A 115343-nucleotide genomic window follows, 5' to 3' on the forward strand; every position below is an offset into this window, starting at 1 on the left:
CGTTTCCTCTCCCATATCCCCCCCATCTCCCCCATCTCCCCCATCCCCCCCATCTCCCCCATCTCCCCCACCCTCCCCATCTCTCCCAATTACATCTTTAATCTCGATCCGATATGGTCTTGTTGTGATTGAATTAGAAGTCCACCAGCAACTCAGAGCATTCCTGCGATCGCAGGGTGAGCCCTATTGGCCGCATCATTTGTCGATGGCGCGGTTAGTGGCCCGTGCGTTTCGGGTGGGTCGTAGTGCGCTAATTCAAACCGGCATCCCTTCCGTCGGTGCTCATGGCGGACATCGCCTCAGTTACTTGACTCCGATCCTAATTTGGCCCGGACCGGCGATTTTAGTCGCCCCAGAAGCAATTCAACAACGATTACTGTTGGTGGAAATCCCCCAGATGCAGCAGTGGATTGAAACCAATAAGACCATTCGCACCGTCACCGATGGGGCTTCGGGCGGTTGGCGGTGGCCCGGTGCGGATTTTCAAGGATTGCTGATTATTTCCCCGAGATTGTGGTTAGAAGATGTTCTGGGCGATCGCACCAAAATCCCCCCAGGAATTCCCACCATTATTGATGGCGCTGACGACCTAGAATCCTGGGCCAGTGAACAACTCAGCATCACCCTACAATCCTGGGACTGGAATCAACTCATGGTTTCCCGTCCTGATTGTGCCGCGATGATTCGCGATGCCAGGGTACAACTGACTCGCGCCTTGTTCCAACATCCCGCCAACCCCTACGGATGTTCAATGCTGGAGTCGGAGGAAGAAGAAATCTTACAGGGTCTCTATCACACCTTACAACAGCGCAACTGCACTCCCACCCTACCTAGTAATCCCCCAGAACTGCCCGATCGCTGGATGCACTTTTGGCAGCAGTTTCACAGCGGCAATCGCCTCCTTTGGGCCGCCATTGACCGAAAATTGGGCCAATTTACTCTCTCTGCAACCCCAGTGGAAGTAGCCTCTGCCCTCGGGCCCATTTGGGACCAACAGCCCATCGTGTTGATTGGGGGGGCATTAGATTTAGAAACCTCAGCGCCTATTTATCGCCAACAATTGGGATTAGGAGATGTCACAACCCTGAAATTCTCTCCCGATCGCCAAAATGAGATGATTCAACTTTATTTACCCGAGGGGATTCCCATGCCGAATACTCCTCAGTTTGAAGCAGCATTATTAGAACAACTCCGAACCCTACTTTGTATCGCGGCAACCACTACCGGACCAATTGTGATTCTGGTAGGAGATGTCCCCCTCAAACCCCGCTTAGGGTCAATTTTGGCCGCAGAGTTTGGGTCTCGGGTGCAGGTAGAAAAGACTCCAATTGATGAACCGAGTATTTTAATTACGGGTTGGGAATTTTGGCGAGAACATCAAGGTACATTACCTCCACCCAAATTGCTGGCGATCGCCACCTTACCCATTCCCTCTTTAGAAAATCCCTTAGTTGCGGGTCGTGTTGCTCACTACAAACGCGAACGGCAAGACTGGTTTAGATTGTATCTATTACCGACTGCCCTGCGAGAACTCCAACGGGCGATCGCGCCCGTTCGTCAACGCCAAGGCATTGTCGCCCTCCTCGATAGTCGCGTCCTTTACCGCAGCTATGGCACTCAAGTCTTATCCGCCCTCAGTCCCCTCGCCCGCATTGACTATTTAGATGCCACTTCCTTTGTGAATTAAAGGAATTCCAAACAATAAAATATCCAAAACGACGAGTTGCAGGCTAATGTGATAGCAGGCTTTCAAGCTTTGGGGTAAGCCGTTTCTCCCCATCGAAGGTAGGAAATTGGTGTTGTCAGTAACAGCCGACCTCTGGTAGAAAAGGATATAATACGGAATTCGGTTGATAAAAGTCGTTTTTTGATAGCCCGCCTGTGCGCTTTTATACGAAAACCGACTTTTATTAACCTGATTTGGTATCAGTTGACATCACTGGCATGGTGTTAAAAAGTAGGAGGAACTAAAAAAGTCTGTTTTGAAGTGGGGACTTCTACTTATCCCTTGATTTCCAGGCGTTCTCTCGAAAAGTGAGGAGAACAGATGTGGAACTTTGATTTTGTTTTACCCTAATTTCAAACCTTCCGATATCCGTGAATTATTCAAGTTTGGAATATGAAAATACAACGAACAATTTACTGGGACAAGCTGGCCGAGATTGAAGAGTTACAAGAATACTTTCAAAAAGATTTGCCACTTTTTCAGAAGATTATGGAAGAGCATACTGAAGAACTCGAAAAATTTTCTGAGCAAACCCTAGATAAATTTAGCAAAATCCGGGCATTAGAAGTGACTAATGGTTGCACTCAATGGGGGTTTCGTCGCGGCGATAAAGAATGCTTGTCGATGGAGCAGACTCAGGAATGTATGAACGTAGTTATAGGGTTTATGAAGCGCACAGAATTATATTTTCCCAGTGAAGGAAAAATTGAATTTGATGAAGCAGAAAAAACATTTCTTCATGCGGCGCGATCGCTTTACCAAAATGCGTTTAAAAATAACGTCAAAGGCGCAAGACTCGAATTTCACGCCACTTCAACCGCACAATTTATTGTTTTTGGACATGAACGGATGCACCGAGCTATGGCATTAGTGAAACAAGATTATGAAGAGCTTTTTTCGCCTTTTTATATTGAAAAGGGACAAAAATATATTATGCGCTACTTAAAAGGGTTTGCCTAAACATCGCCGCCGTGTAAAACTTTAAGAGGTTTAATCATTAAATCTACCTCTTTAAAAATAATTGAATTCTATAATCAAAGCCGGTGCTTAAATAAGGCAGATGGCCAGCTATAGCTAATTTTGCTGACATTTTGATAAAAATGGCTGTTAATAGGATACGGATAATGTTCAAACTTTTATCAAGTCGTTATGTAAATCATCGTCTATCCTGATTCACTCTAGGTTCGGCATCTGTTTAATCCTTTCTATAATTTGAGGTTCTATACAGAGTTGGGGGACTCCTAAACTGTAGAAAATTGAGCCGTTATCAGAAATTTTATCAAGTTTTTTCTTACCTCTCCCTGATTTAGAGTGGAGGCCATTCCCGAATGGCCCCTACCGAGTGATTTCCGCTCCTGGGTGACCGATTCATTTTGTTCAGTGTTTACTAAACGGTTCAAACTTTGCTACAATTGTGAATAAAGCAATTCATCTGGGGCAAATATGTCCAGAGTCGATAAAGAGGTGCAACAGTTTGAACTGAGGCGCTTTGTGGAAGAAGTGGGGCTGTTGTTTGAACTGAGTGGAATGCCGAGGATGGCGGGGCGAATTCTCGGGTGGTTGTTGATTGCAGACCCTCCGCATCAGTCCCTCAGCGAACTGGCGGAAGCGTTACAGGCTTCTAAAGGGTCGATCAGTACGATGTCTCGGTTGTTGATTCAAGCGGGGATTGTCGATCGCGTTAGTTTACCGGGCGATCGCCGCGATTATTTTTGTATCAAGTTGGATGCCTGGACCGAATTAATTCAACAAAAAACCGCCCAAATTAAAGCGATTCGAGAGATAGCTGAACGGGGACTGGGGTTACTGGAAGGAGAACCGGACCAACGTCGGCAACGACTGGAAGAAATGCGAGATTTTCACGCGTTTTTTGAAGGGGAACTGCCTCGGTTGAGCCAACGCTGGGAACGTGAACGCCAGGGTGGGTGAGTCAATTTAGTCTAAATTGAACCCGCGCTAACGATGCGATCGCCATCTGAATCCCCCATAATCCTCGGTCAATCTGTGAGCCTAAATTTTTTAAAAACATCATGAATCCCGGCACCTCTCCATCGGGAAATAGGAGAACCCCAATGCAACGGCCATCTCGTGTAGAGCAAGTTACCGACTCTGAAAATAACCATAAAAAGCCGCCCCTACCTTCTCCCAAACCGGATATTAAACCGGAAGGGAAACGGCGGTACAAACGGGTAATTATCGCAGCGATCGCCGCTGGATTATTAGGCGTCGGCATCTTCGCCTATAAAACCTACCAAAACGCCCAACCGCGCACCGATGCGATCGCCGAAATTACGGTCCCCGTAGACACCCAAACCTTAACCGTCCGCATCCAAGCCAGTGGCACAGTCAGACCCATTCAGAGTGTCAACCTTTCCCCCAAAACCACAGGCCGGATTGCTCAATTATATGTCGAACAAGGGGACCAAGTAGAAGCAGGTGCCATCATTGCCCGCATGGAAAGTCAGGACGTAGAAGCCCAAAGACTCCAAGCAATGGCACGAGTAGAACAAGCTCAAGCCCGACTCGCTCAACTGCGCGCCGGAAATCGACCCCAGGAAGTCGCTCAAGCGCGGGCGAGACTGGCGCAAGCTGAAGCGCGACTCGACCAACTGCGGGCCGGAAATCGGCCCCAGGAGATTCTCCAAGCAAGGGCGAGACTGGCGCAAGCGGAAGCCCGACTCGACCAACTGCGTGCCGGAAATCGTTCCCAGGAAGTCGCTCAAGCGCGGGCGCGACTGGCGCAAGCGGAAGCCCAACTCGCCCAACTGCGCGCCGGAAATCGCTCCCAGGAAGTGGGTCAAGCCCGTGCCAGATTGACTCAAGCGCAAGCGCGGTTAGATGCACTGCGTTCCGGGAGTCGGCAAGATGAGATTGCTCAAGCTCAAACTCAAATTGAAGAAGCGGAGGCTACCTTGTCTCTGACGGCAGAACGAGTGCGCCGGAATCAAGAATTGGTCGATGAAGGGGCAATTTCTCGCGATCGCTTTGATGAAGTCGTCACAGAAAATCGTCGGGCACAAACCAGTTTAGAGCGATCGCAGCAACGGTTAGAACAACTGATTCGGGCTCGGGAAGAAGCGATTATCGAAGCTGAAGCCCAAGTCACCGAAGCGCGTCAAGCCCTTGAACTGCAAGCCAGTGGTGCTCGCCCGGAAGAAATAACCCGCGCCGAAGCGGAAGTTGCGGAAGCGCGCCAAGGATTGGAAATCCAAGAAATCGGTGCTCGCCCGGAAGAAATCACCCGCGCTGAAGCGGAAGTTGCGGAAGCGCGTCAAGGAGTGGAAATCCAAGAAATCGGTGCTCGCCCGGAAGAAATCACCCGCGCCGAAGCTGAAGTTGCTGAAGCGCGACAAGCCTTATCGGTACAAGAAAGCGGTGCTAGACCTGAAGAACTCCTACGAGTGGAGGCGGAAGTGCGCGAAGCCGAAGCGCAACTCAAAGCCGTAGAAGTGCAAGTAGAAGATACCATCATTCGCGCCCCCTTCGCGGGACAAATTACCCAGCGATATGCTACAGAAGGCTCATTTGTCGCCCCAACCACAGCGGCATCCAGTGCGGGAAGTGCGACATCGACCTCGATTGTGGCCCTGGCAAGAGGGTTAGAAATTTTAGCTCAAGTCCCGGAAGCGGATATCAGCCGAATTCGCTCGGGTCAACAGGTGGAGATTCGGGCGGATGCCTATCCCGATGAACGATTTCAAGGAAAGGTGAATTTAATTGCCCCAGAAGCGATTCGGCAACAGGATGTAACGCTGTTTGAGGTGCGGGTCGATTTGGAATCTGGGATGGAGACGTTGCAATCGGGGATGAATGTAGATGTGACATTTTTAGGGGAGCAATTGGATAATGCTTTAGTAGTTCCGACGGTGGCGATCGTCACCAACCGAGGGGAAACCGGGGTGTTGATTCCTGATGCAGAAGGTAAGGCGGAATTTCGTCCGGTGACGATTGGACCAACCTTGGGGAATCAAATTCAAATTTTGGAGGGTTTGAATCCAGGCGATCGCGTGTTTATTGGTCTTCCAGAAGGGCAAAAGTTGGAGGATATTTTAAATTAAAGGGGATTGTCTCATAGTAAAGACCTAAACTGTGCATTAGCCATTTAAGCCCTAGGTCACGAAGTATATCTCCCCCATTCTCCCCATCTCCCCAATTCTCCCCATCCTCCCTATCCTCACACTCAAAAAAAACATGAACTTCTTAGAAAGCGTAAAAATGGCATCAAAAACCCTAGTTGCCAATAAAATGCGAAGTGGTCTAACGATGCTAGGGATTATTATTGGCAATGCGTCGGTGATTGCGACGATTGGGATGGGTGAGGGTGCTCAAAATTTTGTGGGTCAGCAGGTGGAATCTTTGGGGACGAATTTGTTATTTATTGTGCCGGGAAGTCCCAAGGCTCAAACTCGTCCGGTAAGTTCTCCTCAGACATTGGTGTTAGCTGATGCGGAGGCGATCGCCTCTCAAGTTACCTTGGTAAAGGAAGTATCGCCGCAAATCACTGGGATGCAGCGCGTTACCTACGGCAATACCAATCAATCCACAACGGTTGTTGGCGTGACGCCGGAGTTTTTGACCGTCCGGAGTTTTGATGTGGCTCAAGGTCGATTTATTACGAACTTGGATTTAAAACGCAATGAACAGGTAGTCGCATTAGGTGCAGATGTTGCAGAAACTTTGTTTGGAAATACTGACCCGATTGGGAAACAAATCCGCATTAAAAATGTATCATTTTCGGTGATCGGCGTGATGCAACCCAAGGGTTCTACATTTGGACAGAACCAAGATGATGTAGTGTTGGTACCGTTAACGACGATGGCGAATCGAATTACGGGGAATACGTCACCCTATGGGACGAGAATTAATTTTATTTCCGTGTCGGTGCAGAATGAGGAGAGCATGAGGGCGGCACAGTTCCAAATTGAGAATTTGCTGCGACTGCGACATCAGATTATTGATGAAGATGATTTTACGGTGCGCAATCAGAAGGATTTACAGGCAACAATGGGGGCAATTACGGGGGCGTTAACGTTGTTGTTAGCAGCGGTTGCTAGTATTTCCCTGTTTGTTGGGGGGATTGGGATTATGAATATTATGTTAGTTTCAGTGACGGAACGCACAAAGGAAATTGGATTGAGAAAGGCGATCGGGGCATCTCAGCAGGATATTTTAATGCAGTTTGTGATTGAAGCGGTGATTTTATCCGTTGCTGGGGGTTTGGTGGGAATTTTTGTCGGGGTAAGTGGAATTCTGCTGATTGGGAGTTTAACCCCCTTTGATGCGGGCGTTTCTACGATGGCGATCGCCTTAGCAACCGGCGTATCTGGGGCAACGGGGTTATTCTTTGGAGTGATTCCCGCTAAAAAAGCCGCTCAACTTGATCCGATTGTCGCCTTGCGCGGTGCTTAATAAAACCTAGAGCGGTGAGAACTCCTATCCTGCTACGAGTTGGACAGTTGGAATTTTAATCTTTGCTCTTCTTATAATAGATTTTGCTGTTTAATTTGAACAGCTAATTCCTGAATCATCGGAATGCAAACTGAATTACCAATCTGTTTATAGCATTCTCCGATACTAGGATGTTTTTTGAAGTTATCGGGAAATCCCATAATTCGATAACACTCATTTAGGGTTAATTTCCGCACCGCATTTTCTTCAGGAATGTAAATAAAAAATCGGCCTGATGTTTCCTGGGAGGGTAAGGTTGGATGAACCCCTTTCACGGAATAAATGCGATTAGGTTGTCTATGAACTCTGGATAGATGTTCTGTATTGGGCCTAATTCCGGTTTTCCAGATATTTTTATTACGATACCCGACAAAAATTAAGCCTGAAGTTTGGGGTTTAGGATGTTCGATTAACGTGTATTCATCCGGCTTCAAATACTCAAAATGTCCTTGTTTATCTAAATATACTTCAAGGCTAGGGGGAGAAAATTGTTTCGAGATTAAATCAAAATTAAACTTTTGATTTAAAGTACCAATAATAATAACCCGCTCTCGATTTTGGGGTAAATTGAAATCTTTAGCATTCAATAAACTATAAGTAACGCAATAACCTAAATCTTCTAAGGAATAAAGAATTGTATCTAATACTTTGCCTTGGTCAAGATGAAGGAGGTGCTTAACATTTTCCAAGACAATCACTTGAGGTTTTTTTATTTCAATGATTTTGCATAAGTGAAAAAATAGGGTTCCTCGCGTATCCTTAAACCCATTTCGTTTTCCAGATATACTAAAAGGCTGACAAGGGAAACCCGCTGTTAGCACATCGTGATTTGGGATGTTTTTAATATCTAAAGTCGTAATATCTTTTTCCGGTAACTCCCCAAAATTTTGATAATAAACTTTCTGGCAAGCGTCATTAATTTCACAAGAGTAAACACAATGATAGCCTGCTTTTTCAAAGGCAAGACGGAATCCTCCAATTCCAGCAAATAAGTCAATAAATTTAATTGAATCAGTCACTAATTTTAAAATTGAATTAAATGGAGTTTTAACAATTATAGAATATAACCTATAGAAATTGCAGGAGTGTGGGAGTGGGACGCTGTTGGATGCGGCGAAACAAGCTACGAAACTGGATCCGGTTGTTGCCTTTGGGAGTGTCTTGGGTGTTTATCTGATTCACACTTTGTCTATAAACTAAAAGCGATCGCTCTTTTGTTTTGAGTAGCGATCGCTTGTTTATTTTTATAATCACAGGATTTTAAGAGCTTTTACTAATTACTCGGAGGTGTCCCCAAAAATCTACATACCGCACATTCGAGTTGGCGGATACCCGCACTGAACCCATGCTTAGGGCCATTTGCTTTACAATTCTTAACTCTTCAGGATATCGCGGTTGGGGGTCATTTTCTAACCAAATCGGGGGGACCATCATGGGATCGTAGGCTGCAATGGTATCGATGACGCCGGGTCGGTCCTTGAACTGTACCTGCTGTCCCGGGTGAAAAACTACCGCTTCTTCTTGTTCTAGGTCCTTATCAAATCCAATTGTTACAGCAACCATAAATTTCTCCTTATATCTTTGTATTTTTATTTAGACTAACCTTTTTTGGTCAAGGTTTGCTAAAAAATACAAAAATTGTTACAAACTTGACAGAAAAATAAAATTCTTCCTAAATCACCCTGTTGAATCTATCTCTGGGTAGGTGTAAATGGTGAATCCCAAGCCCCAAAACTCAAGGAAATTAAGGGTTTGAGCCGTTGACGGACCGAATTAGTGTTTGGGTTAATGTGGATTAACGCAGCCATTTTATCGCCAGAAGTATTACCCCAGGGTTGTTTTAGGGATTCTAACAAGACTGAGTTAGTAATAATCTGGAAAAATTATTAAGGTTAGGAGGGTTTGGGAGAAAATAGCAACAAAAGTTGCCCCTCAATTAAGTAATTCTGCTTAAGTATAAATTCTTATTGAGTTCAAAATATCCCAGTTAACAAGGCAGTATTGATCCTAAATTTCAGTAAATAAGTAAATAGACTTACGGCCTATAAAAATAAGGGAGGGACATCGCTTAAGCGGTGTCCCTCCCTTTCCCGTAAAAATCACGTGTTAAATCCTGGGAGTCAAAGCAGGCATTTTCTAAAGGGGAGACTGCTTTTGAATCAAACCGAGTTACTGAGCCAGCCAATTTTGGATGAGGTCCAGCAAGCTAGAACCGCCGAACCAAAGAGCCATCAAAATAGAGGTTGAGAGAATAAATCCCATCACACAAACCACTAACCCACCCAGGGTAATGGCTCCATCATCATCCAGTAAGCCAAAGCCAGTCACGAAAATACCCATTGCTGGTAAGGTATTGGTCCCTGGGATGGGAATCATCATCGAAATTGCCATCAGGGCGATCGCACTGCCAATGACCACTCGACCCGGTAAACTTTTGCAGATATAGGTCAAGCGGGGACGAGACAGCAACTCAATTTTTTCCAACCAGGGAATCCCAGCTTTTAAAATGCCTTGGACCTTCGATAAGGCGATCGGGTGATTCATAACCTTATTCGGCATCCAAGGACGTTGAGCGCCAGCAATCAACTGAACCGCTAGGATAAAAATAACAATTCCAAATGGAGTCGAGTATCCAGGAGCCGGTACGGGCAAGGCTGAAGGTAACGACAAGAAGACAAACAAAAATCCAAAAATGCGTTCTCCAGCCAAGAGGATAATATCCGCTAAAATTACGCCTTCGGAACGTTCTTCGTCAAAAAAATAGCGATGCAATTCAACAGAAAGTCGAGCCACAGGGTTTAGGTGAAAGGTGAGATGAGGGAAATGGGGGAGGGGAGATGGGGGAGATGGGGAGAATCGGAAGAGCAGGAAGAAGGATTGTTCCTGTCTTTCTAGTCCCCCCTTTGGCAAGGGGGGGTTAGGGGAGGTGTCTCTTCAGAATTTTGGCAGAAATTTATATCTTGTCCTTCCTCAAAGAAGACAACCCGATAATTTTAAGTGCCAGAGGTCCAAGAATTCATGTATTCTACTTGAGCAGAAGTGAGGGTATCCATATTGATTCCCATTGCTTCGAGTTTCAGACGAGCAATTTCCTGGTCTACTTCAACCGGAATGGAGTGTAAACCGGGTTGCAACTTGCCTTTATTTTTGACTAAATATTCGCAAGCCATTGCTTGGTTGGCAAAGCTCATATCCATCACTGCGCTGGGGTGTCCTTCCGCTGCTGCCAAGTTAATCAAGCGCCCTTCTCCCAGGACGATGACGGATTTGCCAGACTTGAGGTGATATTGTTGGGTAAACGGACGCACGGTGCGAACTTCTGAGGCTTCTGCTCCTAGGGCTTTGAGGTCGATTTCGATGTCGAAGTGACCGGAGTTACAGACGATCGCCCCATCTTTCATCTGGGCGAAATGTTCACCGCGAATGACGTGCTTATTCCCCGTAACGGTAATAAAGATATCTCCCTCTGATGCGGCTTGTTCCATCGGCATCACGCGGAATCCGTCCATCGTGGCTTCTAATGCACGCACGGCGTTGATTTCCGTCACGATGACGTTAGCACCCATTCCCCGGGCGCGTAAGGCGGTACCTTTGCCACACCAGCCATATCCAGCTACGACGATAGTTTTACCCGCCAGTAAAATATTGGTGGCGCGGATGATACCATCAAGGGTAGATTGACCCGTTCCATAGCGGTTGTCAAAGAAATGTTTGGTTTCGGCATCATTGACGTTCATGGCCGGGAAGGACAGTACGCCATCTTTGAACATGGCGGCGAGGCGCACAATGCCTGTGGTGGTTTCTTCTGTGGTGCCGATGATATCGGGGAGTTGATTTTGACGATGTTGGACCAGGTGGACGGTGACATCGCTGCCGTCATCGATGATGATGTTGGGTTTGTGATCGAGGGCCATTTCAACGTGACGGTTGTAGGTGGCGCTGTCTTCTCCCTTGATAGCGAAAACGGGAATTCCATAATCCACCACTAGACTCGCGGCAACGTCATCTTGAGTGCTTAGGGGGTTGCTGGCAATCAGGACCGCATCTGCACCACCGGCTTTTAACGCAATAGCCAGATGGGCGGTTTCGGTGGTGACGTGGCAGCAGGCAGATAAGCGGATGCCAGCGAAGGGCTTTTCTTTGGCAAAGCGATCGCGGATCAGCCCCAGAACGGGCATTTCCCGTCCTGCCCATTCAATTCTTTGTTTGCCTAAAGGAGCCAGAGAAAGGTCTTTAACTTCGTGTTTGATCTGAGTGGTGGTTGCTGTCATTGAACGGGTTCCTAAAAATAACAAATTGCCATGACTTATCTACCTTACTCTATCGTTCCCTAGGCTGGGGAGGCCGATCGCCAGATTTGTTCTGGAGATCTTGCAATTGCGCTTCCGCTGGCGTTTCTATGTCCTCCGGTGAGGAGTCTTTTGGAGTGGACCATTGTAGTTTTTCCCGCAGGATGCCGGAATCTCAATGGGTCCCTCAGAGTCAGGATTCACAGGATCCATGACAGGGCGAACTTCCCTTAGTTTCCCCCCTTGCCTACAAAAAATCATGTTCTAAAACCCACAATCAGGGTTGAAAGAGAGTCGCCAATCTCGGTTAAAACCTGAGCCAAATGTTGCATAGCTGTAGCCAAGGCGATAGGGAAAATGTCCTAGAGGAATCGTTAGAGGGTCTACCCCATTGTAGTCAGTCTCCTGATGATGGATAGAAGACCACCCTACTCTTCTTTCAAACTGTGCATAATGTTCCCAGTTTAATTCTTTGGACTTATTGCCCGTTGCTTTTAATAGGGGGGTCTGAATACTGAAACCAAAGCGATTATTAGAATATTTGCGCCATAGTCGATCAATTTCTTGGAGTTCAGAACAGGGAATTTCTGAGATTAATAAAGAAGCTGTAGCGCTTCTTGTATCTTCTCGATAGGGTTCTAGGACCTCTAAGGTTTTCCAGTCGGCTTCAACCCATTGCTTCAGGCGCAAGGCATCAATGATTGGGCAGTATTTCAAGCGATGGGTAATCGATGCCACACCGTTCCAAACCCCACCACTTACCCCATTTCCAGTAGTCGCAGGTAAGTGACCCTCGGGGGCAGATTTAGAGAACTTAAGTTTCTGGTAAGTCCGCCACTGACCCTGCCTCCGCCAACCCACGCGATCGCCAAATTTCTCGGCAATTTCTGGGGTATAATTTCCGACAACGCCACCGACTGATTCCCAAATCTGTTGTTGCCGGATAAAGCCAAAGCGATTATCACTGTAGTAATTCCAGAGGTTTGCTAAACTGTGCAAATCCTCACAATCTAGTTGTTCTACATCAGCTTGACTTAACCACCCTTCCTGTTCTCGTTGGCTAATTTTTAATAAAATCTGAAACGTTTCGCGATCGGCGGCTTTCCATTCCTGATTCTTCAGCAAAGCTTGCAAGGGTTTATAGTTAATATTGGCAGTGGAGGTGAGCGGAAATCCCGGATCTGCTTTAGGACTCGGTTCCCACCAACAGGATTGTAAACTCAAACCCAAAATTAGGGCGACTGCCTTAATTTTTTTTCCGGCACCAGGAGAGATTAATCGACTGATTGTAAAAGCCACTATCAAAAATATTTTCAATCCCATACTCTGAAAAATAAGGTCTAAATTGATTCAAATTAACAAAGTTTAAATTTTCCTTCTTTCCTCCCCCAAAGTCTGACAGACTTCTTGGTTTTTTCTACCATCCGGATGGGGTAGACCTATCCAGCCTCGTTAAGTTTCCCAACTTAGAGGATGATTCTACAGGATAATCAGGCTAAAGTGATAGTAGAACAACTCAATAATGGGTCTAATCCTATTATTGAGGATGTTTTGAGGTAAAGTCCAGCTATTTTGCCTTAACTTACCTAGACCTGAATTAGACAAGGCTTTTAAAGTCCCTTTGAGACCGTCTATAACGGTTTCAACTTGTACGGATATTAACCTGAATAACTATCATGGAAAATTTAGCATATTTACAGGCGGTTTTGGCCCTCGAATCAGTCCTGGAAGGATTAGAGCTTCACGAACCGGGACTCTTGAACTCAGGGGAAAGGGTTAAAGGACAACGTTTATCGGGTCCAGGATACCGTTATCAGTTAACGATCGCCCTGAGTCTCTCTCTCTTCAGTCTCATACAAGGGCCAGTCGCCTCCTATGTGATTCCCCCACAAGGACTGGGACGGGGAGATAGTGGGCCCCTCGTCACTTGTGTTCAGCAGATGCTGAAGGCAACGGGTTATTTTCACGGACCCGTTTCCGGTTTTTATGGACCGATGACGGAACAAGCGGTCTTAAAATGGGAACTAGAAAGTGCTGGGGTGGGCGATGGTGCGATCAATGCCTCAACAATTGCTCAAATGGGTTGTTATCAAGGGCAAAGGCCTCAGACTCCTCGTCCTGCTTCACCGAATACTAATGCTAATCCGATGACGGGCGATCGCACCCTCTATGATTATGGCAGGGGTGCGCTGCAACCAGGCGATCGCGGGGGACAGGTGGCGCAATTACAGCAAGAATTAATCGCTGCCGGTTACTTCACAGGTCCCGTTACCGGCTACTATGGCACATTGACGGAAGATGCGGTAATGCACGTCCAGCAGGATTACCATATCCCCATCAATGGCGTTGCCGGGCCCAAAACCCGGTTAAAACTTGCAAAAACACCAGATCCGGTAACTCTCACTACAGAGACGCTGCGTCGGGGTTCTCAGGGTTCTGGGGTAGCTTCTCTTCAAGAAAATTTACGGAACTTAGGATACTATACAGGACCAATCAGCGGCTATTATGGACAACTCACCGAGGCAGCAGTGATGGAATTACAACGCGATCGCCGCCTCCATGCCGATGGCATTGCCGGTCCTGAAACCCAAAGTATCTTGGTTGCTTTGTATTAAAATCTGTATTCAAACCAAAAAGCGATCGCCTCCAACCCTGGGAAACTGCGATCGCTTTTCATCCAAAACCCCATTTAAGAAACCAGTGCCTTTCCGGGATAGATTTCCCGCTTGCGAGTTTTTTTATCCAAGTAAATCCACTCTAAATCTTGAAGGCGGTTCACCAAATTAGAGATACTCACCCCCAATTCCTCTCGCATTTCGTATAAGTGAGACCAATAGGTTAAATCCCGTCCTTGGCGTTTCTCTTCTAAAATCCGTTTCGGCATCAGTAGGCAACCCGCAAAATACTGTGCTTGCCACTCCATAGACTCTAACACCGAGGCATGATTCAGGGGACTGTTCCCTTCCCGACTCCCGCGACAGACAAAGGGTTCATCGGTTGCTGGGGTGAGGTCTGTGATCAGGCGATCGCCCGTTTCCGTCGTCGCCTCATGATTAATATGAAGCACCCAATGGCCGATTTCATGCGCTAGGGTGGATTCCTGGAATCCCTGGGGTTTATCGAGAATCTCTTCATTGATCTCGATACAGCGTTGCAGGGGGAGAATCCTCGCTGCGATCGCCCCTTGTTCATCCGGTGGAATCCGTTCCCATATCACCCCGAGGTCAAAAAAATCCGCAACCAAAGTCACGTCAAACGGCCAGGAAGGAGCAAATTGCTCCCCGCGCTGTGCCATTCGCCTGAGTACATTATTCGCCTGATACTCAATCGCTTCTTTGCGATAATAGCGATACGGCTTAAAAATACTCAAGATTATTCCCCCTCGCTTGCCACCTGCTGAAACACCTTCTCTGCAAAATCAGGATTTTCTCGCATCCGCCGCAGCAATGCAGGCATCGCTTTATAGTTTTGCTTGAGAAAATCCTCGTACCGTTGCGGAAGACGACCGGCGAGGACGATAGACTCCTCCTCATCCAAATCCAGATTCCGCGCCAAAGACCGAATCACTTCCTCTTTAGGTGCATAGTCTGCGCGATCGTTTTCCAGCTTGGACAAGTATGTGAAATCGACATCCAGAAGCTTGGCAAGCTCCCGTTGGCTATATCCCTTGTCCTTGCGCGCTTGACGAATTAGTTTACCAAAACTCTGTTCCACGTCTTTAAATACCCACTACATCTGCATTGTAGGTGACTTTGAAAAAAAAATCAACTTTTAGGTTGACGAAAAAATCAAACCACGTTAAACTAGGTTTAGTTGAACAATGATTCAACAAGACAGGCGCTAGGGGTGGAGTAGCAGCTCCCAGCTTCTTCCGACTGACACGCTAGACCTAGTAAAAGCCAGGGTCGGGTAACAGACGGGTTTGGGCCAATCCACAGCGCCATACGGGAGGGTGCCACACAAACAAGACAGGAGAGGAACGATGCTCAAAACCTGGACTGATACTCACTATAAGCTTGAAGACGGGGACTGGCTCTATATTGCCAAACATGATGACCAAGGTGCCGCTTCCCTCATCTGTCCGGGTTATGCCCGCGATGGTTCGGGGTTCACGATCCATTTTACCCCAGCCCATATCGAACTGTTACAAAATCTGCTGGCAGTTTTACAAAGTACCCAAAGCATCTCCGCCTCGGAGTCGGTTCGGGGGACCAACGGCAACCCTTGGGTAGAACAATATCCCAACCCGGAGGCGGCTAAAATTGAGTCTCATTCCGGAGAAGAAGTGGGTTACAAATATCCCAATTCCGCCCCCGTTACCCCTCGTCCAGTGATTCGGTAATTCCGTGCAATTCATGGGGGATAGGTTACTCAAAATGGCTAAAGATAAACCAGAGAATTCAGCAGCTTTACACAACACTACAGGAGTAGAAACCATGTCTAAGAAAGCGACAATTTCCGTATTTGGAACCAAGCCCGAAAATGCCATTGTTGTTCCTGAGTTACCGATTTCTGCCAAAAACAATTGTCAGGCGGGGAAATGGACGATTGGAGATGAAGAATATGGATCTAAGTTAGCTATGACTATCCTCAAATTCAGTAAGTTTTATGGGAGTTTGGGGCAGACTAAAAATACTTTGTGGGGACAAATTTGGTTTGTGGCCGAAGGGGGAGAACTGCCCCATGATGTGGTGATGGTTACCTATGTTAAAGGCCGCAGTCTCAGTGATTTTAATCGGCTAGTTGCTTCGGTGCAGGCGCGAGGAGTTGAACCGGCAGAAGGAGTATTTGTTCCTGATTTCATCAAGCATTCAGGACAAAAGCCCGATGAGAATGGGGTGATTAAACCGATTAATTATTATAGCCTGAAATGGGACTGGATTGAACGGTCAAATTGGGAGATGGTGGAACAAGCGGCGATCGTCTTGTCTGATCCCCAAAATCTGAGTCGGATGATTGACTTGGAAGGAACTCGGGAAATGATTTGTTTGGATAATCTACCTCCGGCTGAAATTGCTTGTTTGATGGCAGCGCATTTGGAGGGTCCAACTTCGGGAGATATGGCATTGCCTGCGGCAGTTTCTCATGATTTGATGCGGGAACCTGCGCTTGCTAATGGTTAATTAGACTGTTGCAAAATATGGGAGAGATCCCCCCAACCCCCCTTAAGAAGGGGGGCTTTTTAGAAATTTGCAAGGAGTCTATTGAGTCGGATAAAACAACGGGGAGATGCATGAAGCATCTCTCCTTTCACCGGGTTTAGATAAATTCATGAAAAAAATTGCCAAACTCACCCGCCAGTCAGTCTGGGAAAATCAGTTGAAGGGAAATCTGACTACGATTGAGGAGATTCGTACTGATACGTTAAATGATTTACAACTCCTCAGCGAAGATTTTCAACATTTGCATCTAGTAGTTACTTCGGTTCAGCAGAATTATGCTGCATTATTAAAGCAAAATCGCCAAATGAGAGCGATGCTTTTACAGGTGGTAGACGAGTGTTTTTGTTGGCAAGGCAATCGTTGCGATCGCTGTAATGCCATTCTCCAGCTTCTCTCCAACCGTCAGCTAGAGTAATGGGTAACTAAAAAAAAATCCGCATTTAGCCGCTGCGGGTTTTCATCCGGGAAGGTTGAGAAATTTAATCTTTTTTTAAAGGATTTATTTTTCTTGACAACGAGTAGTTTTCGGTTAAAATCTGGACAAGGTAAGTAGAAGGGGGAAAAGAGTTCTCCCGGGAAATAGTACCCTTCCAGTGATTGTTTTTGGCTACAAACTTAGGTTTAACCCATCCGTGAATCCCGGGATGAGTTAATCACCCCCTATTCTAAATTACCCATTTGATTAAGCTTTTCCCATCTAAACTATTGGAAATAGGAGGAAAATTCATGTCCCAAACCCCGGTTAAAGACAGTAAAGCTCAAATTTTAGCCCAATTTCAACAACTCCTTGCCAGTCGCCAAGGGACTGCCTCTAAAGTCGCCACGAAAGAGGAGGAAGCAGAAAAGGAGAAAAATAAAGAACTCCTCGCCGTTGCCTCGACTTACACCATTGATACCATTGTCAAAGGATTAGCAGATCTGCAACTGGATTTTGGGAGTATTGTCACCCAACTAGGGGAGAAACTGAACACAGAAACTGCTAAACTGGACGAACTTAAACGGGCGATCGCCATTGAAACCGATCGCCTAGAAGAATTACGCCAAATTCGAGTTGTTGCCGATGCGCTGCATATTCTCACCCAAGAACATCAAGAAAAGTTAGCACTGCTGGATCATCAGGCGGCTTTACAACAAGAAGCCATTGAAATGGACCAAGCACAAAAGCGCAAAGCATGGCAAAAAGAACAAGAAGAATTTGACAGCTTGGTGCAAGAACAAGATGAAGCTATCACCAAAGAACGGAAACAGGAAGCCGCCGATTATGATTATGAACGGCTGCGAATTCAAGAATTAGAAACTGATGAATATGAAGAACGGAAGCGGCAACAAGAGCGTGAGTTAAAAGAGATTGCCCGCGAGAAACAAAAGAACTGGACGGAACGCGAGAAATATTTAACTGAAAATCAAGCCGAATTTACAGCCAATCAGCAGAAGATTGCTGGATTCGAGGAAGAATTGAAACAAGCTTATATTAAAGCCAAAGAAGAGGCGATCGCGGAAGTGAAACGGGAAGCCAAAGTTAAATCTGACCTGTATGAGAAAGAGTGGGAAGGTACGAAGCAAGGGTATGATTTAACCCTGCAATCCCTCAATAGCAATCTTGAGCGCCAAACTCAACAAATTGCGGATATTAACGCCCAGCTACAAGCGGCGACGCGACAAGCTCAAGATTTAGCAATGCGAGCGTTTCAAACCTCATCCAATGTGAGTTCTGGCTCGAAATAATAGCAAACAATCGCACCCTCAAGGGTGGATTTACAGGGACAAAGCCTGCCTCCGCAGGCTAATCCAGGAATTGCAAGGTAGGAATTAACGGTTTTGGGTTAATTCTGACTGCTTTTCACAATTAAACCTCAATATTATTTGGAGAAGTCGGATGGCGAAAAAAATTACCGCTAAAAGTACCAAAGCGGAAATCATGGAAGTTTTAGAGGAATTAGAAAAGGAAAACTCAGGACTAGAGGCGCAAGTCAAGCAACTCGCTAAAGAAAAACAAGCAGCAGCAAAAAACATCATTTCAGCGGTTAAAGAAGTTAATTCATCTGAATCAAAAATCCCTATGAATCCCACCCCAACTGCGCAGCAGAAAATCAATCAAACCATTGAAAGTTTGCAACTGTTACAATTAGGGTTTGGCGGTGCCGTGAGTGATTTGTCGGAGCGGCTGACTTCGGAAGCGGCTAAACTGCATGAATTGGAAGAATCGGTCAATCAGGAGGTAGAAAACCTTCAAACTTTACATAATTTGGAAGTCTCGGAGGAGACGTTAGACGGGTTAATCCAAACCTATCAAGAACGAGCGAAAACCTTTCAAATCGAAATCACCGATCGCCAGGATACCTTAGAGCAGCAAATCCAAACCCTGAAGAAAACCTGGGAAAAAGAACAAGAAACCCATCAACGTGAGAGTAAAGAACGCAATACCACCAGGCAGAAACAGCAACAGCGGGATGCTGAAGAATACCGCTATAGCTTAGAACGCGATCGCCACCTGGCGCAGGAAGAATATGAGCAAACCCAAAAAAGCTTGTATCAAGAACTAGCAGAAATCCGCCAAACCCAGGAACAAGAATGGACTGAACGGGAAAACGCGATCGCAGAACGAGAGAAACAGTATGCCGAAGCTAAAGCCAAAGTCGAGGCACATCCCAAAGAATTGGAAACCAACATCAAAAATGGCAAAGACAGTGGACGGAATATTGGCAACTATCAAGCCAAAATCGCCTCAGATTTACGAAGCAAAGAAGTAGAAGGACTGCAACGCTCTTATCAACTGCAAATTAGCGCATTAGAAGTGAGCATTAACAACCAAGAAGAACGCATCAAGACCCTGACTAAACAATTGGAATCGGCACTCAAACAGGTGCAAGATTTGGCAGTCAAGGCGATCGAAGGGACATCCAATGCCAACTCCTTCCAAGCCTTACGGGAAATTGCCGTGGAACAAGCCAAAAATCTGCCAAAAAGCAAATAATCGAATTTTAGTGTTATTTTAACTAGGGGCAATTGATTAATTGTCCCTAGTTTTCTGTATTTAAGACGGGTAAATCCTCATCAAACGTTGAGAACCGAGGCTCCATGCAACCAAACTCCATGCAACCAAACAACGAGGGTTGGATTAAAATTGCTGAATATATTTCCCTAGCTGGATCAGTTGCTGGTTTGGTTGCTGCATTGGTTCTGGGAAGACTCAGTTATGCAGCCGTTGTTTTATTTCTCTCAGCCTGGTTAAATTTGGTCTATCGCCACCGATTGCACTTGATCACGCAGCAACGACTCAGCAATGCCATTACGGAAGTGGATCAGAGTATAGATGAGTTTCAGGTGGCGATCGCCAATCGAGTTGGGGAACTCAGCGAAGAAATCTCCCACCTCAATGAAAACCTCCTCGACAAACCCGAGAAGGAGCAAATAGAGCGATTACTTTCCCCCATCCTCAACCTAGAACAACAGTTAATGGTGTTGGATGCAGCGTTAGCGCAGATTAGCAAGCATCTGGAACCTCCCATCGAGGAATTGCGCGATACCCTCACCGCCACCGAAGCAGACTCGCCAGAAAAAGCCACAACCGTAGGTAGCAGTCGTCTTCCCGAGGAGATTGCTCAACTCTCGGAACAAATTTCCCATCTCGGCGAGGCGATCGAGAAACTCGAACCCCGACGAGAAGGCAGCGAAATCGTCCCCGTCCCTCCCCAAATGCCGATCGTGCCGAATGTCTGGGGTGTACCCGCCGTCAGCGAAGCGAACCCTAATCTACCCATGATCGATGCCTCGCCGGTTTCCTATGCCAGCGCCACCTCCCCCACCCCATTACCGACCTGGGGAAATCCCTATGATAAACTAAACCCTGAGACTGGCTCACCCCAAGCATTTCCAGCGAATCAAGCGCTGACTGTATCATCCCAGCCAGCGATCGCCTATTCCGGCTATCCCAACCCGGCGATCGGCGGCGAACCCGCCTCCAACATTGACTTACGAGGAGCCATTCTCATTGGCTGTAGCCTCACCCAAGCCAATTTTGCGGGAGGGGATCTCCAAGAAGCCAACCTCAGTCAAGCCGACTTACGCGGTGCCGACTTACGGGAAGCCAACCTTGCCGGTGCGAACCTCAGCGGTGCCAACCTGAATGAAGCCGACTTAGACGGTGCCAATCTTGCCGGTGCCGACTTGCGCGGCGTCAACCTCAGAAATACCCTGTTCAGAAATGTTTATCTCAGTGGCGCAAACCTCAGCGGATCCGACTTAAGCGGATTGGATTTAAGTGCGCTCAATCTCAACAGCGCCACCCTGATGGAAACCAATCTATCCAGTGCCAATTTACAGCAAACCCAATTAATCGGTGCGAATCTTGCCGGTGCGAATCTTGCCGGTGCTAACCTAGAATCGGCTAACCTCACCCATGCCAACCTCACTAACGCCAACCTGATCGGCGCTAATTTTGGCGAAGGGGAAAATCAAGCTCAACTCGATGGCGCAATTCTCCCCGATGGCAGTATTTATGAGTAGGGTTAAAAATAAAATCCCTCCGGGGGATGCATGGAGGGATTTACTCTAAAGATGTCAAACACTTTCAGTCTAAGATCCATTCTCATCAATTTCTAACGTTTCTACCAGGGGGCTATCCCCCCCAATAGGGGTAACCCCCTACTCCATCAGCACTATAACCCGCTTCACTTGACCCTTGTAAACTCTAAAACTTCATGGGAAGAGCGGCAAGTCGGGGGATAAGATCTAAAGAGTCCATAGAACCCATCATCAGAACCCACTTATGACCTATTGCTTAGGTATCCTCACCCGTTTTGGTTTAGTGATCGCCGCTGATTCGCGTACCAATGCCGGAGTTGATCATATTTCCACTTACCAAAAATTGTTTGATTTTTCCGTACCCGGAGATCGAACTATTCTGTTATGTACCTCGGGAAATTTATCTATAACCCAAGGAGCGATCGCTGCCTTAGAGCAAGATATTAAACATCAAGAAGAAATCAATCTTCATACCCTCCCTAGTTTGACCGAAGTCGCTCGTTATATCGGCAATAAAATCCGCGCTATCCAAGATCAGGATAGACCTTGGTTAGAACGCGATCGCATCGATTATAAATGTAGTATATTACTGGGCGGTCAAATTAGGGGAGAAGAACCTAATCTGTATTTAATTTACAGTCAGGGAAACTTCATTCATGCCACCAAAGAAACGCCCTTTCTCCAAATTGGAGAAACTAAATATGGTAAACCTCTCTTAGACCGCACCCTCACCGCAAATACTCCCTTAGAAGCTGCTGCAAAATGTGCCTTGCTCTCCATCGATTCTACCATGAAATCTAATATTTCCGTAGGACCGCCCATTGATATTATCATGTACCATACAGATTCCTTCGCCATCCGCCATCGGTTGAGATTGAGACTCGGCGATCCCTATCTAGCTAAAATTAGAAAATTATGGGAAATCTACGTTAAACAAGCCTTTGATGAGATGCCAGATGTGGAATGGGAATATGATGAAGAGGAGGTAAAAGAAGATATTCTGATTGACTAAAGGGAATTACCACCAAGGGAAGAACATTCGTAGTAACGACTGAAGTCGTTTCCTCATGACTTAGCCACTCTAAGTCACGAGGATTCACCCCATCTAACCCATCTTTAAACAATCAAGACCCGATCGCCGTCTGAGTTTGCGTCTGAGTCTGAATGGAAGCAATAGGTTTAATTTCCTCCACTATCTCTACAGCGGGTTCAAGAGCAAAATAAGTATTAAAAATACTCTGACCCACGCCATTGAGTTGCTCTTGCAGGGTATTAATAAACTCATGTAAACCCGTTTCAAAAATATCGGCAATGGTCATATATTCTAATTGCGATCGCAACCGACCTAAAGCCCGTTCTGCCGGGTCTCTCCAAGTTCCCACCGGAGTTCCAGTAATTTCATGAAGCGATCGTTCCGCATTCACAAAACAAAACCGAATTGAGCGCGGAAAATCTCGATCCATAATCAAAAACTCCGCCACTAGCGTGGGATTAATCCGATGCTGGCGCTTCCGGTACATCTCATAAGCACTCGCCGATCGCAATAACGACATCCATTGAATTTCATCCAGGGTCGTTCCCACATCATAGACCGACGGCAGCAAAATATAATACTTTACATCCAAAATCCGAGAAGTTTTATCTGCACGTTCCAACAGTCGGCCAATATGTCCAAAATGCCACCCTTCATTATGGGTCATTGTCGCATCCATGATGCCTGAAAACAAGTGACTTGCCAATTTAACCTGGGTAAAAAAATCATGGAGAGAGGCTAAATTTTGTTTCGGTGCAGCCTCTTTCACCATCATATAAAAGGCATTGACCTGTTCCCACATTTCCGAAGAAATCACTTCTCGGACCGATCGCGCATTCTCCCGGGCGATTTGTAAGCAAGATAAAATCGAATTGGGGTAATCGCGATCGAAGGCCAAAAATTGAATCACATTTTCTGGTAGCACTTCCCCATATCGTTCTTGAAACAGGGGTGAATCTCCCGTGATTTTCACCAAGGGATCCCATTGTTGGCTCATCCCCGTGGGAGAATCCAGAATTAAATTGAGATTAACATCAATGAAACGGGCAATATTTTCCGCCCGTTCTACATAACGATTCAGCCAATAAATTGAATGTGCAACGCGACTCAGCATGAGAATTTTTAGAGTTTAAAGTTGAGAATTTTGAGTGTTTTAACCTGAGACAGTCATGCTTGGAAACCCGCGCCAAATTCCAAGGGTTCAGCGGTTGGCTGTCAGGAATGTCCCTCCCTCTCACCCCTCAATCCTGACGCTTAACCCCGTCGTTTATTCCGTCACGACCCAAGTATCTTTACTCCCCCCGCCTTGGGAAGAATTAACTACTAAAGACCCTCGTTTTAAGGCAACCCGAGTTAATCCACCGGGGTTAACATAGATATCTTTGCCATAGAGGATATAGGGTCTCAAATCGACGTGACAGCCTTCAATATGGCTATCAACTAACGTAGGAACCCGAGACAGGCAGAGGGTAGGTTGGGCGATATAATTGCGGGGATTGGCGCGAATGCGATCGGCAAAATCCTCTCGTTGTTCTGCTGTCGCTTGAGTACCAATTAACATCCCATACCCGCCCGATTCATTCGCCGCCTTGACTACCAATTGATCCAAATTAGCCAACACATGATCTAAATGTTTGGGATTCCCACATAAATAAGTCGGAACATTGGGAATAATTTGGTCTTCTCCCAGATAATATCGAATCATCTCCGGGACAAAAGCATAAATTGCCTTGTCATCGGCAACACCCGTTCCCAAAGCATTAGCAATACCCAATCGACCCGATCGATAAACCTCCATCAAACCCGGTACACCTAACAAAGAATCCGGGCGAAATGCGAGAGGATCAATAAAATCATCATCAATCCGACGATAGACCACATCAACGCGCTTTAGCCCCTTCGTCGTCCGCATTTGCAAGTAGCCATCGGCAACGACTAAATCCTTCCCTTCCACCAGTTCTACCCCCATTTGCTGGGCTAGAAATGAATGTTCAAAGTAGGCCGAATTATAAATTCCGGGGGTAATCACCACCACATTGGGATCGGGTAAATTATCCGGGGCGAGATTGAGTAACGTTTCTAACAGATAACTGGGATATTCATCAACAGGTTGAATATCCATCGTTCTAAAAACTTGGGGGAATGTACTTTTCATCACCCGCCGGTTTTCTAAAACGTAGGAAACCCCTGAAGGACATCGCAAATTATCTTCTAAAACATACCACTGCCCATCTTTGTCTCGGACTAAATCAGTGCCCGTGATGTGACACCAAATTCCCTTGGGCGGTTTTAACCCGATGCAAGGTTTCAGAAATCCTTTAGCCGACTGAACCAATTCGAGAGGAATGACCCCATCTTTAATGATTTTTTGGTCCCCATAAATATCAGCAATAAATAGATTTAAAGCTTCAATTCGTTGCTTCAGTCCACGATTGAGAGTGGCCCATTCGTTCGCTGCTACAATACGGGGAATAATGTCAAATGGAAAAATTCGCTCGTTGCCTTCGCTATCCCCATAAACCGTAAAGGTAATCCCCAGCTTAAACATGGCGCTTTGTGCCGCCTGTTGTCGCTGGAGAAGTTCTCCATCGGATAGAGAATTGATTCTGTCTATCAAGGGGTTCGCCTGGGGGCGAGGTTTTCCCTTCTCGATAAACAGTTCATCGTAAAAATCGCCTGGATCGTATGTGTCAAATCGCACAGTCTGCTCTCTAACGCTGTCCCCTACTTTAGGATAAATGGAGTGGATAGAATACCCGCAGACTATTAATTTTTATGAACTTGCCCGTTTTCAATTCAGGCCGATCGCTGTTTTAGAATACTACATGACTAGAGGTTTCTAGGGTTAGGGGAGGGTAAAACGGTCCTGAATGCAGAAAAGAGTCGGGTTTTATCGCGATCGCTTTTTCAACAAATCCAGACATTTCTCCAAGTCTGGGAGTACAAGTGGGATAAAAAACCGGGTTTTTCTACCCACACTTTCCCCCTCAACCGGAGAACCCGAGTAGAGGGACCCTCAGTTTGGGCGGAAAATTGCCATGCCGGTTAGTACCCGGTTTGAATGGGAAGTTTTTTCAGGATTTGCACCGGAAGAGCAAGAGGCAGAGTCTATCAAATTCTGTCCTACTTTTAAATTGCCATGAACCAGCAATGATCCAGATCTACTCTCTCAATTCTAGGGTTTATGTTTACTCTAATTTGAGTCAATAATTTCAGGAATAATATTCAGTGAGCACGACTCAATGAGGATTGGACTGAGTTAGACGATGGAGGAGATCGAGAAAATCTTCAAAAATCGGTTGAAAATTGGTGGGGGTGAGTAGGGGGACATGGACGAAGAGGGCATTGATTTTTTTGGGGTGATGATTCAGATGATTTAAAACAGCATAATAGAGGGCTTCGCAGACAAATTTTCCGGCATCTTCGCTGATTTCAGTGAGTTTTAAATCTTCGAGAAGTGCAGGAAGATTTAATGGGGTGACGATCGCCTCGTTGCCCGATCTCGCCTGTTTTTCTACGGTGAGTTTTTGCCGACATTCTGCCATACCGCAACACACCACCAGATCCGGTTGCAGTTCGTTGATTTTAGCGATCGCCTGTTTGGGGGCCTCTTGAAAATCTACGGGTAATTTCCGCAGGAAGTGCAGATCATGGGGAATCCCCCTCACCTGGGATACTTTCTCTAATAAGTCATCCGAGGAGTTAGTTTGGTGATGGGACATCCAAATATCAAACGAGGTTAGGAGTATAGTTTGAGTCATAGCAATGGGTCCGTTACCCGTTATAATTAAAAGAGCCTCAGTCAAGTATTTTAAGGAAAAAGGCAATGCCGGTAATCGCCGTCATCGATTATGATATGGGCAATCTGCACTCCGTCTGTAAAGGATTGGAAAATGCAGGGGCCACACCCAAAATCACCGATGTGCCTGGGGAAATTGAACAGGCAGATGCGGTTTTGTTGCCCGGAGTCGGGTCCTTTGATCCGGCGATCCAACATTTGCGATCGCGGGATTTAGTCTCCCCGGTTAAGGATGCGATCGCCTCGGGAAAACCGTTTTTAGGGGTTTGTCTGGGATTGCAAATCCTGTTTGATAGTAGCGAAGAAGGAAAAGAACCCGGTTTAGGCATTATTCCCGGGGTGGTTCGTCGCTTTAAATCCGAACCGGGTTTAACGATACCTCATATCGGCTGGAATCGTCTGGACTTCACACAACCGGAGGTTCCCCTGTGGCAGCATTTGCAGCATCAGCCTTGGTTGTATTTTGTGCATTCTTATTATGTTGACCCCATCGATTCTGTTGTGACTGCCGCTACTGTAACCCACGGCAGTCAAACCGTCACCGCTGCGATCGCCCGGGAGAACCTCGTTGCCGTCCAATTTCATCCGGAAAAATCTTCTACTGCCGGGTTGCAAATGTTAGCGAACTTTGTCAAACAAATCGAATTGCGATCGCTGGCAATGTCTCATTAAAACAACAAACCGGGGTATCTCAACCCCGGTTTTAAAATCTAAATTAGATTCTTGTGTTTTGAAAAGCTTAATCGGTCAGTCAGATTATAAATCCAGCAAAAAAACAACACCCAATCGGTCCTAGCTTAGTGACTTCCTCTCTTCCTTTGAGCTTCTTTGGAGGTGCCGTGAAACCGCAGTTTCAATCGCATTGCTCCCTACTGCATCAGTTGAGGAAATATCAGCCCGGGGATTGGGTGATGTTTTTCGGTTTGTTGTGGTACGAGACAGATGTAAAATGGAACAGCTTTAACCTCTTTAGGTGTGAACGTGGACTTTGGCTGTTTGAATCTGCCAGGGAAGCGTTTTCCGCTTCAATTACTACTTTAGCGGGTTTTGATAGAGATGCAAGCAAAAGTAAGAAAGGTTTACAGTTGAACGCGGGTTTACTCTAACTTTAATGAAGTTAAGTTAAGTTAGGATTCGCTTCAAAGAAATAGGACCTGTGAGGGCATAGATCCGCAAAGCCCTCCCCAAGACATTGGGGAGGGGACCGGAAGTCGAGTGAGTCGGGTTCAAGTCGCTTAAGCGGCTATTTCTTTATTTAGAGACGTAGTGAACCCACAAATCACCATCAGGACCGCAGATCTGTTTCATCATGCCGTAAGAGTAGACTAAGCCTTTGCCACTCACCGTGGTGTCATATCCCCAGGAGAACCACTCTCCATAAGGGTCATTGACAATCCAACCTTTCTCGTTATATCCCTTAATAACAATAATGTGTCCCGATCGGCTAAACCAGCCATGTACGATAATGGGTTTCCCCGCTTCTAGCCATTTTTTGACATCGGACCATTTGGCATCGGGTTGAAAATCATCTTTGTACCCATACCGATGGATCAGTTTTGCCAAATCCGTTGGAGAATGACGGGATAACCCATTGTTGAGACAAAACTGATAGAGTTCGTCTTCTAACTGTTGACCTTTGGTATTTTTAAGGCGGTGCCCTAAATAACCCAGGCACATGGCTACAGAGGTCACATTGCAAGATCCATGAGGATTCCACACATTATCCAGTTGGGATAAATAGGGAATATTTAAATCAATGGTGGTTGGTTTTGGCGGCGCAGTTGTTACGGTGGTTGTCTGTTCTAGGGTTGCAGTACGTTCGGTGGTGAGGACCGCAGTCGTGACGCGATCGCCATTAGTGGTAGAGGCTTCTCGGCTGGAAGTAACTGTCACCGAAGAGGTGGAGACGGTGGTAGAAACTTGAGCATATTCGGGGTTACGCCAAATTTGTAAAAATTCAGCATCGGACCGAAACAGATCCGGGTGAGTTTTTTCTAATTCCGCCTGGAGGTGTTTTAATGCCTCATCCTGATGCGGTAGACCTTCATAATATTTGGCAACGTTGAGTAGAGAAATGTAGATGCTCATAATCTTGGGTGAATGAAGTGAATATGCGTCCGATTTGCTTGGAATTTGGCGGGCGATCGCCATCAAGAATTAGAGTAATCCAGAAGAATTTATCCGGGGCGATCGCATCTTTCTTAAAGAATGCTTCGTTGCAATTGTTGGACGACGGGCCAGAAATGATCCCATCCATTCAGTCCGCCATTGACTAAGCGGCGAACCCGTTTCCAGTCTCCCTCTTGTGCAGCCACATCAACCTGACGTTCCCAAAAATATTCCACCAAGATTTTTGCAGAAAGGTCCGGGTCTAATGCCAACTCGGGTTGGTCTTCTAAAGGAGCACCTAATTTCAACCCATAGTGGCGATAATTTGCACGACCTGTAATTTGAATAAATCCTCGTCCATGATATTTCACCCCATCTCCAGGATGGGTATTTCCTAAGTCAAGACGACCTTCATACATCGAGTGAAAATAGGTGTTCCCACCCCATTCTCGAATTGGACGGAATCCAGCGGTTTCTACGCCGATTGTAGCGAGGGTAGCAATCACCGTGGGTTTGTTGAGAATTCCTTTCTGTTCTAAGGCTTTCATCACCCCAGGCATATAAGTCCGAATATCAGAAAGGGGTGCATTCAAAACTTGGGCGGCTTTTTCATCGGAAATCAATTCTTTGACTGGATTGAAACCGGGAACCTCTTTCGCCTCAATTAAGGCTTTTGCCAGTTCTCGCGCGATCGGGTCTGCGGAAACTTGATAGGCTTGTGCAAAGCGATTCAGGGCTGATTCTGTAATTGGACCATATTTTCCATCCGCCTCTCCAGTTAATAAACTCAGACTCCGTAATCGCACTTGAATTTGGATCACTAAAGTGGTATCGGTGACCACTTCTTTTAAAGGAATGGCTTTGTTTTCTTGTAAAATATCTTGCAGACGCAGGCCCGTCACTGTAAGGACATTTTGGGGTGAGGCGGTTATGCGCTTATCTGATACAAAATGAATCCAATTATCTCCATCGGGACCGCAGAGATCTTTCATCATTTTATAGGAATAGGTTAAACCCGCCCCACTCCGACTGGTGTTATATCCAGTGGAGAACCATTCTCCGTAGGGGTCATGAACAATCCACCCTTTATCGTTATAACCAATAATGGTAATAATATGTCCAGACCGGGTAAACCATCCGTGGGAAATACAGGGTTTTCCGGCATCAAGCCACTTTTTCACATCGTCCCATTTAGCATTGTACTGAAAATTATCTTCATAGCCATAGGACTTAATCACTTTCGCCAAATCTTCGGGATTATGTCGCGAAAGTCCATTGTTAATCATGTATCGATAGAGTTCGTCCTCTAACTGTTCTCCCGTGGCGGGATTTTTGAGGGCTTTCCCAAAGAAACCTAGGCACATCGCCACACAGGTGACGTTGCATGATCCGTGGGGATTATTGATATTATCAATCTGAGATAAATAGGGAACGTTCAGTTTAACGGGTTCTTTTGGCAGTTGGGGAACCACGGGGGGTTGTGCCGGGGGTTTTCTCCAAATTCTGAGGAATTCAGAGTTTTCTGAGAGCAGTTCAGGACGGTTTTTGGCGATTTCGTCTTGGAGAAGTTTCAAAGCTGCTTCTTGCTGAGGTTCAGCCTTGTAGTATTTAATGACATTGACTAAGGAAACATTCATTCCGGTTCATTCCTAATATTTCAATGGGTGATATGATGTGATTAGCCTAGGGATTTTGAACGGGTTTAATCCTCCTGTAATCAAAAACTTAATGAGCGATCGCCCCCTGAAATATAAGCTAAAAAATGGCAAGTTTGAATTTATATATCTTTAGGCAGATGCCCTAATTCAAACTTCATAATTTGGTCTTATCCTAGTCTGGCTTTCCCTCTATGTCACTACCGCTAACTAGGACAAATTAATAGATAGGTTAGGAAATTTATAAATTATAAAATATTAATATAATTAAAATTAATATGATTTTTTAAAGCAGCAAAAATACCACTAACCTGATGAAAACAGGATAGCGGACTATTAAATAGATTTTTGTTAAAATAATTTTAAATTGCCTCAGTCTCTTTTCCAGTAATCAGCGCTTGTAGGAATTCAGGATCATCGATCGCTGCTTGATGAATTCGGCTCAACATCGTTGCAGCGGTGTTTTTATTTACCTCGATTTCCTGGGCTAATTGACGCACACTGACTTTCTTGGAAGCCGTTAAAACGATGGCAATAGCTTGAAACCACTTAGACAATTCTACATGAGTTTTATGAAATAAAGTACCCACGGTTACGCTATAGGATGTAAAACATTGATTGCAATGATATCGGCTTTCATTTTTGAGGGCGGTTGATTTTTGGGAACTACAATAAGGGCATTGAGGTTTACCCCCCCAGCGAATTTGTTCAAGGTACAAGGTTGAGGTTTTATACATTTTGAAGCTTCCTTTTTTCAACTCCTCTTCATACAATTCACCCTGATTTTTTAGGTCTCGTTGTGCGATCGCCCTTCCCCATGAGGAAAGCAAGGATCCACCGGGGGATCCTAAAAGGCTCTGAATAAGGGCCGGTGTGATGGTTCGGGGAAAGCCCCTTCCTGGGAGGCGATCGCCTCATATTCCCGACTGTGCTTCCGTTAGGGAGGCTCCTTTAAGTCACTTTAAATATCATACAAATTACAAAATTTGTGGTTTGTATGATATTTTGGAATAGTACAATGATTCAATTGACCTGTCAATGCACGATCAAATGTTTTTTGTAAAGAAGTGTTACAACTAGGGACCCCTGGGAACTGCCCTCAGAAGTGAGGAGATTTAATTCCTCAACGGCATCGGTAGAACCCGCAATTCACTTACAATGCTTGATCCTTCGCCATTAAGGACTAGGGCTGTGGTATCAGAAGAAAAGAAGCAGAGATTTTCGCACCTTCTTAAACATATTCGAGGAAATGATGGGGTAAAGGAGTTTGCGGCGCGGATTAACGTTAAACTTCCTACCTACAGTTGTTGGGAAACAGGGAGAGCATTTCCGAGCGATCGCTTATGGGAAACCTTACTACCCCAGTTATGTGAATTATCAGGATTTATGCCTGAATCTATTGATCGGTATTTGCGAGGGGACTATGAACTTGAAGACTTAATTGAAGGGTCGGGACTGGCAGAATTACAACCGCGATCGCGTTCTTTGATGACTCATGCGCGATTTAAAGAGTGGTTGCACAGGTTGTCGTTATCTGAATCCATTCAAATCTTAAAAGATGCCGCAGAATGGGTCGTTAAGTTAGCGTCTGGAGAGGATAATTTATCTTCTAAAACTCCCCTGGCTACCCCCGAAAACCCCCTGAATAACTCTGACTCCAATTCACTCCGAGTCGGAGTTGATCCAAGGGATCATGAAGCGGTCATGAAAACTATCTTGAATCTGACCGAACATCTTTCCTTAGAAGAAATCGTCCAGGTTGATAATCATCTACGCAACTTGCTCGATGCCAAACTTCAAGCCTTGGGATTATTGGAACGGAGAAAATATCAAACTCATCCGCTGTATCTTTTAATGGAAGATTATCGAGCCAACAACAACTTAACTTATGCGCAATTTGAAGAGCAATTGCTCAAGGAAGGAAAAGAGGCGGGCTTAGAACCGACGAGACTCGCCAAAATTGTTCGAGGTCAGGTATTACCCAATAATCGAGAACTGATCTGGATTGGGGTTTTTATGAGAAAACCCGATGGGAATTTGTATGACCATGAGGAATTAGTTTGGTTGCGAGACGGGAGGGGGTTAAGCGATTCAGAAGACTCGGATTCTGGCCCCGATGATGAGTTCTCCAAAACGGCGCGATCGCCCGATGGTCAACCTCATGATTATCCCGATCATCCTTGTGAATGTCATTAATCGTTAGCATACTTTTAAGGGTGCATACTATGCGCGAAATTCCGAATGACCACAGCGAGAGCCAACTCGCTCGTGAATTTACAACCATTTCCAATTTGTATCTACTGCGGTTGTTTTCCAAGTTTTTACCCCAGGAATTTCATTCTTATTTTCATGAAGTCACCCTTCATTTAAAACTGGATTCTCAACTCATTCAGTTCGATTGTCCTTCGGAAAAAATAGCGGCGCGATTGCTTAAAATTTCTACGCCCCTGGTTTTGGCCGTCTATGGCGTGAAAGAAGCTTTAGAAATGGGATTTATTCCCCATATCGAAATTCTCTGTTCAGGAAAACGATTGATTCCTCTGATTAACCCAAAACTTATGATCAAGGAGAGCTTGATGAATTCGAGTTTTGAAAACTCCTTACAACCCAACTTACCCCAGACTAAACCTGAGATTGATTTAAACGAATTGTATGGAACCCCTCATCCCATTTATATTACTCAAATGTCGGATCAAAAAGTGTTATTTGCCAATAAAATAGCACTGGATGTCAATAAGCGAACCGCCGGAGAAATGGTGGGCCAAGAAGTTACAGCCCTTTGGGATGATGATGTTTTAACGAACCTGATGAAACAACTTGAGAGCGATCGCGAACTCTGGCAGTATCATTATCCAGGATATCGATGGGCGAAAGAAGAAAATTCCCCAATCTGGCGACGCGATCGCTATATGTTCGTTGCCAATTATAAGGTGATTGAATTTCTCGGGACAGTCTGTCGTCTCTGTGTCATTACCTCGGCGGAAAAAATGCGCTCATCGGAGGTATAACCCTCATAGGCGATCGCCTTAAAAGAAAGACCCTCCCCAATCCTCCTCGGGCGAAGGGGAGGGCAATTGGGCGATCGTTATGACTTAACCCCCAACCCATAAAACCAAACCCACCCCTGCTTAGACTTGCCCCCAGGGTCAATGAATTTGCAAATTAAGCGGTTTTCGGAAACAGCAGTCTGTTACCTTGATTAAGTTATTGTTATAGGCCGCATCGCTCACCTGAATGTCAGTTGCAGCGCAACCCGGGGATTCGGGGCGAGTTTAAGGTAAAAGTGGGTAAGAATTATGGCGCTGATAGTCCAAAAATACGGGGGATCCTCCGTAGGGTCCGTTGAACGCATTAACGCCGTGGCCGAACGGGTGATCAAAACCGTCCAGGGCGGCAATTCAGTCGTAGTGGTCGTTTCGGCGATGGGAAAAACCACTGACGGACTGGTAAAATTAGCCAATGAAATCTCGTCGAATCCCTCTCGCCGGGAAATGGATATGTTGCTTTCCACAGGAGAGCAAATTTCCATCGCCCTGTTGAGTATGGCGTTGCAAGAATTGGGGCAACCGGCGATTTCCCTGACGGGTGCACAGGTGGGCATTGTTACGGAAGCAGCCCATACCCGCGCCCGGATTTTGCGAATTGAGACGCAACGGATTGAGCAACAGATCACTGAAGGTAAAGTCGTCGTAGTTGCCGGATTCCAAGGCATCACGAATACGAAAGATTTGGAAATTACCACCCTGGGACGGGGGGGTTCGGATACCTCTGCGGTGGCCCTGGCTGCGGCTTTGCGGGCCGATCGCTGCGAAATCTATACCGATGTCCCGGGCATTTTAACCGCTGACCCCCGGTTAGTTCCCGATGCCCAACTGATGACGGAAATTACCTGCGATGAAATGCTGGAATTAGCCAGTCTGGGGGCAAAAGTCTTACATCCTCGGGCGGTGGAAATTGCCCGGAACTATGGCGTTCCCTTGGTGGTTCTCTCCAGTTGGACCGATGATCCAGGGACTCTGGTGAGTTCGCCCAAACCAATGGCAAGACCCCTAGAAGGGTTGGAATTGGTGCATCCCGTAGATGGGGTGGAATTTGATACGAATCAGGCAAAAGTCGCCCTGTTGCGGGTTCCCGATCGCCCCGGTGTAGCGGCGCAGTTGTTCGGGGAAATCGGGCGGCAAGAAGTCGATGTAGATTTGATTATTCAGTCCATTCACGAATTGAATACCAATGATATTGCCTTTACCGTGAGTCAGGAATCGGTGAATCAAGCCGAAGCAGTGGCAGCAGCGATCGCCCCCACCCTCCGCAACCGCCTAGATTCAGCCCCAGAAGAAGCCGAAGTCATGGTCGATCGCACCATTGCCAAGGTGAGCATTTCCGGGGCGGGAATGATTGGACGTCCCGGTGTGGCGGCGAAAATGTTCGCCACCCTGGCCGAGGCGGGAGTGAATATGCAGATGATTTCCACCTCAGAAGTCAAAGTAAGTTGCGTAGTGGATGCGGACCAGTGCGATCGGGCGATCGATGCCCTTTGCCAAGCCTTTGAAGTTAGTTCCTCACCCCTACAATCCGGCAGTTCCAATCTGAGTAAGGCGATCGCCCCCAATACTCCCCCAGTACGCGGAGTCGCCCTAGATTTGAATCAAGCGCGGGTGGCAATTCGCCATATCCCCGATCGCCCCGGCATGGCTGCAAAATTCTTCGGCATCCTCGCCCATGAAAATATTAGCGTCGATACAATTATCCAATCCCAACGCTGCCACATTATCAACGGCATTCCCACCCGAGATATTGCCTTTACCGTGGCCCGGAATGATGCCAAAGATGCCCGCCGAGTCTTAGTTCCCTTAGCCGCAGAATTAGGCTGTGGAGAAATCATTGTAGATGAGGAAATTGCCAAAGTTAGCATTGTCGGTTCCGGCATGGTCAATCACCCCGGCATTGCCGCTGAGATGTTTAATGCCCTAGCAAGAGAACGTATCAATATCCAAATGATTGCGACCTCAGAAATTAAAGTCAGTTGCGTAGTAGATCGCGAGTCTGGCGTGAAAGCTTTACAAGTGATTCATGCCATCTTTAATCTCGCAGGAACTCAAAAAATCGAAGTTCCTGCATGATGAAAGAGTAATGAGGGTGGATAAAACACCACCCTCATTCTGGTGATTATAGCTTGTATAAAGTTTTTCTCACTTATTATAAGCTATAAATGCTATGGGTTAGCACAAACATCTTGCTTGCTAGACAAATAGCAAACAAAATGTTTGTGCTGACGCCGGGAACTTCTATATTATTCTGGCTTTTCTTCCGTCACGGTTTCTCTCACTTCTTCAGTCTGAAAATACAGAGCGTTTAAATCATCGACATTCAAATCAAAAGCTGGTTTAGGATTGCGGAAATAGGGGTGAATGAGCAGGACCTTTTCGGGCCTTCGGTCATTGGGTGCGGCGACAATTTCTTTAATGACTTTCAGATACTCTTTGCCGGTACTTTCCCAGGTGTAGTGTTCCAATACCAATTTTTGACAGCGCGATCGCATCTGTTCCCACAACTCGGGATCCCCTAACAGTCGTTCTAATCCTCGGGCAATATCTGCCTGATCGCTAGGATCGACGAGCACTGCACATTCTTCCGGAGTCTGTTTGAGAACTTCACTCAACCCGCTATTTTCAGTCACCACTAAGGGTAACCCTGCTGCTGCCGCTTCTAAGGGGGCCAATCCAAAGGGTTCAAACAATGAAGTTAGGGTAAACACGGAACCCCGTTTTGCTAAAAATCGATAACAAGCTGCTAAAGCCGGTTGATCCGGCAAGGAAAACGCGCTGATTTTCCCCCATAACTTATTCTTTTTAACTACTTTCCGAATCGGCGCTAAGACTCGTTCTGTTTCATCATCGCCGCATTCTTCTTGAAGGGGGTTATCCAATCCGCCCGTAATCATCACCAGATTGGCCGTATTTTGCAGCGTCTCACTCTGGGCAAAGGCTTCTACTAGACCCTGGAGGTTTTTCTTCGGTGCGAGGCGGCTAGAGGCCAAAATAATCGGGTATCCTAGGCGGTCCTCATCAATATCCCGGGCCAATCGTTCATCAATCAGGTCTTGGATCTCTTTTTCATTGTCACAGAACACATTGGGACTAAACATAGTGGCATCAACTCCCGGTGCAATTACCACAAACCGGGTATCGTCTTCCACATTTACTGCATCGTGATAGACGCGATGACCATATTGTTCAAAACGTTCCGTTTTTGTACTGGTAATATTAACCGCTGACCGATTCATACTCAACCGTTCCGCCATCAAACGCCGAGCAAAATGAAAATGCCTGTCCATGCTTTCCATATTTTGCGGCGTCATTTCCAGTTTGTCTATTTTTTGAGCGCCTAGAGAATGACCTGTAAAGGTGAAGGGGATACCTGTGGCGGCTTCAATCAAGACCCCGGCGAGACCGCCATCCCCATAGTGAGCGGTAAAAATCTCGGGGAATGCGCCCTCTTGTTGATAGAATTGGAGAATATTGGGCACCCATTCTTTAACCAGATGCGGCCAGAGGAGTTCTTTCCTGATAAATCCTTTTGGGCCCGCCGGAAAGCGGATAATTCGGACATTTTCCACCCCAGGATAGGAATCAAAGGCTTGGGCAAACTCGGGCCAGTCGGAATCAATAATCTGGCGGGTGATAATATCAACTTCGTGACCTAGATTGGCGATCGCGATCGCCACCTGTTTCACATAAACTAACTGGCCCCCGAAATCCGGATGTTCAGTCAGATGACTATCTTTTGGATCGAAGTTACCCTGGGGATTGAGAAATGCAATACGCATAAGCAGATTTTTCACCAAACGACTGCCTCAAGTTTATAGGGTTGAGGGAGATTCGCCACATTCTCAATAGTAGCTTGCACCCTGAAGCATTAGCTGGTCAGTCTTTGACCGAAAATGAAAGATAATTTAGATCATGGCGATCGCGCTATTTTCGATAACCTAGAAGATAAAAGTCGCTCTCATTAATTATGAATTCACTCTCATCCAAGATTTGTGCCATTGATGACGAACTCTCTAAACGTGATCTGGCTCTCGACCCCGGCGGTTATTTCATCATTTATCTCGATCGCGAGGCCGAATTAATTTGTGCCAAGCATTATACCAATGTGATTGATGAGCGGGGGTTAGCCATTGACCCAGAAACTGGGAAACCCATACCCGCTAGAGGAAAGGTCGAACGCACCCACGAAACGTTATTCTCGGGGAGTACGGCAAAAGAACTGTGCGTAAAAATTTTTGAAGAGACGGACCCTTGTTCAGTCACGATGTTGGATCATGCCGCCTATCTCGGTCGAGAATTTATGCGGGCTCAGATGGCCCTGGTGAGTGGGGAGGAGTATGTCCAGGACTAGGAAAGGGGTATCGTGTTTCCGGGGACAAGCAACTGGGTTTTTGTCCTAAAGTTGTCCTAATGCCAGGGGAGATTTGGAAACAAAAGCCGGGTTCTCACCGCTGAGGTTGGGGATGAGTGCATTCTGGATCAATGCGCTCATCCCCACAGGGAATCCCGAGTAAAAATTGGTACGCTCAGTTACTGTAAAAAGCCTCCTTGATAGAAATAATAGGTCGCCATTGGGATAACCGTCGCGAGGACTAACAGGACGATCACCACCATTGTGGCATTGCCTGTATCGGTTTCTTCGGCGGTGGCAAAGGTGCGTTCAATGTTCAAGCTGGTATCGATAATCGGGGGTCCGGGGTCCGGTTGACCGGAAAGGACGGCAATCATGCGATCGCTAACATCGGTTAAAGCTTGATTGTATTTATCCCCCTCTCGCAAGGGGACTTGCAGGGTTTCTTGGGCGACACTTTCAGCAATTTCCGGGGTTAAGAGGGATTTGATGTCATCTCCCGTCCGGATGGCGGAATTATTTGTGAGGGTATCGACCACCACTAAGGTTTGATGCGCCCCTTCCTCTGGGGTTGGAAACCATTTTTCAAAGAGTTTTTCGGTAAAACTGTCAATGGTTTCCCCATAGTCTAGGCGGCGAATGGTGACGAGACGAACTTCGTTGCCGGTGTCTTTTTGCAGGGCACTAAGGGCCTTGCTGAGATTGCCTTCGGTAAGGCGACTGAGGACTTCGGCATCATCAATGGTCCAGGTGCGATCGCCTGCATGGAGAATCGGCATTTGATAGACCCCAGTTGCCGCAGCGGGTGCCACTGCCACGAGGGTTGCTAAGGCGATCGCCGCGATGGATAACAGGAGTCCGGTGAATCCGGCTTTCCAGGGGGTGATTCGTTGAAGGATCTGTTTCATAAAATGGGTCTTACAAACTTATTGTTTAACTTTACCCCATTGACCCGAACCGATTAAAGCAGATCTCTATCTCTAATGACTTCCTCAAAAAGCTAAACTCTTCGACTTGTTGCCCCCTCTAACCCGGTAAGATGGTTGAGTTCAAAATGCAGTGAAAAGAAGGATACTCTCTATGGAAGCATTACCAGAACAGGTGCAACGATTGCGCGATCGCGTAGCGGTGGTGACGGGTGCTTCGCGGGGCATTGGTCGAGCGATCGCCGTCGCCCTCGCCGCCGAAGGAGCTAAAATTGCCGTTAACTATGCCAGTAATAGTACCGCAGCCGATCAACTGGTAGCGGAAATTACCGCCGCCGGTGGCGAGGCAACTGCCATCCCTGCCGATATTAGCAACGTTGATTCCGTCGATACCCTGATCAAAACGGTGAGTGACCAATGGGGACGCATCGATATTTTAGTCAATAATGCCGGGATTACTCGCGACACTCTTTTGTTAAGAATGAAACCAGAAGATTGGCAAGCAGTTATTGACACCAATCTCACTGGAGTGTTTCTCTGTACTCGGGCCGTCAGCAAACTCATGCTCAAACAAAAATCCGGTCGGATTATTAATATTGCTTCCGTTGCGGGTCAAATGGGGAACCCCGGCCAAGCCAACTATAGTGCAGCCAAAGCCGGAGTAATTGGCTTTACCAAGACTGTTGCCAAAGAACTCGCCTCTCGGGGGATTACGGTCAATGCCGTTGCCCCCGGATTCATCGCCACCGATATGACCAAAGACCTCAAAGGTGGAGAAGAAATCCTCAAATTTATTCCCCTGGGTCGTTATGGGGAACCTGAAGAAGTAGCGGGTTTAGTTCGCTTCCTGGCTGCGGACCCGGCGGCGGCTTATATCACCGGACAAACGATTAATGTCGATGGGGGAATGGTGATGGCTTAATCTGCCCTTCACTGGGAAAACTAGCCGGGGAAAATGCCTTTTTTTTCAGGTGAAAGCCCGTTTAAATGGTCTTTCTCTTCCTCAAAAAATCAGCCTTTGCCAACTATTTCGGCAAAGGCTCAGGCGGGGATAGAACAGGATGAATTTTCTCTATCTATTGAGTTTAAATCCAGTGGTCAAGATGCGATGGATTGGCTATAAGACCGAGATTCGGATACCTCAACCTGCAAGCGATCGCAAGAAATCCGTTCGGGCCTCCCGGGAAAGCCATTTTTACAAGTTGTAATTTCTAATTGAGCCTCTGCAACAGCAGTAAACATCAACCGTTCTTGAGGGAAAAGAACCCGTTCTAATTCAAAATCTTTTGAATTAATCAGTTTGATAATTTGAAGATAAGGAGTCGAATTGCAATGAAAACATAAAATATGTGAAAAAGTAATGTCTTTTTTAACTTGTTCTTCCCGGCTTGAATTTAAAATCATTTGAATTGCGATTAAGGGTAAGGAGGTTAAGGTTGCATTTTGATGTTTGCCCTCGTTTTCTACATTTAATATGAGTAGGAATTGGCAAACTCCTATCTTGTATTTATATCACTCATAAAACACTGTTATATCTATCTGTAGTTAGATTATAGGATTAGAATGAGACTTAGGTATATCTCCCGATATAGAGGGCCATGTTAAGGGTTGAGGTCATGATAAATACAGCCCCCTCCGGACTGATTGATTCCCGCTATCGGGACAAAAAACAATTATTGACTGTCCTCCTACGGGTTGGGTTCCATCTGGTCAATTTGCAGAAGTCTTGCCCGTATAGGAAGTGAAGAATGAAACCCGCCCCCTGGACCATCGTTTTAATTTTAGGACTAGGTATTTTCGCTCTATCTACGGGGGCAATTTTAATCCGATTGGCACTCCAATCTGCTGGGGTACAAGGGGTAGGATTTAGCCTGATTTTAGAAGCCTCTCGGTTAAGTTTAGCAGCCCTGTTGTTGCTACCAACCTGGAAAAATATCAAACCCCAACCCCTCCAATCTGGGGCAATGGTTTATGCTGGGCTTGCTGGTGGATTTCTCGCCCTTCATTTTGCCACTTGGATTACGTCATTATCTTATACCTCGATTGCTGCCTCTACGGCGATCGTCACCACAAATCCCGTATGGATTGCCCTATTTTCTTTCCTGTTCGGAGAAAAGCCAAAACCCAAGACTTTAGCAGGAGTTTTCCTAGCATTAATCGGGGGATTAGCAATTGGTTTGGGGGGAACTAAATCGAGTGCGATCGCCCCTGATTCGCTGCTGGGAAATAGTTTAGCTTTGATTGGTTCCTGGGCAGTTAGCGGCTATTTTTTATTAGGAAAAGAGGCACAACGTCGGGGGATGGGAATTGGCAGTTATGCGGCGATCGCTTATAGTAGTGCAGCCCTGATTTTGTTGCCCTTACCGCTGTTATGGGGAACCAGTTATTTAGGGTATCCACCATCGGTTTATGGATATGTTCTCTTGATGGCGATCGGACCCCAACTCATTGGACATACCAGCTTTAATTGGGCGTTGCGGTGGATTTCTCCAACATTGGTCACCTTAGTGATTCTATTGGAACCTGTAGGGGCGAGTATTTTAGGGTATTTTATCTTTGGAGAACTGCCTGGAAGGGGAGTCATAGGTGGGGCGATCATCTTACTGATCGGCGTGGCGATCGCCGCTCTTGCCACTCGACCCCTTCCCTCACAATCCTAACACTTAGACCTGGAAAAATCACCCCCCAATTTTCCCCTAAATTATCACCATATCCGCCGGAGTAATCATCGACGCCTCGACATTATTCAAACTCACCAGAAGTTCACTCCCTACCGTAATATGAGTTACCCCGGTTCCTTGAGTAATACTCAATTGCTCAAAAGTTAATCCCTCTGCTAATCCAATCCGGTCAATTCCTACTTCAAAATCCACCACTAAATTCACCCCATCCCCTTCTCGGAAGACAAAGATATCCGCTCCTCCCCCACCAATTAAAGTATCATTCCCTAAATCTCCCCAGAGGACATCATTGCCATTTCCTCCGTTGAGAATATCGTTTTCTTTCCCTCCATGCAAAGTCTCATTACCCTCCCCACCAAATAGGGTATCATCTCCGATATTTCCATTCAGGAAATCATTGCCATTGCCTCCACAGAGAACATCATTATCATTATCTCCAAATAAGAAATCATCCCCTTCCTGTCCATAGAGGAAATCATTTTCTTTTCCCCCATGCAGGGTATCATTACCATCCCACCCAAACAGACTATCCTCCCCGCGATTACCATTTAAGAAATCTTCTTCATTACCACCCCATAACCAATCATTGTCATTATCTCCAAATAGCGTATCATTCCCATCAAATCCAAGTAAGGTATCATTTTCCTTACCGCCATACACTAAATCATTACCAAAACTGGCATCGATATAATCATTGCCAGTATTGCCGTGGAGAGTATCATTTCCAGTCCCACTTATCAGATTATCATTCCCGCCAAATCCTAGAAGAAAATCATCGCTTCCTGTCCCATAAAGAACTTCTCCAGTATCCGTCCCAAAAAAGGGATTCACACCACCAGAATAGAGCGTATCGGCAACCAAATTGGGTCCAGGAAAGACCATAAATCCCTGACAAGCACCGAATTCAGGAAGACTAAAATCTCGGTTAGAAGAATCAACGGGAGGAGAATCAACGGGAGGAGAATCAACCGGCTGAGGGTCACTCGAAGGAAGAGATTCCGGTAAAATTGGACCAATAGGTATTGGCAATTGACCCGGGGTTCCATCAGTGGGTTCTGCCGGTGGCGGTGGGGAAGTGATTGTGGCAGTAATGGGAAAGTTAAAGGGATTTTGAGTGTTGTTATTGGCGATAAATTGCAACTCTCCCAAGGGAGTTCCGGCATCACTGGCATTGAGTTGGACTTGAAAGGTTGCTTCTCCATTAGCGGCAATTGTGCCAGGAAAAGGACCGACTAAACTAAAGGCAGTGGGGAGTTGTAAATCTGATAAAGTAACTTCGCTACTGTTGGGATTTCTGAGGGTAAAGGTAGTGGTAAGTGCGTCTCCCACTTCTGTTGTTCCGAGGTTAACTGCGGTGGTTGTATCATCCGCGATCGCCGTCGTTCCTAGTAATACTTCAATCGGCAAGTTTGATACAATGGGAACGGTAAATTCATAAGCCCCAATATCGGCGATCGCCGTCCCATTCCCATCTCCATCAAAGGGCCGAATTTGTCCCCGGGTATCCGTGGCGGGTGCGATCGCATTATTGCCCGCATCAAGGGCCGGACTTCCGGGAAGTAACGGATGGATTAGGAATCCATCAATTTCTTGTAACGGTCCCAATAGGGGGTCGGCGATCAGAACATCGGCGGTAATATTAACATCTTGAGGGTCGTTCAGATTTTTGCTGGGAAATTGAATATTATTCCCCCCATCAACTAGCTCTTTTCTCGTTTGCTGAAAACGACTTAGTTCATTTCCGGCTGTATTATTACTAACAATTGTATTTGATAGTGTAATTGGAGGGGAAATAAGACTGGTAAAAATTGCTCCTGCTACATCACTTGCATGATTCTTGACAAGAGTTGTGTTGACAATGCTGGTTGGAGAAAAAGTTGTGATCCCACCACCTACACCCCCAGTTCCATCAGCAGTTTCTGCTTTGTTTCCCGAAAAGGTACTATTAATGATAGTAGTGGGGGAGTTATTGTCAATCCATAAACCACCTCCTTGACCCTGAGATACATTATTAGCAAAAGTAGTATTGCGAACTGTGAAATCTCCATTGCCTAACCGCAAACCTCCCCCCAGTGCTTGATTTAGATAATTAGAACTGATGATATTATTGAGGAAAATACTATCTTCAACAATACCTTTATCTCCATTTTCCCCATAAATAAAGAAAAAAACTGCGCCTCCTTTTCCGACCCCTGTATTTCCTTCAAACCGACTACTACGAATTACGCTCGTTCCTGAAGTTCCGCCAGAACTTGCAGAAACTCCATCAGTAAAAATGGCTCCCCCAAAACCTCTAAGGTCTTGATTTAGTAATGCTCCTGCTGTTGTGTCGTTATTAATAAATGTAGAATTTTCTACAGTTAAAAGAGTAGAAGGGGTATTGATTGCTCCTCCATTAATTCCTTTGTTATTCCTAAATTGACTATCCCTAACCGTAAGAATGCTATTTCCAAAGGTAGAAATAGCCCCGCCACCCCGTTCACTTTGACCTATAGTTGCATCATTTCCATCAAAAATACTGGCAATTACAGTTATATTACTGCTATTACCTGTCGCAATTGCTCCTCCTCCATCTCCAGCAGTTATATTGTTTATAAAATTAACATTTTCAATGGTCAAATTAACCATTGACCGAGTATGAATTGCTCCCCCGGAACCAGTTATTCCAGTTTCAAATGTTTGTCCATTAATCAAGGTTAAATTAGCCAGTTTAACTGTTTGAGAATTGCTAACGAAGAAAACTCGACTAGCATTATTGCCACTAATTGTAATCCCCGGAGCATTTGCACCATCAATGGTCAGGTTTTTATTGAGTTCTAACTGTCCGCTAGTTAGGGTAATAGTTTGATTAGCTAGGGTTGGATCAAATAGGATGGTATCTCCCGCTTGGGCGGAGGCGATTACATTTCTTAAAGACCCCGCCCCACTATCATTGGCATTGGTCACGGTGAGAATTGCCAAGACTCCCGAATATGCCATCATCGCCTCGGGTTTCAATGCCAAGGGTGCCGTTATTTCTCCGGTTCTAAAGGCTAAATCCCAGTTGCCTCCCCGTTTAGAATTGCCGGTAATCTCCACCGATGCAGCAATCTTAATTCCGGTTAATTCACTCAAATTCCTGACAAATTCTGCCCCGATTCCGGCGGCAACTTGACATCCATAGAGGAACAGATTACCTTGGGGAATCACGGCCCTACGCCAAGACTGCAAACTCCCTTGATATTTCCCTAAATTATCAGGAGATAACCTCACCGTCCCTAGGCGCAAACAACCGGGACTACCGTGGGAAATAATATGCAGAGATTCTACAGATTGACCCTGCCTCATCAGGCTTTCTAACACCTCAGTAATCTGCTGGATGCCATCGGCAAACTCATCTAACAGAATCGCCTGGAAGTTCTCCCAAACTCCGGGGATTAAACTCTGATAGTTTTCTACCTGAGAATCAATAAAAACTAAGGATTTTGGCCCAGAAAATCCGCCCTTGTCTTGAGTTTTAATGAAATCAATATTACTGGTCATCTGGACTACTCCAAAATATATTTTTTTGAGTAGATACCAGCCCTGATTGACAAAAGAGGTGTCCGGGATGCAAGGGGCCGGATTCAACCTAATTTTAGCAGTCTATCGGTTGAGGTGAGCAGCCGGGGTATTGCTGTCTAGTAGGAGAAATATCAGACTGCTTAACGCGGAAAAATTACCCCAAATTTCCCCTAAATTATCACCATATCCGCCGGAGTAATTATTGACGATTCGACATTATTTAAACTCACCAGAAGTTCACTCCCTACCCTAATATGAGTTACCCCGGTTCCCTGAGTAATACTTAATTGCTCAAAAGTTAATCCCTCTGCTAATCCAATCCGGTCAATTCCTACTTCAAAATCCACCACTAAATTCACCCCATCCCCTTCTCGGAAGACAAAGATATCCGCTCCTCCCCCACCAATTAAAGTATCATTCCCTAAATCTCCCCAGAGGACATCATTGCCATTTCCTCCGTTGAGAATATCGTTTTCTTTCCCTCCATGCAAAGTCTCATTACCCTCCCCACCAAATAGGGTATCATCTCCGATATTTCCATTTAGGAAATCATTGCCATTGCCTCCACAGAGAACATCATTATCATTATCTCCAAATAAGAAATCATCCCCTTCCTGTCCATAGAGGAAATCATTTTCTTTTCCCCCATGCAGGGTATCATTACCATCCCACCCAAACAGACTATCCTCCCCGCGATTACCATTTAAGAAATCTTCTTCATTACCACCCCATAACCAATCATTGTCATTATCTCCAAATAGCGTATCATTCCCATCAAATCCAAGTAAGGTATCATTTTCCTTACCGCCATACACTAAATCATTACCAAAACTGGCATCGATATAATCATTGCCAGTATTGCCGTGGAGAGTATCATTTCCAGTCCCACTTATCAGATTATCATTCCCGCCAAATCCTAGAAAAAAATCATCACTTGCTGTCCCATAAAGAACTTCTCCAGTATCCGTTCCAAAAAAGGGATTCACACCACCAGAATAGAGCGTATCGGCAACCAAATTGGGTCCAGGAAAGACCATAAATCCCTGACAAGCACCGGATTCAGGAAGACTAAAATCTCGGTTAGAAGAATCAACGGGAGGAGAATCAACGGGAGGAGAATCAACCGTCTGAGGGTCACTCGAAGGAAGAGATTCCGGTAAAATTGGTCCTATAGGTATTGGCAGTTGACCCGGGGTTCCATCAATGGGTTCTGCCGGTGGGGAAGTGATTGTGGCAGTAATGGGAAAGTTAAAGGGATTTTGAGTGTTGTTATTGGCGATAAATTGCAACTCTCCCAAGGGAGTTCCGGCATCACTGGCATCGAGTTGGACTTGAAAGGTTGCTTCTCCATTAGCGGCAATTGTGCCAGGAAAAGGACCGACTAAACTAAAGGCAGTGGGGAGTTGTAAATCTGATAAAGTAACTTCGCTACTGTTGGGATTTCTGAGGGTAAAGGTAGTGGTAAGTGCGTCTCCCACTTCTGTTGTTCCGAGGTTAACTGCGGTGGTTGTATCATCCGCGATCGCCGTCGTTCCTAGTAATACTTCAATCGGCAAGTTTGATACAATCGGAACGGTAAATTCATAAGCCCCAATATCGGCGATCGCCGTCCCATTCCCATCTCCATCAAAGGGGCGAATTTGTCCCCGGGTATCCGTGGCGGGTGCGATCGCATTATTGCCCGCATCAAGGGCCGGACTTCCGGGAAGTAACGGATGGATTAGGAATCCATCAATTTCTTGTAACGGTCCCAATAGGGGATCAGCGATCAGAACATCGGCGGTAATATTAACATCTTGAGAGGCGTTTAAGTTTTTGTTAGGGAATTGAATGTTATTCCCTCCATCGTTAAATTGAACTCCCGTTTGTTGTTTAACATTAAACCCATTTATCCCTACATTATTCGCAACAATCGTATTAGTTAAGGTTGTATTGGTTCCACCTCCCCAAAAACCCCCTCCTTGGAATCCAGCAACGTTATTAGCGATGGTGGAATTTAAAACATTGACCGTATATCCATCGCGAATATTAATAGCAATGCCACCTCCTAACCCCTGAGTCGTATTTGCTAATTCGGCGCGGTTTTCAGAAAAGGTGGTATTCGCCAGGTCAAGATTAGTGCGTTCTCCAACCCATAAACCCCCTCCTTGACTTTCTGCTAAGTTCCTAGCAAAGGTAGTATTACTAATTCTTACCTCCCCATTTCCCAGCCGTAAACCACCCCCTAAAGCATCTCCCTGGGAACTGGTAATCACCTGATTGTTAAGGATTTGACTGTCTTCAATGACCACGTGATCGCCATCATAAACATAGAGAAAGAGTCCTCCCCCTTGTCCCGCCCCTCGATTCCCTTCAAATCGACTACTGCGGATAATAACCTCTCCAGATGTATCAGCATTAGTTGTTTCTGAAGCGCCATCGGTATAAATTGCCCCCCCATATCCCATCGTATTTTGATTTAAAATACCCCCGGGAGTTGAATCATTATTGATAAAGACAGAATCTTCTACCGTTAAGCCACTTAATAAGCTATTAATCGCCCCGCCGTTAATCCCTTTATTGTTGGTGAAGGTACTGCCAATGACTGATGTATTGCTCACGCTTTTGATGGCAATTGCACCTCCCCCTCGTTCAGCGTTGGTTTGGGTAGCATCATTACCCTCAAAAGTAGAATTTAGAATAGTATTATTGCTTCTAAAACCGGCAAAAAGTGCCCCGCCTCCTTCTCCCGTAGCTACGTTATTTCTAAAGGTACTATTTTCAACGGTTAGAGTGGTGCGACTGGCGGTATGAATGCCTCCACCTGCACCTAATTCTCCAATCCCTGTAGCTTTTCCATCAGCGATGACCAGATTTTTCAGGTTAACGGTACTTGGGACAAAATTAGTATTTTCTTTAACGAATAAAACGCGACTGGCATTATTGCCACTAATCGTAATTCCAGGGGCATTTGCACCATCAAGGGTTAGATTTTTGTTCAGTTCTAATTGACCGCTAGTTAGGGTAATGGTTTGATTGGCAAGACTAGAGTCAAACTGAATGGTATCTCCCGCTTGGGCGGAGGCGATCGCATTTCTTAACGACCCTGTACCACTATCATTAGTATTCGTTACGGTTAGAATCGCTAAGACTCCCTTATAGTCCATCATTGCCTCGGCTTTGAATGCCAAGGGGGCGGTTATTTCTCCGGTTCTAAAGGTTAAATCCCAGTTGCCTCCACGTTTTGAATTGCCGGTAATATCAACCGATGCAGCAATATTAACCCCCAGCAGGTGACTCAGGGTTTTTACAAATTCTGTACCGATTCCGGCTGCTACTTGGCATCCATAGAGGAACAGATTTCCTTGAGGAATCAATGCTTGGGACCAGGATGGAAAAACCGAGTGATACTGGGCTAAATTATCCCCGGATAAGATGACATTACCCAGTTGTAAAGAACCGGGACTGCCGTGGGAAATAATATGGATCGAGTCTACGGTTTCTCCCTGAACCGTGAGGTTTTGTAAAACCTTTGTAATCTGCTGGACTCCATCGGCTAATTCATTTAATACGATCGCCTGGAAGTTATCCCAAACTCCCAGGAGTAAACTGGGATAATTTTCTACCTGAGAATCAATGAAAACTAGAGTTTTTGACAAAGCCATTCCGCCCTTGTCTTGGATTTGAATGGAATCAAAGTTAATCGTCATCTGGACTACTCCCAACCTTACTTTTTTGAGTAGATACCAGCCCTGATTGAAAAAAGCGATCGCCCTAAAAAATAACCGTCTGATTTTCTGAACGCTTTTTCTTTAATATTTCTTCACGACTCTTAAGATAAAACCGGATTCTCTACGGAAAGCTTAAGAAATAACACCGTTTTTTTGAACCTTGTCAAATTGAGATGGCTCTTTATACTGGGTTTTAAGTTTTTTAACAAACAGCAGCAGAATATCAGCCCTATCAAAATTTTGATGAGCGGCTGCAAAAATGAGTTAAAATACATTAAAAACGGCAAATTATTTTTCTCTATTGTCCGTTAAAACTGAACTGTAAAAAATAAAATATTTAAATTTATAAAAAATTCCCTTAGATTGCGATAACCCTGAGTAACCTTAAACCTTGAGAGTTTCCAACGGGTCATTTTCCTTCCGTTAAAAAATAACCCTGAATAGAACAAAGGAGGAGTTGGACTCCTCCTTCAACCCGAGCAAGGTTGAGGAACCCAACCCGACTTCTAGCAAAATTTAGGGATGCTTCTCTTCCGCTAAACGGAAGTGCGATCGCCCGAAAGGAAACGCTGCCGTAATCACTCCAATCTGCTTGACTTCCAGCCTAAATTAAAAGTTCCCCTTCAGGGGGTTGGAGGGCTTCAAAAAACACAGAAAAACCCCACCTAAATTCCCTCTTGCTCTCCCCTATTCCCCTCTCCCTGTCGCCAGATTGTCCCAATCGGCCCTCCCTATTAAATGGGCTGGAAAAACTGGACCCCAAATTAGTAGAGGGGCCTTTCTCCTCGGGCGCAGTAGCGCCCACCCTTAACCCCAGTCTCAACCATCACCCCTCATGCCTCACCCTGCTTGTACGGTTTATACGAATTAGCACTCTGCACCATAGAGTGCTAAATTTTCTATTTGGAGCAGATTGAGAAACCGACACTATGGCAAAAATTATTTCCTTTAACGAAGAATCCCGTCGGGCGCTAGAACGTGGGGTCAACGCCCTCGCCGATGCAGTCCGAATCACGATGGGGCCGAAAGGACGCAACGTGGTGCTAGAAAAGAAATATGGCGCACCAGATATCGTAAATGATGGGATCACCATTGCTAAAGAAATCGAATTAGAAGACCCCCTGGAAAACACTGGGGCCAAACTCGTGCGGGAAGTCGCTGCCAAAACCAAAGATATTGCCGGTGATGGCACCACCACCGCCACTGTCCTAGCCCAGGCGATGATTCGCGAAGGCTTAAAAGTCGTGACTGCCGGTGCAAACCCGGTTTCAGTCCGACGCGGGATTGAAAAAACCGTTGCTTTTTTGCTAGACGAAATTCAAGCGTTGGCTAAACCCGTGGAAGGGGACGCGATCGCCCAAGTCGCCACGGTATCCGCTGGCAACGACGAAGAAATCGGTCAGATGATCGCATTGGCGATGGATAAAGTCACCAAAGATGGCGTGATCACCGTCGAAGAATCCAAATCCCTCACCACGGAACTGGATGTCGTCGAAGGGATGCAGCTCGATCGCGGCTATATCTCCCCCTACTTTGTCACGGACAACGAACGCATGATCGTCGAGTTTGAAAACCCGGCAATCCTGATTACCGACAAAAAAATCAGTTCCATTCAGGATCTCGTCCCCGTCCTGGAAAAAGTGGCCCGTGCCAGCAAACCTCTTTTAATCATCGCTGAAGATGTCGATGGCGAAGCCTTGGCAACTCTGGTGGTGAATAAAGCGCGGGGTGTCTTAAATGTAGCCGCTATCAAATCCCCCGGATTTGGTGAACGCCGTAAAGCGATGCTGCAAGATATCGCTGTCCTCACCAATGGTCAGATGATTTCCGAGGAAATCGGTCTGAGTCTGGATACCGCCACCCTGGATATGTTGGGAACCGCCCGCAAGGTGACTATCACCAAGGAAAGCACCACCATTGTGGCTGAAGCGGATGACAAAAACAAAGCAGCGATTCAAACCCGCATTGGTCAAATTCGCAAAGAATTAGACAGAACCGATTCCGACTACGACAAAGAAAAACTCCAAGAACGGATCGCCAAACTCGCCGGGGGTGTCGCCGTAATTAAAGTGGGCGCTCCGACGGAAACGGAACTCAAAGAACGCAAACTGCGGATTGAAGACTCTCTGAATGCGACCAAAGCAGCCGTGGATGAAGGCATTGTCCCCGGTGGTGGGACTACCCTGATTCATCTGGTGAGCAAAATTGAGTCCCTCAAAGCCAGTCTCAATGAAGAAGAAATCCTTGGGGCTGATATTGTTGCCAAAGCTTTAGAAGCACCTGTGCGTCAAATTGCTGATAACGCCGGTGTTGAAGGCAGCGTTGTTGTGGAAAAAGTGCGGGAAAGTGGCTTTAATGTGGGCTACAACGCGCTAACGGGTGAGTATGTGGATATGATTGCCGCAGGGATTATCGACCCGGCTAAAGTGGTGCGATCGGCCTTGCAGAATGCAGCTTCGATCGCCAGCATGGTCCTGACTACTGAAGCCCTCGTCGTTGAGAAACCTGAACCCGCTGGTGCCATGCCTGACATGGGCGGCATGGGCGGCATGGGTGGCATGGGCGGCATGGGCGGCATGGGTGGCATGGGCGGCATGGGGATGATGTAATCCCTCGGTTGCTGAGGCTGTCATCACGGGGTAGGGGAGGCGTTGCTGACTCTACTCCGGTCTGAGAACTTAACGATAGATTTCACAGAGTTCCACAAAAAGAAGGAAGAGTTAGAGGGGTGTTTCACTCGTTTAACTCTTTTTTTTATCGTAAGATGGGGCTGCCGTGATGGTGGATCAGATACCATTTTCCCCCCATGTTTTCAAAAAGATTAGTGGCGTTGGAGAGGGATTGGTTTTTTCGTCCGCTGCTGGTTTGGGTAACTTTTTCGATGAGGACGATGTAGGCGAAGTTTCCCTGGGAATCGCTGGCGGTAATTTGGAGTTCGATTTCTAGGGTGGTGGTGACTTTAAAGATTTGTTGCCAGGAGGGGCGGATTTCTTCCCATCCTTTGAGGAGTTTGCGTCCGGGATGGATACAGAGGGTGTTGATGCCTTTGGACCAGATTTCGCTCATGGCTTCCATGTCTTTAGTCTGAAAGGCGCGATAAAAGGCGAGGTTGGCTTCGAGGACGGCAGGTTCGGCAGACATGGTTTGGCGAAGGAAGGTTGATTTTGATTTATTGTAGGGGAAGCAATGCTGTGATGAGTTGAGTTTAATGCCGCTACCTGAATCAAGCCGACTGCAATTGACTGAGGATTTGAATATTTGCCGCGTTTTAAATGGGATGTGGCAGGTGTCCGGTGCTCATGGACCGATTCATCCTCAACGGGCGATCGCCGCGATGTTTGACTATGTGAATGCGGGATTCACGACTTGGGACCTGGCGGATCATTATGGTCCAGCGGAGGATTTTATCGGGGAATTTCGCCGCCAGTTGGCTGAAAAACGCGGGGAAGCGGCCCTGGCAACTGTTCAAGCCTTTACCAAGTGGGTGCCCAGACCGGGTAAAATGACTCGGCAACTGGTGGAAAAGAATATCGATATTTCCCGCCAGCGCATGGGGGTGGATGCGTTAGATTTAATGCAGTTCCACTGGTGGGATTATCAAGATAAAAATTATCTGGATGCCTTGAAGTATATGGCGGAACTTCAGGCGGAGGGGAAAATTAAGCATTTAGCCTTGACGAATTTTGATACGGAACATCTGGCGATTATTGTCGAGAATGGGATTAAAATTGTCTCAAATCAGGTGCAATTTTCGATTTTAGACCGCCGTCCGGAACAGAAAATGGTGCCGTTTTGTTTAGAGCATGATATTAAATTATTTGCCTATGGAAGTTTAGGAGGGGGATTGCTGTCTGAACGGTATTTAGGACAGCCGGAACCGAATTCGGGTGGTTTAGAGACTGTTTCCTTAAAAAAGTATAAAAATATGCAGTCGGGTTGGGGAAATTGGAGTTTATTTCAGGAGTTGTTACAAACTCTTGAGAAAATTGCGAGTCAATATCAAGTGACGATCGCCAATGTTGCGGTGCGATATGTGCTGGAAAATCCAGCGGTTGCCGGTGCAATTGTGGGAACAAGATTAGGCTTGGCTGAACATATTCAAGCTAATTCTAAAGTGTTTGAGTTTACCTTGACTCCGGAGGATGTTCAAAAAATTGATGCGGTTTGCGATCGCGCCCGGAATTTGTTGGCATTAATCGGCGACTGTGGAGATGAATATCGCCGCCGTTAACCCCGGGGGCAAATTTTAGGGGGACACAGAAAGCGATTCCCTGGAAAATGGGCGATCGCACTCCTGATTCAGAAATCCTCAACCCCTAAACTATAGCCTCTTCCAGGGTCTTGTCCCCCTCTAAAATGGCGGATTACCCTCCCCACCCCGGGTTAAAAATCCTCAGTCTCGGTCCGCGCAAATAGGTTAGAATACAAAAACGAATCTGATAATTTCTCTTAAACATGACAGGAACTAAGGTAACGTTTGCCAAAAATAAGGGGTTCTGGAAAGAACTCAACCGCCGCGTTGAAGCCTATTTTCAGGCGGAAAACATCCCCAAACGCGATTGTCCACAAATGTATCTAAAAACCCTAACTCTCGTTTTGTGGATGGTTGGGGCTTACAGTTTTACGCTGTTTGGTCCGGCTGGAATTGGCTTTAAAATTCTGGGCTGTATGGTTTTAGCCGCAGGAGTGGCGGGTTTTGCGTTTTGTGTGGGTCATGATGCTAATCACGGCGGTTATTCTAATCATAAATGGTTGAATAAAAGTCTGGGATTAACCTACGATGCGATCGGCTTATCGAGTTATTTATGGAGGTTCCGCCACAACTATCTCCATCATACCTATACCAATATTCTGAACCACGATGTGGAAATTCATGGGGATGGATTAGTCAGAATGTCCCCAGATATGCCTCACAAATGGTATCATAAATTCCAACATTTGTTTATTTGGTTTATTTATCCCCTCATTCCGGTCTATTGGTCGTTTTGCGATGTTCAAATTATTTTGTTCAAGCGCAAATATCATGACCATGTGGTTCCGACCCCTTCCCCGATGACTCTGGCAACCTTGTTAGGGGGTAAGTTGGTTTGGTTGGGTCTTTTTATCGGTATTCCCCTGGCAGTTGGATATAGTCCCTTAACGGTCATCCTGGGGTTTCTTCTGACTTATTTTACCTACGGAGCGATAATCTGTGAGGTATTTATGATGGCTCATGTTATGGATACGGCTGAATTTATTACGCCGGATCCAGAACAAAATCATGTGGATGATGAATGGGCAATTTGTCAGGTTCGCACAACGGTTGATTTTGCACCGAATAATCCTTTTTGCACTTGGTATATGGGAGGATTAAATTTTCAAGTGGTTCATCATTTATATCCCCATATTTGTCACATTCATTATCCTGAAATTTCCAAGATTTTGATGGGAGTTTGTGAAGAATTTGGCGTGCACTATCAAATTCATGAAACTTTAACTGGGGCAATGATTGCTAATTACAATTGGCTCAAAGAAATGAGCGTTCCGTCACAACCCCTGGCAACTCCTGCCCGTGAATTAGCCAGTAATTTGGCAAAATAAATTCAGCTTTTCTCACTCAACCCGACTCTCGCCTGATTTTGATGAGATAAAGGGAGAAAATCAAAGAGGTGGGCATTGCCCACCTGACTATTTCTCTCTCCTGAATTAGGAAAAATTTATCAATTGCCCCGACTCCGAATCGGGCGAGGGAATTCAGAAACGGATTTAACCCAAAACTAAGAGGAAAACCCAAGATGAAACAGCGACTAATCACGGGGATGATTCTGTTAATCATGATAACAATTAGCCTCATGGGAATACAACCCGCGATCGCAGGCAATTCGGGGGATGGGGCACAACTGTTTACGGTTCATTGTGCCGGGTGTCATGCCAATGGCGGTAATATTATTCGCCGAGGAAAAACGCTGCAACTGAAAGCGTTAGCTAAAAATCATCGGGATACCCAAGAGGCGATCGCCCAGTTGATTACCCAGGGGAAAAACCCGATGCCTGCCTACAATGATCGCTTGACTGTTCCAGAAATTGAAGCGGTTGCCGCTTACGTTTTGGAACAGGCAGAACTCGGCTGGAAATAACGAGTCTTACTCGGGGATTGTTTCGGTTGTTTGATTGAGATTCATCGGCAACCACAAGGTAAAAGTAGACCCTTTTTCTGCCTCACTTTCTACCTTAATTTCACCCCCCATCATCTTGCAGAAGCGTTGGGAAATTGCCAGTCCTAACCCCGTTCCCCCATACTTACGAGTGGTGGAGGCATCCGCTTGACTAAAGGCTTCAAAAATGTTTTCCAGTTGTTCGGGGGAAATGCCGATGCCGGTATCGGTGACGCGAAACTCAATTCCCGGAGTCTGTTCCCCCAAAGTGTCTGGGGTTACAGGGTCGCGAACCCATTCCCTAGCTTCACGGGGAGTAACGGTTAAGGCGATCGTCCCGTTTTCGGTAAATTTCGCCGCATTACTCAGCAGATTGAATAAAATCTGTCGCACTTTGGTTAAGTCTCCCGTCATCATTCCCACCGCTGGATCACAGTTGAGTTCTAAGTGATTGCCATTTTTTATAATTAAAGGTTCAACGGTACTGATCACCTCAGAAATCAGAAGGGTGACGTCAAAAGGTTCGAGATACAGGGTCATCCGTCCCGCTTCAATTTTAGAGATATCTAAGATATCGTTAATTAACGATAACAGGTGTTTTCCAGCGGTTCTAATTTTAGTCAAGTCGGCGATCGCCTGTTGTTCTCCAGCATCTTCCATTTCTTCTGCTAAGATTTCGCTATAGCCGATAATGGCGTTGAGGGGAGTGCGAAGTTCATGACTCATATTCGCCAAAAAGGTACTTTTAGAACGACTCGCCGCCTCTGCGGCATGGAGTGCCTTTTTCAAGTCTTGTTCGGCGCGAACTCGCTGGGAAATATCTGTACTAATCGAGATCAGTCCGACAATCGTCCCGCTGGGGTCCTTGATGGCATCTGCACTCAACAGGACTGGAATAGTGCGATCGCTGGAGGTGCGATGGATGACTTCCCCACTCCAGGAGTTGCCCTGCATAATGGTTTCAAACACCTGGGTTCCGAGGATTGGGTCCGCAAAGACTGCTAAAGGTCCTCCGGCGGCATTTAATTGTTCCGGTGTTTCATATTCATACAGGTGAGAAAAGGCGGAGTTGTGATAGATATGACAGCCAAACCGATTGCTGATGGCGATCGCATCCCCAGAACTTTCTACCGCCTTGCGTGTGAGAATTAATTCGGATTCCGCTTCTTTGCGGGCGGTGATATCTTCCACCATTGCGATCGCAAATTGTGGGGTTTCTCCTTTTCCAGAAACCAGAGAAACACTCAACCGACCCCAAATTCGACTGCCATTTTTACAGCGATATCTTTTTTCGATTTGATACCCCTTGCGCTGTCCCGTCACCATCTCAATCGCTAGTAACCGTTCTATCTTTTGGTCTAACGGATCGCTGAGTTCTAGGCAAATTTTTCCCTGTAATTCCTCAGCGGAATACCCTAACATGGACTGAAATGCGGGATTACTATCTAAAATTTCCCAATCTAACGTCCGCACAAGAATTCCAATGGCTGCTCCTTCAAAAATTGCCCGAAACCGTTGCTCACTCTCGCGTAAAGCGGCTTCAACATTGGCTTTTTCGATAATTTCTATCCGCAACTGTTCCAAACTGGTATTCAGTTCAGACGTGCGCTGTTTAACTCGCCTTTCCAGTTGAGTATTGGCATTATTCAGCGCCTCTTCGGCTATTTTATGGTTGGTAATGTCCCGTGAGTTAATCACCAAGCCGTTCACTGCTGGTTCTGCCAGCAAATTGCGCCCGATGGATTCAAAATGTAAAATCTCTCCCGTCGCTCGCTGCACCCGATACTGAATAGTCATAATTAAGTCAGGATGGTTAGCGAGCATCTGATAGGTCTCTCTCACTTTTGTCCCATCATCGGGGTGAACAAAAACGGTGGCATTATGACCAATCAGTTCTTCAGGATAGTAACCCAGGATGCGCTCAACCGAGGGACTGTGATAGCGGATTGTGCCATCGGGTTCGAGGATAGTAATCATATCCGAGCTATTTTGAATCAGCGATCGCCATTTTGCTTCGCTTTGAGTGACTGCTTCTTCGGCTAACTTGCGATCGGTAATATCAATCATGACCCCTTCCCAGAGAATATCTCCATTCTCCTGTTGTTCGGGTCGGGCCACACATTGTAACCATTTGAGCGTACCCGACTGCATGATAAACCGGCCTTCCCATCGCCAGGGTTCCATTGGTTGGGTCTTCGCAGCCAGGGAGCGATCGTAACTCGATCGGTCCTCGGGATGAATCATCTCTCCCAAAATATAGGGATGCTGCTTCATATAGTCCGGTTCTACCTCCAGGACATCCAGACAACCAGAGGATAAAAAAGGAAAAGAAACCGATCCATCTTGATGGATTACAGACTGATAAATTAATCCGGGAATATTATCGGCTAACTTTTGAAACCGTGCTTCACTCTGTTCTAAAGCACGGATAGCTACAAATTTTTCCGTTACATCCTGGACGAGAGAGGCGACGCCTATCATTTGACCTTCGGAGTCTACTAACGGGGTATTGTGCCACTCACAAATAATCACCCGACCCTCTTTAGTTTGATTCTCGTTCGTGCTATAAATCCCGCCTTCTTGATGTAATAGCGCTTGTAAAACTTCTTCGTTGACTTCCCATTGAGCTTTCTCAGGAATCAACTCTAAAGCATGATGCCCCAGGATTTCTTCCCGGGTATAACCAAAGAGTCGTTCCGCTGCGGGGTTCCAGTTGCTGACTTCAAATTTTAAGTTCCATTCGATCGCCGCCAGGGGAGTTTGCTGGAGGTGGATTGCCAATTTTTGTTGGGATTCTTGCAGGGCCGATTCCGCCTGCCTGCGATGGGTAATATCGGTGGCAGTCCCCGTCGTGCCACAGATATTGCCCGACTCATCCCGGATGAGGACCGCATTGAAGCTCAAAAATACTGGCGTTCCATCTTGGCGGCGATGTTGAGTTTCGTAGGGAAACACTGACTCCCCCGCTTGCAGGCGATCGAACATCTGCCGATCTTTGACCCCTTGTTCCGGGTCCATAAACTCAAAAAAGAATCGCCCCAGCATCTCCTGGGGTGCATATCCGTAAATTTCTTGGGCCGCCCGGTTGACAAAAGTCCAGCGGCCCTCCTGGTCTAGGGACCAAATTAAATCCCGAGAGGTTTCGACTAAATTCCGGTAATGCCGCTCACTTTGATGCAGGGCCGCTTCTAACTCCTGCTGTTCCGTGATATCTCGTCCTACCGCATAGCTGATGCTGTCTGGGTAGTGACACGCTTTCCAGGCAAACCAACGATAGGTACCGTTTTTGTGGCGATAGCGATTTTTAAGGGAGACATCGGATTGGTGAACGGGATTGGGGAGGGTGATGCTGAGGTGTTGATCTTCCGGGTGGAGAAACTCGCTCCAAGGTCGCCCCAGCAATTCTTCCTGGGTCCATCCTAAAAGATGAGTCCATGCTGGGTTAACCCGCTTGAAATAGCCATCGGTTCCGATAATGCAAAAGAGATCAGCAGAGAGTTTAAAGAAAATTGTCGAGATGAGGTGAATCGCCTCAGTCTCGTTTTTCGCCGTGTTGAGTGCCTCATAAAAGCGATGGGAGTCCCCGGGTGCATTCATAATATGTTGTCAATCCTGTTATTAGATCTGAAGAGTCTGTGAACCCCCATTTAAGCGATCGCCTCCCCTGACCTGATGGGTTGCGTTCCCGACTGGTCTTAACCCTGATTTGTCCCTGAAAACGGGTACAGATGGATACTATTTCTGATTTTAAAAAAATAGGAACTCAAAAAAGTAGATGGCCCTGCAAAATCTGTTTTTCCTGATTTCCATTCCCTGGACTCTGGAAATCCTCAAGCTCGTACGTCGAGTCCGTCTAAATCATGTTGCTCCACAGGTTGGGGCGGATTCTTTGCCTTAATCGCAAAGCCTCTCGGGAGGGAAAAAGCCCCTAACCAGAATTCTGCAACTGATTTAGACTCGGTATATTCCTACTTCTAAAGATAATCTTAGTTTGACAAACTCCTTGAGGATTAGTCAAGTCTCGGCCCTAATCTTCAAATTTATAGCCCACACCAATAACCGTTTTAATAAAAGATGGATTCGCCGGGTCGAGTTCTATTTTTTTTCGCAAGCGGGCGACATGAGTATCGACAACCCGTTCATCGCCGAAAAAGTCATCCCCCCAGAGTTTTTCTATCAATTGCGATCGCTGCCAAACCCGTCCAGGATAGCTTAAAAACGTTGACAGCAGATTAAACTCCAAGGTGGTTAAATCTAAGGTTTCCAACTCCCGGTTTTGCAGTTGCCTCGTAGCAATCCGTCGGTCCACATCCACCATAAAATGTTCGGTTTGGTAAATCTGAGAACTCTGATTCCCTTGGCGGAGGCTCCTTCGCAACAAGGCGCGGACCCGGGCCACCAATTCCCGAGGGCTGAACGGTTTGACCATATAATCATCGGCCCCGGTGGATAAGCCGATCACCCGGTCAATTTCCTCCCCTCGGGCGGTGAGCACTAAAATATACGGGTCTTTGGGTCCCGGTTTTTGCCGGATGCGCGCACAGACTTCTAACCCATCCAATCCCGGAAGCATTAAGTCTAAAACGATTAAGTCTGGCTGTTCTGCTTCAAAGACACTCAGGGCCGTTAAACCATCGCGACAATTGAGGCATTGAAACCCTTCGGCTTCTAAGGCGCGTCCCACAATCCGCGCAATTTCCGGTTCATCTTCAACGATTAAAATTTTCATAACATCGCCCCTTGCCTCCCTTAACTCACCGGCGTGGGATATCCATGAGGGGCCGCATCCAAAGCCGGGGCAATCTCAAGGTCCTGGGTCTTTTCCACGGGCTGTTTTTTTTCTGGATACACCGCCAGATCGAACCAGAAGGTGGTTCCTACCCCCACTTCGCTGACTAAATGCATTTGGGCATGATGTTTTTCCATAATATTGCGGACAATGGAAAGACCCAACCCGGTGCCTTCTAAGGTATGAACTCGGTTTTCCACCCGGAAGAAGCGATCGAAAATCGCAACTTGATCTTCTGCGGCAATCCCGATTCCCGTATCCCCTACTTCAATTCGCACCATCGGCACATTCGGTTTCTGCTGCTGGTTCGGGAGGGGACATTGGGGATTCCCCCGCCAAGAATTATCCTCTTCGGTTTCCAACAAATAGGCGCGAATCGCAATTCGTCCCCCGGGTTCGGTGAACTTCAGGGCGTTTCCCACCAAGTTGGCAAAGACTTGTAAGAGTAAATCATAGTTAGCCACCACTGGAGGTAACTCGGGGTCAACTTCTTGAATCAGGTCGATATTTTTATCTTTGGCATTGAGTTGATAGGTACGCAGGGTTTGCTCCACAGGTTGAGCCAGTTCTACGGCTTCAAACTGATAAGTCTTGCTCGATTCCAGGCGCGAGAGGTCTAGGACATCGTTAACCAAGCGGGTGAGGCGATCGGTTTCCCGGTTGGCGGTTTCTAAAAATTCCTGACGTTCCTCTTGGGTGAGTTCTTCCCCATACTCATGCAAAGTTTCAATAAAAGACTTGATATTAAATAAGGGCGTTCTCAGTTCATGGGAGACATTGCTAATAAACTGACTCTTAGCTTCATTCAGCTTGACCTCCCGAGTAATATCTTGAACCGTCATCGCAATCCCTTTGAGACTCTCGCGATATTGCGCCGTCGCTGAGGAAACCGAGTCATCATGATAGAGGGTGCATTCCGTGGCGTAGGGCCGTTCTGGGGCGGTACAGGTATCTTCGTGATGGTAGGTGCAACTCTTGCATAAAGGATCGACTCCGGGGGCTTTATGCAGCAGCACGGTACTGAGTAAAATTCGGACAGTGCGTTTTGTGGGTTCGCTCAGGGTGAGGCGAAACTCTCCACTCTCTCGGGACGCATAGCCGTTGGCGGAAATATCTCCCTCCCCGTCATTGGCGGAGGAAACCTCTCTCAGGGAATCCCCGGCGGCCATTTCATAGAGGGGTTGGGTTAATTCGGCACTGACTGCATCCGGGAGCAAATCCAGGATATTTTGAGAAATCAGGTTTTTGCCTTCCCAGCCGAAAATTCGCCTTGCGGTGGGGTTGACTAAAATAACCTGTAAGGAAGTGTCTAATAAGACGGCTCCATCGGCGATGGTAGAAACGAGGGTTTCGAGTTTGGCTTTTTCGGCGGTGAGTTCTTCAATGTTTTGCTCCTCATACCGTTCTAGCCGTTCAGCCATTTCATTAAAGCTGCAAATTAATTCCCCGAGTTCCCCTTGTAGGGGCAAGTCTATCCGCTGCTTAAAGTTTCCTGTAGCAATGTTTTTGACCCCAACCAGTAACTCTTTAATCGGTTTGGTAATGGTTAAGGCATTAAAGACGGCCCCTAAAATCACCATCACCCAGATGGAGATAAACACGGCAATGGTGACATCTCGGGTGAGGTTGGAGGAGGTGACTACGGTGGGATTGGGGTTGATGCCGATCGCCAAGACGCCCAAATATTCGTTGTCGTGTGCCAGGGGGACAAAAACATCGGTGACGGTGCCATCCGGGGTGCGATGCTGCCGGACCATTGGCAAATCATAGGTATTGGCAAACCCTTCGGGAAGTTGAATCCGCCGTTGCAGGGTTAGGGAATTTTGAACTTCGGACTCGGAAAAGGGAATTCCCAGGAAGATTTGACCTTCCTTATCGGCATAGAGCATATAGCGCACGCTGGTGGTACTGCTATAGAACCGATGCGAAAAGCGGGCCACTTCTGTGCGATTATCTTCCGCAATTAACGGGGCGACATTGGCCGCCAGCAGCAGTCCCAAATCCCGACCGAAGCGGGTGTCATTGATTCGGGCATCCTGCTGAATGGTATTGACAGCCCAGAATGTGAGTCCACTCATAATGAGGGACACAACCAGGGTGGCGGCTGCCATCAGTCGGGTCTGGAGGGTGAATTCGGACCACCAACGGGCAATAATTTCTCGGATTTTGTTTAGGAGAGCCAGCAAGGTTCTTTCTATCCGGTGGAAGGCAATGATGAGAGATGAGTCTATTGATATTGTGCCACGTTCTGAAGTTTTGCGATGAAGGGGCGTGGTTTTTTCTGAGGCGATCGCCCTCAACCCCTCCGGAGTCGTTCAGGGAAGTCCGGCGATCGCTCTCATGGGTTGCCGATTTCCCGATTAAACGGATTCACTTCACGGTTCCTGGCGCAAAATTTCTCGGACCTCCATTAAAATCTGACCCAATTTATTTTGTCCGCTGCCATCTTGACCACATCCCCAGTAATAATCATGGGGGGCATTTTCTACAAGTTCCTCATCTCCCGTTCCTAGCAAAATCTCCCGAATGTCGTCATGAGTCTGGAATTTTTTGAGGACTGCACGGCGCATGATTTCATCTTTGACGGTTTCCCAATCCGATCGCAAGGGACGTTTGCGATCGCGTCCCATGTTGGCGGCATCTTTGGGGTTGTTGACTTGTCGAATTTGTTCGGCATGGGGTGTTCCGACAAATTTTTGGGCTTGAAAATAATGTTCACTCGTCGGCCACCACACCCCATCTAACTCAAACCCATGTCGGGAAAAATTCGAGAAACATCCATATTCGCTACGGGTGCTATAAAAATATACAGTCACAGTCTATACTCCTGTCCCTTTCAACTCAGGGCTTTTTCGATTAAATCGGTATATTTTTCCAGGGTAGTCGCATAATAACTTAAAAAATCTAGGGCCGGTTGACGAACGACCTTATCAAATTTCTCGACTTCGTTTGGTAGCACCTTTAAGGGTTGGGTAACCAGATAGCGACTGGAACTATAATCAATATCTCCCTGTTTTAAATTTTCTTCTTCTTTGAGTTTTCCAATGAGCAGTTCTCCCAGGTTATAGTCGGAAGATTTGATATAAAGTAGAGGCGGATTGTCCATGCCAAACAATCGTTCTGGGGTTAATCCTTCTAACCCAATTAATATGACATACTCATCATATTGAGACACCCAATTAGAATTAGAAATATAAATTTCTGTGTCTTCATACACGATAAAATTCCACTGATTTTGCCACCAGGAATTTTTAATTAAATCGGCTTCCAGAGATTCTAAAAAATCCTGGAGTTCAGTTCTGAGGGTTTGTTCAGCTTTGAGAAGTTCCTGATAGGTTTCCCAATTTTTGGCTAATAACTTACTTTCATCTGAGAAAATTTTCATAAATCATACCCTTGACACCACCTCAATCCAGTCTACCAAAATATGTTTAAGTTTTAGATCATTGAGTTGCGGCACAACTTGGTCCAAGGCGACGGCGAGTTGGGGATAGGAAATCTGGTGCCAATGGGAGGGGTCTCCACTGACGGGTGCTCGCCCTTCGGGGGTTAAAAAGATGGCAATTTGTCGTTCTTTGGGGATGCGTTGCGCTGAACCTAACCGGCGCATCTCCATAATTTCTAAGTCCGCTTGGTTGATGCCTTCTCGGTCCAAAATATTGTTATCGATCGCCACTAAAAACTCACCGGGTCGATACAGGATCAAGTCCAGGCGCAATTGAGGTGCGATCGCCCCAGAGAGGAGGCGATAGGGTTGGGTGAAATGTTCTGAGGGAATGCAATTACCACAGAGTTTGACAAGCTGTTCTAAAAACAGTGAACCTTGCCCATGACTGCCTTCCGCATCCAATAGCCACCCTAATACTGTTGTTTGGGTTGTCTCATTTTTGCTCAGTTGCAAAAGAGAGAATAGATTAAAATTAGCAATCTGACGCTGCCTGGACTTCTGACGGATGTCGGAAAAACTTGACAAGAATGCCGACATCTGAGCTTGGGTTTTTTCTCGTTTTGATTGCCCTAACGTTCTAAATTTACCGAGAAGGGCGCTCATTTTTTGGACTTTAGATGGCATTTAAAATGGGGACAGAAGGTCGAGTATGCTGGATGGATAAAGGATGAACTACAGGTTCAATGGGTAGGGTAATCCTAAATTCTGCCCCTCTTCCCGGTTGGGAACTGACCTCGATTTTCCCCCCATGTTTTTCGACGACGCGGTAAACAATCGACAATCCCAAACCTGTGCCTTTTCCTGGGGGTTTTGTGGTGTAAAATGGGTCAAATATTTTGCTGTGGATTGATGAATCAATCCCCGGACCATTATCCACAATTTTTATTTGGATTGTTCTTTCGTTGAGCTTCTGGGTTTGAATCAGGATTTGACGAGGGGACTGAATGGCCTTTGTTTCTTTCTCAGCTTCGCTTTCTAAGGCATCGATCGCATTAGAAATCAAGTGCATAAACACTTGATTGAGTTGCGCCGGATAGCACTCGATCGGGGCTAAGTCATCATACCGGGTAATCACTTCAATATGGGGCTGTAGCCGATGGTTACAGAGTAACAGGGTACTGTCAATCCCTTCATGAATATCGACTCGTTTTTTCTCGGATTCGTCCAGGCGTGAAAAGTTACGCAAAGAAAGGACAATCTGCCGAATTCGCTCGGACCCAATGCTCATGGAGGAGAGCATTTTGGTTAAGTCGCTGATGACGAATTCTAAATCTACATCTTCAATGAGTTCCTGTAGTTCCGGGGACGGATTAGGATGCTCTTTTTGATACAGTTTGACGATTTCGAGGATGTCTTGGATGTAATGATTGCTATGCTCGATATTCCCGGTGATAAAGTTGATAGGATTGTTAATTTCGTGGGCAATTCCTGCGACTAACTGTCCCAAACTGGACATTTTTTCAGTTTGAATGAGTTGGGTTTGAGCTTGCTGAATTTCCTGGAGTTGTTGTTCAACTCGACTGATCAATTGATTGAGGGAGGTGGCTAATAAACCCGCCTCATCTTCGGTGAGGATGGGGACGCGGAGTCTATAATTCGATTGTTCGGTGGTTCGTAGAGCAACTTGGGTGACCCATTCAATGGGACGGGCGATCGCCCGACTGGTGTAAGAGGCTAACATCGCGGCGATCGCCACGGATAAAATCATACTGAGAACGGCAATTTGCCATCGCAAAGATTCAGCTTTTGTAAAAGTTTCTTTGGCCGCAGTCTCTTGGGCCTGGGCTGCATCTAAGGTCTGGTCTAACGCCTGATAGAGGGCTTCTAATGCCAATTCTACTTGAGAAATTTGGGCCAAAACTTTCTCTTTTTCTGAGTCGTTTAGCCGGATTAATAAATCAGAAAATGTAAGAGATTGGGAAGACTGTAATTGAATTAAGTCTTGATAAGATTTTTCAGCCACTTGTTGAATTTCCCATAATTTTTGCATTTGGGATTCATCTACAGTGACTAAACTCTTTTCATTGGTTCTCACCAATTTTTGTAAATGGGTTAAAAGGGTCTTAACTTTCTGACTCTGGGTCATAAAGTTGCGGCTTTTTGATTGACTCCAGAGGGATTGATCCGTACCGGAAACTAAACCTTGTTGCTGCGATCGCGCGGTGACCACTTCATATTGCAAATGGGTGAGGACCCGCTGTTGCTCGTAGGCATGAACCAGTTGTTGTTTGGCTTTGTTGTGATAGCGATCGCCCACTACTAACCCCAGACCCGTTCCCAGTAAGGCGATCGAAATGGTCAGAGCATACCCATAGCCGATTTTTTGCTTAATACTTAAGCGGCGAATCTTGGTTTTGAGCTGATCCAGGAGATTGGGAGCGGATTTCCCTACCTTGCGAATCTGTGGGGGATCCACAATCGCTCTCGGTTGTCGGGTCTCTAGGACCTCGTAAGGCTCTTGAAGCTGCATAGATGGGGCTTCCCTTGCTGATAATGATACTCTTGTCTGAGGACAAGCGGTGTTTTCTCGGTGTAAGGATCCCAACATAACGATGATGAAGGTCTCCTCTTCAACGATCTGAACGCTGACTTAGGCGGTGATCAACTGCCAACTGGGTAGAATTCCAGAATGGAACAGGCATCCGTCTTCACAAAAAACTGGGTGAATCGGGTTCGGGGTGCGTTAGCATTTCTCTACTTTATTAAATTTTTATAAAATTTCCAAGGGTTTTATAATTTTCAGTGATCATACGGAGCCTTTAGGGGCTTGACACTGAGGGCCACAGGACTGGATATTTAAAGGAATTAATCTGTTTGCCTTGAACAATTATATTTGAGTCAGTGTAAAATTGCAAATATTTAATCTTTATTTGAACGATAAGTAATCATCAGAGGCTTGGCTCTGAGAATTTAGGCTCACTCGTTGAGTGGGGGAAAGGGGGAGGGGCCGTGGAATAAACTGATTAATAGCAATTCTGGACTCACCTGCTAAATTAACCTCAATTTTCTCTTCATCACTCCCTATTATCCTTTCTTTACCTCTATATTTTATGGCAAATTCCCCCTCCAATATCATTTTAGGACTCGACCTCGGTACCACCGGAAATCGAGCCATTTTATTTAATCAAGAGGGTCAAATCATGACCCAGTTTTATCAAGAATTGACCCAATTCTATCCTCAACCCGGTTGGGTAGAACATGATCCAGTCGCCATCTGGGAGGATACCTCCCATTGCATTCACCAGGTTTTGCAAAACCTGGAAATTTCGGGGTCTGAAATTGCGGCGATCGGGCTAACTGTCCAGCGGGAAACCTGTTTGTTGTGGGATAAAAACACAGGAGAACCCTTACATCCAGCCATTGTTTGGCTCGATCGCCGGACTGCACCCCTCTGTCGAGAGTTGACGGAAAAGGGTCATGCTGCTGAGATTCAAAATCGCACCGGATTAGTGCTGGATGCCTATTTTTCCGCTACTAAACTCGCCTGGTTATTAAAATGGGTCAAAGACAATCGACCGGATATTAATCCCCAAAATATTCTCGCTGGAACCATCGATACTTGGATCCTTTGGAAACTCACCGGGTCCAAGGTTCATGCCACCGATCGCAGTAATGCCAGTCGCACCCTGTTGATGAATTTAGAAACCTTAAATTGGGACCCAACTCTCTTAAATTTATTCGGAATTCCCCGGGAAATCATGCCAGAAATTCGCGACAGTTTCGGCTATTTTGGAGAAACGGATCCAGATATCCTCGGGTTTTCGGCCCCAATTATGGCGATTTTAGGGGACCAGCAGGCGGCATTATTCGCCCACGGCTGCGATCGCCCAGGTCTGGTAAAATGTACTTATGGCACCGGCTGTTTTTTAATTGCTCAAACGGGTCAGGAATTAGTCCGTTCCCATCATCAACTCCTCTCAACGGTTGCTTGGACGGATGGCAATCAGGTGAATTATGCCTTAGAAGGGGCTATGTTTACGACAGGGCGATCGGTGCAGTGGTTACGGGATGGATTAAACCTGATTCATTCTGCCGGGGAAACCGAGGCGATCGCCCGTTCTGTTCCCGATACTAATGGGGCCTATTTCGTCCCCGCCTTGAGTGGACTCGGTGCACCCCATTGGGATATGAGTGCAAGAGGGGCATTTTTTGGACTCACTGCGGGAGTCACCCGTGCGCATCTGGTTCGCGCTGTCTTAGAGGCGATCGCCTATCAAGTCAAAGAAGTCGTCGATGCTATCAATCAAGATAGTGACATCCCAGTGCAACGCTTAAAAGTCGATGGCGGTGCGTGCGAAAATGATTTTCTAATGCAATTTCAAGCCGATGTGCTGAATATTCCCCTAGAACGTCCCACAGTCCTAGATGCTACCGCTCAAGGTGCCGCCTTTGCTGCCGGTTTAGCGGTGGGTTTTTGGACTGATTATCGCACCCTCGTTCAAACACGCACCCTGGATCGCTGCTTTGAACCGGGAGAGGGAAAAGTTACTACAGCAACTCATTTTGCTCAATGGCAAAAGGCCGTAAGTCGGGCTAAAAATTGGGTAGATTGAGAATAGGATTGATGGAGTAAGATAGGGAAATAGGGTTTATGTTATGATAGTAAATCCGATAAATTTTAAGGCTGATTTATCCTATTGCTGCGATCTCCGAAATCATGAATCTTATCAACACCCAGGTTTTTTCCCCAGTTCAGGAGTCCAAATCAAGCCATTCTGAACTCGGTTTGCCGTTGAGTGTGGCACCGATGATGGATCGGACTGATCGCCATTATCGCTATTTTATGCGCCTGATTACCAAGCGTACATTGCTCTATACGGAAATGATTACCACAGGGGCGATTATTCATGGCGATCGCCCAAAATTGTTGGGATTTTCCCCGGAAGAAAAACCCTTATCCCTGCAACTGGGAGGGGATGATCCCCAGGAATTAGCGGAATGTACGCGCATTGCCGAAGACTTCGGTTATGACGAGATTAATTTGAACGTAGGATGTCCCAGTAGTCGCGTTCAAAATGGGAATTTTGGTGCTTGTTTAATGGCGCAACCGGAACGAGTGGCGCGGGGAATAGAGGCGATGCAACGGGTGACAAAATTGCCGGTAACGGTGAAGCATCGCATCGGAATTGACGATCGCGATCGTTATGAAGATATGAGAGAATTTGTGAGGATTATCTCCGAAGCAGGATGTTGTCGATTTACCGTACACGCTCGCAAAGCATGGCTTTCGGGGTTAAATCCTAAAGAAAACCGCACCATTCCTCCCCTGCGCTATGAAGATGTTTATCAGTTAAAACAGGAGTTTCCTGAATTGTGGATTGAAATCAATGGCGGCATCACCACAATGGAACAAGTACGCGAACATTTGCAACAAGTTGATGCGGTGATGATAGGTAGGGCTGCTTACGATAATCCCTATTTATTTGCGACTTGCGATCGGGAGATTTTTGGAGAAGAAATACCCCCCCTTTCTCGGCATCAAGTCGTCGAAGCAATGTTACCTTATATTGACTATTGGTTAACTCAAGGTTCCCATCTCAATCAAATTAGCCGACATATCCTGCAACTGTTCACGGGACAAGCTGGAAGTCGGGCATGGAAACGACATATTAGCGAAAACGCTTATCTTCCGGGTGCAGGATCTGAGGTCATTCGTGCTGCCTTAGCTAAAGTCCCAGAATCTCTATGAAAAAGTCTGCATTACTTCCCAAAGTATAGCAATAAAAAAAGGATTGCGAGCCTCTGGTTGGCTTTTTTTAGGAGAATTTAATTCTCCAGTTTATCACAATTTACGGTGATAAACCCTGACAATTTCCTGACCAATTTTTTTAATTTTCTTGACTAATTCTGGTGGTGTATGAATCTTTAGATTGCCATCAAATCCCACAATCCATCGCAAAAAACTGACATCATTGAGGGACCATTTTGGAAGCTTAATTTGTAGGCGATTGGGAAACTCGGGGTCAGGAGAGGCCGTTAAGTAAATCGGTGAAAATTTATCGTTTTCCTGGAAAAAAAACGGCTCAGAAATGGTGATTTTATGAGTCGGTAAATGCTTGGTTTCTTCGCGAATAAACCGAAAGGACTTATCCGTAAACCATAATTCAACAACTAACTCGACTTGCTTGCGGTTTTCGGGATTGGAACTGAGGAAACGGCGCTGCTGGGTGGTACTGGTTCCTAAAAATATCCCGGCACTTTCTCGGTAAAGGGTTTCTAATTGTTGTACTGATTTTTCCTGAATTTCCACACTGCGAGAGGTTTCCATTTCTTGATTCACCCGCAATCGGTCCAAGCGTTCTAAGCGAAATAATCCCGGTTCTTTGCCGCCTTCACATTCATAGCCGAGATACCAGGATCCTCCATAAAACATGATTTTTAACGGCCAAGCTAAAAAGAAATGTTCGATATTTTTTGATAAGTCTTTAAATCCGGGAATGCGTTTAAATTCTAGGAGAGTTCCCTGGGCGATCGCTGCCTCAATTCTAGGAATAAAAGGAAAATCCCGGGCGTTATAATGGGCGATTTCTCGAATGGGATAAGCATCAGAACCATGACCCTTTAACTCCGTCAGGGCCATGCGGTCTTTTAACTGGTGAGAAATAGAAAGGGCGAGAGGGTCAGTGAGATAGCAGTCCTGAGACTGTAGCAACCAATAGATTTGCTTTAACTCCGTAGGGGAAAAAATCGCTGTTCCTGCAAAATAACCGGGTTTCAAGGGCAAATCTGATAAAATTTTATAGGGTTTGAGGATGCGATTTATATCTTTTCGCAGGTGATTATCTCCAGTTTGGGGAATAATTTCCTGTTTCTGAAGTGCGATCGCCAATGCCTGAAAATTGGCGGTTCCCGGTTCTCGAAAAACGGGGTTATGGATAATAAAGCGAATGGTTGCCAGCAGTCGTTTAAAAGGTGCGATCGCCGAGTAAGGATGGGGTGATACAGCCACATTTTCCAGCGTTTCCACTTGAATTGCTAAAGTATTGCCATTCCAAAAACTGCCACTTCCAATGAGATGATTCCCTTCCAACCATTCCAAATCTGATGCTAAAGCAACAGCATCAGCATAGAGTTTTCCCGCTAATTTTCCCATGATGGCGCTGACTTCTTCAAGGGCGCTGGAAAATTGAGGGACGGGATCAAAAAGGTTTTCTAAAACCGATGGCGCGGTATGTTGCAGGTTGCCGATTCCCGGATAGCGCAAAATCAGGGAAATTAAGTGCATGAGGCGATCGAAATCCTGCAACTGGGAATATCGATGATATTGGGGTGGAGAAAGGGACTGTCGGGGTTCTCCTGGGTGGCGATCGCGCAGGCGTTGGATTTTTTGTTGGATATCTGCCTCCTGAACCCCTTTTTCTGGGTTGACTCGATGCAATGCGGCAAACCCTTCTGCCAGCAAAGGCGGAAACTGATCCAGCGATCGCGACATGGACTCAAGGACCCCCCCTGGCACCTGGCGACTGCGCGTTTGGTTCCATTGCTGGCAGGTTGCCAAAGACGTCACCAAGTGCCACCCCATCCAGGGGACCTCAAATTGCCGCAATTTCAACAGCAAACTCATGCGCCATTCCCGTTTGGCATTGGTGGCGTCATAGATTACGCTATCTCCTGCCGCGATCGCAGCTTGAATCTGCGCGATCGCCTCTTGTTCAATCGCTTCCCAGTTTCCCTGGATCCGTTCATCCCCATAGAGGCATTTGCGGATCCCATCCGTCGAAACGATCCGTCCCTCCGTAAGTTTTGTCAGCATTGCGGCAAAGCTAGATTTGCCACAACCAGGGATCCCAATCAAAAAGTGGCAGATTAGCGGCGGTTGCATAGTGGGGTCGTGGAACTGATACTATTTTAGGGGCTAGATTTTAAACTTCGCTCCCTAGGATTGATAACATAATTACTGGACTTCTTTAACGTTAACCGTTTGATTTTTTCTTTCAGGGACCCGAGTTATCCCCCTTTCCCCCCTAGTTTCATGCACCCCATCTTAAATCGCTTGACCTAAACTCCGCTACTTTTTGTTTCCTAGACCCAAATCTTTAAGAGATTATCCCGACATCAATCCACTTAACCCTCACCCCATTTTTAAAACTCGTTGATAAAATTTTTTGAATTTTTTAAAAGACTAATAAAATGGGAATTTTACTTACTTTTAATAAAAGATTCAAGACATAAAGTAATTTTTTCCGCCTTTCATAAATTATAATAAAGATAAGATATAAGGAAAGCAAAATGCAATTAGATAAATCAAAAATTATCGGAGAAATTTTGCCCTCGGAGTTTAAGCGAAAAGCAAAGATAAATTTTTTGGATTGTAGATGTAAGGGAACTCCACAAAATAAAATCTTCTATCAGAGATCCCCCCAACTCCCCAAAAGAGAACGCCAATCGGCTTGAATAATTCGGCATTACTTCTAATGGAGAAGTTTTTTGATGGAAATCCCTAATAAGAATGAATTGAGCAGGTAAAATAACCTTGGAACTGTTGAGAACTTGTAAACGGTTGGTTGATGGCGACTCTCCTCTACTCTGTGAAACCATGACATCAGTGATCTGTGCGATCGCATTGGGAAGCAATTTGGGTGACTCTCCCAAGATTTTGGCAGCGGCGATCGCTCATTTAGATTCGACCCCAGGGATATCGGTACAGCAGACTTCCCGCTGGTATCAAACGGCACCGATCGGCCCTCCGCAACCTGATTATCTCAATGGCTGTGCTTTAGTGCAAGTCCAACTCACCCCTCACCAGTTATTAGCGCGTTTATTAGAGATTGAAACCCTATTCGGACGGATCCGCCAAGAACGGTGGGGACCTAGAACCCTGGATCTTGATTTACTGTTCTATGAGGATGCAATTGTGGCAACATCAGAGTTGGAAGTACCGCATCCTCGGATGAAAGAAAGAGCATTTGTGCTAGTGCCTTTAGCCGAAATTGCCCCGGACTGGGTGGATCCAGTCTCCGGCGAGGCGATCGGTCAACTTCTGCAACGAATAGACATCAGCGGGGTCCAAACCCTGTACAATTGACAAATCCATTCCATGAATCGAGGCGATCAGGAGTTAATTCCCACAAATCTGCCAGAGGGGAGAGAGCAAAAATCCGATTTTTCCCTCACAATAGGAAGCAGTAAAGTAAACGAGGTTTAACAATGTCACTCAAACTAGAAGTTCCATCAATGGTCTGTGAAAGCTGCGCTGAAAAGATAACAGGGGCGATTAAAACTGTTGACTCTGATGCTAAAGTTGATATTGATTTAGGAAACAAAACGGTGACCCTAGATTCCGCTGCTTCCGAAGAATCCTTCAAACAAGCCATTACAGCAGTCGGCTTTGAAGTAAAGGAGGACTAATCTCTGATTACCCCCATTTAAGGGGTGAGAATGTCCCCCAAAACCCGGTGCGTTACGGCTACTGCTAAACGCACCGCCAGGGTGCGATTAAATCCGCTAAAATCTCCCGGGAATTGTATCGAATTCCTCTTGTTCATCGTTCATCTGCACATTCAGCGATCGCCGTTTTAAATAACTATGGTATTCGGTCAAGAACCTCCCACCCTGATCAAACATCGTCTCTCCTATTCCGGTCGAAAATTTGGCTTTGATGTCAACCGTTTACGCCTTCCCAATGGTGCTGAAGGGGAATGGGAATGCATTCGACACCCTGGCGGCGCACTCTGCATCCCTGTTACCGCAGATGGACGACTCGTTTTAGTGGAACAATATCGCTTTGCAGTCCAAGGACGATTACTCGAATTTCCCGCTGGAACTGTGGAACATGATGAAGAACCCTTTCAAACCATTCAACGAGAAATAGAAGAAGAAACCGGATACCGTGCGCATCAATGGCAAAGATTAGGTCAGTTTTTCCTCGCCCCGGGGTATTCTGATGAAGTCATTTATGCGTTTTTAGCCCAAGATTTAGAAAAGTTGACGACCCCACAACAATTGGATGAAGATGAAGATATCCAAACCATTTTAATGACGCCTCATGACTTTGAACTGGCAATTTTAAATGGAGAAGTAGTCGATTCTAAATCTATTTCCAGTTTTTTCTTAGCGCAACGGCTGTTGAATTTTTAAAACAAGTATCCAACAAAAAATGGCGGTTTGCGGTCCATACCGAACGGGGTTAAAAAGGGGAGAAAAATGCTTTTAGAATTAGCGATCGGCGATGCTTACGGGGCGGGATTTGAATATGCCGATGAGATGATTCCCGAAAATACTTTAAGGCAGTATGTCCAACATCCTCGGCATCAAATTCGTCCCGGATGTTACACCGATGACACCCAAATGAGTTTGGCGATCGCCGAAACTTTGGTATCTGGAGAACCTTGGACAACCCTGGCAGTCGCCAATCACTTCGTTACCGCATTTAAACGCGACCCCCGAGAAGGATACTCTCCCAAATTTTATGACTTCTTGCTACAAGTCGAAGATGGAGCCGACTTTTTAGCTAAAATTAACGTTAGAAGTGATAAAAGTGGTGCCGCCATGCGTGCCGCACCCATTGGGGTATTAGCGACCCCAGAAGCGGTGATTGAAGCAACCACCTTGCAAGCGGCGATTACTCATAATACCCCCGATGGTATTAATGCTGCTTGTGCCGCAGCATTAATGTCCCATTATTTTATTTATAATCGGGGATCTAAACTGAATTTGGGTGAATTTATTGACACTTATATTCCCGGTTATCAATGGTCCCAACCCTGGGAAGGACCCGTCAAAACAACCGGATGGATTTGTGTCAAAGCTGCCTTAACTGCGATCGCCCGCAATCATTCCCTAAGTGGACTGCTACAAGATTGCATTGCCTTTACCGGCGATGTGGATACCGTCGCTGCGATCGCCCTTGCCGCTGCCTCCAATAGTGCAGAAATCACGCAGGACCTTCCCCAAACCCTCATTGATACTTTAGAAAATCAGACTTACGGAAAAGATTATATCATTGAATTAGACCCAAAATTAATGAGTTTAAAGGAAACTCACTCTGTAAATTAAAGCGACTTATAAAAACAAGGAAGATTCATTCATGTCTGATTTAATTTTATTTTGGCATCGCCGGGATTTAAGAATAACTGATAATATCGGGTTGGCGACTGCCTTTAAGAAAAGCCGAAAACTCGTGGGAGTATTTTGCCTAGACCCGAATATTTTAAAAGGTTCAGATATTGCCCCAGCGCGGGTTAAATATATGCTGGGTTGTTTGGCTGAACTCCAGGAAAACTATGCTAAAATAGGGAGTCAACTGTTCATTTTGTTTGATGAACCCAGACAGGCGATCGCCCGATTAGCCACTGCCTTAGAAGCACAATTTGTCTATTGGAATTTAGACGTAGAACCGTATTCCCAGGACCGAGATCAAGCAGTCCGAGAAGCCCTAAAAAAACAGGGAATTGCAGTGGAAAACTTTTGGGACCAGCTTTTACATTTTCCCGGAGAAATTTGTAGTAATACCGGCAATCCCTACACCATTTATACGCCTTTTTGGAAAAACTGGATTCGCCAAACCAAAGCAGAACCTGTCCCGGGATTAGATACGGCTATATCTCTTAGCAAAGAAGAACAAGAAAAGGCTAAAAATGCCGGTGCAGTTGCATTACCGACGCTCAAAGATTTAGGATTGAGTTGGGACAATCCGCTGATGCTGGAACCGGGAGAAAGTGCTGCGCGATCGCAACTGGAAGACTTTAGCGATCGCACCATTTACGACTACGACGAACAACGGAATTTCCCCGCCGTTCCCGGAACTTCTCTACTAAGTGCCGCCCTCAAATTTGGTGCGATCGGCATTCGCACCGTCTGGAATGCCACCCTAAGCGCCGCTGAAGAATGCCGGAGTGACGAAACCCGCAAAGGTGTCCAAACCTGGCAACAAGAACTCGCATGGCGCGAATTTTATCAACAGGCACTTTATCACTTTCCTGAACTTGCCACCGGACCTTATCGAGAAGCTTGGAAAGACTTTCCTTGGGAAAATAACGAAGAACTATTTCAAGCTTGGTGTGAAGGACAAACGGGTTATCCTATCGTTGATGCTGCCATGCGCCAACTCAATGAAATCGGCTGGATGCATAACCGTTGTCGGATGATTGTTGCTAGTTTTCTCACCAAAGATTTGATTATAAATTGGCAGTGGGGAGAACAATATTTCATGCAAAAATTATATGATGGAGACCTTGCGGCTAACAATGGGGGTTGGCAATGGAGTGCTTCCAGTGGCATGGACCCCAAACCCCTGCGAATTTTTAATCCCACAACTCAAACCCAGAAATTCGACCCCGAGGGAGACTACATTCGCGAGTGGGTACCGGAGTTGCGATCGATGGAAACAGAAGCGTTAATTTCAGGTAAAATTCTTCCGTTGGAACGCAAATCCTGTGGATATCCTGAAACCATAGTCAATCACAATGAGCAGCAGCGGCGATTTAAAGCTTTATATCAACAACAAAAAGCCTTGACAGAGTAAAAGTTTAACATCACCACTTCAGTCGTTACTACGAACATAAAAAAACGACTGAAGTCGGGAAACCAAAATCTTTTACTGATAAAGGGATTGAATCCACTCCCATTCTCGGGTTAATCCCTCTTTGAGAGGGACTTGCGGTTGATATCCGATGAGACGCTGTGCTTTGGAAACATCCGCACTGGTGTGACGCGCATCCCCGATCGCAGACTCGACATAGTTGCGCTTAATCGGACGTCCAATTACTTCCTCAATGGTATCAATCACATAAGCTAACGACACCCGAGAACCGCCACCAATATTGAACACTTCCCCAGTCGCTTCTTTGGAACTCGCTGAGGCTAAATTGGCCGCAACTGCATCACTAATATAAGTAAAATCTCGGGTTTGCTGTCCATCCCCATAAATTGGGATAGCTTCATCAACCAATGCCGCTTTTAAAAACTTGTGAAACGCCATATCCGGACGCTGACGAGGACCATAGACGGTAAAATAACGTAACCCCACCACGGGCACCCCAAAGTTACGGTGATATAACACACATAATTGTTCTGATGCCAGTTTGGTAATCCCATAAGGGGACACAGGTGCCGGACAAATCGCTTCACTCGTCGGCATGGTTTCCGCATTGCCATATACTGAGGAAGAAGAGGCGAAGACAAAGCGCTGGAGTTGCTTGGCATCCTTCGCCGCTTCTAGCATCACCTGGGTGGCGTTGAGATTGCGTTCCGTGTAAGCGCGAAACCGATCTCCCCAACTGGCGCGGACCCCAGCTTGTGCCGCTTGATGATAGATGAAATCCACATCCGCAAGCAGCGATCGCCACTCTAACGACTGGATATCCGCTTCAATCAGTTGAAAGGCGGGATGGGTTGCAAATGAAGCAATATTCTGGCGTTTTAAGCGCGGGTCGTAGTAATCGTTAAATTGGTCAATGCCAATCACCCGTTCCCCGCGATCGAGTAGGACTTCGGCTAAATGAGACCCAACAAAACCCCCAACACCAGTCACAATACTTGTCGTCATAAATTCACCATAGGTACAGTTGAAGAGAAATTAATGCAAGTCACCCTAAAGAAGCTATCCCGTTCTAGCATAAAATCGATCGGGTCACCATTATGGCTGATTTAAAGATAAAGTTAAGTGCTAAACGAGGGAAACGTGAAGGTTTTAGTTGTGGGAAATGGGGGCCGAGAACACGCCCTTGCTTGGAAACTGTTGCAATCTAACACCGTTGAGACTGTGTTTTGTGTGCCAGGAAATGGAGGCACGGCAATTTTAGAAAATTGCCAAAATTTATCCTTGACAGCGACTGATTTTTATGGTATTAAAGAGGCGGTCAAAACCCATGAAATCGGGTTAGTCGTGATTGGCCCAGAAGTGCCATTAGCGATGGGAATGGCCGACTACTTACAGCAAGAAAAAATCCCCGTATTTGGTCCTTCTCAATCCGGTGCACAACTAGAAGCGAGCAAATCTTGGGCGAAAGCATTTATGCAAGATGTGGGAATTCCTACAGCGCGATCGCAAGCCTTTACCGATGAAGAAATCCCCCAGGCATTGGCTTATGTGGAAGAACAGGGTGCGCCAATTGTAGTCAAAGCCGATGGATTAGCCGCCGGGAAAGGGGTGACGGTGGCAGCAACGGTGGAAGAAGCCAAAGCCGCGATCGCCGAATCTTTTGGGGGCAAATTTGGCCTCTCCGGTGAATGCGTCGTGATTGAAGAATGCTTAATCGGTCAAGAAGCTTCTGTATTAGCCATTACCGATGGCTTAACCGTGCGCCCCTTGCTTCCGGCCCAGGATCATAAAGCCGTTGGAGAGGGGGATACAGGGCCGAATACTGGCGGAATGGGAGTCTATGCACCAGCCCCCTTGGTTACCCCGGAGATGATGGAACGGGTACAGAGGGAGGTCTTGGAACCGGCGATCGCCAGCTTGCGCGATCGCAACATCGACTATCGCGGCGTCCTCTATGCCGGACTGATGATTTCCCCGGAAGGTGACATCAAAGTGCTGGAATTTAACTGCCGCTTTGGGGACCCCGAAACCCAGGCGATTTTGCCCCTCTTAGAAACCCCCCTCGATGAAGTTCTCCTCGCCTGCGTCAACCAAACCTTAGCAGAACTCCCTCCCCTGCGCTGGAAAGATGGAGCCTCCGCCTGTGTGGTGATGGCTGCCGGAGGATACCCAGGAGACTATAAAACCGGGGATGTGATTACCGGATTAGAGCAAGCGGAGGCGATCGGCGCAGTCACCTTCCATGCCGGAACCGAACTCCAAAATGGACAAGTGCTCACTAAAGGAGGACGAGTTCTCGGCGTTAGCGCCACAGGCACTGACTTTGACGATGCCTTTGCCAAAGCCTATCAAGGCGTAGAACAAATCCACTTCAACGGGTCCTACTATCGCCGAGATATCGGCCATCGAGTCCGTTCCCCAATTGCTTAAAATTACGCCCTAGCATTGCCTTCTTCTACGTGTGTTAATGCGGCATAAGTAGAGGGAGGCAATGCCTACTGTTCATGAAAAAGCCTCGGTTGGGGTGAGCTTGCATCGTTTCCATTGGCTTAATAATGTTGTTGCGGTCTTGCTAAATTCTTAAATTTGGTAAACTGCGGGTCAAAGAGCAACTTAATTGTCCCAGTTGGTCCATTCCGATGCTTGGTAATAATCACTTCAGCAATTCCCCGGTCTGGGGTATCTGGATTATAATACTCTTCACGATACAGCATGACAACAATATCCGAGTCTTGTTCAATGGAATTATGAACGATAATATTGTTGGCAATGAAATTATGATGACCTGGCACCGTTAAATCAAACACTTCGGTTTCTCCATCGGGTGCGATCGCCACAATTTCATCCCAGTAAACATCGCTATTCGCTAACCGGGTAATCTCTTCCGATTGAACCGCCCTAGCGAGTTTAGCAGCGCGCTCTCGGCTCACGTTCTTTTTGTAAAGGCTTGTTCCGCAGTGAGCAACTCCGAGTTGAGCCTGCATCTGCCGTATCGTTTGACCAGAACGCTGCATGGCAGGAACAGCATACATTCTCCAGATCTCATGGGGAATCACATCCCTATTTGTGTTTCCTGAACGCACTTCGAGATAATTGCTAACTTCTTGGAGAGCGTGCTGTTTGTAGTCGCCAACTGCACCAATTTGAGTGATAAATTTTTCTAAATCTGGCTTTCCACTTACCCAAACTTGATGCTGTTCCCGTCCTTTTCCCGGTTGAGGACTAACAGATAGTCGAGCGTTGATACCCAGTCGTAGTAAGAGGGCCTGAACGTTTTGGGAAAGTTTGGGACTACTAGAAGTGTAGTAGACAGCCGGATAAGAATTTTTCACTTTGCTGGTTTTAATACAACCGTCGGTACTCCAGAGGTGACGCAAGAAAAGGGCGATTTCTTCCTGTGATTGTTCAAACACCATTTTAGGAACATATTTCTCATAAGATCTTAAACCAAACACACCCATCGATTCTAACCAGATCACCACTGGATTTCTAACCTTATGAGTGAGGTGGTAGCTGGCGGCAAGATAGACCTGATACCAGTCTCGCTCTTTAACAATTCGAGGCTTTACGAGGTCCCCAAACACTTCAACCCCTAAAGAAACAACCAGATCAGCTAAGTCTTTCTCTCTTGTCGTGTATTGGATCGCGTGTCTAGGTAGGGTGCATCCATCCCCAATTAAATGCCCCAGTAATGCTAACTCAGGATGACGATATGATCGCACCGAGGAACTGGGTAATTGACGGGGTAACGCGAGGCGATCGCCCTTCTGCAACTCATCCAGTCGCTTCCATCCGTCAATGGCTAAAAACTGATGATTCCCAGTTGCTCTAATTTGCCGTCCTAGGCGAGTCGTGAGTTTAAACACCGGCTTTACCCCCGTACAGAAGGCATGACTCACCATCGCTCGTTCTAACTGCATTGTAGCTTGATTGAGTCCCCAAACCGCAAAACCCGATTGACCCACTAATTCCCGAATCGGCACATCTACCCCACTATCTGCCAAGGTAATCAAACTCTCTCCAGTTAGACAACCCGATTCACGTAAATCGGACATCATTGGACGTTTATTGGTTCGCGCTTCTACCCCGCGACTCAACTGGGATAACGTAATAATTGGAACATTTAATTCCCGCGCTAATTGTTTTAATCCTCGGGTAATTCGTGATAACTCTTGCACCCGATTATCTGGGCTAGTGCCTTCCATCAACTGCAAATAATCCAACAAAATTAATCCCATTTTCCCCCCCTGTTCCGCTTGCAGTCGCCGACATTTGGAGCGAATATCCGTAATCGTAATATTGGGGGTATCATCAATAAACAGGGGTAACTCCGAGAGATTCCCGATCGCAATACTTAAAGCCTCCCATTCATTCTGGGCAATCCGTCCCGATCGCAGTCGATTACTCTCAATCCCCGCTTCCCCCGACAACATCCGTTGCACCAGTTGTTCCTTGGACATTTCTAGGCTAAATACCGCCACGGGTAATTTATGGAATTCGGCAATATTTCGCCCGAGGTTTAATGCAAAACTGGTTTTCCCCATCGCCGGTCTCCCAGCTATAATAATTAAATCAGATCGCTGCAATCCTCCGGTCATCGCATCTAAGTCATAAAACCCACAAGTTAACCCCGGTAAAGCTAACCCTTGTTGATGGATTTCAATGTTTTCAAAGGTGTGAATCAGGGTTTCTGAAATGGAAACCAAACCCTGTTGCGGACGGTCCTGGGTGAGGCTAAAAATGGTTTGTTCGGCTTTATCGAGAAGAGTGGCTAATTCGGTGGTTGTATCAAATCCTAATTCAGCGACTTGATGTCCCCCTTGAATTAATTTGCGGCGCATATATTTATCCACCACCAGTTCGGCATATTGGTCGATATTGACTGCCGAAACCGTGCGTTCTACGAGTTGGGCCAGTTTGCTTTGTCCGCCGACTTGTTCGAGGAGTTTATGGTCAGCTAACCAACTGGTAACGGTCATTAAATCCGTGGCTTTGCCTTGGAAATGGAGGGCGATCGCAGCTTTGTAAATCTGTTGATGGGCGGTGATAGAAAATCCATCCGGTGGCAGACGGTCGAGGACTCGGGTGATGGCCTCCGGGTCGAGGAGAATTCCGCCTAGAATACTTTCTTCCGCATCGATGTTTTGCGGGGGGAGGCGATCGCTATAGCCTTGGAAGTTTAAGGATTCAGCCACGATTTGTACTCAGCTTTCATCTGGATGCACCGGACGCGATTTATTTGGGTTAAAAATAAATCGCGTCTTTTCTATTGTACAAATCTCGGGACCATTTTGACCCAGGCATGACAGAATTTCCGCCTGGGAAAGTCGCCGATTTTTTAGCCCGCAACCACTTGAATTTCGACTTCAGCGGTAACCTCGGGGTGTAACTTGATTTGTGCTTTATAGAACCCAGTCTTGCTAATAGCAGGCAGGGTAATCCCACGGCGATCGATTTCTTCGTTGGTAGCTGCTTGGATGACTTCCGCCACTTCGCGATCGGTAACGGTCCCGAAAATCGCATCCCCTTCCCCAACAGATTTGGCGATGGTAAAACGTCCAATGGTTTCCAGGGCCGTTTTGCGGGATTGTGCCTGTTGCTTCTCTTCCAGCAGACGTTGGCGTTCTAATTCTCTGCGGCGTTCCACTTGACGGAGAATACCCGGGGTGGTACGAACGGCAAAGCCTTGGGGTAGCAGGTAGTTCCGGGCATAACCGGGGGCCACTTCTACGAGGTCGCCGGATCTACCCAGCTTTTTAACATCTTGACTTAGTACGACTTGGACTCGTTTGCTCATAATGGTTCCTGTTCAGTCAGAACTCTCTATTTTACGCTTCCCGGGGACAGATGGCAATAGGGAGGGGGTGTGATTTGGGCAGGTTAACCACTGATTTAACTAATTTTCACGGAGGGGATTTTTAGGGATGGGCAACTTCTGGCGGTTAGGGGGTTTACCTTTACCGCAACTCGATGGGTCTCTACCCCTGGGGTGGAAAGACGCTATCTACCCTGAGTAAAACCCATTGAGTAGGTTTGGATGGGGCAATTTTTAGGGGGGATATAATTTTATATATACAATCCTGATGATAGGGGGTTATTTCAGCCGGATCGGATCAAAATTGTTGGTCCTGAGTCGGTTTATGGAGGAAATGAGTCATTAAAAACTTAACCCATTTGGCGATCAGTTAGGTTGCGTGATTTAGTTTTTTGAGTTTTACAGTTGGGCGCGATCGCCTTTTGTAACCCCACCCTATCCGTAATTGGCCTAACCCTTACCTTACAAAAGCAAAGAAGAAACTCAGCAACCCGGTAAAAATAAACGGATGGGACTGATCGCCCCAAAAGGCCCGCCTCATCAGGTCGGAACATCCAGAGTCGCTCATTTATAGTTTAAAACACTTAAATCTGAGATTTGATACCGTGAAAAGACACAGGCCGATCGCTTATCGTGATCCTAACTGATCTAAATTTGCACTGTTCACATGGAAACCCAAACATTGCCATTAGTTCGACTCAAACGCAGTTTAAGTTTTCTGGAGACTTGGGGTTTTGGCTTAAGCGGACTTTTATTATGGCTGGGACCCGCACCGGCGATGAATGCAGCTTTGGGAGTACAAGCCATTTTTGTTTGGATTCCTGCGGCGATTATGGGCATTTTACTGAACCTCCAAGTTCAACATTTGGGGAGGCGCTGGCCCGATATGTCCGGTGGAACTCCCAATTATGCAGCCCGACTCCTCGCAAAATATCCGATCGCCGCGCGTTATGGGGCAGTCGGGTATTGGCTGGGATGGGTTTCCGTCCCACCCATGAATGCGATCATCCTCTCGGACTTAGTGAGTGCCAATTTAAACCCGGTGGGTCTTTACTTGCCCGAAAATCTACTCCGGCTGGGATTTACTATCATCCCCTATATTGTCGCCTTTAGTGGCACCCGCACATTAGGCATCTTACACCTTTCTTTCATTATCCCAGCAGTCGGGTTTTTGCTCACTTTTGGCTTGCAGGGCTTAGGTTGGCTCACCTTTGCGCCCGCCAGTCCTGGCATTTTACCCAGTGATTGGGGTGACTTTAACCTAAGTGAATGGGCAAAGTGGTTTTTTGTGGCGGTTTATGCCGCTTCTGGCTGTGAAACCGCCTCTTCTTTTGTCGCCGATAGTCAGCAGCCTAGAAGCACCCTTAAAACCTTATCCTTTGCGGCAGTTTTATTACCGATTGTCTATGTGGGGGGTTCATGGATTTTGATGCGTTTAGCCAATGATCCCAGTTTAGGGAATAATACATTTTTGCATTTAGTCGCAGGGGCTAAACCCTTTTGGGGATCAGCAACTTCCACTTTGGTGACGTTCCTCCTCTCTGCCGGATGTTTACTCAGTTCAACTACGGCTATTTCTAACTCCCCACGGGTTTTGTATCAATTAGCCTTGGATGGATATATGGCCCCGGTATTTGGGGTCGTGTCATCTCGGGGGGTGTTTGGACCGGGGTTATTGTTCACCTTTATTTTAAGTTTGATTTGCCTGCTGTGGGGGGATGTCTCTCATGTGGTAATGGTGACGGGTACAGGGTATCTCTCGTCGATGATGGCGATGCATTTGAGTTTATGGCTCAACCGCGATCGCCCAGAGGTTAAATGGCCCCGATGGTCGTTGCTTTTCCTGATAATTGAAAGTTTAGTGATGGTAGTCGGGGGGCTCGCCTGGGGTTGGAATTATTGGTTGATGGGATTGTTACTTGCTCCTACCATTCTCGTGGTTGATCGACTCATCCGCCGCCGTTCTGTGCCCTTATTTCGGGTGGAGTGGTGGTTGGCGCTTTATCGTCGTCGCCGTTCAGGAAAGTTCCAAGATTTTGATGTTTTACAAGTCGGTATTTTACTCTTTTTAATCTGTGGGGCGTTAACCGTTGGTTGGGTGGTCCGAACCGTGATTGATCGGAGCCATTTAACCGTTGCCAGTGAACTGTATGTCTTGTTGTTACTCAGTATTGCCTTGATTGGGGTGGCGATCGCCTGTTGGACCAGTTTGCCCCAAATTGCTTCAATTGTGGAAGCCCAAGAAGCTACTGATCACTTATTTAAGGTGGCCCTCGATCCGATTATGGTGATTGATGAGCAAGGAGCGATCGCCCGGGCAAATCCTGCCGCTTGTGAGCTATTTGGGGTTTCATCTCAAGCCTTAGCCGGGGTACAAATGGCCCAACTCTTACCCGGATTAAGGGATGCTCCCCAATTTTGGCATCCCCGTTGTGAGCAGCTTGTCAACCCCACCGCAGTCGCCTTCCCAGACGCTCAATCCTCAGCCCAATTATTCGCCCAAAAAACCGTAGAAGTTTCCCTTTCTTCTCGGACCCATTGGGATCAAATCGAGTATATCCTGATTTTACGAGATATCACCCCGCGCAAACAAGCTGAAGCGGAATTACAAGCCGCCTTTGCCCGCCAAGAACAACTCACCGCCACCGCTACTCGACAAGCGCAGGAGCTGGAAACCGCTTTATCGGAACTCAAACAAACCCAATCCCAACTGATTCAAACGGAAAAAATGTCCAGTCTGGGGCAACTGGTGGCTGGGGTGGCCCATGAAATTAATAATCCGGTTAACTTTATCTATGGCAATTTAACCCATACCAGCGAATATACGAGGGATCTCTTGGCCTTAATTCAGCTTTATCAAGCCTTTTATCCTGAACCCAAGCCCGAGATTGAGGCATTTATAGAAGAGATTGAACTCGCTTTTCTGGTGGAAGATTTGCCTAATATGATTGCTTCGATGAAACTGGGAGCGGACCGGATTCGGCAAATTGTTTTAACTTTGAGAAATTTTTCTCGCATTGATGAAGCGGATATGAAAGCGGTTAATATTCATGAGGGGATTGAAAGTACCTTATTAATTTTAGGAAACCGGCTCAAGGCCAAAGGCCAATGTCCGCGCATTGAAATCCTTGAGGAATATAGCGAATTACCGGACGTTGAATGTTTTGCCAGTCAGCTTAATCAGGTGTTTATGAATATTATCAGTAATGCGATCGATGCCCTCAATGAGTGGTGTCAAGCTCCTAATTTGACTTCTGATGACGGAGATGCCTCACCCCCAAGGATTACCATTCGCACCGCTGCCTTGGATTCGCACTGGATAAGAATTGCGATCGCCGATAATGGGCCCGGAATCCCAGAAAGCATCTGCAACCGCCTATTTGATCCATTTTTTACGACCAAAGGAGTTGGAAAAGGAACGGGTTTAGGATTGTCGATTTGTTATCAAATTGTCGTAGAAAAACACGGCGGGCGGTTGTATTGTTCTTCGGAACCGGGAGAAGGAGCAGAATTTATTATTGAAATCCCGGTTAGAACAGTGAGAAAACCAGCCCAACAGAAAGTGAACAGTGTAATATATTAAAGCGATAACCCTCACTAGGCGAAGCGTTTCGTCAGAAGAGGGTGGGGTATCTCCTCATACCTTTAAAAACCGGATTCCGGTAGCCGAATAATCAGATCAGTTCCCACTCCCACTTGCGACTGACAGGTGAGAGAACCGCCATGACGGGAGATAATCGCATAACTCACCGATAGCCCCAATCCCGTTCCCTGTCCCACGGATTTTGTGGTAAAAAAGGGTTCAAAAATATGGTCTTTAATTTCGTCACTAATCCCATTTCCGTTATCCGAAATAGTCACCTCAAGGGCAGCCGAATCCAACCCCTTAGTTTTAATCCAAATTGTGGGTTTCACCCCCGGTTTTTGGAAATTCCGTAAGGCATCAATGGCATTACTTAACAGACTTAAAAACACTTGATTGATTTGGCTGGCATAACAGGACAGACCCGGAAGGGTTCCATACTCCTTGACTACCTCAATTGGAGGAGTGTTGGAGTCTCCCGCTAACCGTCCTTGTAAAATCATGAGGGTGCTTTCTAGTCCTTCATGTAAATCTACCGTTTTGATATCCGACTCATCCAGGCGAGAGAAGTTACGAAGACTGAGGATAATCGTTTTAATGCGCTCACTCCCCGCTTGCATAGACTTAAATAGATTCTGATAGTCTTGGCCGATAAAACTCAATTCAATCTCATCCCGGAGCGTTTGCACGACGGCATTTTCTTGAGGATATTCTTCTTGATAACAGTCAACCAAACTCAATAGATCCGTGACATATTGCTCCGCATGGGCCAGATTGCCATGAATAAAGTTGATGGGATTGTTAATTTCATGAGCAATCCCCCCGACTAATTGACCCAGGGCGGACATTTTTTCACTTTGAATCAGTTGGGTTTGGGTTTGTTGTAAGTGGGTGAGAGTGGCTTCTAAATCCAGGGCTTTTTGACGGAGGGCTTGGGTTTTGCGTTCTACTTCGCCTTCTAAGGTGTGGGAATAGTCGGCAACTTGTTGATAAAGACGAGCATTTTGGATGGAAATAGCCGCTTGAGCGGCTAGAATCTGTAAAGTTTCCACGCGATCGCCCGTAAATGCGCCAATCGTCTGCTGATTCTCCAAATACAGCACTCCTATGAGGGTTCCCTGTTGCACGATGGGAATCCCCAGTAAACTCTTGGGTTGCTGTTCTCTCACATAGCGATCGCTCCTGAGCCGGGGATGCCCTAGAGCATTGCCAATCACCATCGGTTTGAGACTGCGGCGAACAGTATGTACTAGGGTTTCGGCAATCTCAGGATAATCGGAGAGGGGAATCGACTCTACCCGGGGCGCTTCCTCCAACGTGGCGATCGCCTCGATAAACCATTGGCTCCCCTGGGGCATCAATAGCAACCCCTTATCCGCCCCTGCATTCTTGAGAACAATCTCCAACAGCCTCGCCAGAAGTGAGTTCAGATCCATCTCACCGGAAAGGGTTTGAGAGGCTTTCAAGACAGTAGCTAGGTCCAGACTCGCCGAGAGACTGGTACTATCGGCACTGGAGGATTGACTCGTTCCTGTTTGAGTGACGGTAATTGATTCAGTGGCTAAAAGGGTATCCGTCATTGACCACATCGATCGCTCAGGATTGAGAATCGACCCCAGCAGACGAGGATAACGGCGTTCCAAATCCACCACTTTAGTTTTTGCGCCCCAGTAGATATAACCATAATAGGCGTCAGTGAGATAGACTTGGGCGATTTTATCTTTCCCCCAATCCCGATAAAACTGGGCAGCACGTTCACAAGCGAGGGCTTCTTCCTGGGGGTATTGAGCTGCTTTCGCACCAGCGATCGCCCGATCATAAGCCTCCATCGCCGCCATGTTCTCTCCTAACATCCGATACCGTTCCGCTTCTACTAACTCGAACTTATGTTGAAAGTTCGCTGGGGCCGCTTGGGTCCATCGTTGTAGTTTCTCCTGGTTTTCCTCAACCCTCTGCCAAATCGCCTCCTGCTGCTCCCTCCCCCGATGGCTATAATCCGCTAACTGCACTAACGAATCATAGAAATAAAAGACAGAACCAGAATAAAGCCCTGGAGCCCCATTAATATAAGGTTTCGCTAAATCTGCCCATTCTCGTCCTTGCTCAATCTCACCCAACAAATAGCTAAGAATCAGTTTCTGGAGATACACCTGATAAATCGCATAGCGATCGTCCATCTGATAATGCCGAGGTAACGATTGCCGTTCATTATAGGCCGCTCCCACTAATTCCGTAGGCTTCTCAGGTGCATCCAAAAGGTTCAAAACCGTCTGACGATAAATTTCATGATAGGCCAAGGTATTCAGTTGATTGATATCTGCTAATGCCTGACTATAGTGGGCGAGCTTTTCCCCGAGGTGACTTAGATTTTTACCACAAAAATATTCGTATTCATTATGATGTAAAATACAATAGGCCGCATATTCCAGATCCCCGGCTTCTAACCCGGTTTGATACCCCTCTTCCAACGCTGTCAGACAGTCTCTCAAGGGCTGTTGCCAAGGGAGAATGATGCTATAAACCATGTTTAAAACGCTGGCTTTGAGGCTTTTGGCATTGAATTTTTCTATGAGTTCCATTGCCAGTTGTCCAAACTCAAAACCCTGGGCAAACTGACCCAAATTCGACAGAATCAACCCATAAGCCGCATAAGTAAAAGCAGACCCCGATGAATTGCCATGCTGGAGCAATAAGCTGACCTGCTCAGAAATCACCAGGGGTAATAGACCCGGATAGGCCACAAAGCTAATTGAAACAAAGGTGATTAAAATTCTCAGGGTAGCCAGTTTTTCGGCGTTTTGCATCGGGGGCAAATCGAGAAGCTGATGCACGGGTCGATGGGCAAGCAGCGCCTCGACCCGCGCCAGAGCTAGGGTTGTATCATCGGGGGTTGGATGGTCTGGTAAATGAATGTCAAGCTGGGCTAAAACCGATTTCCCCAGGGCTAATGCCTCCGGTAAGCGGTTTTGAGCGATATAGGATTGGATTTTGATGTCATAGATGGGAATCTGATCCAGGTAGCTTTCTGCATGGTCTAAAACCTCCTGGGCGAGGTCTTCGAGCACCTGGAACTCCCCATTGAGGTAAGCCACCTCAACAGCATTGCGATAGAGGGTTAGGGTCAGGTCGTAGATCTGTTCCCAGGATTGGGGAGGAAGTTGGCTGAGTCCGGCCTGGAAGTAGGTAGCAGCAGTTTTATAGGCGGCGGCAGCGACGGCTTTTCGTCCAGCCTCTAGGTTCAATTCCACGACTTGTTGCTGCTGGGCCGGGGTGGTAATCAGGGCGGTTCCGGCGTTGAGTTGATTGACAATATCAAAGAGTTTATCCCCTTGAGTTTGCCGATCGCCGCGTTGTAAGAGCAGTTGCCCAATCTGCCAATGGGTGGCGGGTTTCTCGCTGTCAGGGATCAGGAGATAGGCGGCTTGTTGGATGCGATCATGGAGAAAGCGATAGGCGGGATTGATATCGGGGCTGAAGGCTGAGGATTCATCATCCTGAAAGAATTGGTAAAGGGCGCTGGTCGGGAAAATTAGCCCTTCTTGTAAGACGGCCCATAGGGCGATCGCCACCTGACGGGGAGCTTGCTGGCAGACGATACTCAGGGTCGCTAGATCAAACTCGTTGCCGATGCAGGCCGCTAATTTGAGGACAGATTGGCTTTCGGGAGGGAGTTTTTGCAATTCCTCCGCCAAAAATTCCACCAGATCCTCCGTGAGGGATAAGGTCTCAATTTGGCGAATTTCACAGTCCCAGTGACGATGCTGGGGGTTAAAGTGGATGTAGCCATCCCGATGTAAGGTTTTGAGAAATTGGCTAATAAAAAAAGGATTCCCTTGGGTTTTGCGGGCGGTGAACTCTGTTAAGGGGTGGACGGGTTCCGGGGAACAGTTGAGGGTATCTGCCACAAGCTGGTTGATATCTTGGAACTGGAGGGGTCCAAGATGAATGGTGTTGACAGGAACGTGAGCTTGTTGTAGTTCTTCCAGGGCTAGGAGGAGGGGATGACCCGGTGACACTTCGTTGTCTCGATAGGCTCCCAAGAGGAACAAGGAGCCTTGTCCTTTGAGCAATAATTTCAGCAGTTGGATGGAGGCGGAATCAGCCCATTGGAGGTCATCGAGGAAGATAACCAGGGGATGTTCTGGTTCGGCAAAGCATTCAATAAACTGCTGGAATAGCCGGTTAAAGCGATTTTGAGCCGCCGTTCCGGAGAGTTCCGGGGCGGGGGGTTGCGGACCAATAATCTGTTCCAGTTCGGGGATGACGTCGATGAGAACTTGTCCGTTGTCCCCCAGAACTTCTAAAATGGCAGCATTCCAGCGCCTCAAGCGGTCATCCGGTTCATAGAGTAGTTGTTCAATCAAGTCTTCAACGGCTTGCACCAGGGCATCTAAGGGGATGTTGCGCTTAAATTGGTCGAATTTTCCCTGGATGAAGTAGCCCCGTTTTTCCAAGATGGGTTTGTGAACTTCCTGAACAACAGCGGTTTTGCCGATCCCGGAGAACCCGGCTACGAGCATGATTTCTGAGGGGCCTTGGCTGACGCGCTCAAAGGCGTTGAGGAGCGTTTGGACTTGGGCCTCTCGGCCATAGAGTTTTTCGGGGATGAGGAAGCGATCGCTTATATCCCGTTGCCCCAGTTCCAGTGGGGTGATAGCACCTTGACCGTGCCATTGCGTTAAACATTGTTCTAGGTCATGTTTGAGGCCGAGGGCGCTTTGATAACGGTCTTCGGCATTTTTTGCCATCAGTTTACCCACCAGGGCGGCAACAGGTTCAGGAATGCTGGGATTCACCTGATGCAGGGGGGTGGGGATCTTGGCAATATGACTGTGAATCAACTCTAGGGGATCATCGGCGCGAAAGGGTAGCTGGCCGCTGAGGAGTTGGTAGAGGGTGACCCCAAAGGCGTAATAATCGGCGCGGTAGTCGATACCCCGATTCATCCGCCCCGTTTGTTCCGGGGCGAGATAGGCGAGGGTTCCTTGGAGGGTGTTGGGGGTTTGGATTTCTTGGACTTCTTTCGGCAGTTGGGAGGCGATGCTAAAGTCGATGAGCTTGATTTCTTGAGTCTGGGGGTGAATCAGGAGGTTGGCGGGTTTGATGTCTTTATGGATAACACGCTGTTGGTGTAAGTCATGGAGAATCTGGGCCACCTGGATGGCGATCGCTAAGATTTGGGCTAGGTCTAAGGAATGTTGCTGGCTATAGTCTTTTAAGGAGACTCCCCCCCAGTCTTCCATGATTAGGGCGTAGCTGTTTCCCGTGGGTTCTAAACTCAAGGGCTGAAGGATGCCGGGAAGGTCCAGGGTTTTGGCGATCGCGTACTGATTACGAAACTGTACTAATTCGGCAAAGCTGGGACGTTCCTGCCGCAAGAGTTTGATGACGACAGGCTGCTGATCTCGCTGCTGTATGCCCCGATAGGTAACGGTCCGGGAACCCAGGTACAACTGTTCGAGGAGGGTATAACCTGGAATGTCGGGAAAAGCCGAGGAGGAATTAGAGGGGGAGGACATTGTTGTGTCTGTTTCCGATTGATAGGTTATACCCAATCTGGTACTCGTCGCGCTGCTTAAAAGAACACCCTCCAGGCTGGGGGGTGACAGGATAGAGCCTCTCCTGCGTGGGCTGTCAGGGTTAAAGTCGGTTTTTGACCACCGGATTTAGTATGACATTCCCATTGTAACCATGCAATTTTACCACAGTTTACAGAAACCCTGTTGATTAATATCAAGTTTGGGGGATTAACCTAAAAAATTCTTGATTCCTCTTCTCCCCTTTCTTTGCAAAGGATGGGGGTTAGGTCAGTGTGAGTGATCGAGCCAACATGATATCAGCGATGAATCGAAAGGAAAGCGGAGTGCCTTGTCTTAGAAATCAGGTTTTCTTTCCTCTTCTAATGAGGCGGGATTTTCTAAGAAGGTCAAGTCTAAGGTCGCGTAAATTTCAGAGAGGGGAACCTTGAGGTTTAGGCTTTCAATTCGGGCGATCGCCTCTAATCCTTGATAGGTTTCTAACATCCAGCGATCGCCTTCCATTCTGTGAAATATTTCTACTGCATACTCCTGAGAACTGACAAGTATATAATCTTGCAGAGTAGGAATAGTCCGATAATATTGGAATTTTTTACCCCGGTCAAAAGATTCGGTGGATTCGGATAACACTTCGATGAGGACTGTCGGGGTGTCTACATAGACAAGATTTCGGTTATTGGTGGGGTCGCAATTGACCAGTACATCAGGGTAAAAAAAGCGTTTTCCTTCATCAATCCTTACTTTGATATCGGCAAAATAAGTACGGCAGGGAGAGTTTTTAAGCGCGTTTCGCAAGAAGATATAAAGATTACCACTAATAATATTATGATTGGTGTTCGTACCTGCCATTGCGTAAACGTCACCATCGAGATATTCATGTTTGATGGGGCTATGACGTTCGCGTTCTAGGTATTCTTCGGGACTGATATAATGATCCGATTTTACAGCAATCATGGTGAGTTTAAAGATAGGGATGACTACAGCTCTAACCCGCTATAGGGTTTGAATTATTATAGCAAAAACACGGGGCAAAAACTAGCGGAGGGTTGAACCTCCGCTGGTTTTTGGGGTTTACTCTGTCACCTCTAAGCTAGAGGTGGCCGATCGCCCAAATTCTTCGGGGGCATATTGTAGATGAACATGGGCCCCGGGCCATTCATAGATACCGGGGGTGACCGATCGCACTAAATAGTGCAAGGTGTACAGTCCCGGTTGCAGGCGATCGGCATAGGCGACGATGCGATCGCTATAGAGGTTTTGATAGCCAATTTCCCAGCTACTTTGTGCGGATTGGACTGCAAAAGTTGCGGTCTGGAAATTGGTATCAACGGCTTCAAATCCTGCCGGTAGCGGGTCAGTAATCACCACATGATCGACGGGGCGATCGCTGATGATTTCTAATCCGATATCAAACACTTCTCCGGCAGCAACCACCAGAGATTTTTCGGGTTTGGCTAACCCAAATTGGGCGATCGCCTTTTCGCCTCCGACTGGACTAATGTTGCGCTGGACTCGCAATCCGTTATACCGTCCCGGTTGATTTCCCGGTAATCGGTATCCGTATTCCACTAAGTAGTGCAATGTACCGTTTCCGGTTTTATTCAGAGTGAGATTAGTTGATCCTTTGGGAATGCTATCCATTGCCACTTGGATAAATTGCCGGGAATTGTCATACCCTTGAAACTGTATCGAGTCTAAGGTTTTGCCGCCTAGGTTTGCGGTGGCGGTGAAGTTGGGGGGGGTGGGTTGGCTGTTGCTGTAGGCGACTAAGGCAGACAAGGCTTCAGCGTTGGCGTAGCTATTCTCCCAGGTTCCCTCCCGGCGTTGGTTGAGTAACCCTTGAAGGAGGCGATCGCGGACTGTTGGGTTCGTTTCCCGGGCGATCGCCAAGCGGAGGGTTTGTGCTTGGGCGGTGGTGGGAGAACTTAACCATTCCCATCCTTGGGGAAGGTTCACGGTGGCCGATCGCCCGGTTTCAGCCACGGTTTCAAATAGCTGGTTAGACAGGGATTGCGCCTCGGTTTGCCAGTCTGGGAATTGGCCTAAATATCGTGCCAATTTGGTTTGTGCGACGGCATCCAACTCTTCCCGTTGGGCATATATATCCGCGAGGAAGTCATTGCGCCGTTCTCCCAGTTCTGAGAGGGCCATTAATGCGCCGAGACGGACGCGGTTTTTACAGGATTGACTGTCACAATAGGAGTATTCTCCCGGGTTAGCCAGGGTTTTTTGTAAGTATCCCCGCAGACGTGAGACCATTGGTTCATCCACTGCAAATCCTGCGGTTTTCCCTTGGGATAAACTTTCCGCAGCGTAAGCGGTGAGGAAGGGGTCAGATTGGGTTTGTCCTGGATAGGAGGCAAATCCGCCATCGGGGAGTTGCAGTTTTTCAAGGCGATCAAGGGCTATTTTTGCTTGTTCCGGTGGGTTAAATTCTCCTAATGCTTGCCGGTACTTTTGGGTCAGAATTTGCAGGTTAGCAGCGACTGCCAATTGTGAGGCTGCTGGTTCTAAAAAGGGTAAGCTATCCTCATCTAATGTCTCACGGGCGGGGGCTGTAATTTCCGGGACGAGAGTTGAGGCTAGGTCGATTTGTAATCCTCCGACATTGGGTAGCACGGTGTTGTCTATATTCAGGGGGATATCTACCTGATTTTCCGTGGTTCCAGTCTCAACAACGCTCTCACCTACAGAGAGTTCTCTTACGGATAAGGGAACTTCAAAGGCATCTCCCTCTCGGTTTAGTTTACTGACAAAACGCACGCTTCCTGTGCCGAGGGTGGAGGCTTGCATGGGGAAGCGATAGGCACGAGTTCCTGATGCAGCTTGGGTTTCCAAGGTTTGGGTATTAGCAGTTTTGTCCGTAAAAGATAGGTTATCACTCACCGAACCTTGGATTTGTAAGCGGCCTTTTTCTCCCGTAGTATTAGTGAGGGCAATGCCGCCAGAGAAGCGATCGCCCGGTCGCACAAATTGCGGTAATAAGGGAGTCGCCATCAGGGGTTTACTGGAGATAAAGGTATTTTCTCCATTTCCAAAGCGCATATCCGTGGTGGTAGCAACCGCCATGACTCGCCAGGTGGTTAAATCATCCGGCAGGGGGAAGCTGATGGTCGCCCGTCCGTTGCGATCGCTGATCACAGACCCGTAATAGGCCAAGGGTTTAAACTCGGTACGAATTCGGGTACTTCCAGACCCCGCAGAGAATCCACCGCCATATCCCCAGCCTTTTTGCAAGGGAGAACTTAGGGGAGATAGCACCACATCGAAGCGGTTATCACTCCAGCGCGTGGAAATCGGTTGTTCTGCATATACCGTGTCTACTAAGTTGGGCGGACGATATCCTGTGAGTTGTAAGACGGCCTCATTGACCACCATCACCGTTAATTGGCCTTGAACCGGGCGGTTTTGGCTGTCGGTAACTTGCAATTGGACGGTTTCTTGGGTCCCGGGTTGGACAGTTGTTTGGGTGGGAGTGACTTGGACTGTGAGATATTTCTCCCCTAAATCGGTTTTAAACGGTGCAAAACCAATTTTGACCAAATCTTCCAAGTTGGTCGGTTCTACTTGGTCTAAGGGCGGTCCTTGGCGGACCAGAACCGCTTCCACTGCCGCATTCGGCAACATTTCTGGGGTAACTTTAAATTGAATTTGGGGTGCACCGCCACTGACTTTAGTGAGGGTTTGATACAAGGGTTGATCTCGCACAACGGCGAAGTAGAGTTCAGCTTCGGGGTAGGGAGACTGAATTAAGGCGGTGGCAATCTCACCGGGTTGGTAGGTGTCTTTGTCGAGTTTGACTTCTAGGAAGTTCTCGCGATCGCTACGGCGTCCCCAACTCACACCCTGGGTTCCTGTGGCCCAAATTTGCACATCAGTGGCAGTGGCGTCGGTTTTGGCGTTGGCAAGGTTGACCTGAATCCGATAGGAACCCGCTTCAGGAGGGGTGAGAGAGACAGTTTTCGGGGTATTGCCAGTTTTAAGGGTTTCCGTAGCAACGGTTTTATATTCCACCTGATAGCGGGGGGTCCGACTGCCTTCGACAACCCGAGTGACGCTGCTGTAATCCATTTTTTGCAGTTCGACCCGCAGGGTTTGTCCGTTGATGGCTGTTCCGCTGGGGTCGGTGACGATCGCCTCAATCGTAAAGGGTTTCCCGGCATCCGCGACAAAGTTGGTTTTAACTCCAATTAATTTGTCGCTGGGTAAGGCGGTTAGAGTTTGAGAATTGGCGACGGAGAGATTAGAAATATCGGTGACTTCTGCATCAATCCGATAGGTCATGGGATAGGGTAAATCCCGGTCAATCGTAAAGTTTAAGGTACTAGACCCGGTGTTATCTAACGTTGCGGTTTGTTCAAGGACTTCCGGAGGAATTTCCGGCTGTTCTTCGGGCCAAAACCATTTACGACCAAAGCTGAATTCTTGCCAATTCGGAGGGGTAAAGTCCGAGGGCGATCGCGTGACGTAATATTTGGCACTTCCGCCAGAAACTGGGGAACCAAACAGATAGTTACTCTGGGCGGTGGCTTGGATTTTTTCGTTACTTAGGGCGTAGGTTTTATCGAGGTTCAGTTGAACTTGGAAATTGGGCGGTTTAAAGTCAGCAATCCGAAATTCTCCGTTAATTTCGACCTCGTTGTTAGCTTTAGCGACAATGGAATAGTATCCCAAGGGCTGATCGCTATCGATAGGAAGTTCTAAGGAGAAAGTCCCAAATTCATTGGTTGTTTGAGTGCCGAGGGCGGTTTCGTTGCCCTCCGGGTCGCGCAAGGTGACGGTGTAAGCCGCATTTTTGTGCTGGATTAAATCGCCATTTTCCAGATAATAAGCGACGCCGGTGAACTCTGCGGTTTCGCCCGGTTTATAGAGTTGGCGATCGCTGAAAATTGTCCCGCGTGAGAGGGGTTTTCCCACATTCCATTCGGCATCGATACCGTATCCATAACCCCCACTATATTGCCAAATTCGGGTATAGGCCCAATCTTGGTTTTCTCGGGCGATCGCCACTAATTGCGAAGCTTCTTCTTCACCCTGGTTACAACGTTGTACCTGTTGGGAATTCAAGACTAAAAGTCCTGTGGAATTCGTGGTTCCCGTGGCACAGGGGGTTTGTGGCGATCGCGTGGTCGCATTGGATTGAGATTGATAAATATCCACCCTTGCGCCCGCAACGGCAGCCCCATCGGATAAATGATTAACTTTCACCAGTCCCGTATCAGGAAACCACTGGGCAAAAACTCCTAAATTAGTGATTTGAACCAACCCATAATAAGTCGGTTCATTCCATTTTTGCTGCCCATTTTCTTGATAAGAGTTAGTCCGTCCTTGAATCCCATAAGCTAACATTCCCGTAGTTCGTCCTAGGCGTTCTCGCAAGGGAATGGCTACTGTAACGCTTTCATTTTTAGGCGTCGAAGCAATGGGGAAACGTTGCCAATTACTCGGGTTGGGTAATAAGTCGGTTTCATTCCCTCGGGGAGAGGCATAATCGGTAAAGACTAAATCGGTTGGTTCGACAATGCGATAGGCAGCTTTATAGGCCGAATCCGGCAGATTAACTGCCGAAATAGTCAATTCCAAATCTTTACCTGTTGGAAACACATTCAAGTCTGAAGGGGCCCAAATTTCCGGGGCTAAATCTCCAGTTTGGTAATTCAGCGTAATCGGTTGCCCTAATTTTTGTCCATATTTATCCTGAACATCAGACCCAATATTAATGGTGTATTGAGTTGCCGGTTCTAAAGCCCAGGGATTAAGATTGACCCGGTTAGAATCCGGATAAGCCTGAATCAGTTTCGGTTCATCTTTGGGCGGCGGATTGATAGTAATTTGATTTTCCACCGATTCGGGGTCTATCAAATTATTAAACTTTAACTGCGGTGCGCCATTGACAAAGCGTCCGGAGGCCAACCCAAACTCTGGTTTTCCGTACAATTCCATCCCTTGGAATTGCAGGGCTTCATAAGTTTTGACTTCGCTAGAAAAAGGGCGATCGCTGACTAAATTTCCCCGGGCGGGTTCTAATCCCGGGGAAACTTCCACTCGGTATGCTGTCCCTTTTTCTAACTCCCGTTGTGGAGTAATTTGATAGTCCCAAGTCTGCAAAGAAGGGTCAAAAGCTAAGGCGGAACTTGCCGTCAAATTATCCTCAGATTCCACCGCAGCCACTTGGAGGGCAACCCCTTCACTTCTACCCACTGGAACTAATTTAACGTGCTGTTTCAGGGAATTGAGATTCAGCGGCACATTCGAGGTAAATTCCAAAGGTTGTTTTAAGTCAATCCATTGGGGTTCGGCATATTCATCCGGAGGGTCACTGGTGGGTAAATTGGTGAGTTTAATCGGTTCAGTATTGAACGTCCAGGCTAAATCTTGGCTGAGTTGATGATTGTTTAAATCCGCTAAACCCGCTTTTAGAGTAATTTGAATGCGCGTCGCTTTAGGCAGGGCTTCCTCGGGTTGAAAACCCACCATGCGCGGCGTTAAAAATCTAAATTGTCCCGGGAGTTCCGGGGTGATTTGAAATTGATTGAGTTTCGTAATTTGTTCCGGTGAATCCAGGCTTTCTAAGGGAATTACCGGGTCTTTAAATCGGATGCGAATTTGCGCCAACGGGTCCGCTTCTCCCGTGGGGGAAATCTCCTCGATCCAGTCGGGGAGTTGCGGGGTTGCTAGGGGCGCTACTGCCGGGAGTGGTTTAACGGTTGAACCCGTTTGAAAGAAATTGCAGGCTGCTATGGTGAATGAAAGTAGCAAACCTAAAATAAACCACGTCCAAGTTCTACGGATTAGACGCATTTTTATCACCTAACAGAATAAAGATTATGAGCAGATATTCTGGAGTTCTGTCCCCAAATGGGGGACACAGATGTGACGATTGTTTACGGAGTCCATCGATAGGGCGGGTTCTGCCAGCCCTAGAGTCTATCTGCTATTAAAACTCAAAATTTCCAGAGGGGGGAGAATTTGTTGATTTTCTTAATCAAAACAGAATCGGTAGGGAAGGAAAAGGGAAACCACTAAAAAACCGGGTTCAGGCGATCGCACCCAAACCCGGTTTCTTCGGTTGATTAGGGATTACTTTTTAAAGTAAGTTCGGTAAACTTCTAGGGCGACGGGGGCCGCTGCAACCCCGCCATAGCCCCCATTTTCCACCACTACGGCGATGGAAATTTCGGGATTGACTGCCGGTGCAAATCCGACAAACAAGGCGTGAGAAGGTTGTCCTAAGACTTCTGAGGTCCCGGTTTTGCCCCCGCTTAAGGGAACCGTCCCATCATTTAAGACTCGGGCGGTCCCTTTTTGCACCACCGAAACCATTCCCTCTTTAATCACCGCAATCGCTTCGGGAGAGAGTCCCACAGGTTCGGGTTTGGTGAGGGGAGTATTACTTTGAGAGGCGAGTAAATGAGGTTTGACTCGGTTCCCCCCATTGGCAAATACGGCAGACATCACGGCGAGTTCTAAGGGGGTGCATAACACCATCCCTTGACCAATCCCCATCGTCACGCTATCCCCGGCATACCAGGGTTCATTGTACATCCGGAGTTTTTCCTCGGGGGTGGGGATCATCCCGTGAGTTCCGCCATCGAGTCCCAATAATTCTAAGTTGGTAGACTCGCCAATTCCCAGTTTAGAACCCCACTGAGCGATCGCCTCGGGTCCAACTTCCATCCCGATTTGATAGAAAAAGGTGTTGCTACTGTAGGCTAACGCATCTTGGAATCCAATCACCCCATATCCCCCGCTATGTTCGTGAAAGGCAATCCCACCGACCACGATATAGGAAGAGGTCCCCAAATAGGAATCGGGAGCATATTTCCCCGTGCCAATTCCTGCCGCTGCCGTGACCATTTTAAAGGTACTCCCAGGGGGATAGCCTTGCAACGCCCGATTCAGAAAGGGATTTTCTAACTCCTGCAAACTCTGCCATTCCGCTGCTTTAACGTTGCGGGTGAAGATGTTCGGGTCAAAACTGGGTCCACTCGCCATTGCCAGCACGCCCCCGGTTTTGACATCCAGGACCACTACGGCACCCCTTCGGGACCCCAGTGCTCGTTCCGCAGCTTTCTGGACTTCCGCATCTAGGGTTAACTGGATGGGTTCCCCACTAATGGCCGATCGCACCCCCAGTTCCCGAATTTCCTCCCCGTTGGCATTCACCTCAACCAGACGATTCCCCCAAACACCCGTCAATTGTTGGTTAATCGTCTTTTCGATTCCCATCTTACCGATGATAATTCCCATCGGATAATCTGGGTTCGCCATCAAATCTTCCTGGGTGGCTTCGCCAATATACCCCAAGACATGAGCGCCGGTGTTCTCCTGGGGATAGTATCGGCTGGATTCGGCCCGAACTTCAATCCCGGGAGTGTCTGCCATTGCCTCCGCTATGGTGACAAACGCTTCGGGGTCAATCCGTTGGGCGATCCGGACTGGCATTCCCGAGGCATATCCCGTTTCGTTGATTTTGTTGATAATCTCCTCAGCGGAAACATGAATCAGGGGACTGAGCTTTTTGGCAGTTTCTTTCCATTGCGCCGGTTGTTGCTCCCGGGGCCATAAATAGACCGCCCTCGCTAACCGATTGGCTGCCATCAGTTTACCCTTACGGTCTACGAGATTGCCCCGCGCTGCGGGAATCGGAATCAACCGAATTCGGTTATCTTCTGCTCGTTGGCGATACTCTTCCCCTTCTACAATCTGCAACTGTGCCAGACGCATACCACATACACCGAGAAGTAAGGTGACGATGCTCATCAGCACAAAGGGTCGGATCGGCGATCGCTTTGCGTCTGTTTTATTCGTACTGACTTTAGAGAAAAAACTCGTCTGACCGGTAACCATCTTTATCCCATCCCGCAGGAGTTCACTTCAACACTATCGCGCTAACGGGTCCCCAGACCCAAGGACTGGAGCCGCTATTTTTGCTACACTCCCTCTAGCTGTTCGATCACTCCGGAAGATTCTATCAAACTCCTGGCGATCGTAACAGGTTCTCCCCCGTCCAGTCGGGGAAGATTTAGAGTCGGCAATCATCGGCTCCTCGTTGTTATTTTTTATTCCCACAACTTATATCATTTCTTCACTCTATTGCACCCTCGTTCGAGTCTTATTCTACCTCAGACTCCCTGGGTCCCGGTTGCGGTGCTTCTCCCCCTGATGTTCAATCTTAACGCAATTCGCTACCCTGGGTAAAGAGAGTTGATCCTCTACTCAATCTAATTTTTATCGATACTCCTTTTTTAGAACTCCATCATGAATACCCCGAAAATTATCGCTGATTATCACTGTCACAATGCGGAAGTTCCCTCTTGGCATCCGATGGAAAAACGCCTCTATTGGAGTGATATTCCCACCGGACGGGTGTTTCGCTATGACCCGGCAACGGCATTCCATGAACAGATTTATCATGGGGACTCCGTAGGGGCGATCGCGGTTCATGAGGACGGTTCTTTACTGTTTTTCATGGCAAAAGGGGCGATCGCCCGCTGGCAAGAGGGCATCCTCACCCCCATCATTCCCGAAATCCCTGCTGAACGCGAAACCCGCTTTAATGATTGCATCGTTGACCCAGCAGGACGAGTCTTTAGCGGCACGATGGCAAAAGGCGATCGGCTCGGTTCCCTCTATCGCCTCAATACGGACGGCACTCTCACCCAAGTGCTGGAACATCTCCAAATTCCCAACGGCATGGGATTCACGCTTGATCACAAACATTTATACTTGACCGACTCTCCAAAACGGGAAATTTATCGGTTTGACTACGATGTATCAACGGGAAACATCAGTAACCGCCAAGTCATAATTACCACCCCCGAAGGAGAAGGCGTCCCTGACGGCATGACCGTCGATGCAGAAGGCTATATCTGGTCCGCCCGATGGGATGGTCATCACCTCTTCCGCTACAGTCCCGACGGTACGGAAGTCCTGCGCATCCCCTTCCCCCCGAAAAAAGTATCCGCTCTCACTTTTGGGGGAGAAGATTATACAGATATTTATGCAACCACCGCCGGGGGAGACAATCGCGCCGAAGAAGGAGAAGGTGCGGGTGCGGTATTTTATCTGAATCTAGGCATTCGTGGGATGCCGGAATTTCTAGCAAAAATTGCGGTGTAGTGTAATTAGGTCTATAAAAACTCGCACCCGTCAACGGTGGAGCTATACGGACAGAGCCTCTCCTGCGCGGGCTATATAGAGAAGAAAACGGTCTGTTTTTGAGATAAAGCTCAAAAGTCACCTAGACAGGGCTAGGATGAGTTGACCCTGGTAACGTTAAACTTTCCCTGACATGGACTTACCCATCGTTTACCACCCTGCCTATGTGGCCCCTTTGCCGCCCTCCCATCGGTTCCCGATGGAAAAGTTTCGGTTACTCTATGAAATGCTCTTAAGCGATCGCCTCATCACTGCGGAACAGTGTCACAGGCCCGAATTACCCCCCCAGGACTGGATTGAATCGGTCCATGACCCTGGGTATGTCCAGGCATACTGCCAAGGTACGCTGGACCCGAAAGCACAGCGGCGGATTGGATTACCCTGGACGGAGGCGATCGCCCATCGCACTTGTATCTCCATTGGTGGGGGAATTTTGACCGCTAAACTGGCGTTAGAGTATGGATTAGCTTGTAATACCGCAGGGGGAACCCATCACGCCTTTCCTGATTTTGGGTCAGGGTTTTGCATTTTCAATGATTTGGCGATCGCCTCAAGGATGATCCAAAAATTAGCAGGAATTCACAAAGTTTTAATTGTAGATTTGGACGTTCACCAAGGGGATGGGACGGCCTTTATTTTTAAACATGACCCGGATGTTTTTACCTTTTCCATGCACTGTGAGGCTAACTTTCCCGGGCGAAAACAAATGAGTGATTTAGATGTACCCTTGCCGGTGGGAATGGAGGATGATGAATACTTGCAAACCGTGGCTCATTATTTACCCGATTTACTCTCCCAATTCCAGCCGGATTTAGTTTTGTATGATGCGGGAGTTGATGTTCATGCAGGCGATCGCCTGGGTAAATTAGCCCTGAGTGATACAGGCATTTTTCGCCGGGATATGCAGGTATTAAGCACCTGTGTCGCCGCTCGATATCCCGTTGCTTGTGTGATTGGGGGCGGATATTGCGAGGATATCCGAGGTTTAGTGTATCGCCATTCGCTCTTACATCGTGCTGCCGCTCAAGTGTATCGCCAGTATCGACTTTAGGTCAACCCTGCTGGACCTATGACAAGCCCCTTTCTGGACTTGCCACAGGGGATACCAAATCCGGCATTCAAAGTATTTCTTGTAGGGGCGCAATGCTTGCGCCCTTCCTTGGGGCGCAAGCATTGCGCCCCTACTTGACCGGGCTAGGTTTTATAGACCTATCACAACCGGATTCCCGATGAAATGCCCCAGCAGAACTACTCCCGTTCCAAAATTCTGACCATGCCTTTAGCACTACCACTAACGAGCAGTTGTCCATTGGGACTGTAAACTAAGGACATCACGGCCCCACTTTCTTCGGTCAATGCACAGACTAATTTACCTGTCGGTAAATGCCAGATTTTGACCGTACCATCGGCGCTGCCTGTGGCGAAGGTGTTCCCATCTGGGGCGAGGGCGACGGCGGTGACGGGTCCTAAATGGGCACTCAGACTCCATAGCAGTTCTCCCGTTTCCAAATTCCACAGTTGAATACTGCCATCGCCACTGCCACCGATGAGAAGTTGTTGGGGGGAGATAGCGATCGCTTCTACCGCCTCTAAACTGCCATTGAGGACCGACATGGGCTGTTTGGTTTGGAACTGCCAGAGAGTAATGGTGCCATCCCCACCGCCTCGGGCGAGAATTTGACCATCGGGGGAAATGGCGAGGGAAAAGATGGGTCCGGTATAGTCCGTGAGGGTATCGATTAATTCCGCGTTGGACAAATCCCACAATTTAATTGTCTCGTCAAAACTGCCACTGACGAGGGTTTTGCCATCGGGGGCGATCGCCAAGGCGCGAACGGAACCCCCATGTCCCGTGAGGGTTTGTTTACACATTCCCCCGGGGAGTTCCCAAAGTTTGATGGTTTTATCCCAACTGGCAGAGGCGAGGGTTTTGCCGTCGGGGGCGATCGCAATGGAAAAGACCCCCCGTTTGTGTTCGGCGAGGACTTGCAACAGTTCGCCGGTGGTGAGGTTCCACAGTTTAATACTGGTATCAAAACTGCCCGTTGCCAAAATTTGTCCATCGGGGGTAATCCCTAGCGATCGCACCCAATCCGCATGGGCGGGCAAACTATGCCGACAGATCCAATTCTGTACCGTGGGTTCCGAGGGTGAGGCAAAGGAGGGGAGGACGATTTTCGAGGAGGGCGGTTTAGATTTGGCGGGTTCCGGTGTTGCCGCTTCCGGTTGAGGGCGAGGGGGGGGTGAGGGGGCCACAATTTGCGAGGTCAATTGCGAAATCGTCTCCTCCACTCGTTCTAAGCGATAGGCAAAGGATGAGCGATTCAGATAGGCGATCGCATTGCCCAGACTTTCATCTAACAGGGCATATTGCTCTTTCAATCCCGTGATTTCTCCCTGAATTTGGGACAGATCAACGGATTCTAACTTCGCCAATCGGGTTTGAAACTGGGGGAGTTCCTCCGGGGATCCGGTAGCGGAGGGGGGAGGAGAGCCTTCCTCTACTTTGACTTGAGGGAGGGGAAATTGCTTCTGTGCTTCCACTCGTTGGGTGAGCATTTCCAGTTCTTCCGCCCATTGTCGATGCAGTCGATTGGTTGTTCCACTCATCCGCCGCGTTTGGTGTTCCACGCGATACCGGGCGATCGCATTCAGAATCAGGGAACTGCAAATCAAAGGGGCGGCTACATAAATAGCCCCATTAAAAAAGACTGCCACTATCGACGCCACCACCGACGCGAACAAGGAAGCATATTCTGTGGTTTCTAGCCAATGACGGTGATTTGACATGGAGTCCTTCCCACCCACCGGAGCCTATATTACATTCCCATTTTATCAAAAATCCACCTTATCTTTCCATTTTATGGAGAAATGTTGATATAAGGGGGATAAAAATTTTTCAGTCAAACCCGACACAATTGCTGCGGAATTACCCAAAATTTTGTGATTTAGATTAACAAGGATTCCTCTACTTTCAACCCTGAGCATTTCAGCCTTAAAAAGGGAGGAAAAAAATTAACTCAGGCTTTAATCAATTCGATTTTTAGAGTTTGGCCCAGTCAGGCTTGATTCAATCTGCTGTGACCCCGAAAAATCCCCACCCTGAAAGCAGTGGGGTGGGGAAGATTACAATCCGAGAAATAGCCTCGCAATATTAAAGTAAATGAGAACGCCCAAAACATCGACGGCAGTTGTAATAAACGGTGCTGACATCAGGGCGGGATCTAACTTGATGGCGCGGAATAAAAACGGCAGGGCTGAACCGGATACCGAGGCCAAAATTGAAATCGCGATTAAAGAGATGCCGACACAGAAGGCGACCTGAAGATTAACTTGCAAGAGGAAATAAGCCCAAATGGTGGCGAGGGTTCCCAAAATTGTTCCCAGTAATGCACCGGCAATTCCTTCTCGCCAGATGACTTTGAGCGGTCCGAGTAAGCGAATTTCATCCGTATTCATCCCCCGAATTACTACAGTGGAAGATTGTGCACCGACATTCCCTCCAGTCCCGGTGAGTAGGGGGATAAAGGCGGTGAGTACGACGACTTGCTGCAATAAGTCTTTTTGGGAATTAATAATGGATCCGGTGACGGTATTGGTAAGCAATAAGACGAACAGCCACACGACACGGCGTCGCGCCACGGTCCATAAACTCATTTCAAAATAATTATCCCCATCGGACTGGACTCCACCCAAGGCATAAATATCCTCGGTGGTTTCCTGTTCCATAATGTCGATCGCATCATCGATGGTGATGACCCCGACTAAGCGTTGTTCGCGATCGACAACGGGGATCGCGAGGAAATCATAGCGCTGAATCAGGCGGGAGACTTCCTCGCCGTCGGTATCCGTATGGACGAATACGACATCCCGAGTCATGATTTCACTTATTTTTTCCTCGGGGGAACTAATTACCAAGTCTCGCAGGGAAACGATGCCGGTTAAGCGGCGTTCGCTATCCATGACATAGAGGTAATAAATAATTTCTGCTACCGGAGACAGGGTGCGAATCCGTTCCAGGGTTTGGCTAACGCTCATATTTTCCCGGACGGAAATATATTCCGGGGTCATGATTCTCCCAGCGGTTCCGGATTCGTAGCCCATCAGCAGGGCGGTGGACTGCCATTCCGTGGGAGACAGTTGCGCCCGTAAACGGCGCACGACTTTCGAGGGCAACTCATCCAGCAGTCGGGCGCGATCGTCGGGGGACATATTGCCAATGATATCCAGGACATCTTGGCGCTTGAAGTCTTCTAAAAGCACCTGTTGGACGCTGGTATCGAGGTGTTCATAAACTTCCGTTGCTTCCTGTTTGGAGAGCAAGCGAAAGGCGATCGCCTGCATGGCTTCGGGCATTCCTTCGATCGCTTCGGCGATATCCACAGGTTGAACTGGGACTAAAATCGCTTTAGCCCCCTGGAGGTCCCCCTGTCTAAGCAGGGCTTCCAGTTGCGATCGCACTAAGTCAGGTATTTCTCTCCGCGACAGGGTCCCGAGGGGAGAGGATATCGGTTGAGGTTCAGTCACGTTAAACTCCCTGGATCCAGTCCGATCACTATTCTATACAATTGAGGGGGACAAGAACTCGTCACCCCAGGCGAAACCGGGCGCGTCGAACGGGATCTCTCCAGTGGTTTCCCAGTCACTCCGCACCTCCCAAAAGCTGCTGTGCCACCGTTAAATAAATTAACACCCCCAGGACATCCACAGCGGTGGTAATAAAGGGCGCTGACATTAAGGCGGGGTCCAATCCCACCCGATAGAATAAAAACGGCAAGGCGGACCCGGCGAAGGAGGCGAGAATCGTAATCGCCAGCAAACTCACCCCCACGGAAATAGCAACCAGCAGATTTCCGGCCAGGAAATAAGCCCAAATTGTGACAACAATGGAGAGCATTACTCCTAATAATCCCCCGGCAATGGTCTCCCGTCCAATCGTTATCCAGGCTTTTCCTTCCCGAATTGCATTGATATTTAATCCTCGAATTACCACGGTGGAAGACTGTGCACCGACGTTTCCCCCAGTATCAATTAATAAGGGAATAAATGCGGCCAGTGCGACGACTTGTTCGAGAATATCTTCTCGGGCGCGAATCACTGCCGAAGTGGCTGTATTTGTGATTAATAAAATTAACAACCAACCCACCCGTTTGCGCGCCACGGTAAATACGTTGGTTTGAAAATAGTTTTCTCCCCCGCTTGCCACCCCACCAAGGGCATAAATATCTTCCGTGGTTTCCGCTTCCACCACATCCATGACATCATCCACGGTGATAATGCCCACGAGACGTTGTTCGCTATCAACCACAGGTAAGGCTAGAAAATCATAGCGCTGAATTAATCGGGCGGCTTCTTCGCGATCGGTTTCCGTGGAAATAAAAACGGGTTCTCGCCGGGTAATTTCTGATAGAAGTTGTGCGGGTTTGGAAACCACTAAATCTCGCAGAGAAATCGTGCCAATTAAGTGCCGAGAGGCATCAATCACGTACAGATAATAAATGATTTCACTAACATTGGCTAAATTTCTAATCCGCTCTAGGGCTTGGGCGACGGTGATATTTTCTTTGACCGCGATATATTCCGGGGTCATCATTCTCCCGGCACTATCAGGGGGATAGCCTAAGAGCAAGGAGGTGGTTTGACGTTCTTGGGGACTGAGTTGTTCGAGGATGCGCTTGACGACTTTTGCGGGCAATTCATCGAACAATCGGGCGCGGGCATCCGGGGACATTTTATCAACAATATCCAGAACATCCTGACGTTTAAATTCTTCGATTAAGGCATATTGAATACTAGAATCCAGATATTCATAAACCTCGATCGCCTCTTCTTTGGATAATAAGCGAAAGGCGATCGCTTGCATGGTTTGGGGTAATCCTTCAATCGCCTCGGCGATATCTGCGGGTTGGACGGGAATGAGTAATGCTTTTGCTCCGGGTAGGTTATTTTGTTCAAGTAAGGCTTGCAATTGCGATCGCACGAGTTGGCGTAATGCGTCTCGGGTCGTCGGCGGGACGGACGGCAATTCAGTATTATTATCACTCATGAGCCACTCTCTAATCGGTTCTATAGTTCCGAGTGTGGTTGGGGTTTTTTCCCCAATCGATAGGGTCTAATGCAGGCGAAATCAGGCAACAGAATCTCGAAATTTGTTGCGATCGCGGTGGCAAAATTCCCATTCATGATAGTCCCAAGCGCATCGAGTTCGCGGTTGACCAATGATTTGATTTCCATTGGCGATCGCGACCCAAAACGCTAACCAAAATCAGCAACAGGGACTTTAAATTTGCATCCAGGATCGGGTTAGACTAACACCTCGTTAGCCTAACCTTCACCCTGGGTTTAAATGTTTAAGCCTTCGGTAATTCATGATTCATCTCCATTCCTAACATGACCGCCCTCTTTCCCGGGGGTCACGAGATGAACCAGAAAACTCGCCGATGGAGTCACGCTAGGTCATTTCACTGACTAAACCGCCCGGTTGTGGGGAAACGGTCGAGGTTCGTCTAAAGGCTCGTCAGCCATTGAGTCTGCCTGAGTAATCGTTGCAATACAACTACTACCAGAGCTTTCCACTTGAGTATTCCTTACTTGTTTAAGTTGCGTTTAAGATCGGGAAGTTCAGAGGGTTCTGAAAGCCCTTTTTCCTTATAGCACTCTTCAGAAAACAGGTCAAGCTTTTTAGGATTTTTTTTAGGGAAAAAGGTTTCCAATATTTCCCTCGGGTCAGAAGTTCAGTGGAGATTACCCGTCTTTCTGACCCTTTGCTGCCTGCTAAAATTTCCGTCTGAGAATTCCTCTATCCCCTTTTCAAAGGATAAATTCCTCAAAAAAATGACTCTAATTTTATTCAGGTTCTCCCGCAATATCCGGGGTTGGTACGACCAAGACGGGAACGGAACTCCCCGCTAAAACTCCTTGAAAAATTGACCTGATCGGCGTTTCTTCTTGGTTTGGATTAGGGCATTTTCCGACCACAATTGCCGTGACCGGATGCGCTTTTGACCAAGCCAAGATTGTATCCACCACTGCCCCTTTTTCCCGGATGAACTGATGACGAATATCTGCTAAAATTCCCAGAGTCATCTCCTGAATCGCTTGAGTTTCCTGCGGGTTATCTACGGTGGTTACATACAAAACGATCGCCTCTCCATGACTACGCCGAGCTAAATCTGCCGTTTGTTTCAAGACTTCCCTGGCCCCCTTGGAACTCTCCAACGCTGCTAAAAACATAGTTCGAGTATTCACGGTTACTTTGGTGGGGTCTACTTCTCCTTTTTTCAGCAATTTTGGAGCAAAAGTGGGAATCGCCCAAGCCCCCAAAGGCGCTGTCACTAAAATTGACAACGCAGCAATGGCTAAAATAATTTCACCGCCTTCAATGCCATAGGCTAAAGGTAATGCACCCAAGGCCGCTTGCACCGTTGCTTTTGCAGAATTTCCCGGTAATAAAAACAGTTTTTCTTGCCAATTCCAATTGCTTCCTGCTGTCGAAAGAGTCCAACCAATGGTTCTCCCGATTAATAAGCCCACTGCTAAAATAGTTAAGCCCGGTAAGAACATTTCTCCCAAAACATGGAGCTGAATACTGGCTCCCATTAACACAAATAAGATAATTTCGGCCACAATCCACAGGCTATTAAATCCGTTGCGGAGTCGGCGGGCCAGGGGTGCATCCAGTTCGATTAGAAAAAATCCCATCGACATCACTGCTAGATACCCTGAAAAGTAAGGGAATTCCCGGGCAGTAAGCACGGCAACGGCGGCAACAACGGCGGCAATTAAGATATCTTGGACGGGATTTTTACTCCAGCTTTGCCGTTCCAGGAGAGAGACTAATAATTGGGCGGCTAAATAACCGGCAACGATTCCTAAAACAATCTGGATAATAGCTTGGAAGGGAAGTAAGAGAAGCGGATTTAATGAGAGTCCCCCGGGCAAAATAATTGCCTCGATTTCCCCTTGCTGGAGGAAATTTAACAGTAAACTAAAGACGAGTAAGAGGACTACATCCGAGACGGCAGACCCAGTTAAAATAGCATCGGGAATGCCTTTTTTGACGCCCCAACCCAAGCGTTTGAGACGCAACATTCCTGGGACAATAACGGCGGGAGATTCAGCAGCAATAATGCAACCGAGGAGTAACCCAGTTAATAGGTCAAACTGGAAGAGAAACACAGAAGCAATGGCGATCGCCCCCGTTTCCAGGATAGCGGGTAAAATGCCCAATCGCAGGGCGACGGTTCCTTGTTCCGCCAACTTGTCGCGATCGAGTCCGAGTCCCGCTTTCATCAAGATAATCATCACTGCCATTGTTCGTAAATCATCGGCAGCAGCGAGAATTTCCGGTTCTAAGCGGTTTCCGACTTCGGGACCGAGGATGACTCCCACCAAAATCATGCCAATGAGGGGGGGTGCACCGAGACGACGGGCGAATTGACCCGCAAAAAAGCCCATTCCCAGGATCCAAATTATACTGATTAACATTGCTCATGCTCCTGAACAGGTGTGAAGGGGCTGGTCCAGGAGAGGATTGATGCGATCGCCCTACCTCCCGGCATTCAGCCCGGACAGGTAGGAGCCATCAGCCTTTCAGCCCCCCATCGGGATCGCTGAATCGGCGGTTATGGCGAGCTCCATCGCCTTCAATCTTAAATCAGAACTTAATATAGCATAAATTTCCGCAACAATCCAGTAATTGACCCATTTTTTTATTAGACAGAACGACTCAAAAATCATCCCTCTGCTGCCACAATCTCTTTCTGGAGATAGAAACCTTCAGAGGATTAAGTTTTGTAAAATTCAAAGCAAGTGGGAATTTAACAGGAGTTTTTTCATGTCCCAGTACGATGTAATTATCATTGGAGCCGGTCATAACGGCTTAGTTTGTGCCGCTTATCTTTTAAAAGCCGGTAAAAGTGTTTTACTATTAGAAAAACGCTCAATTCCTGGGGGTGCAGCAACCACCGAAGAATCGTTGCCTGAAGAAGCCCCAGGGTTTAAATTTAACCTCTGCGCGATCGACCATGAATTTATCCATCTCGGACCCGTGGTGGAAGAATTAGAACTCAAAAAATACGGATTAGACTATCTGTATTGTGATCCGGTCCTCTTTTGTCCGCAACCCGATGGAAAATACTTCCTCGGGCATAAATCCGTAGACAAAACCTGTGAGGAGATTGCCCGCTACAGTGAGCGGGACGCGCAGAAATATGGAGAATTTATTCACTACTGGCAGAGAGTTTTGAATGCGATCGCTCCCATATTCAATGCCCCGCCTAAATCGATTATCGATATTACCGGCAATTATAATTTCGATAAAATTAAAGACCTTTTGTCTTTACTAGGAACCCCAGATAAAATCCTCGATTTTGCCCGAACCATGCTCAGTAGTCCTCAAGATATGTTAGAGGAATGGTTCGATACCGAAGTCGTCAAAGCACCCTTAGCTAGACTCGCCGCAGAAATGAGCATTCCGCCCTCACAAAAAGGGATGTCTGTGGGTGCAATTATGATGGCAATGCGTCATAATCCTGGCATGGCAAGACCCAGAGGAGGAACCGGCGCACTCACCCAAGCATTAGTGAATCGAGTCACCAGTCTTGGGGGTGAAATTTTGTGCGATCGCGGCGTTGAACGAATTTTAGTGGATAATAATCGCGCCGTCGGTGTCCGCGTGGATGGAGGTCAAGAATACCGCGCTAAAGAAGGGGTAATTTCCAATATTGATGCCAAACGAGTCTTCTTAGATTTAATCAATCCGGGAGATGTAGATTCCAGCGACCCCAACTTACGCGATCGGGTGGATCGCCGCATTGTCAACAACAATGAAAGCATCCTCAAACTGGATTGTGCCCTCTCAGAAATGCCGCGATTTGAAGCCTACAATCACCAAGATGAATATTTAATTGGGTCGGTTGTTATTGCCGATTCCGTTCATCATGTGGAAGAAAGTCATAGTCTCTGTCAACTTGGTAGGATTCCTGATGAAAATCCCTCCATCTATGCCGTTGTTCCCACCGTTCTTGATCCATCAATGGCCCCGGAAGGAAAGCATACCCTGTGGGTGGAATTCTTCGCTCCTTATCAGATTCATGGCGCAGAAGGAACCGGACAAAATGGCACGGGATGGACTGATGAACTGAAAAACAAAGTGGCCGATCGCCTGATTGATAAACTATCGGATTATGCGCCGAATCTCAAAAATTCAATTATTGCGCGACGGGTAGAAAGTCCAGCGGAACTGGGCGCTCGCCTTGGGTCTTATAAGGGCAATCATTACCATATTGATATGACCTTAGACCAGATGATTTTCTTCCGTCCTCTGCCAGAAATCGCCAACTACAAAACTCCCATTGATGGGTTATTTTTAACCGGCGCTGGTACTCATCCCGGTGGTTCAATTTCTGGAATGCCCGGACGGAACTGTGCTCGGGTATTTTTATTCCAGCAGCAACCCATGAGCCAAACCTTAAAAGATGCGACCAATTCGGTCAAGTCAATGGCAAATTCTGTGTTTAATTTGTCCAGTTAATAGCGGTTTTTAGCCTTTTAAAGGGGGGGGTTAGAGAAGGATTCTTGATTTTTTTATCTCCCCTTTAGATAGGCAACCGCTGAGATAACTGTTGGGTCAATGATTTCTTAGACGAATCAAAGACCTGTTACCCAAACCGCATAACCCATCTCATTTGTTGACCAAGCACTTGACTCAATCTCCGGTCCCCTCCCCTAAACTTAGGGGAGGGATATGGCCTTTTATTTTAGTTGAAAAAGCCCTGAATTTGAAGGTTGATTGCCTTTTGTGCAAACCTCTATTTAAGCGAAAAATAAAGAGCATCATGACCTGGATTAGGGAGAGAAGTGCTAGTCTGATAGATTGGGCTGTTCCCTTAATCATTTGTTCCTTTAATCGACTACTAAAAGAGGAGCGATCGCTTTGATAGATGTTTACATTCTCAATATGCTGGCTATCGGGTTTTTACTGCTGTCAGTAACTGTATTTTCCGGTTGGATTAAGCGATTGCCGCTTTCTTATGCCCTAATTTATTTAGTCGTTGGGATTTTGATTGGTCCTTATGGACTGAGATTAGTTATGGTGCGCCCAGATGCCAATTTTCTGGAGCGATTGAGTGAATTAGTGGTCATTATTTCATTGTTTAGTTGCGGCCTCAAAATGAATCGTCCACTCAATTTATGGGCATGGCAGACGACGGCCCGATTAATTGGATTTTTGATGCCCATTTCTATTGTCGCGATCGCGGTAGTCGGGCGCTTATTTTTAGGCATGGATTGGGGGGCTGCGATTTTACTCGGGGCTATTCTCGCCCCCACCGATCCGGTTTTGGCATCAGAAGTTCAATTGGCTCATTTTGAGGATAAAGATGAACTCCGGTTTGGCTTAACGTCTGAAGGGGGATTAAATGATGCCTTGGCTTTCCCCTTTGTTTATTTTGGGTTATATCTGCTAAAAGATAGTGATATCAATAACTGGATTTACGAGTGGTTGGTTATCGATTTAATTTGGGCGATCGCTGCGGGTCTCGGCATGGGCATTATCGTCGCTTCTGCCATTGTTTGGATCGAAAAGCAATTAAATCGTGCTCGTCCCGTCGATGAACTCATGCAAGATTTTATTGCTTTGAGTACCATTTTATTGGCTTATTCCCTAACGGAAGTGATTAATGGATATGGGTTTCTCGCGGTATTTGTCGCCGGAGTGACGGTCCGCAGAAGCTACAGCCGCGATTCAGAACGAACCGAGTCTCAACTGAGATTAACGGAACGGGTGGAAAAACTGCTAGAAGTAGGAACTATCTTATTACTCGGGTCTCTGCTAAGAATAGAACCGAGTTTACAGTTTGCGGGAGATGCGTTAATCATCGCAGGATTTTTGTTGTTTATTATTCGTCCCCTGGGAACTTGGATTAGTACCATTGGCTCAAATTTTCATCGCTCAAAACGGTTATTGATGGGGTGGTTTGGAATTCGGGGTGTAGGTTCAGTCTATTATCTCACTTATGCGATGGGCAAAGGGTTAGAAGGAGAAACTGCGGAAAAAATCGCTTGGATTGTTTTTCTGACCCTGGTGATTTCGGCTATTGTGCATGGCATTAGTGCGACTCCCTTGATGAATTGGTATGGGGCCAAGTTGGAGAAAAGAAGGGTAACCCTAAAAGGCGATCGCCCCTGAGAGCAAGCAAGATGCGCGCACTCCTGATAGTCTCTCTCTGGAACCCCTGAGTTTGGGAACCGCGATAGAGGCGCTAGAACACTGAATAGGGGCCAAAAACTCGGCTTCTTCTCTCTCTCTAGTTCTGTACACCCAGACTAGGGAGAATTTCTATAATAAGGGAAATGAGCTGATGCATGGGTGGGAGGGCTATAATGAGCGAATCACCGGACTTTATTCTGTATGCGCAACATGGATGGGCGGATACTTATCATAAAATTGCGACATTGGCTGAGGCTTTAAAAACCCCAAATTGTCGGATTATTACGCCCAATTTGGGTTGGTTGCGGACCTTTTATCGGATTGAACCCTTAATTCAAACCGTGGAAACTATCGTAGGCGAAACCCTCGCCACCTATCCCACTACTCCAATGCGAATTATTGGTCATTCAATGGGGGGATTAATTTGGTTAGAAGTGCTGCATCGCCATCCGGAATGGCGATCGCAAATTCACTCCTTAGTTTTGCTGGCTTCTCCTGTGGGTGGGGCGGATTTAGCCCGGATTTTAGACCCCTTTAAATGGGGACTGGGGATGGGTCGGGACTTAGGCATTAATCGGCGTCAAATTGCCGAGTCTCTGGCTGAAATTATCCCCACGTTAGTTATTGCTGGAGATAGCGATAATGGTAGCGATCGCACGATTAGTATTGAAGCGACTAAGTTTAACCGCGCTCAATTTATCTGTTTGCCTGGGATCTCTCATCCCGCCCTCAAAAATCATCCCCAGTTAGTCCAAATTATTCGCGATTTTTGGGAAAATCCGGTGATTTCTCCTCCGCCAAAGGCCGATTTAATTTATGCCGTGATTCAGAAATTGCAAGCCCTTCCCGCCATGACTGCCGCCCATCGCCGGGATTTTGTCCGGGCTAAACCCTATCTAACGTTTAATACTGGGATGAAGATTAGAGTCTGGAAAAACCCCGTTCAGGTTCACCATGTTTTCATTGAAAATCCTCTAGGAATTTGTGTATTTTGCGGCTTTGTGGGATGGCAACATACCCAAGATTTATATCAGACTCTGAACCAGATTGCTGAAGAGTTTCAAGAGCATTTGACTGAATCAGAGGTCATTTTGTCTGTTTAAAATTACCCAAAGATAGCGTTTCCCCCAGGGAGGAGGTACAGAGATTTAGAGGAGTGCGTTATTGAAGGCTGTGCGGAACGTACTCCTAATCCCCTCTGTACTCCATGAGTCGGGAAACGACTCCCGAACCGATTTTGTACTCAGTCACGGGCGATCTTTCTTCGTATAGATGCCAGATTTGGAGAAAAATGCTGCAATGGGGGTATTGTTATCGATTAGAGACATGACTCAACGAGTTTTGATTATTGGCGGACGGGGACGGATCGGCAGCAGCATTGCTCAAGATTTGATCACCCATACTGATGCAGAAATTACGGTGACGGGACGGGACAAGACACCGGGAAAATCAGTGGATGAGACTCTGGGCGATCGCGTGCAGTTTCGGGCAGTACATTTAGACGATCGCGCTGGATTATCCCAGGCGATCGCAGATAGCGATCTCGTCATCCATAGTGCCGGACCCTTCCATCACCGCGATGCCCGAGTGCTGCAACTCTGCATCGATCGCGGCGTGAACTATACCGATGTTAGCGATAGTCGAGGATTCACGCGCAGGGCGCTGGCATTGCAAGACGCCGCCGAAAAAGCAGGCATAACCGCTATCATTAATACCGGCATTTTTCCCGGAATTTCTAATAGTATGGTTCGCCAAGGGGTGGAACAACTTCAAGAAGCCGATCGCATCCATTTAAGCTATGTTGTCGGGGGGTCAGGCGGTGCAGGAGTCACCGTCATGCGTACCACCTTTTTAGGCTTACAAAACCCCTTTGATGCTTGGATTGATGGTCGATGGCAACCCGTTAAACCCTATACCGATCGCGAAACCATCGAATTTCCCCCACCATACGGAAAGGTCGGAGTTTACTGGTTTGATATGCCTGAAGCTTTCACCTTACCCGACTCCTTCCCGGTGAAAACTGCGATTACAAAATTCGGCACTTCCCCGGATTTGTACAACCATTTAACCTGGATGGTGGCAAATTTATGGCCTTCCGCCGCCCTGAAAAATTCCGCCGTAGTCGAGTTTTTATCTCAAGTCAGCTACCGCATGACAGGATTCACCGACAAATTTAGCGGGACTGGGGTAGCGGTGCGATCAGAAGTTAACGGACGTAACAGCGCAGGAGAACCCGCCACCGTTTGCAGTGCCGTGGTTCATCCTAGTGCCGCTGTTGCCACCGGAATCGGCACCGGAACCATCGCCGAACTGATGCTGAAAGGAAAACTCACTAAACCCGGCGTATGGCCCGTAGAACAAGCCTTATCTACGCCGTTATTTGAATCAATTATGACAACTCGGGGAATCGAGATCGCTCATCATTGGTTGTAAGCTGTCCCTATCTATATCTTAGCCCGGATCAACCATGCACACTTGTCTGAATTATATTGAGGGTCACTGGTTACCCCCCGCCTCTGGGGAAACAATGGAAAGTCGCAATCCCGCCCACTGGCGCGAACTGGTGGCAACTTTTCCGCGATCGGACCAAAGTGATATAGACCGGGCTGTAACCGCCGCCCGCCATGCCTATCGCACTTGGCGGCGCGTTCCAGCACCAGAACGGGCAGAATTGTTATACCGCTTTGGAGAATTATTGCGCGATCGCAAAGCAGAACTGGCTTATTTAATGAGTCAGGAAATGGGAAAACCCCTGCGTGAAGCCAATGGCGATGTCCAAGAAGGCATTGATTGCGCTTTTTATTATGCCGGAGAAGGTCGCCGTTTGTTCGGACAAACCACCACCTCGGAAATGGACAATAAATTTGCGATGACGGTACGAATGCCGATCGGGGTCTGTGGGTTAATCACCCCTTGGAATTTTCCCATCGCCATTCCCTGTTGGAAAGCAATGCCTGCCTTAGTCTGCGGCAATACCCTCGTCCTGAAACCGTCCGAAGATACCCCCGCCGTAACTCACTTCCTGTTTCAGGTGTTCCATGATGCCGGATTTCCCCCCGGTGTGGTTAATCTGGTACATGGATTGGGAGAAGAAGTGGGAAAAGCCTTAGTAGAACATCCCGACGTCAATTTAATTTCCTTAACCGGGTCCTCACAAACTGGCGCAGAAGTGGCGGCAATC

80 protein-coding genes and 1 riboswitch (1 of these 81 only partly in view) are annotated in these 115343 nt (G+C 47.1%); of the genes, 41 read left to right on the plus strand and 39 right to left on the minus strand.

Annotation, left to right across the window (positions count from 1 at the left end; translation table 11 throughout):
- The first annotated feature begins 124 nt into the window (after positions 1-124).
- The 5 genes from NG796_RS03880 (at position 125) to NG796_RS03900 (ending at position 7135) form a co-directional block, all read left to right on the plus strand.
- Positions 125-1687, plus strand: a complete 1563-nt coding sequence (locus NG796_RS03880; RefSeq protein WP_261204599.1) for an ATP-dependent DNA helicase — start codon at positions 125-127, stop codon at positions 1685-1687.
- A gap of 432 nt (positions 1688-2119) precedes the next feature.
- The gene (locus NG796_RS03885; protein WP_261204600.1) at positions 2120-2686 is read left to right on the plus strand and encodes a hypothetical protein; all 567 of its coding nucleotides are present in this window, start codon (positions 2120-2122) and stop codon (positions 2684-2686) included.
- Positions 2687-3169: 483 nt separating this feature from the next.
- A complete protein-coding gene (locus NG796_RS03890) occupies positions 3170-3655 on the plus strand; it encodes a GbsR/MarR family transcriptional regulator (protein WP_261204601.1) in 486 nt (161 codons plus the stop codon).
- 143 nt (positions 3656-3798) lie between these two features.
- A complete protein-coding gene (locus NG796_RS03895) occupies positions 3799-5784 on the plus strand; it encodes an efflux RND transporter periplasmic adaptor subunit (protein WP_261204602.1) in 1986 nt (661 codons plus the stop codon).
- Between the two features lie 133 nt (positions 5785-5917).
- Positions 5918-7135 (plus strand): ABC transporter permease, encoded by a 1218-nt coding sequence (locus tag NG796_RS03900; protein WP_261204603.1) that lies wholly within the window; start codon positions 5918-5920, stop codon positions 7133-7135.
- Positions 7136-7206: 71 nt separating this feature from the next.
- Here NG796_RS03900 and NG796_RS03905 read toward each other — a convergent pair whose 3' ends face one another.
- The 6 genes from NG796_RS03905 to NG796_RS03930 form a co-directional block, all read right to left on the minus strand.
- Positions 7207-8193 (minus strand): DNA cytosine methyltransferase, encoded by a 987-nt coding sequence (locus NG796_RS03905; RefSeq protein WP_261204604.1) that lies wholly within the window; start codon positions 8191-8193, stop codon positions 7207-7209.
- Between the two features lie 49 nt (positions 8194-8242).
- On the minus strand, positions 8243-8428 hold the full coding sequence (locus NG796_RS03910) for a hypothetical protein (protein WP_261204605.1): 186 nt from the start codon (positions 8426-8428) through the stop codon (positions 8243-8245).
- A gap of 6 nt (positions 8429-8434) precedes the next feature.
- Positions 8435-8737, minus strand: a complete 303-nt coding sequence (locus NG796_RS03915) for a hypothetical protein (RefSeq protein WP_261204606.1) — start codon at positions 8735-8737, stop codon at positions 8435-8437.
- Positions 8738-9343: 606 nt separating this feature from the next.
- The gene (locus NG796_RS03920) at positions 9344-9967 is read right to left on the minus strand and encodes an exopolysaccharide biosynthesis protein (protein ID WP_261204607.1); all 624 of its coding nucleotides are present in this window, start codon (positions 9965-9967) and stop codon (positions 9344-9346) included.
- Positions 9968-10167: 200 nt separating this feature from the next.
- Positions 10168-11445, minus strand: a complete 1278-nt coding sequence (gene ahcY / locus NG796_RS03925; protein WP_261204608.1) for an adenosylhomocysteinase — start codon at positions 11443-11445, stop codon at positions 10168-10170.
- A gap of 282 nt (positions 11446-11727) precedes the next feature.
- A complete protein-coding gene (locus NG796_RS03930) occupies positions 11728-12762 on the minus strand; it encodes a GUN4 domain-containing protein (protein WP_261204609.1) in 1035 nt (344 codons plus the stop codon).
- Positions 12763-13139: 377 nt separating this feature from the next.
- On the opposite strand from NG796_RS03930, the gene NG796_RS03935 reads away from it, so the two are divergent.
- The gene (locus NG796_RS03935) at positions 13140-14078 is read left to right on the plus strand and encodes a peptidoglycan-binding domain-containing protein (protein ID WP_261204610.1); all 939 of its coding nucleotides are present in this window, start codon (positions 13140-13142) and stop codon (positions 14076-14078) included.
- 74 nt (positions 14079-14152) lie between these two features.
- Here the strand turns inward: NG796_RS03935 and NG796_RS03940 are convergent, their stop codons facing one another.
- Together NG796_RS03940 and NG796_RS03945 are read right to left on the minus strand one after the other, a co-directional pair.
- Entirely contained in the window at positions 14153-14833 is a 681-nt protein-coding gene (locus NG796_RS03940) for an ImmA/IrrE family metallo-endopeptidase (protein WP_261204611.1), read from the minus strand.
- Positions 14834-14835: 2 nt separating this feature from the next.
- Complete coding sequence (locus tag NG796_RS03945) at positions 14836-15177, minus strand: helix-turn-helix domain-containing protein (RefSeq protein ID WP_254566804.1); 342 nt, start codon at positions 15175-15177, stop codon at positions 14836-14838.
- Positions 15178-15445: 268 nt separating this feature from the next.
- On the opposite strand from NG796_RS03945, the gene NG796_RS03950 reads away from it, so the two are divergent.
- The 7 genes from NG796_RS03950 to NG796_RS03980 all read left to right on the plus strand — a co-directional run bounded on the left by NG796_RS03950 (position 15446) and on the right by NG796_RS03980 (position 22161).
- A complete protein-coding gene (locus tag NG796_RS03950) occupies positions 15446-15805 on the plus strand; it encodes a hypothetical protein (RefSeq protein ID WP_261204612.1) in 360 nt (119 codons plus the stop codon).
- Positions 15806-15899: 94 nt separating this feature from the next.
- On the plus strand, positions 15900-16586 hold the full coding sequence (locus tag NG796_RS03955) for a hypothetical protein (RefSeq protein ID WP_261204751.1): 687 nt from the start codon (positions 15900-15902) through the stop codon (positions 16584-16586).
- 106 nt (positions 16587-16692) lie between these two features.
- Positions 16693-17040 carry a hypothetical protein gene (locus NG796_RS03960; RefSeq protein ID WP_261204613.1) on the plus strand — a complete coding sequence of 116 codons (348 nt, stop codon included), beginning with the start codon at positions 16693-16695 and terminating at the stop codon, positions 17038-17040.
- A gap of 311 nt (positions 17041-17351) precedes the next feature.
- Positions 17352-18350 carry a hypothetical protein gene (locus tag NG796_RS03965; protein ID WP_261204614.1) on the plus strand — a complete coding sequence of 333 codons (999 nt, stop codon included), beginning with the start codon at positions 17352-17354 and terminating at the stop codon, positions 18348-18350.
- Between the two features lie 151 nt (positions 18351-18501).
- On the plus strand, positions 18502-19599 hold the full coding sequence (locus NG796_RS03970; protein ID WP_261204615.1) for a hypothetical protein: 1098 nt from the start codon (positions 18502-18504) through the stop codon (positions 19597-19599).
- A gap of 119 nt (positions 19600-19718) precedes the next feature.
- Positions 19719-21131 (plus strand): pentapeptide repeat-containing protein, encoded by a 1413-nt coding sequence (locus NG796_RS03975; protein WP_261204616.1) that lies wholly within the window; start codon positions 19719-19721, stop codon positions 21129-21131.
- A 262-nt stretch (positions 21132-21393) separates the two neighbouring features.
- A complete protein-coding gene (locus NG796_RS03980) occupies positions 21394-22161 on the plus strand; it encodes a proteasome-type protease (protein ID WP_261204617.1) in 768 nt (255 codons plus the stop codon).
- 112 nt (positions 22162-22273) lie between these two features.
- On the opposite strand, the gene NG796_RS03985 is transcribed toward NG796_RS03980, so the two are convergent.
- The 3 genes from NG796_RS03985 to NG796_RS03995 form a co-directional block, all read right to left on the minus strand.
- Complete coding sequence (locus NG796_RS03985) at positions 22274-23296, minus strand: alpha-E domain-containing protein (protein ID WP_261204618.1); 1023 nt, start codon at positions 23294-23296, stop codon at positions 22274-22276.
- Positions 23297-23449: 153 nt separating this feature from the next.
- Positions 23450-24883 (minus strand): circularly permuted type 2 ATP-grasp protein, encoded by a 1434-nt coding sequence (locus NG796_RS03990; RefSeq protein WP_261204619.1) that lies wholly within the window; start codon positions 24881-24883, stop codon positions 23450-23452.
- A gap of 538 nt (positions 24884-25421) precedes the next feature.
- Positions 25422-25943 carry a peptidase C15 gene (locus NG796_RS03995; RefSeq protein WP_261204620.1) on the minus strand — a complete coding sequence of 174 codons (522 nt, stop codon included), beginning with the start codon at positions 25941-25943 and terminating at the stop codon, positions 25422-25424.
- Positions 25944-26008: 65 nt separating this feature from the next.
- On the opposite strand from NG796_RS03995, the gene hisH reads away from it, so the two are divergent.
- The gene (hisH, locus tag NG796_RS04000) at positions 26009-26653 is read left to right on the plus strand and encodes an imidazole glycerol phosphate synthase subunit HisH (RefSeq protein WP_261204621.1); all 645 of its coding nucleotides are present in this window, start codon (positions 26009-26011) and stop codon (positions 26651-26653) included.
- Between the two features lie 579 nt (positions 26654-27232).
- Here the strand turns inward: hisH and NG796_RS04005 are convergent.
- The 3 genes from NG796_RS04005 to NG796_RS04015 all read right to left on the minus strand — a co-directional run bounded on the left by NG796_RS04005 (position 27233) and on the right by NG796_RS04015 (position 30482).
- Positions 27233-28069, minus strand: a complete 837-nt coding sequence (locus NG796_RS04005; protein WP_261204622.1) for a C39 family peptidase — start codon at positions 28067-28069, stop codon at positions 27233-27235.
- A gap of 113 nt (positions 28070-28182) precedes the next feature.
- Complete coding sequence (locus tag NG796_RS04010) at positions 28183-29727, minus strand: C39 family peptidase (protein ID WP_261204623.1); 1545 nt, start codon at positions 29725-29727, stop codon at positions 28183-28185.
- Positions 29728-30107: 380 nt separating this feature from the next.
- On the minus strand, positions 30108-30482 hold the full coding sequence (locus NG796_RS04015) for a transposase (protein ID WP_261204624.1): 375 nt from the start codon (positions 30480-30482) through the stop codon (positions 30108-30110).
- Positions 30483-30936: 454 nt separating this feature from the next.
- On the opposite strand from NG796_RS04015, the gene NG796_RS04020 reads away from it, so the two are divergent.
- From NG796_RS04020 to NG796_RS04030, 3 genes are all read left to right on the plus strand, one after another.
- A complete protein-coding gene (locus tag NG796_RS04020; RefSeq protein WP_261204625.1) occupies positions 30937-31941 on the plus strand; it encodes a helix-turn-helix transcriptional regulator in 1005 nt (334 codons plus the stop codon).
- 29 nt (positions 31942-31970) lie between these two features.
- On the plus strand, positions 31971-32753 hold the full coding sequence (locus tag NG796_RS04025; RefSeq protein ID WP_261204626.1) for a hypothetical protein: 783 nt from the start codon (positions 31971-31973) through the stop codon (positions 32751-32753).
- A gap of 288 nt (positions 32754-33041) precedes the next feature.
- Positions 33042-34865: an aspartate kinase gene (locus NG796_RS04030; protein ID WP_261204627.1), complete on the plus strand. Its 1824-nt coding sequence runs from the start codon at positions 33042-33044 to the stop codon at positions 34863-34865.
- Between the two features lie 170 nt (positions 34866-35035).
- On the opposite strand, the gene NG796_RS04035 is transcribed toward NG796_RS04030, so the two are convergent.
- A complete protein-coding gene (locus tag NG796_RS04035; protein ID WP_261204628.1) occupies positions 35036-36571 on the minus strand; it encodes a glycosyltransferase in 1536 nt (511 codons plus the stop codon).
- 188 nt (positions 36572-36759) lie between these two features.
- Between NG796_RS04035 and NG796_RS04040 the strand changes: the two genes are divergently transcribed.
- The gene (locus NG796_RS04040; RefSeq protein WP_261204629.1) at positions 36760-37143 is read left to right on the plus strand and encodes a DUF4346 domain-containing protein; all 384 of its coding nucleotides are present in this window, start codon (positions 36760-36762) and stop codon (positions 37141-37143) included.
- Positions 37144-37322: 179 nt separating this feature from the next.
- Here the strand turns inward: NG796_RS04040 and psb32 are convergent, their stop codons facing one another.
- On the minus strand, positions 37323-38051 hold the full coding sequence (psb32, locus tag NG796_RS04045) for a photosystem II repair protein Psb32 (RefSeq protein WP_261204630.1): 729 nt from the start codon (positions 38049-38051) through the stop codon (positions 37323-37325).
- Between the two features lie 172 nt (positions 38052-38223).
- On the opposite strand from psb32, the gene fabG reads away from it, so the two are divergent.
- On the plus strand, positions 38224-38991 hold the full coding sequence (gene fabG / locus NG796_RS04050; RefSeq protein WP_261204631.1) for a 3-oxoacyl-[acyl-carrier-protein] reductase: 768 nt from the start codon (positions 38224-38226) through the stop codon (positions 38989-38991).
- Positions 38992-39167: 176 nt separating this feature from the next.
- Here fabG and NG796_RS04055 read toward each other — a convergent pair whose 3' ends face one another.
- Positions 39168-39473, minus strand: coding sequence for a DUF1830 domain-containing protein (locus tag NG796_RS04055; protein WP_261204632.1), 306 nt, complete (start codon positions 39471-39473; stop codon positions 39168-39170).
- A gap of 344 nt (positions 39474-39817) precedes the next feature.
- Between NG796_RS04055 and NG796_RS04060 the strand changes: the two genes are divergently transcribed.
- Positions 39818-40729 carry a DMT family transporter gene (locus tag NG796_RS04060; protein ID WP_261204633.1) on the plus strand — a complete coding sequence of 304 codons (912 nt, stop codon included), beginning with the start codon at positions 39818-39820 and terminating at the stop codon, positions 40727-40729.
- Positions 40730-40765: 36 nt separating this feature from the next.
- Here the strand turns inward: NG796_RS04060 and NG796_RS04065 are convergent, their stop codons facing one another.
- Positions 40766-44272: a DUF4347 domain-containing protein gene (locus NG796_RS04065; protein ID WP_261204634.1), complete on the minus strand. Its 3507-nt coding sequence runs from the start codon at positions 44270-44272 to the stop codon at positions 40766-40768.
- Between the two features lie 191 nt (positions 44273-44463).
- Positions 44464-47982: a DUF4347 domain-containing protein gene (locus NG796_RS04070; RefSeq protein ID WP_261204635.1), complete on the minus strand. Its 3519-nt coding sequence runs from the start codon at positions 47980-47982 to the stop codon at positions 44464-44466.
- A gap of 950 nt (positions 47983-48932) precedes the next feature.
- On the opposite strand from NG796_RS04070, the gene groL reads away from it, so the two are divergent.
- On the plus strand, positions 48933-50612 hold the full coding sequence (gene groL, locus NG796_RS04075) for a chaperonin GroEL (protein WP_261204636.1): 1680 nt from the start codon (positions 48933-48935) through the stop codon (positions 50610-50612).
- 145 nt (positions 50613-50757) lie between these two features.
- Here the strand turns inward: groL and NG796_RS04080 are convergent, their stop codons facing one another.
- Positions 50758-51144 carry a nuclear transport factor 2 family protein gene (locus NG796_RS04080; RefSeq protein ID WP_261204637.1) on the minus strand — a complete coding sequence of 129 codons (387 nt, stop codon included), beginning with the start codon at positions 51142-51144 and terminating at the stop codon, positions 50758-50760.
- A gap of 67 nt (positions 51145-51211) precedes the next feature.
- Between NG796_RS04080 and NG796_RS04085 the strand changes: the two genes are divergently transcribed.
- From NG796_RS04085 to NG796_RS04095, 3 genes are all read left to right on the plus strand, one after another.
- On the plus strand, positions 51212-52234 hold the full coding sequence (locus tag NG796_RS04085) for an aldo/keto reductase (RefSeq protein ID WP_261204638.1): 1023 nt from the start codon (positions 51212-51214) through the stop codon (positions 52232-52234).
- 224 nt (positions 52235-52458) lie between these two features.
- The gene (locus NG796_RS04090; protein ID WP_261204639.1) at positions 52459-53583 is read left to right on the plus strand and encodes a fatty acid desaturase family protein; all 1125 of its coding nucleotides are present in this window, start codon (positions 52459-52461) and stop codon (positions 53581-53583) included.
- A gap of 194 nt (positions 53584-53777) precedes the next feature.
- Complete coding sequence (locus NG796_RS04095; protein ID WP_261204640.1) at positions 53778-54119, plus strand: c-type cytochrome; 342 nt, start codon at positions 53778-53780, stop codon at positions 54117-54119.
- A gap of 6 nt (positions 54120-54125) precedes the next feature.
- On the opposite strand, the gene NG796_RS04100 is transcribed toward NG796_RS04095, so the two are convergent.
- From NG796_RS04100 to NG796_RS04130, 7 genes are all read right to left on the minus strand, one after another.
- Positions 54126-57734: a PAS domain S-box protein gene (locus tag NG796_RS04100; RefSeq protein WP_261204641.1), complete on the minus strand. Its 3609-nt coding sequence runs from the start codon at positions 57732-57734 to the stop codon at positions 54126-54128.
- Positions 57735-58164: 430 nt separating this feature from the next.
- Positions 58165-58866, minus strand: a complete 702-nt coding sequence (locus NG796_RS04105) for a response regulator transcription factor (RefSeq protein WP_261204642.1) — start codon at positions 58864-58866, stop codon at positions 58165-58167.
- A gap of 20 nt (positions 58867-58886) precedes the next feature.
- Positions 58887-61112 (minus strand): ATP-binding protein, encoded by a 2226-nt coding sequence (locus tag NG796_RS04110; protein WP_261204643.1) that lies wholly within the window; start codon positions 61110-61112, stop codon positions 58887-58889.
- Positions 61113-61301: 189 nt separating this feature from the next.
- Positions 61302-61742 (minus strand): NADAR family protein, encoded by a 441-nt coding sequence (locus NG796_RS04115; protein WP_261204644.1) that lies wholly within the window; start codon positions 61740-61742, stop codon positions 61302-61304.
- Between the two features lie 20 nt (positions 61743-61762).
- Positions 61763-62311: a hypothetical protein gene (locus NG796_RS04120; RefSeq protein WP_261204645.1), complete on the minus strand. Its 549-nt coding sequence runs from the start codon at positions 62309-62311 to the stop codon at positions 61763-61765.
- A gap of 3 nt (positions 62312-62314) precedes the next feature.
- A complete protein-coding gene (locus NG796_RS04125; RefSeq protein WP_261204646.1) occupies positions 62315-62977 on the minus strand; it encodes a PD-(D/E)XK nuclease family protein in 663 nt (220 codons plus the stop codon).
- Positions 62978-62987: 10 nt separating this feature from the next.
- Positions 62988-64844 (minus strand): sensor histidine kinase, encoded by a 1857-nt coding sequence (locus NG796_RS04130; protein WP_261204647.1) that lies wholly within the window; start codon positions 64842-64844, stop codon positions 62988-62990.
- Between the two features lie 580 nt (positions 64845-65424).
- Here NG796_RS04130 and glpK point away from each other — a divergent pair.
- Entirely contained in the window at positions 65425-66927 is a 1503-nt protein-coding gene (gene glpK / locus NG796_RS04135; RefSeq protein WP_261204648.1) for a glycerol kinase GlpK, read from the plus strand.
- A 104-nt stretch (positions 66928-67031) separates the two neighbouring features.
- Positions 67032-68063 (plus strand): tRNA dihydrouridine(20/20a) synthase DusA, encoded by a 1032-nt coding sequence (gene dusA, locus NG796_RS04140; protein ID WP_261204649.1) that lies wholly within the window; start codon positions 67032-67034, stop codon positions 68061-68063.
- A gap of 93 nt (positions 68064-68156) precedes the next feature.
- On the opposite strand, the gene NG796_RS04145 is transcribed toward dusA, so the two are convergent.
- A complete protein-coding gene (locus NG796_RS04145; RefSeq protein WP_261204650.1) occupies positions 68157-70196 on the minus strand; it encodes a WYL domain-containing protein in 2040 nt (679 codons plus the stop codon).
- A gap of 714 nt (positions 70197-70910) precedes the next feature.
- Between NG796_RS04145 and folK the strand changes: the two genes are divergently transcribed.
- From folK to NG796_RS04175, 6 genes are all read left to right on the plus strand, one after another.
- Positions 70911-71399: a 2-amino-4-hydroxy-6-hydroxymethyldihydropteridine diphosphokinase gene (gene folK / locus NG796_RS04150; RefSeq protein ID WP_261204651.1), complete on the plus strand. Its 489-nt coding sequence runs from the start codon at positions 70911-70913 to the stop codon at positions 71397-71399.
- Between the two features lie 122 nt (positions 71400-71521).
- Positions 71522-71722, plus strand: coding sequence for a heavy-metal-associated domain-containing protein (locus NG796_RS04155; protein ID WP_261204652.1), 201 nt, complete (start codon positions 71522-71524; stop codon positions 71720-71722).
- Between the two features lie 30 nt (positions 71723-71752).
- Positions 71753-71893, plus strand: coding sequence for a hypothetical protein (locus tag NG796_RS04160; protein WP_261204653.1), 141 nt, complete (start codon positions 71753-71755; stop codon positions 71891-71893).
- A gap of 6 nt (positions 71894-71899) precedes the next feature.
- Positions 71900-72451: an NUDIX hydrolase gene (locus NG796_RS04165; protein WP_261204654.1), complete on the plus strand. Its 552-nt coding sequence runs from the start codon at positions 71900-71902 to the stop codon at positions 72449-72451.
- Between the two features lie 66 nt (positions 72452-72517).
- A complete protein-coding gene (locus tag NG796_RS04170) occupies positions 72518-73369 on the plus strand; it encodes an ADP-ribosylglycohydrolase family protein (RefSeq protein ID WP_261204655.1) in 852 nt (283 codons plus the stop codon).
- A 31-nt stretch (positions 73370-73400) separates the two neighbouring features.
- Positions 73401-74837 carry an FAD-binding domain-containing protein gene (locus NG796_RS04175; RefSeq protein ID WP_261204656.1) on the plus strand — a complete coding sequence of 479 codons (1437 nt, stop codon included), beginning with the start codon at positions 73401-73403 and terminating at the stop codon, positions 74835-74837.
- Positions 74838-74909: 72 nt separating this feature from the next.
- Here NG796_RS04175 and NG796_RS04180 read toward each other — a convergent pair whose 3' ends face one another.
- Entirely contained in the window at positions 74910-75860 is a 951-nt protein-coding gene (locus tag NG796_RS04180; RefSeq protein WP_261204657.1) for an NAD-dependent epimerase/dehydratase family protein, read from the minus strand.
- Positions 75861-75995: 135 nt separating this feature from the next.
- Between NG796_RS04180 and purD the strand changes: the two genes are divergently transcribed.
- Positions 75996-77285, plus strand: a complete 1290-nt coding sequence (gene purD, locus NG796_RS04185; protein ID WP_261204658.1) for a phosphoribosylamine--glycine ligase — start codon at positions 75996-75998, stop codon at positions 77283-77285.
- Between the two features lie 119 nt (positions 77286-77404).
- On the opposite strand, the gene NG796_RS04190 is transcribed toward purD, so the two are convergent.
- Together NG796_RS04190 and rplI are read right to left on the minus strand one after the other, a co-directional pair.
- Complete coding sequence (locus NG796_RS04190) at positions 77405-80050, minus strand: replicative DNA helicase (RefSeq protein ID WP_261204659.1); 2646 nt, start codon at positions 80048-80050, stop codon at positions 77405-77407.
- Positions 80051-80193: 143 nt separating this feature from the next.
- Positions 80194-80652, minus strand: coding sequence for a 50S ribosomal protein L9 (gene rplI, locus NG796_RS04195; protein ID WP_261204660.1), 459 nt, complete (start codon positions 80650-80652; stop codon positions 80194-80196).
- 700 nt (positions 80653-81352) lie between these two features.
- Between rplI and NG796_RS04200 the strand changes: the two genes are divergently transcribed.
- A complete protein-coding gene (locus tag NG796_RS04200; protein WP_261204661.1) occupies positions 81353-84253 on the plus strand; it encodes an amino acid permease in 2901 nt (966 codons plus the stop codon).
- Positions 84254-84315: 62 nt separating this feature from the next.
- On the opposite strand, the gene NG796_RS04205 is transcribed toward NG796_RS04200, so the two are convergent.
- The 4 genes from NG796_RS04205 to mrdA all read right to left on the minus strand — a co-directional run bounded on the left by NG796_RS04205 (position 84316) and on the right by mrdA (position 98640).
- Positions 84316-89772 (minus strand): ATP-binding sensor histidine kinase, encoded by a 5457-nt coding sequence (locus tag NG796_RS04205; RefSeq protein ID WP_261204662.1) that lies wholly within the window; start codon positions 89770-89772, stop codon positions 84316-84318.
- A 354-nt stretch (positions 89773-90126) separates the two neighbouring features.
- Positions 90127-90744 carry a Uma2 family endonuclease gene (locus NG796_RS04210; RefSeq protein ID WP_261204663.1) on the minus strand — a complete coding sequence of 206 codons (618 nt, stop codon included), beginning with the start codon at positions 90742-90744 and terminating at the stop codon, positions 90127-90129.
- Between the two features lie 117 nt (positions 90745-90861).
- Positions 90862-96591 carry an alpha-2-macroglobulin family protein gene (locus tag NG796_RS04215; RefSeq protein WP_261204664.1) on the minus strand — a complete coding sequence of 1910 codons (5730 nt, stop codon included), beginning with the start codon at positions 96589-96591 and terminating at the stop codon, positions 90862-90864.
- Positions 96592-96870: 279 nt separating this feature from the next.
- Positions 96871-98640 carry a penicillin-binding protein 2 gene (gene mrdA / locus NG796_RS04220; protein WP_261204665.1) on the minus strand — a complete coding sequence of 590 codons (1770 nt, stop codon included), beginning with the start codon at positions 98638-98640 and terminating at the stop codon, positions 96871-96873.
- Positions 98641-99051: 411 nt separating this feature from the next.
- Here mrdA and NG796_RS04225 point away from each other — a divergent pair, with 411 nt between their 5' ends.
- Entirely contained in the window at positions 99052-99912 is an 861-nt protein-coding gene (locus tag NG796_RS04225) for an SMP-30/gluconolactonase/LRE family protein (RefSeq protein WP_261204666.1), read from the plus strand.
- Between the two features lie 172 nt (positions 99913-100084).
- Positions 100085-101002 (plus strand): histone deacetylase, encoded by a 918-nt coding sequence (locus NG796_RS04230; RefSeq protein WP_261204667.1) that lies wholly within the window; start codon positions 100085-100087, stop codon positions 101000-101002.
- 197 nt (positions 101003-101199) lie between these two features.
- Here the strand turns inward: NG796_RS04230 and NG796_RS04235 are convergent, their stop codons facing one another.
- The 4 genes from NG796_RS04235 to NG796_RS04250 form a co-directional block, all read right to left on the minus strand.
- Entirely contained in the window at positions 101200-102741 is a 1542-nt protein-coding gene (locus tag NG796_RS04235; protein WP_261204668.1) for a WD40 repeat domain-containing protein, read from the minus strand.
- A 336-nt stretch (positions 102742-103077) separates the two neighbouring features.
- Complete coding sequence (gene mgtE / locus NG796_RS04240; protein ID WP_261204669.1) at positions 103078-104478, minus strand: magnesium transporter; 1401 nt, start codon at positions 104476-104478, stop codon at positions 103078-103080.
- 115 nt (positions 104479-104593) lie between these two features.
- On the minus strand, positions 104594-105997 hold the full coding sequence (gene mgtE, locus NG796_RS04245; protein WP_261204670.1) for a magnesium transporter: 1404 nt from the start codon (positions 105995-105997) through the stop codon (positions 104594-104596).
- Positions 105998-106797: 800 nt separating this feature from the next.
- Positions 106798-108438 carry a cation:proton antiporter gene (locus NG796_RS04250; protein WP_261204671.1) on the minus strand — a complete coding sequence of 547 codons (1641 nt, stop codon included), beginning with the start codon at positions 108436-108438 and terminating at the stop codon, positions 106798-106800.
- Between the two features lie 81 nt (positions 108439-108519).
- Positions 108520-108604: riboswitch (Fluoride riboswitch) on the minus strand.
- A 183-nt stretch (positions 108605-108787) separates the two neighbouring features.
- Here NG796_RS04250 and crtO point away from each other — a divergent pair.
- The 5 genes from crtO to NG796_RS04275 all read left to right on the plus strand — a co-directional run.
- Positions 108788-110485 (plus strand): beta-carotene ketolase CrtO, encoded by a 1698-nt coding sequence (gene crtO / locus NG796_RS04255; protein WP_261204672.1) that lies wholly within the window; start codon positions 108788-108790, stop codon positions 110483-110485.
- 402 nt (positions 110486-110887) lie between these two features.
- Positions 110888-112141, plus strand: a complete 1254-nt coding sequence (locus NG796_RS04260) for a cation:proton antiporter (RefSeq protein WP_261204673.1) — start codon at positions 110888-110890, stop codon at positions 112139-112141.
- Between the two features lie 194 nt (positions 112142-112335).
- The gene (locus NG796_RS04265) at positions 112336-113265 is read left to right on the plus strand and encodes an alpha/beta fold hydrolase (RefSeq protein WP_261204674.1); all 930 of its coding nucleotides are present in this window, start codon (positions 112336-112338) and stop codon (positions 113263-113265) included.
- A gap of 223 nt (positions 113266-113488) precedes the next feature.
- On the plus strand, positions 113489-114595 hold the full coding sequence (locus NG796_RS04270) for a saccharopine dehydrogenase family protein (protein WP_261204675.1): 1107 nt from the start codon (positions 113489-113491) through the stop codon (positions 114593-114595).
- Positions 114596-114629: 34 nt separating this feature from the next.
- Positions 114630-115343, plus strand: the 5' end (the start) of a protein-coding gene (locus tag NG796_RS04275) for an aldehyde dehydrogenase family protein (RefSeq protein ID WP_261204676.1). Its footprint extends 774 nt past the window's final position; only the first 714 of its 1488 coding nucleotides appear in the window; the start codon lies at positions 114630-114632; the stop codon falls past the right edge of the window.

Origin of the sequence: Laspinema sp. D2d (genome assembly GCF_025370755.1) — a bacterium.
Lineage (GTDB): Bacteria > Cyanobacteriota > Cyanobacteriia > Cyanobacteriales > Laspinemataceae > Laspinema.

What these genes read in the sequence shown, in the direction of transcription:
- NG796_RS04180 (WP_261204657.1), bottom strand. Translation starts at nt 75,860, where the DNA reads ATGACGACAAGTATTGTGACTGGTGTTGGGGGTTTTGTTGGGTCTCAT.
- fabG (WP_261204631.1), top strand. Translation starts at nt 38,224, where the DNA reads ATGGAAGCATTACCAGAACAGGTGCAACGATTGCGCGATCGCGTAGCG.
- glpK (WP_261204648.1), top strand. Translation starts at nt 65,425, where the DNA reads ATGGCAAATTCCCCCTCCAATATCATTTTAGGACTCGACCTCGGTACC.
- NG796_RS04035 (WP_261204628.1), bottom strand. Translation starts at nt 36,571, where the DNA reads ATGCGTATTGCATTTCTCAATCCCCAGGGTAACTTCGATCCAAAAGAT.
- folK (WP_261204651.1), top strand. Translation starts at nt 70,911, where the DNA reads ATGACATCAGTGATCTGTGCGATCGCATTGGGAAGCAATTTGGGTGAC.
- NG796_RS04205 (WP_261204662.1), bottom strand. Translation starts at nt 89,772, where the DNA reads ATGTCCTCCCCCTCTAATTCCTCCTCGGCTTTTCCCGACATTCCAGGT.
- NG796_RS03975 (WP_261204616.1), top strand. Translation starts at nt 19,719, where the DNA reads ATGCAACCAAACAACGAGGGTTGGATTAAAATTGCTGAATATATTTCC.
- NG796_RS04010 (WP_261204623.1), bottom strand. Translation starts at nt 29,727, where the DNA reads ATGAATGTTTCCTTAGTCAATGTCATTAAATACTACAAGGCTGAACCT.
- NG796_RS03935 (WP_261204610.1), top strand. Translation starts at nt 13,140, where the DNA reads ATGGAAAATTTAGCATATTTACAGGCGGTTTTGGCCCTCGAATCAGTC.
- NG796_RS04160 (WP_261204653.1), top strand. Translation starts at nt 71,753, where the DNA reads ATGTCCCCCAAAACCCGGTGCGTTACGGCTACTGCTAAACGCACCGCC.
- NG796_RS04215 (WP_261204664.1), bottom strand. Translation starts at nt 96,591, where the DNA reads ATGCGTCTAATCCGTAGAACTTGGACGTGGTTTATTTTAGGTTTGCTA.
- NG796_RS03995 (WP_261204620.1), bottom strand. Translation starts at nt 25,943, where the DNA reads ATGACTCAAACTATACTCCTAACCTCGTTTGATATTTGGATGTCCCAT.
- psb32 (WP_261204630.1), bottom strand. Translation starts at nt 38,051, where the DNA reads ATGAAACAGATCCTTCAACGAATCACCCCCTGGAAAGCCGGATTCACC.
- NG796_RS03895 (WP_261204602.1), top strand. Translation starts at nt 3,799, where the DNA reads ATGCAACGGCCATCTCGTGTAGAGCAAGTTACCGACTCTGAAAATAAC.
- NG796_RS04070 (WP_261204635.1), bottom strand. Translation starts at nt 47,982, where the DNA reads ATGACGATTAACTTTGATTCCATTCAAATCCAAGACAAGGGCGGAATG.
- NG796_RS03965 (WP_261204614.1), top strand. Translation starts at nt 17,352, where the DNA reads ATGTCCCAAACCCCGGTTAAAGACAGTAAAGCTCAAATTTTAGCCCAA.
- crtO (WP_261204672.1), top strand. Translation starts at nt 108,788, where the DNA reads ATGTCCCAGTACGATGTAATTATCATTGGAGCCGGTCATAACGGCTTA.
- NG796_RS03885 (WP_261204600.1), top strand. Translation starts at nt 2,120, where the DNA reads ATGAAAATACAACGAACAATTTACTGGGACAAGCTGGCCGAGATTGAA.
- NG796_RS03960 (WP_261204613.1), top strand. Translation starts at nt 16,693, where the DNA reads ATGCATGAAGCATCTCTCCTTTCACCGGGTTTAGATAAATTCATGAAA.
- NG796_RS03980 (WP_261204617.1), top strand. Translation starts at nt 21,394, where the DNA reads ATGACCTATTGCTTAGGTATCCTCACCCGTTTTGGTTTAGTGATCGCC.
- NG796_RS04105 (WP_261204642.1), bottom strand. Translation starts at nt 58,866, where the DNA reads ATGAAAATTTTAATCGTTGAAGATGAACCGGAAATTGCGCGGATTGTG.
- NG796_RS03890 (WP_261204601.1), top strand. Translation starts at nt 3,170, where the DNA reads ATGTCCAGAGTCGATAAAGAGGTGCAACAGTTTGAACTGAGGCGCTTT.
- NG796_RS04225 (WP_261204666.1), top strand. Translation starts at nt 99,052, where the DNA reads ATGAATACCCCGAAAATTATCGCTGATTATCACTGTCACAATGCGGAA.
- NG796_RS04175 (WP_261204656.1), top strand. Translation starts at nt 73,401, where the DNA reads ATGTCTGATTTAATTTTATTTTGGCATCGCCGGGATTTAAGAATAACT.
- NG796_RS04025 (WP_261204626.1), top strand. Translation starts at nt 31,971, where the DNA reads ATGCGCGAAATTCCGAATGACCACAGCGAGAGCCAACTCGCTCGTGAA.
- NG796_RS04100 (WP_261204641.1), bottom strand. Translation starts at nt 57,734, where the DNA reads ATGAATGCACCCGGGGACTCCCATCGCTTTTATGAGGCACTCAACACG.
- NG796_RS04145 (WP_261204650.1), bottom strand. Translation starts at nt 70,196, where the DNA reads ATGCAACCGCCGCTAATCTGCCACTTTTTGATTGGGATCCCTGGTTGT.
- NG796_RS04230 (WP_261204667.1), top strand. Translation starts at nt 100,085, where the DNA reads ATGGACTTACCCATCGTTTACCACCCTGCCTATGTGGCCCCTTTGCCG.
- NG796_RS03950 (WP_261204612.1), top strand. Translation starts at nt 15,446, where the DNA reads ATGCTCAAAACCTGGACTGATACTCACTATAAGCTTGAAGACGGGGAC.
- hisH (WP_261204621.1), top strand. Translation starts at nt 26,009, where the DNA reads ATGCCGGTAATCGCCGTCATCGATTATGATATGGGCAATCTGCACTCC.
- NG796_RS04165 (WP_261204654.1), top strand. Translation starts at nt 71,900, where the DNA reads ATGGTATTCGGTCAAGAACCTCCCACCCTGATCAAACATCGTCTCTCC.
- NG796_RS03970 (WP_261204615.1), top strand. Translation starts at nt 18,502, where the DNA reads ATGGCGAAAAAAATTACCGCTAAAAGTACCAAAGCGGAAATCATGGAA.
- NG796_RS03955 (WP_261204751.1), top strand. Translation starts at nt 15,900, where the DNA reads ATGTCTAAGAAAGCGACAATTTCCGTATTTGGAACCAAGCCCGAAAAT.
- NG796_RS03915 (WP_261204606.1), bottom strand. Translation starts at nt 8,737, where the DNA reads ATGGTTGCTGTAACAATTGGATTTGATAAGGACCTAGAACAAGAAGAA.
- NG796_RS04090 (WP_261204639.1), top strand. Translation starts at nt 52,459, where the DNA reads ATGACAGGAACTAAGGTAACGTTTGCCAAAAATAAGGGGTTCTGGAAA.
- NG796_RS04155 (WP_261204652.1), top strand. Translation starts at nt 71,522, where the DNA reads ATGTCACTCAAACTAGAAGTTCCATCAATGGTCTGTGAAAGCTGCGCT.
- NG796_RS03985 (WP_261204618.1), bottom strand. Translation starts at nt 23,296, where the DNA reads ATGCTGAGTCGCGTTGCACATTCAATTTATTGGCTGAATCGTTATGTA.
- NG796_RS04130 (WP_261204647.1), bottom strand. Translation starts at nt 64,844, where the DNA reads ATGCAGCTTCAAGAGCCTTACGAGGTCCTAGAGACCCGACAACCGAGA.
- NG796_RS04120 (WP_261204645.1), bottom strand. Translation starts at nt 62,311, where the DNA reads ATGAAAATTTTCTCAGATGAAAGTAAGTTATTAGCCAAAAATTGGGAA.
- NG796_RS04065 (WP_261204634.1), bottom strand. Translation starts at nt 44,272, where the DNA reads ATGACCAGTAATATTGATTTCATTAAAACTCAAGACAAGGGCGGATTT.
- rplI (WP_261204660.1), bottom strand. Translation starts at nt 80,652, where the DNA reads ATGAGCAAACGAGTCCAAGTCGTACTAAGTCAAGATGTTAAAAAGCTG.
- NG796_RS04060 (WP_261204633.1), top strand. Translation starts at nt 39,818, where the DNA reads ATGAAACCCGCCCCCTGGACCATCGTTTTAATTTTAGGACTAGGTATT.
- dusA (WP_261204649.1), top strand. Translation starts at nt 67,032, where the DNA reads ATGAATCTTATCAACACCCAGGTTTTTTCCCCAGTTCAGGAGTCCAAA.
- NG796_RS04125 (WP_261204646.1), bottom strand. Translation starts at nt 62,977, where the DNA reads ATGAGCGCCCTTCTCGGTAAATTTAGAACGTTAGGGCAATCAAAACGA.
- NG796_RS04265 (WP_261204674.1), top strand. Translation starts at nt 112,336, where the DNA reads ATGAGCGAATCACCGGACTTTATTCTGTATGCGCAACATGGATGGGCG.
- groL (WP_261204636.1), top strand. Translation starts at nt 48,933, where the DNA reads ATGGCAAAAATTATTTCCTTTAACGAAGAATCCCGTCGGGCGCTAGAA.
- NG796_RS04040 (WP_261204629.1), top strand. Translation starts at nt 36,760, where the DNA reads ATGAATTCACTCTCATCCAAGATTTGTGCCATTGATGACGAACTCTCT.
- NG796_RS04005 (WP_261204622.1), bottom strand. Translation starts at nt 28,069, where the DNA reads ATGAGCATCTACATTTCTCTACTCAACGTTGCCAAATATTATGAAGGT.
- NG796_RS04030 (WP_261204627.1), top strand. Translation starts at nt 33,042, where the DNA reads ATGGCGCTGATAGTCCAAAAATACGGGGGATCCTCCGTAGGGTCCGTT.
- NG796_RS04080 (WP_261204637.1), bottom strand. Translation starts at nt 51,144, where the DNA reads ATGTCTGCCGAACCTGCCGTCCTCGAAGCCAACCTCGCCTTTTATCGC.
- ahcY (WP_261204608.1), bottom strand. Translation starts at nt 11,445, where the DNA reads ATGACAGCAACCACCACTCAGATCAAACACGAAGTTAAAGACCTTTCT.
- NG796_RS04085 (WP_261204638.1), top strand. Translation starts at nt 51,212, where the DNA reads ATGCCGCTACCTGAATCAAGCCGACTGCAATTGACTGAGGATTTGAAT.
- NG796_RS04270 (WP_261204675.1), top strand. Translation starts at nt 113,489, where the DNA reads ATGACTCAACGAGTTTTGATTATTGGCGGACGGGGACGGATCGGCAGC.
- mgtE (WP_261204670.1), bottom strand. Translation starts at nt 105,997, where the DNA reads ATGAGTGATAATAATACTGAATTGCCGTCCGTCCCGCCGACGACCCGA.
- mrdA (WP_261204665.1), bottom strand. Translation starts at nt 98,640, where the DNA reads ATGGTTACCGGTCAGACGAGTTTTTTCTCTAAAGTCAGTACGAATAAA.
- NG796_RS04170 (WP_261204655.1), top strand. Translation starts at nt 72,518, where the DNA reads ATGCTTTTAGAATTAGCGATCGGCGATGCTTACGGGGCGGGATTTGAA.
- NG796_RS04235 (WP_261204668.1), bottom strand. Translation starts at nt 102,741, where the DNA reads ATGTCAAATCACCGTCATTGGCTAGAAACCACAGAATATGCTTCCTTG.
- NG796_RS04210 (WP_261204663.1), bottom strand. Translation starts at nt 90,744, where the DNA reads ATGATTGCTGTAAAATCGGATCATTATATCAGTCCCGAAGAATACCTA.
- NG796_RS04055 (WP_261204632.1), bottom strand. Translation starts at nt 39,473, where the DNA reads ATGATTTTAAATTCAAGCCGGGAAGAACAAGTTAAAAAAGACATTACT.
- NG796_RS04250 (WP_261204671.1), bottom strand. Translation starts at nt 108,438, where the DNA reads ATGTTAATCAGTATAATTTGGATCCTGGGAATGGGCTTTTTTGCGGGT.
- NG796_RS03900 (WP_261204603.1), top strand. Translation starts at nt 5,918, where the DNA reads ATGAACTTCTTAGAAAGCGTAAAAATGGCATCAAAAACCCTAGTTGCC.
- NG796_RS04015 (WP_261204624.1), bottom strand. Translation starts at nt 30,482, where the DNA reads ATGTATAAAACCTCAACCTTGTACCTTGAACAAATTCGCTGGGGGGGT.
- NG796_RS04095 (WP_261204640.1), top strand. Translation starts at nt 53,778, where the DNA reads ATGAAACAGCGACTAATCACGGGGATGATTCTGTTAATCATGATAACA.